This is a genomic window from Pseudomonas sp., assembly GCF_002796985.1.
Lineage (GTDB): Bacteria > Pseudomonadota > Gammaproteobacteria > Pseudomonadales > Pseudomonadaceae > Pseudomonas.
The window spans coordinates 400,414-515,756 of the sequence record NZ_PEKX01000020.1; the positions used below are offsets into that span (position 1 = coordinate 400,414).

The 115,343-nt window shown below is 63.8% G+C and carries 101 protein-coding genes and 2 tRNA genes (2 of these 103 only partly in view); 75 read left to right on the plus strand and 28 right to left on the minus strand.

Annotated elements, in window-relative coordinates; translation table 11 throughout:
- Window positions 1-598 carry the 5' portion of an imidazole glycerol phosphate synthase subunit HisH gene (hisH, locus tag CTR55_RS24160; protein WP_081515338.1) on the minus strand. The gene continues 41 nt to the left of window position 1, outside the view, so the window shows 598 of its 639 coding nt (coding positions 1-598); the start codon lies at window positions 596-598; the stop codon falls past the left edge of the window.
- Window positions 598-1,191 carry an imidazoleglycerol-phosphate dehydratase HisB gene (gene hisB, locus CTR55_RS24165; RefSeq protein WP_015479330.1) on the minus strand — a complete coding sequence of 198 codons (594 nt, stop codon included), beginning with the start codon at window positions 1,189-1,191 and terminating at the stop codon, window positions 598-600. Before hisB ends, hisH begins: the two co-directional genes overlap by 1 nt.
- Before the next feature lie 139 nt (window positions 1,192-1,330).
- Between hisB and panM the strand changes: the two genes are divergently transcribed.
- From panM to CTR55_RS24365, 40 genes are all read left to right on the plus strand, one after another.
- Window positions 1,331-1,729, plus strand: coding sequence for an aspartate 1-decarboxylase autocleavage activator PanM (gene panM, locus CTR55_RS24170; protein ID WP_296290060.1), 399 nt, complete (start codon window positions 1,331-1,333; stop codon window positions 1,727-1,729).
- Window positions 1,730-1,870: 141 nt separating this feature from the next.
- Window positions 1,871-4,099, plus strand: coding sequence for an AsmA family protein (locus CTR55_RS24175; protein ID WP_296290062.1), 2,229 nt, complete (start codon window positions 1,871-1,873; stop codon window positions 4,097-4,099).
- Complete coding sequence (gene mutY, locus CTR55_RS24180; protein ID WP_296290064.1) at window positions 4,096-5,163, plus strand: A/G-specific adenine glycosylase; 1,068 nt, start codon at window positions 4,096-4,098, stop codon at window positions 5,161-5,163. Before CTR55_RS24175 ends, mutY begins: the two co-directional genes overlap by 4 nt.
- Window positions 5,160-5,432 carry an oxidative damage protection protein gene (locus tag CTR55_RS24185; RefSeq protein ID WP_015479334.1) on the plus strand — a complete coding sequence of 91 codons (273 nt, stop codon included), beginning with the start codon at window positions 5,160-5,162 and terminating at the stop codon, window positions 5,430-5,432. Before mutY ends, CTR55_RS24185 begins: the two co-directional genes overlap by 4 nt.
- A 78-nt stretch (window positions 5,433-5,510) precedes the next feature.
- Window positions 5,511-5,586, plus strand: a tRNA-Phe gene (locus CTR55_RS24190).
- Window positions 5,587-5,817: 231 nt separating this feature from the next.
- Window positions 5,818-8,148, plus strand: a complete 2,331-nt coding sequence (locus CTR55_RS24195; protein ID WP_296290067.1) for an LTA synthase family protein — start codon at window positions 5,818-5,820, stop codon at window positions 8,146-8,148.
- 302 nt (window positions 8,149-8,450) lie between these two features.
- The gene (locus tag CTR55_RS24200; protein ID WP_045215765.1) at window positions 8,451-9,224 is read left to right on the plus strand and encodes an ABC transporter ATP-binding protein; all 774 of its coding nucleotides are present in this window, start codon (window positions 8,451-8,453) and stop codon (window positions 9,222-9,224) included.
- Window positions 9,225-9,238: 14 nt separating this feature from the next.
- The gene (locus CTR55_RS24205; RefSeq protein ID WP_296290070.1) at window positions 9,239-9,991 is read left to right on the plus strand and encodes an ABC transporter substrate-binding protein; all 753 of its coding nucleotides are present in this window, start codon (window positions 9,239-9,241) and stop codon (window positions 9,989-9,991) included.
- Window positions 9,992-10,047: 56 nt separating this feature from the next.
- Window positions 10,048-10,743 (plus strand): ABC transporter permease, encoded by a 696-nt coding sequence (locus CTR55_RS24210; RefSeq protein ID WP_296290072.1) that lies wholly within the window; start codon window positions 10,048-10,050, stop codon window positions 10,741-10,743.
- Window positions 10,740-11,432 carry an ABC transporter permease gene (locus tag CTR55_RS24215; RefSeq protein ID WP_296290074.1) on the plus strand — a complete coding sequence of 231 codons (693 nt, stop codon included), beginning with the start codon at window positions 10,740-10,742 and terminating at the stop codon, window positions 11,430-11,432. The genes CTR55_RS24210 and CTR55_RS24215 overlap by 4 nt, the downstream gene beginning before the upstream one ends.
- Before the next feature lie 48 nt (window positions 11,433-11,480).
- Window positions 11,481-12,719, plus strand: a complete 1,239-nt coding sequence (locus tag CTR55_RS24220; RefSeq protein WP_296290076.1) for a methyltransferase — start codon at window positions 11,481-11,483, stop codon at window positions 12,717-12,719.
- A 389-nt stretch (window positions 12,720-13,108) separates the two neighbouring features.
- Window positions 13,109-13,582, plus strand: coding sequence for a MarR family transcriptional regulator (locus tag CTR55_RS24225; protein WP_296290078.1), 474 nt, complete (start codon window positions 13,109-13,111; stop codon window positions 13,580-13,582).
- Window positions 13,579-15,066, plus strand: a complete 1,488-nt coding sequence (locus tag CTR55_RS24230) for an efflux transporter outer membrane subunit (protein WP_296290080.1) — start codon at window positions 13,579-13,581, stop codon at window positions 15,064-15,066. The genes CTR55_RS24225 and CTR55_RS24230 overlap by 4 nt, the downstream gene beginning before the upstream one ends.
- A gap of 14 nt (window positions 15,067-15,080) precedes the next feature.
- Window positions 15,081-16,265 (plus strand): efflux RND transporter periplasmic adaptor subunit, encoded by a 1,185-nt coding sequence (locus tag CTR55_RS24235; protein WP_296290081.1) that lies wholly within the window; start codon window positions 15,081-15,083, stop codon window positions 16,263-16,265.
- 13 nt (window positions 16,266-16,278) lie between these two features.
- On the plus strand, window positions 16,279-17,817 hold the full coding sequence (locus CTR55_RS24240; protein WP_296290083.1) for a DHA2 family efflux MFS transporter permease subunit: 1,539 nt from the start codon (window positions 16,279-16,281) through the stop codon (window positions 17,815-17,817).
- 74 nt (window positions 17,818-17,891) lie between these two features.
- Window positions 17,892-17,967 (plus strand) — tRNA-Thr (locus tag CTR55_RS24245).
- A 324-nt stretch (window positions 17,968-18,291) separates the two neighbouring features.
- Window positions 18,292-19,269, plus strand: a complete 978-nt coding sequence (locus tag CTR55_RS24250) for a glycosyltransferase family 2 protein (protein WP_296290084.1) — start codon at window positions 18,292-18,294, stop codon at window positions 19,267-19,269.
- A 4-nt stretch (window positions 19,270-19,273) separates the two neighbouring features.
- Window positions 19,274-20,332: a dTDP-glucose 4,6-dehydratase gene (gene rfbB / locus CTR55_RS24255; protein ID WP_296290086.1), complete on the plus strand. Its 1,059-nt coding sequence runs from the start codon at window positions 19,274-19,276 to the stop codon at window positions 20,330-20,332.
- The gene (rfbD, locus tag CTR55_RS24260) at window positions 20,329-21,237 is read left to right on the plus strand and encodes a dTDP-4-dehydrorhamnose reductase (protein WP_296290087.1); all 909 of its coding nucleotides are present in this window, start codon (window positions 20,329-20,331) and stop codon (window positions 21,235-21,237) included. Before rfbB ends, rfbD begins: the two co-directional genes overlap by 4 nt.
- Entirely contained in the window at window positions 21,234-22,115 is an 882-nt protein-coding gene (gene rfbA / locus CTR55_RS24265; RefSeq protein ID WP_296290088.1) for a glucose-1-phosphate thymidylyltransferase RfbA, read from the plus strand. The genes rfbD and rfbA overlap by 4 nt, the downstream gene beginning before the upstream one ends.
- Complete coding sequence (rfbC, locus tag CTR55_RS24270; RefSeq protein WP_296290090.1) at window positions 22,115-22,660, plus strand: dTDP-4-dehydrorhamnose 3,5-epimerase; 546 nt, start codon at window positions 22,115-22,117, stop codon at window positions 22,658-22,660. The genes rfbA and rfbC overlap by 1 nt, the downstream gene beginning before the upstream one ends.
- A complete protein-coding gene (locus tag CTR55_RS24275; RefSeq protein WP_296290091.1) occupies window positions 22,660-23,478 on the plus strand; it encodes an ABC transporter permease in 819 nt (272 codons plus the stop codon). The genes rfbC and CTR55_RS24275 overlap by 1 nt, the downstream gene beginning before the upstream one ends.
- Entirely contained in the window at window positions 23,468-24,838 is a 1,371-nt protein-coding gene (locus CTR55_RS24280) for an ABC transporter ATP-binding protein (RefSeq protein WP_296290092.1), read from the plus strand. Before CTR55_RS24275 ends, CTR55_RS24280 begins: the two co-directional genes overlap by 11 nt.
- 89 nt (window positions 24,839-24,927) lie before the next feature.
- Window positions 24,928-27,219 carry a methyltransferase domain-containing protein gene (locus tag CTR55_RS24285; RefSeq protein ID WP_296290093.1) on the plus strand — a complete coding sequence of 764 codons (2,292 nt, stop codon included), beginning with the start codon at window positions 24,928-24,930 and terminating at the stop codon, window positions 27,217-27,219.
- Between the two features lie 69 nt (window positions 27,220-27,288).
- A complete protein-coding gene (locus CTR55_RS24290) occupies window positions 27,289-28,215 on the plus strand; it encodes a GDP-L-fucose synthase (protein WP_296290095.1) in 927 nt (308 codons plus the stop codon).
- A 5-nt stretch (window positions 28,216-28,220) separates the two neighbouring features.
- Complete coding sequence (locus CTR55_RS24295) at window positions 28,221-30,242, plus strand: hypothetical protein (RefSeq protein ID WP_296290096.1); 2,022 nt, start codon at window positions 28,221-28,223, stop codon at window positions 30,240-30,242.
- Window positions 30,239-31,330, plus strand: a complete 1,092-nt coding sequence (locus tag CTR55_RS24300; RefSeq protein WP_296290097.1) for an acyltransferase family protein — start codon at window positions 30,239-30,241, stop codon at window positions 31,328-31,330. Before CTR55_RS24295 ends, CTR55_RS24300 begins: the two co-directional genes overlap by 4 nt.
- Window positions 31,327-32,478, plus strand: a complete 1,152-nt coding sequence (locus tag CTR55_RS24305) for a glycosyltransferase family 4 protein (protein WP_296290099.1) — start codon at window positions 31,327-31,329, stop codon at window positions 32,476-32,478. The genes CTR55_RS24300 and CTR55_RS24305 overlap by 4 nt, the downstream gene beginning before the upstream one ends.
- Window positions 32,479-33,510 carry a GDP-mannose 4,6-dehydratase gene (locus CTR55_RS24310; protein WP_296290100.1) on the plus strand — a complete coding sequence of 344 codons (1,032 nt, stop codon included), beginning with the start codon at window positions 32,479-32,481 and terminating at the stop codon, window positions 33,508-33,510. It begins immediately after the preceding gene.
- Window positions 33,511-33,522: 12 nt separating this feature from the next.
- Complete coding sequence (locus tag CTR55_RS24315) at window positions 33,523-34,554, plus strand: dehydrogenase (RefSeq protein ID WP_296290102.1); 1,032 nt, start codon at window positions 33,523-33,525, stop codon at window positions 34,552-34,554.
- Window positions 34,554-35,138, plus strand: coding sequence for a D-sedoheptulose 7-phosphate isomerase (locus CTR55_RS24320; RefSeq protein WP_296290104.1), 585 nt, complete (start codon window positions 34,554-34,556; stop codon window positions 35,136-35,138). Before CTR55_RS24315 ends, CTR55_RS24320 begins: the two co-directional genes overlap by 1 nt.
- Entirely contained in the window at window positions 35,138-35,827 is a 690-nt protein-coding gene (locus tag CTR55_RS24325) for a nucleotidyltransferase family protein (RefSeq protein ID WP_296290106.1), read from the plus strand. Before CTR55_RS24320 ends, CTR55_RS24325 begins: the two co-directional genes overlap by 1 nt.
- Window positions 35,824-36,372, plus strand: a complete 549-nt coding sequence (gene gmhB, locus CTR55_RS24330) for a D-glycero-beta-D-manno-heptose 1,7-bisphosphate 7-phosphatase (protein WP_296290108.1) — start codon at window positions 35,824-35,826, stop codon at window positions 36,370-36,372. The genes CTR55_RS24325 and gmhB overlap by 4 nt, the downstream gene beginning before the upstream one ends.
- 338 nt (window positions 36,373-36,710) lie before the next feature.
- Window positions 36,711-38,501 (plus strand): sensor histidine kinase, encoded by a 1,791-nt coding sequence (locus CTR55_RS24335; RefSeq protein WP_296290110.1) that lies wholly within the window; start codon window positions 36,711-36,713, stop codon window positions 38,499-38,501.
- Window positions 38,498-39,892: a sigma-54 dependent transcriptional regulator gene (locus CTR55_RS24340; RefSeq protein WP_296290111.1), complete on the plus strand. Its 1,395-nt coding sequence runs from the start codon at window positions 38,498-38,500 to the stop codon at window positions 39,890-39,892. Before CTR55_RS24335 ends, CTR55_RS24340 begins: the two co-directional genes overlap by 4 nt.
- A gap of 587 nt (window positions 39,893-40,479) precedes the next feature.
- The gene (gene arcD, locus CTR55_RS24345) at window positions 40,480-41,931 is read left to right on the plus strand and encodes an arginine-ornithine antiporter (RefSeq protein ID WP_296290113.1); all 1,452 of its coding nucleotides are present in this window, start codon (window positions 40,480-40,482) and stop codon (window positions 41,929-41,931) included.
- 16 nt (window positions 41,932-41,947) lie between these two features.
- Window positions 41,948-43,204: an arginine deiminase gene (arcA, locus tag CTR55_RS24350; RefSeq protein ID WP_296290115.1), complete on the plus strand. Its 1,257-nt coding sequence runs from the start codon at window positions 41,948-41,950 to the stop codon at window positions 43,202-43,204.
- A gap of 140 nt (window positions 43,205-43,344) precedes the next feature.
- Window positions 43,345-44,355: an ornithine carbamoyltransferase gene (locus CTR55_RS24355; RefSeq protein ID WP_296290118.1), complete on the plus strand. Its 1,011-nt coding sequence runs from the start codon at window positions 43,345-43,347 to the stop codon at window positions 44,353-44,355.
- 69 nt (window positions 44,356-44,424) lie between these two features.
- Window positions 44,425-45,357: a carbamate kinase gene (gene arcC / locus CTR55_RS24360; protein WP_296290120.1), complete on the plus strand. Its 933-nt coding sequence runs from the start codon at window positions 44,425-44,427 to the stop codon at window positions 45,355-45,357.
- Window positions 45,358-45,613: 256 nt separating this feature from the next.
- Window positions 45,614-47,512 (plus strand): beta-ketoacyl synthase, encoded by a 1,899-nt coding sequence (locus CTR55_RS24365; protein ID WP_296290122.1) that lies wholly within the window; start codon window positions 45,614-45,616, stop codon window positions 47,510-47,512.
- Window positions 47,513-47,677: 165 nt separating this feature from the next.
- Here CTR55_RS24365 and CTR55_RS24370 read toward each other — a convergent pair whose 3' ends face one another.
- Window positions 47,678-48,502, minus strand: a complete 825-nt coding sequence (locus tag CTR55_RS24370) for an HDOD domain-containing protein (protein ID WP_296290366.1) — start codon at window positions 48,500-48,502, stop codon at window positions 47,678-47,680.
- 191 nt (window positions 48,503-48,693) lie between these two features.
- Between CTR55_RS24370 and CTR55_RS24375 the strand changes: the two genes are divergently transcribed.
- Complete coding sequence (locus CTR55_RS24375) at window positions 48,694-49,233, plus strand: type 1 glutamine amidotransferase domain-containing protein (protein ID WP_296290123.1); 540 nt, start codon at window positions 48,694-48,696, stop codon at window positions 49,231-49,233.
- Window positions 49,234-49,330: 97 nt separating this feature from the next.
- The gene (locus CTR55_RS24380) at window positions 49,331-50,527 is read left to right on the plus strand and encodes a class I SAM-dependent rRNA methyltransferase (RefSeq protein WP_296290124.1); all 1,197 of its coding nucleotides are present in this window, start codon (window positions 49,331-49,333) and stop codon (window positions 50,525-50,527) included.
- A 114-nt stretch (window positions 50,528-50,641) separates the two neighbouring features.
- On the opposite strand, the gene CTR55_RS24385 is transcribed toward CTR55_RS24380, so the two are convergent.
- Complete coding sequence (locus tag CTR55_RS24385; RefSeq protein ID WP_296290126.1) at window positions 50,642-50,956, minus strand: hypothetical protein; 315 nt, start codon at window positions 50,954-50,956, stop codon at window positions 50,642-50,644.
- 375 nt (window positions 50,957-51,331) lie between these two features.
- Here CTR55_RS24385 and ilvD point away from each other — a divergent pair, with 375 nt between their 5' ends.
- Window positions 51,332-53,170, plus strand: coding sequence for a dihydroxy-acid dehydratase (ilvD, locus tag CTR55_RS24390; RefSeq protein ID WP_296290127.1), 1,839 nt, complete (start codon window positions 51,332-51,334; stop codon window positions 53,168-53,170).
- Window positions 53,171-53,233: 63 nt separating this feature from the next.
- Here ilvD and CTR55_RS24395 read toward each other — a convergent pair whose 3' ends face one another.
- Window positions 53,234-53,686, minus strand: coding sequence for a prepilin-type N-terminal cleavage/methylation domain-containing protein (locus tag CTR55_RS24395; RefSeq protein WP_296290129.1), 453 nt, complete (start codon window positions 53,684-53,686; stop codon window positions 53,234-53,236).
- Window positions 53,687-53,956: 270 nt separating this feature from the next.
- Here CTR55_RS24395 and CTR55_RS24400 point away from each other — a divergent pair, with 270 nt between their 5' ends.
- Both CTR55_RS24400 and CTR55_RS24405 read left to right on the plus strand, forming a co-directional pair.
- Window positions 53,957-55,348 (plus strand): uracil-xanthine permease family protein, encoded by a 1,392-nt coding sequence (locus CTR55_RS24400; RefSeq protein ID WP_296290131.1) that lies wholly within the window; start codon window positions 53,957-53,959, stop codon window positions 55,346-55,348.
- 49 nt (window positions 55,349-55,397) lie between these two features.
- On the plus strand, window positions 55,398-55,865 hold the full coding sequence (locus tag CTR55_RS24405; protein ID WP_296290133.1) for a metallophosphoesterase family protein: 468 nt from the start codon (window positions 55,398-55,400) through the stop codon (window positions 55,863-55,865).
- Window positions 55,866-56,020: 155 nt separating this feature from the next.
- Here the strand turns inward: CTR55_RS24405 and CTR55_RS24410 are convergent, their stop codons facing one another.
- Together CTR55_RS24410 and CTR55_RS24415 are read right to left on the minus strand one after the other, a co-directional pair.
- Entirely contained in the window at window positions 56,021-57,394 is a 1,374-nt protein-coding gene (locus tag CTR55_RS24410; RefSeq protein ID WP_296290134.1) for a GTPase/DUF3482 domain-containing protein, read from the minus strand.
- Entirely contained in the window at window positions 57,387-58,772 is a 1,386-nt protein-coding gene (locus CTR55_RS24415) for a DUF2868 domain-containing protein (protein ID WP_296290136.1), read from the minus strand. Before CTR55_RS24415 ends, CTR55_RS24410 begins: the two co-directional genes overlap by 8 nt.
- A 164-nt stretch (window positions 58,773-58,936) precedes the next feature.
- On the opposite strand from CTR55_RS24415, the gene CTR55_RS24420 reads away from it, so the two are divergent.
- The 4 genes from CTR55_RS24420 (at window position 58,937) to CTR55_RS24435 (ending at window position 62,206) form a co-directional block, all read left to right on the plus strand.
- Window positions 58,937-59,959, plus strand: a complete 1,023-nt coding sequence (locus tag CTR55_RS24420) for a hypothetical protein (protein ID WP_296290137.1) — start codon at window positions 58,937-58,939, stop codon at window positions 59,957-59,959.
- A complete protein-coding gene (locus tag CTR55_RS24425; RefSeq protein ID WP_296290139.1) occupies window positions 59,956-61,023 on the plus strand; it encodes a hypothetical protein in 1,068 nt (355 codons plus the stop codon). Before CTR55_RS24420 ends, CTR55_RS24425 begins: the two co-directional genes overlap by 4 nt.
- A 20-nt stretch (window positions 61,024-61,043) precedes the next feature.
- A complete protein-coding gene (locus tag CTR55_RS24430; RefSeq protein ID WP_296290367.1) occupies window positions 61,044-61,553 on the plus strand; it encodes a dihydrofolate reductase in 510 nt (169 codons plus the stop codon).
- A 347-nt stretch (window positions 61,554-61,900) separates the two neighbouring features.
- On the plus strand, window positions 61,901-62,206 hold the full coding sequence (locus CTR55_RS24435) for a zinc ribbon domain-containing protein (protein WP_296290140.1): 306 nt from the start codon (window positions 61,901-61,903) through the stop codon (window positions 62,204-62,206).
- 12 nt (window positions 62,207-62,218) lie between these two features.
- On the opposite strand, the gene CTR55_RS24440 is transcribed toward CTR55_RS24435, so the two are convergent.
- Together CTR55_RS24440 and CTR55_RS24445 are read right to left on the minus strand one after the other, a co-directional pair.
- The gene (locus tag CTR55_RS24440) at window positions 62,219-64,009 is read right to left on the minus strand and encodes an acyl-CoA dehydrogenase C-terminal domain-containing protein (RefSeq protein WP_296290142.1); all 1,791 of its coding nucleotides are present in this window, start codon (window positions 64,007-64,009) and stop codon (window positions 62,219-62,221) included.
- Between the two features lie 2 nt (window positions 64,010-64,011).
- Window positions 64,012-65,247 (minus strand): 3-hydroxyacyl-CoA dehydrogenase, encoded by a 1,236-nt coding sequence (locus tag CTR55_RS24445; RefSeq protein ID WP_296290144.1) that lies wholly within the window; start codon window positions 65,245-65,247, stop codon window positions 64,012-64,014.
- 104 nt (window positions 65,248-65,351) lie between these two features.
- Between CTR55_RS24445 and CTR55_RS24450 the strand changes: the two genes are divergently transcribed.
- Window positions 65,352-66,251, plus strand: a complete 900-nt coding sequence (locus tag CTR55_RS24450) for a LysR family transcriptional regulator (protein WP_296290146.1) — start codon at window positions 65,352-65,354, stop codon at window positions 66,249-66,251.
- Between the two features lie 192 nt (window positions 66,252-66,443).
- On the opposite strand, the gene CTR55_RS24455 is transcribed toward CTR55_RS24450, so the two are convergent.
- From CTR55_RS24455 to hslO, 5 genes are all read right to left on the minus strand, one after another.
- Window positions 66,444-67,046 carry a nitroreductase family protein gene (locus CTR55_RS24455; RefSeq protein WP_296290148.1) on the minus strand — a complete coding sequence of 201 codons (603 nt, stop codon included), beginning with the start codon at window positions 67,044-67,046 and terminating at the stop codon, window positions 66,444-66,446.
- 150 nt (window positions 67,047-67,196) lie between these two features.
- Window positions 67,197-68,696 (minus strand): NAD(P)/FAD-dependent oxidoreductase, encoded by a 1,500-nt coding sequence (locus CTR55_RS24460; protein ID WP_296290150.1) that lies wholly within the window; start codon window positions 68,694-68,696, stop codon window positions 67,197-67,199.
- Window positions 68,697-68,820: 124 nt separating this feature from the next.
- On the minus strand, window positions 68,821-70,758 hold the full coding sequence (locus CTR55_RS24465; protein ID WP_296290152.1) for an ATP-dependent DNA helicase RecQ: 1,938 nt from the start codon (window positions 70,756-70,758) through the stop codon (window positions 68,821-68,823).
- Between the two features lie 193 nt (window positions 70,759-70,951).
- Entirely contained in the window at window positions 70,952-72,493 is a 1,542-nt protein-coding gene (locus CTR55_RS24470) for a phosphoenolpyruvate carboxykinase (RefSeq protein ID WP_296290154.1), read from the minus strand.
- Window positions 72,494-72,661: 168 nt separating this feature from the next.
- Complete coding sequence (gene hslO, locus CTR55_RS24475; protein WP_296290156.1) at window positions 72,662-73,555, minus strand: Hsp33 family molecular chaperone HslO; 894 nt, start codon at window positions 73,553-73,555, stop codon at window positions 72,662-72,664.
- Between the two features lie 118 nt (window positions 73,556-73,673).
- On the opposite strand from hslO, the gene CTR55_RS24480 reads away from it, so the two are divergent.
- Both CTR55_RS24480 and CTR55_RS24485 read left to right on the plus strand, forming a co-directional pair.
- Complete coding sequence (locus CTR55_RS24480) at window positions 73,674-74,474, plus strand: phosphatase PAP2 family protein (RefSeq protein WP_296290158.1); 801 nt, start codon at window positions 73,674-73,676, stop codon at window positions 74,472-74,474.
- Between the two features lie 150 nt (window positions 74,475-74,624).
- Window positions 74,625-75,275, plus strand: a complete 651-nt coding sequence (locus tag CTR55_RS24485; protein WP_296290160.1) for an HAD-IA family hydrolase — start codon at window positions 74,625-74,627, stop codon at window positions 75,273-75,275.
- On the opposite strand, the gene CTR55_RS24490 is transcribed toward CTR55_RS24485, so the two are convergent.
- Window positions 75,266-75,658 carry a S4 domain-containing protein gene (locus tag CTR55_RS24490; RefSeq protein ID WP_296290161.1) on the minus strand — a complete coding sequence of 131 codons (393 nt, stop codon included), beginning with the start codon at window positions 75,656-75,658 and terminating at the stop codon, window positions 75,266-75,268. The two genes, CTR55_RS24485 and CTR55_RS24490, sit on opposite strands and share 10 nt — an antisense overlap.
- A gap of 101 nt (window positions 75,659-75,759) precedes the next feature.
- On the opposite strand from CTR55_RS24490, the gene CTR55_RS24495 reads away from it, so the two are divergent.
- The 3 genes from CTR55_RS24495 to CTR55_RS24505 all read left to right on the plus strand — a co-directional run bounded on the left by CTR55_RS24495 (window position 75,760) and on the right by CTR55_RS24505 (window position 78,396).
- Window positions 75,760-76,236: an ATP-dependent zinc protease gene (locus CTR55_RS24495; protein WP_296290162.1), complete on the plus strand. Its 477-nt coding sequence runs from the start codon at window positions 75,760-75,762 to the stop codon at window positions 76,234-76,236.
- Window positions 76,233-77,138 carry a 30S ribosomal protein S6--L-glutamate ligase gene (gene rimK, locus CTR55_RS24500; protein ID WP_296290164.1) on the plus strand — a complete coding sequence of 302 codons (906 nt, stop codon included), beginning with the start codon at window positions 76,233-76,235 and terminating at the stop codon, window positions 77,136-77,138. The genes CTR55_RS24495 and rimK overlap by 4 nt, the downstream gene beginning before the upstream one ends.
- A 328-nt stretch (window positions 77,139-77,466) precedes the next feature.
- On the plus strand, window positions 77,467-78,396 hold the full coding sequence (locus CTR55_RS24505) for an LD-carboxypeptidase (RefSeq protein ID WP_296290165.1): 930 nt from the start codon (window positions 77,467-77,469) through the stop codon (window positions 78,394-78,396).
- Here the strand turns inward: CTR55_RS24505 and CTR55_RS24510 are convergent.
- Window positions 78,393-79,712, minus strand: coding sequence for an ATP-binding protein (locus tag CTR55_RS24510; protein ID WP_296290167.1), 1,320 nt, complete (start codon window positions 79,710-79,712; stop codon window positions 78,393-78,395). The two genes, CTR55_RS24505 and CTR55_RS24510, sit on opposite strands and share 4 nt — an antisense overlap.
- A gap of 104 nt (window positions 79,713-79,816) precedes the next feature.
- Window positions 79,817-80,557, minus strand: a complete 741-nt coding sequence (gene ompR, locus CTR55_RS24515; protein WP_015479409.1) for a two-component system response regulator OmpR — start codon at window positions 80,555-80,557, stop codon at window positions 79,817-79,819.
- Window positions 80,558-80,921: 364 nt separating this feature from the next.
- Here ompR and CTR55_RS24520 point away from each other — a divergent pair, with 364 nt between their 5' ends.
- The 4 genes from CTR55_RS24520 to CTR55_RS24535 all read left to right on the plus strand — a co-directional run bounded on the left by CTR55_RS24520 (window position 80,922) and on the right by CTR55_RS24535 (window position 85,802).
- Window positions 80,922-83,261, plus strand: a complete 2,340-nt coding sequence (locus CTR55_RS24520; RefSeq protein WP_296290169.1) for a Tex family protein — start codon at window positions 80,922-80,924, stop codon at window positions 83,259-83,261.
- Window positions 83,262-83,270: 9 nt separating this feature from the next.
- On the plus strand, window positions 83,271-83,660 hold the full coding sequence (locus tag CTR55_RS24525) for a PaaI family thioesterase (RefSeq protein WP_088420109.1): 390 nt from the start codon (window positions 83,271-83,273) through the stop codon (window positions 83,658-83,660).
- 167 nt (window positions 83,661-83,827) lie between these two features.
- Entirely contained in the window at window positions 83,828-85,414 is a 1,587-nt protein-coding gene (gene gshA / locus CTR55_RS24530) for a glutamate--cysteine ligase (RefSeq protein ID WP_296290171.1), read from the plus strand.
- A gap of 139 nt (window positions 85,415-85,553) precedes the next feature.
- On the plus strand, window positions 85,554-85,802 hold the full coding sequence (locus tag CTR55_RS24535) for a hypothetical protein (protein WP_296290174.1): 249 nt from the start codon (window positions 85,554-85,556) through the stop codon (window positions 85,800-85,802).
- Here the strand turns inward: CTR55_RS24535 and argA are convergent, their stop codons facing one another.
- Together argA and argE are read right to left on the minus strand one after the other, a co-directional pair.
- Window positions 85,803-87,101, minus strand: a complete 1,299-nt coding sequence (gene argA, locus CTR55_RS24540; RefSeq protein ID WP_296290175.1) for an amino-acid N-acetyltransferase — start codon at window positions 87,099-87,101, stop codon at window positions 85,803-85,805.
- 195 nt (window positions 87,102-87,296) lie between these two features.
- Entirely contained in the window at window positions 87,297-88,448 is a 1,152-nt protein-coding gene (gene argE, locus CTR55_RS24545) for an acetylornithine deacetylase (protein WP_296290177.1), read from the minus strand.
- A gap of 188 nt (window positions 88,449-88,636) precedes the next feature.
- On the opposite strand from argE, the gene CTR55_RS24550 reads away from it, so the two are divergent.
- The 4 genes from CTR55_RS24550 to CTR55_RS24565 all read left to right on the plus strand — a co-directional run bounded on the left by CTR55_RS24550 (window position 88,637) and on the right by CTR55_RS24565 (window position 93,521).
- Window positions 88,637-90,001 carry an inorganic triphosphatase gene (locus tag CTR55_RS24550; protein ID WP_296290179.1) on the plus strand — a complete coding sequence of 455 codons (1,365 nt, stop codon included), beginning with the start codon at window positions 88,637-88,639 and terminating at the stop codon, window positions 89,999-90,001.
- A gap of 199 nt (window positions 90,002-90,200) precedes the next feature.
- Window positions 90,201-91,985 (plus strand): GspE/PulE family protein, encoded by a 1,785-nt coding sequence (locus CTR55_RS24555; RefSeq protein WP_296290181.1) that lies wholly within the window; start codon window positions 90,201-90,203, stop codon window positions 91,983-91,985.
- A gap of 163 nt (window positions 91,986-92,148) precedes the next feature.
- On the plus strand, window positions 92,149-93,075 hold the full coding sequence (locus tag CTR55_RS24560; RefSeq protein ID WP_296290183.1) for an SPFH domain-containing protein: 927 nt from the start codon (window positions 92,149-92,151) through the stop codon (window positions 93,073-93,075).
- Window positions 93,075-93,521: an NfeD family protein gene (locus tag CTR55_RS24565; RefSeq protein ID WP_296290185.1), complete on the plus strand. Its 447-nt coding sequence runs from the start codon at window positions 93,075-93,077 to the stop codon at window positions 93,519-93,521. Before CTR55_RS24560 ends, CTR55_RS24565 begins: the two co-directional genes overlap by 1 nt.
- Window positions 93,522-93,658: 137 nt before the next feature.
- Here the strand turns inward: CTR55_RS24565 and lgt are convergent, their stop codons facing one another.
- On the minus strand, window positions 93,659-94,459 hold the full coding sequence (gene lgt / locus CTR55_RS24570; protein ID WP_296290186.1) for a prolipoprotein diacylglyceryl transferase: 801 nt from the start codon (window positions 94,457-94,459) through the stop codon (window positions 93,659-93,661).
- A 20-nt stretch (window positions 94,460-94,479) separates the two neighbouring features.
- Window positions 94,480-95,262: a sulfite exporter TauE/SafE family protein gene (locus CTR55_RS24575; RefSeq protein WP_296290187.1), complete on the minus strand. Its 783-nt coding sequence runs from the start codon at window positions 95,260-95,262 to the stop codon at window positions 94,480-94,482.
- 114 nt (window positions 95,263-95,376) lie between these two features.
- On the opposite strand from CTR55_RS24575, the gene CTR55_RS24580 reads away from it, so the two are divergent.
- Window positions 95,377-96,123, plus strand: a complete 747-nt coding sequence (locus CTR55_RS24580; RefSeq protein WP_296290189.1) for an NRDE family protein — start codon at window positions 95,377-95,379, stop codon at window positions 96,121-96,123.
- Window positions 96,124-96,169: 46 nt separating this feature from the next.
- On the opposite strand, the gene ptsP is transcribed toward CTR55_RS24580, so the two are convergent.
- A complete protein-coding gene (gene ptsP / locus CTR55_RS24585; RefSeq protein ID WP_296290191.1) occupies window positions 96,170-98,449 on the minus strand; it encodes a phosphoenolpyruvate--protein phosphotransferase in 2,280 nt (759 codons plus the stop codon).
- Between the two features lie 29 nt (window positions 98,450-98,478).
- The gene (locus CTR55_RS24590; RefSeq protein WP_296290192.1) at window positions 98,479-98,958 is read right to left on the minus strand and encodes an RNA pyrophosphohydrolase; all 480 of its coding nucleotides are present in this window, start codon (window positions 98,956-98,958) and stop codon (window positions 98,479-98,481) included.
- A 147-nt stretch (window positions 98,959-99,105) separates the two neighbouring features.
- On the opposite strand from CTR55_RS24590, the gene CTR55_RS24595 reads away from it, so the two are divergent.
- Window positions 99,106-99,762, plus strand: a complete 657-nt coding sequence (locus CTR55_RS24595; RefSeq protein ID WP_296290193.1) for an HAD family hydrolase — start codon at window positions 99,106-99,108, stop codon at window positions 99,760-99,762.
- Between the two features lie 4 nt (window positions 99,763-99,766).
- Here CTR55_RS24595 and CTR55_RS24600 read toward each other — a convergent pair whose 3' ends face one another.
- The 3 genes from CTR55_RS24600 to ilvA all read right to left on the minus strand — a co-directional run bounded on the left by CTR55_RS24600 (window position 99,767) and on the right by ilvA (window position 102,308).
- Window positions 99,767-100,234, minus strand: coding sequence for a DUF2269 domain-containing protein (locus CTR55_RS24600; RefSeq protein WP_296290194.1), 468 nt, complete (start codon window positions 100,232-100,234; stop codon window positions 99,767-99,769).
- A 10-nt stretch (window positions 100,235-100,244) separates the two neighbouring features.
- Window positions 100,245-100,712 carry a DUF2269 domain-containing protein gene (locus tag CTR55_RS24605; RefSeq protein WP_296290196.1) on the minus strand — a complete coding sequence of 156 codons (468 nt, stop codon included), beginning with the start codon at window positions 100,710-100,712 and terminating at the stop codon, window positions 100,245-100,247.
- A 69-nt stretch (window positions 100,713-100,781) separates the two neighbouring features.
- Window positions 100,782-102,308, minus strand: a complete 1,527-nt coding sequence (gene ilvA / locus CTR55_RS24610; RefSeq protein WP_296290368.1) for a threonine ammonia-lyase, biosynthetic — start codon at window positions 102,306-102,308, stop codon at window positions 100,782-100,784.
- A 189-nt stretch (window positions 102,309-102,497) separates the two neighbouring features.
- On the opposite strand from ilvA, the gene rpiA reads away from it, so the two are divergent.
- The 3 genes from rpiA to CTR55_RS24625 all read left to right on the plus strand — a co-directional run bounded on the left by rpiA (window position 102,498) and on the right by CTR55_RS24625 (window position 105,753).
- Complete coding sequence (gene rpiA / locus CTR55_RS24615) at window positions 102,498-103,169, plus strand: ribose-5-phosphate isomerase RpiA (RefSeq protein WP_296290198.1); 672 nt, start codon at window positions 102,498-102,500, stop codon at window positions 103,167-103,169.
- A 94-nt stretch (window positions 103,170-103,263) separates the two neighbouring features.
- Complete coding sequence (locus CTR55_RS24620) at window positions 103,264-103,596, plus strand: YegP family protein (RefSeq protein WP_296290200.1); 333 nt, start codon at window positions 103,264-103,266, stop codon at window positions 103,594-103,596.
- Between the two features lie 213 nt (window positions 103,597-103,809).
- Window positions 103,810-105,753 carry an autotransporter domain-containing protein gene (locus CTR55_RS24625; RefSeq protein WP_296290201.1) on the plus strand — a complete coding sequence of 648 codons (1,944 nt, stop codon included), beginning with the start codon at window positions 103,810-103,812 and terminating at the stop codon, window positions 105,751-105,753.
- 21 nt (window positions 105,754-105,774) lie between these two features.
- Here the strand turns inward: CTR55_RS24625 and CTR55_RS24630 are convergent, their stop codons facing one another.
- Window positions 105,775-106,698, minus strand: a complete 924-nt coding sequence (locus CTR55_RS24630) for an SdiA-regulated domain-containing protein (protein WP_296290203.1) — start codon at window positions 106,696-106,698, stop codon at window positions 105,775-105,777.
- A gap of 151 nt (window positions 106,699-106,849) precedes the next feature.
- On the opposite strand from CTR55_RS24630, the gene CTR55_RS24635 reads away from it, so the two are divergent.
- The 7 genes from CTR55_RS24635 (at window position 106,850) to CTR55_RS24665 (ending at window position 114,890) form a co-directional block, all read left to right on the plus strand.
- Window positions 106,850-107,866 carry an AraC family transcriptional regulator gene (locus CTR55_RS24635; RefSeq protein ID WP_296290205.1) on the plus strand — a complete coding sequence of 339 codons (1,017 nt, stop codon included), beginning with the start codon at window positions 106,850-106,852 and terminating at the stop codon, window positions 107,864-107,866.
- 297 nt (window positions 107,867-108,163) lie between these two features.
- Window positions 108,164-109,213, plus strand: coding sequence for an ABC transporter ATP-binding protein (locus CTR55_RS24640; RefSeq protein WP_296290207.1), 1,050 nt, complete (start codon window positions 108,164-108,166; stop codon window positions 109,211-109,213).
- Window positions 109,210-110,124 carry an ABC transporter permease gene (locus CTR55_RS24645; RefSeq protein WP_296290209.1) on the plus strand — a complete coding sequence of 305 codons (915 nt, stop codon included), beginning with the start codon at window positions 109,210-109,212 and terminating at the stop codon, window positions 110,122-110,124. The genes CTR55_RS24640 and CTR55_RS24645 overlap by 4 nt, the downstream gene beginning before the upstream one ends.
- The gene (locus CTR55_RS24650; protein WP_296290211.1) at window positions 110,121-110,909 is read left to right on the plus strand and encodes an ABC transporter permease; all 789 of its coding nucleotides are present in this window, start codon (window positions 110,121-110,123) and stop codon (window positions 110,907-110,909) included. The genes CTR55_RS24645 and CTR55_RS24650 overlap by 4 nt, the downstream gene beginning before the upstream one ends.
- Before the next feature lie 43 nt (window positions 110,910-110,952).
- Window positions 110,953-112,002, plus strand: a complete 1,050-nt coding sequence (locus CTR55_RS24655) for an extracellular solute-binding protein (protein WP_296290213.1) — start codon at window positions 110,953-110,955, stop codon at window positions 112,000-112,002.
- A 391-nt stretch (window positions 112,003-112,393) separates the two neighbouring features.
- Window positions 112,394-113,803: an APC family permease gene (locus CTR55_RS24660; protein ID WP_296290215.1), complete on the plus strand. Its 1,410-nt coding sequence runs from the start codon at window positions 112,394-112,396 to the stop codon at window positions 113,801-113,803.
- Window positions 113,804-113,858: 55 nt separating this feature from the next.
- Window positions 113,859-114,890 carry a histone deacetylase family protein gene (locus tag CTR55_RS24665; protein WP_296290216.1) on the plus strand — a complete coding sequence of 344 codons (1,032 nt, stop codon included), beginning with the start codon at window positions 113,859-113,861 and terminating at the stop codon, window positions 114,888-114,890.
- 158 nt (window positions 114,891-115,048) lie between these two features.
- Here the strand turns inward: CTR55_RS24665 and CTR55_RS24670 are convergent, their stop codons facing one another.
- Window positions 115,049-115,343, minus strand: the 3' portion of a protein-coding gene (locus CTR55_RS24670; RefSeq protein WP_296290219.1) for a NirD/YgiW/YdeI family stress tolerance protein. The gene runs 83 nt beyond the window's last position; only the last 295 of its 378 coding nucleotides appear in the window; its start codon lies off the right edge, out of view; its stop codon occupies window positions 115,049-115,051.

The following is a 115,343-nucleotide window of genomic DNA, read 5'->3' on the forward strand; positions in this document are numbered from 1 at the left end:
GCAGGCCATGGGTATGGCTCTTCTCCGGGTGGAACTGCACGGCGAAGCGCGAGCCATCGGCCAGCGCGGCGGCGAAATCGACGCCGTAATGGCCGCGACCGACCACCTGGCGCGGGTTACCGGCCTGGATGTAGTAGCTGTGCACGAAGTAGAAGCGCGCGCGGTCCGGGATGTCGTGCCACAGCGGGTGATCCACGCTCTGCGCCACTTCGTTCCAGCCCATGTGCGGCACTTTCAGGTGCTCGCCGTCTTCGTGCAGGTCCTTGCCGAAGAAGCGTACCTGGCCGGGGAACAGGCCGATGCAGTCGACACCGTCGTTCTCCTCGCTGCGTTCCAGCAGCGCCTGCATGCCGACGCAAATGCCGAGGAACGGACGGTCCTGGCTGACTTCACGCACCAGGCTGTCGAAGCCCAGGCGCTTGATCTCGGCCATGCAGTCGCGGATCGCGCCGACGCCGGGGAACACCACGCGATCCGCCTCGCGGATCACGTTGGCGTCGCTGGTCACCAGCACACGCCCGGCACCCACGCGCTCCAGTGCCTTGGACACCGAGTGCAGGTTGCCCATGCCGTAGTCGATGACGGCAACGGTCTGCATTACAGACACCCTTTGGTGGACGGCATCTGGCCGGCCATGCGCTCGTCCAGCTCAATGGCCATGCGCAGCGCGCGGCCGAAGGCCTTGAACACCGTTTCGATCTGGTGGTGGGTGTTGTGCCCGCGCAGGTTGTCGATGTGCAGGGTCACGTTGGCGTGGTTGACGAAGCCCTGGAAGAACTCCATGAACAGGTCGACATCGAAGCCACCGACGCTGGCGCGGGTGAACGGCACATGCATCTGCAGGCCGGGACGGCCGGAGAAATCGATGACCACGCGCGACAGCGCCTCGTCCAGCGGCACGTAGGCATGACCGTAGCGACGGATGCCTTTCTTGTCGCCGATGGCCTTGGCGAAAGCCTGGCCGAGGGTGATACCGATGTCTTCGACGGTATGGTGGTCGTCGATATGCAGGTCGCCCTTGCACTCGATGTCCAGGTCGATCAGGCCGTGGCGGGCGATCTGGTCCATCATGTGCTCGAGGAAGGGAACCCCGGTATCGAAGCGGGCCTTGCCCGTTCCATCCAGGTCGATGGAAACCTTGATCTGGGTCTCCAGGGTGTCGCGCGCGACGGATGCCTTGCGTTCGGCCATCACCAGCTCCACAGCTAACACTGCACGTAATTATAAGAAGGGGCGGCATTATAGGCGTGCCGGGCGCTGCGCGGCTATGGGCGGTGGTCGGCGCTGGCCGATGGCCCTACACTGCGCGGCTCGAATCCGAGGATTGCCCATGCCCGTCGTCGTCCAGCACCTGACCCAGCCCAGCGACCAGGACCGCCAGGACCTGCTGAAGATCTATGCTGACGCCCCCGACTGGCTGCTGGCGCCTTTCCCCACGCCCGGGAAGTTGGTTGAGCACGGGCTTTCCGAGGGGCGGCTGTATACCGGACGCTTCAACGACCGCCTGCTGGCCGCCGCCTGGATCGAACGCGATGGCGACACCTGGCGGCTTTCCCGCCTGTGCGTGCGCCGTGTCACCCGCCACCGCGGCGTGGCCCGGCGACTGCTGGAGGAAGCGCAACGCCTCGCCGTCCTGCAGGGCGCCGCACTTCAACTGATCGCCCCGAGCGATCAGGCCGAGGCTGCGAATTTTGCCGGGCATCTCGGCCTGACACTGCAGCCGGCCTGATCGCGCCATCGCCGGGAACCGCGCGCCAAGTCCCCACTCAAACCCCGCAATACCTGCGCCTGCCTTTCCGGGCTGGGGCGTCGCTGTGTCATTGGTATACTTTCCCGCTACTCCACTCGCCGCTTGAACAAGGACCCGTCCATGAAAGCGTTCGGCAAAATCATCGGCATCATTGCCCTGGTCCTGCTGCTGCTCATCGTCGCCGCCGGCTTCGTGCTGACCCACTTCTTCGACCCGAACGACTATAAGGACGAGATCCGCCAGCTCGCCCGGGACAAGGCCAACCTCGAGCTGAACCTCAAGGGCGACATCGGCTGGAGCCTGTTCCCGTGGCTCGGCCTTGAGCTGCACGACACCAGCGTGGCGAGCCTGCAGACGCCAGACAAGCCGTTTGCCGATACGCAGTTGCTGGCCATGTCCGTGCGCGTGTTGCCACTGCTGCGCAAGGAAGTGCAGATGAGCGACATCCGCGTCGAAGGCTTGACTCTCACCCTGGGCAAGGACAAGAACGGCGTCGGCAACTGGGAAAACATCGGCAAGCCCGCCCAGCCAGCCAACGGCACGCCGCCCGCCGCGCAACCAGCCCCTGCGCCGAGCGAGGCGGGCAAACCGGCAGCCGAAGAAACCCGCCAGGCAATGAAGCTGGACATCGACAGCCTCAGCGTGAAAAACGCCCGCATCGACTACGCCGACGCGCAAAGCGGCAAGAACTACAGCGTCGAGGGCATCGAGCTGACCACCGGCGCCATCCGCGAAGGCAGCAATATCCCGCTGAAGCTCAGCGCCTACCTGGGCAGCAACCAGCCGGTGATCCGCGTCCGCAGTGAGCTGACCGGCAACCTGCGCTTCGACCGCGCACTCAAGCGCTATCAGCTCGAAGACGCCAAGCTCTCTGGCGAAATCTCCGGCGACCCGTTCCAGGGCAAGACCGCCAACTACAGCGCCCAGGGCCAACTGGTACTCGACCAGGCCGCCCAGGTCGCCGAGTGGAACGGCCTGAAAGTCACCGTCAACCAACTGCGCGCACTCGGCGAGCTCAAGGTCCGCGAACTGGATAAAGAGCCCAAGGTCGACGGCGGACTGTCACTGGCACCGTTCAACCTGCGTGAATTCCTCGCGGGCATTGGCCAGACCCTGCCGGAAATGGCCGACACCACCACCCTGACCAAGCTGGAGCTGGCGACCCGCGTCAGCGGCACCCGCAACAGCCTGACCCTGGGTGACATCAAGCTGAAGCTGGACGACAGCGCCTTCAGTGGCAACCTCGGCATCGCCGACTTCAGCAAACAGGCTATCCGTGCCCAGCTCAGCGGCGACAAGCTGAACCTCGACCGCTACCTGCCGGCCAAGGTGAAGAAAGCCCAGGACGCCACCAACAGTGCGCGCAAGGCCGAAGTCGAAAGCACCGCTCAGAACGCCATCAAGGGCGACACCCCACTACCGAACCAGCCAACCCAGCAGGCCTGGAGCGACACCCCGCTGCTGCCCATCGCCCGCCTGCGCGCGCTGGACCTGGACGTCGGCCTGAACCTCGGCCAGTTGACCCTGGACAAGCTGCCCATCGACAACGCCGTGCTCAAGCTGCGCGGCCAGGGCGGCCTGCTCAGCCTCGACGACCTGCGCGGCGAACTCTACGACGGCAAGTTCAACGCCACCGCCACCCTCGACGTACGCCAGGACGTGCCGACGCTGAAGGCGAAGAAACACATCGCCGACGTGCCGCTGGAGCGCCTGCTCGAATCCCAGGGCCAGAAGCCGCCAGCCAAGGGCCTGCTGGACCTGGACGCCGACATCGCCACCCAAGGCAATAGTCAGAAAGCCTGGATCGACAACCTCAACGGCACCGCGCGCTTCGTGCTGACTCAGGGTGTGCTGCTCAACGCCAACCTCGAGCAGCAGCTGTGCCAGGGGATTGCCACGCTCAACCGCAAGTCGCTGACGGCCGAGCACGGCGGCAAGGACACGCCGTTCCGCGAACTGCAGGGCAACCTGGTGTTCAGGAATGGCGTGGCCAGCAACCCGGACCTCAAGGCGAGCATCCCCGGCCTGACCGTCAAGGGCGACGGCGACATAGACCTGCGCGTACTGGGCATGGACTACCGCGTCGGCGTCACCATCGAAGGCGACAAGAGCGACATGCCCGACCCTGCCTGCGAAGTGAACAAGCGCTACGTCGGCATCGAATGGCCGCTGCGCTGCCGCGGCCCGCTGGAACTGGGCGCCAAGGCCTGCCGCCTGGACAAGGACGGCATCGGCAAGATCGCCGCACGCTTGGCCGGGGACCGGCTGAACCAGAAACTCGAAGAGAAGCTCGGCGACAAGGTCAGTCCCGAACTCAAAGACGCACTCAAAGGGCTGTTCAAGAAGTGACCCCGCAAAGCTTCAATTCGGCCGTGCTCGACTGGTTCGACACGCACGGCCGCCATGACCTGCCCTGGCAGCAGAACATCACGCCCTACCGGGTGTGGGTCTCGGAAATCATGCTGCAGCAGACGCAGGTCAGCACCGTGATGGGCTACTACGACCGCTTCATGAGCGCCCTGCCGACCGTGGCGGACCTCGCCAACGCGCCTGAAGACGAAGTGCTGCACCTGTGGACGGGCCTGGGCTACTACACCCGCGCCCGCAACCTGCACAAGACCGCGAAGACGGTGATGGAGCAGCACGGAGGCGAGTTCCCCCACGATGTCGAGCAGCTCACCGAGCTACCCGGCATCGGCCGCTCCACCGCCGGTGCCATTGCCAGCATCTCCATGGGCCTGCGCGCGCCGATCCTCGACGGCAACGTCAAGCGTGTGCTGGCGCGCTATCTCGCCTGCGACGGCTATCCGGGCGAACCCAAGGTGGCCAAGCAGTTGTGGGGCGCCGCCGAGCGTTTCACGCCGCAGGAGCGGGTCAACCATTACACCCAGGCGATGATGGACCTGGGCGCCACCCTCTGTACCCGCAGCAAGCCGAGTTGCCTGCTCTGCCCGCTGCGCGAGGGCTGCCGCGCGCACTTCCTTGGCCGCGAAACCGACTTCCCGGTGTCCAAGCCGCGCAAGGCGCTGCCGCAGAAACGCACGCTGATGCCGATCCTGGCCAACCGTGACGGCGACATCCTGCTCTACCGCCGTCCGTCGACCGGTCTCTGGGGCGGGCTGTGGAGCTTCCCCGAGCTGGAAGACCTCGCTGCTCTCGACCCGCTGGCCCAGCGCCACGCTCTGCGCCTGGGCGAGCGCCGCGAACTGCCCGGCCTGACCCACACGTTCAGCCACTTCCAGCTGGCCATCGAGCCCTGGCTGGTGCGCGTCGAGGACGCAGCCCCCGCCGTGGCCGAGGCCGACTGGCTCTGGTATAACCTCGCCACCCCGCCGCGGCTTGGCCTTGCCGCCCCGGTGAAGAAGCTGCTCAAACGAGCTGCCGACGTGTTGAACGCAGGAGAAATGTCATGACCCGACTGGTGATGTGCCGCAAGTACAAAGAAGAGCTGCCCGGCCTCGATCGCGCGCCCTATCCCGGAGCCAAGGGCCAGGACATCTACGAGCACGTCTCGAAGAAGGCCTGGGACGAATGGCAGAAGCACCAGACCATGCTGATCAACGAGCGTCGCCTGAACATGATGAACGCCGAGGATCGCAAGTTCCTCACTGCCGAGATGGACAAGTTCCTGTCCGGCGAGGAATACGCGCAGGCCGAGGGCTACGTCCCGCCCAGCGCGTAAGCTCCGGTATTATTTGAAAAATTTTTTCGCGGCACGCTTGACACCCCTTCCGAAAACCCTTTTAATGCGCGCCACGTTGCCCAGGTAGCTCAGTTGGTAGAGCAGGGGATTGAAAATCCCCGTGTCGGCGGTTCGATTCCGTCCCTGGGCACCAAGCCTTCCGAAAAGCCCCTGAAATCGCGAGATTTCAGGGGCTTTTTCATTCCGCTCCGCACAAGTCACTCCCCCGCCCCCGCACGCTCCCGCGATTCGTATCGAATGTTTGCCTAAGTACAGTGTCTACTGGCACATAGCACATCGATCTTTCAGAATCATGACCATCCGGACGATTTCCACACTTCAGTGGGATACCCTCCGGGATTCGATGTTTCGTAGCGGAGTCACTGTGCGCAAACTCATAAGCTGGTGGAATTCCCGGGGCAACCTGGTTTCGCTGTCTGCCCTCTTCCTGCTGGTGCCGCTGATCGGCCGCTACAGCCTTGGCTGGGGCTCCCCGCTGGGCTACCTGTCGGACCTGGCGCTGGGTTCGCTGCTGGTCGTCGCGCTGCATAACCGCCGACTATTCGTCGCCATCCCGGTCATGCTGGTCTGGGCCCTGTCGGTGATCGGCACCGCCGAACTGGTCAGCGCCGTGGGGCGCATGCCCGCGCCGGAAGACCTGCACTTCCTCGCCGACCCGACCTTCGTCGCCAACTCCACCGAGGGCGGCGGCCTGAACCACCTGCACCTGGCGATCCTGATCGGCGCCGGGATCCTGCTTTGCACGCTGCTCTGGCGCCGTCGCGAACAACCGCTGCCGCGCTACACCTATGCCGTACCGGCCGTATTGCTGGCCGCGCATGCCGGCGTGCAGTACTTCCAGCCCAGCGATGCGGAGATGTGGAAGCAGTTCAACCTGCCGCACCAACTGGTGTCCCGCGCCGTCACCAGCGGCGAGATGGCCTACCAGGACTGGCGCGACCGCGACCTGCCGGAAGTACGTCCGAACGTCACCGGCCTGACCCAGCACGATCTCAACGGCACTCCGCTGCTGACCAGCCGCGGCCAGGCGAAGAACGTGCTGATCATTGCCATGGAAGGTATTCCTGGCGCCTACGTCGCCACCAACCGCGCGGCGCTGAGCAGCAGTTACGAAGAGTCGATGATGCCGCGCCTGAGCACCTGGGCCGAGCGCGCCATGACCACCCCGGACTACGTGGTGCACAGCCACCAGACCATCCGCGGCCTCTACGCCATGCTCTGCGGCGACTACAGCAAGCTGGACAACGGCACGCCGAAGGGCGTCGAACTACTGGGCAACCCGACCCGCGCCGCCGAATGCCTGCCGGCGCAGATGCACCAGGCCGGCTTCAGCACGCACTTCCTGCAGGGCGCCGGGCTGCGCTTCATGGCCAAGGACAAGGTGATGCCGGCCATGGGCTTCGACAAGACCCTGGGCCGCGACTGGTTCAAGAAGAAGCCCTACCTGGAGTTCGCCTGGGGCATGGACGACAAGGCCTTCTTTGAAGGTGCGCTGGACTACGTCGGCCAGCTGCGCCAGAAGAAGCAGCCGTGGATGCTCACCCTGCTCACCGTCGGCACCCACCAGCCGTATTCGGCCACGCCCGAGTACCTGGCCAAGTACCCGACACCGCGTCAAGCGGCGGTCGCCTACCTGGACGACGCCGTCGATGCCTTCCTCAAGGGCCTTGAAGAAAAAGGCGTACTCAAGGACACCCTGGTGATCGTCACCTCCGACGAATCCCACGGCATCGACAATGTGCGCCTTGCCTCGGCCTGGGGCCTGAACCTGATCCTCGCACCGGAACAGGCCGCGCTACCGCCGGTAAAGGCCGGCGTCTACGGCCATGTCGACCTGGAGTCCTCGGTGCTCGACTACTTCGCCATCAAGGCGCCGCAGGATATCGCCGGCCGCTCGCTGTTCCGCGAATACACCAGCGGGCGCGAGATGGTCTCCTTCACCAACGGCATGCAGCGCTACCACGACGGCAGGGGCAACTTCACCGAGTGCGACTTCCAACTGGTCTGCCGACGCTACAAGAGTGATGGTTTCATCGCGGACACCGCCAGGTTCGAGGGCCGCTTCAGTGGCCGCGATGCACGCCTGATGACGGCGCGCGCGGATATCCTCGATCAGTCGGTGACCAAGGCGCAGTCGGCCCGCGAGTACCAGTTCGCGACCAAGGAACGCATCCGCCTGAAGCCGCAGATCGACAACGAGTACACCGACAACCTGATCGGCGCGCAGTACCTGGAGTTCCCTGCCAACACCCACACCACGGTGCGCCTGAAGATCCGCGCGATCCAGATGGACGCCAATGGCGCAAAAGTGACGCTCAAGACGCGCTCGTTTGAAAAGCCGGTGCCCATCGAGATGCCGGAATTCCCGCTGGTGAAACGCAACCAGCCGCTGGAAGTGACCTTCGGCTTCGACAACGAGGAAGCGCGCAAGGCGTTCTCCTTCCACCTGCTGGCCGAAGGCAAGGGCATCATCGAGATCACCGATTTCCGCGTCCTGACCCAGCCGCGCAAGTCGACGATCAACGCCACCGAGGCCGGCGGCACGGGCCTGGCGGACGCCAAGCCGCTGCCAATCCCGCGTCTTTCGGGGCACCCGAACCTGATGGCCAGCCAGCCGCCGGAATCCCAGGGCGACATCACTCCCACCGACGTCATCGAAGATCCCAACCCGCAACTGCGGCAGATGATGCAGTGAGCCGAGCCGGCGACCGCAAGGTCGCCGGGTTCGCTCCAGCCTTTCCCCACGCCGCCCAAGCTGGCACTATCGCGCGCCGACCGGCAGCAGCACCTGGCCAACGCCCTCATTCGGCGCGCCTAGTTCAGCCCAGGCGACAACGCCGAGCGGCAATGCGACAACTTGCCACTACAGCCGACGACCGCGGCAGATGGGCGCTTGGCGCACTCAAGAAGTGGTGTTAGGTTGCCCCTCGCCAGGATGGCCCCGATTCTGCAGTGCCCCGCTGCGAAAGCGTCCGAATAACAATAGAGGAGCCCCCTATGGCCACGGCCATACCCGCACTGGAAATCCGTAACCTGCACAAGCGTTACGGTGACCTGGAAGTGCTCAAAGGCATTTCCCTGACCGCCCGCGATGGCGATGTGATTTCCATTCTCGGCTCCTCCGGTTCCGGTAAATCCACGTTCCTGCGCTGCATCAACCTGCTGGAGAACCCGCACCAGGGCCAGATTCTGGTCGCCGGTGAAGAGCTCAAGTTGAAGAAAACCAAGGACGGCTCGCTGGTCGCCTCGGACAACAAGCAGATCAACCGCCTGCGCAGCGAACTGGGCTTCGTCTTCCAGAACTTCAACCTCTGGCCGCACATGAGCATCCTCGACAACATCATCGAGGCGCCGCGCCGTGTGCTGGGCAAGACCAAGGCCGAAGCCACCGAGATCGCCGAGGCCCTGCTGGCCAAGGTCGGCATCTCCGACAAGCGCCACAGCTTCCCCGCGCAGCTTTCCGGTGGCCAGCAGCAGCGCGCCGCCATCGCCCGCACCCTGGCGATGCAGCCAAAGGTCATCCTCTTCGACGAGCCAACGTCCGCGCTTGACCCCGAAATGGTCCAGGAAGTGCTTAACGTAATCCGCGCGCTCGCCGATGAGGGTCGCACCATGCTGCTGGTGACCCATGAAATGAACTTTGCCCGCCAGGTCTCCAGCGAGGTGGTGTTCCTCCACCAGGGCCTGGTAGAAGAGCAGGGACCGCCGCAGCAGGTATTTGACAACCCGCAATCGGCACGCTGTAAACAATTCATGTCCAGCCACCGCTAACGGAGCATTACTGCATGAACAACTATAAGAAGATCGTTCTGGCTATCGCGACCACCCTGGCACTGGGGAGCCACGCCATTGCCGCGGACAAACTGCGCATCGGCACCGAAGGCGCCTACCCGCCCTTCAACGGCATCGACGCCAGCGGCCAGGTCATCGGCTTCGACGTCGAGATTGGCAAGGCGCTGTGCGCCAAGATGAAAACCGAGTGCGACGTCGTCACCTCCGACTGGGACGGCATCATTCCGGCGCTGAACGCCAAGAAGTTCGACTTCATCGTCGCCTCGATGTCGATCACCGACGAACGCAAGCAGGCCGTTGATTTCACCAACGCCTACTACACCAACAAGCTGCAGTTCGTGGCGCCGAAGGCGACCGACTTCAAGACCGACAAGGGCTACCTCAAAGGCAAGGTGATCGGTGCGCAGCGCGCGACCATCGCCGGTACCTGGCTTGAGGACAATATGTCCGACACCGTCACCATCAAGCTGTACGACACCCAGGAAAACGCCTACCTCGACCTGTCCTCGGGCCGCCTCGACGGCGTGCTGGCCGACAAGTTCGTGCAGTACGACTGGCTGAAGAGCGACGCCGGCAAGGACTTCGAGTTCAAGGGCGAGCCGGTGTTCGACAACGACAAGATCGGCATCGCCGTGCGCAAGGGCGACCCGCTGCGTGACAAGCTGAACGCCGCTCTGAAGGAAATCGTCGACGACGGTACCTACAAGAAGATCAACGACAAGTACTTCCCCTTCAGCATCTACTGATGCACGTGCCGCGCCGCCCTTCGCCGGGCGGCGCGCGCCTTCAGGCGTGACTCCCCATGATTTTCGACCTGCACGGCTTTGGCGATCAGTTGATCGCCGGCACCTGGATGACGCTCAAGCTCTCGCTCGCCGCAGTCTGCGTGGGACTGATCCTCGGCCTGCTCGGCGCCATCGCCAAGACCTCGAAGAACGGCTTCCTGCGCATGCTCGGCGGTTTCTACACCACCGTGGTGCGCGGCGTACCCGAGACGCTCTGGGTACTGATGATCTACTTCGGCACCGTGGCCGGCCTGAACGCCATCGGTGACCTGTTCGGCTACCCCGAATTCGCCCTGTCGCCCTTCGCGGCGGGCACCTGCGCCCTGGGCCTGTGCTTCGGCGCCTACGCCACCGAGGTCTTCCGTGGTGCGCTGCTGGCGATTCCCAAGGGCCACCGCGAAGCCGGCCAGGCGCTGGGCCTCTCCGCCCCGCGTATCTTCTGGCGCATCGTGCTGCCACAGGTGTGGCGCGTGGCGCTGCCGGGACTGGGCAACCTCTACTTGATTCTGCTGAAGGACACCGCCCTGGTCTCGCTGATCACCCTCGACGAGATCATGCGCAAGGCCCAGGTCGCCTCCAACGCGACCAAGGAACCCTTCACCTTCTACATGACCGCGGCCTTCATCTACCTGGGCCTGACCGTCTTCATCATGGCCGCCCTGCACTTCCTTGAGCGTCGCGCCGGCCGTGGCTTCGTGAGGAACGAGCTATGACCGATCTCGAGCTGATCCTCAAATGGCTGCCGAAGATGCTCCAGGGCGCCACCCTGACCCTGGAGCTGCTGGCCATCGCTGTGGTCGCCGGCCTGTGCCTCGCCGTACCACTGGGCATCGCCCGTGCCTCGCGGCACTGGTACGTGCGTGCAGTACCGTACACCTACATCTTCTTCTTCCGCGGCACGCCACTGCTGCTGCAGTTGTTCATCGTCTACTACGGCTTCGCCCAGTTCGAGAGCGTGCGCAAGGGGCCTCTCTGGCCGTATCTGCGCGACCCTTACTGGTGCGCCCTGCTGACCATGACCCTGCATACCGCGGCCTACATCGCCGAGATCCTGCGCGGCGCCATCCATGCCATCCCGGTGGGTGAAGTGGAAGCCGCCCGCGCGCTGGGCATGTCCCGCCGCCAGGCGCTGTTCCATATCATCCTGCCGCGCGCCGCGCGCATCGCCATGCCGGCCTACAGCAACGAGGTGATCCTCATGCTCAAGGCCAGCGCCGTGGTGTACACCGTGACCCTGTTCGACATCATGGGCATGACCCGCACCATCATCGCGCGCACCTACGAGGCCATGCTGTTCTTCTGTCTCGCCGGGCTCTTCTACCTGGTCATCACCCTGCTGCTGACCCGCATCTTCCGCCTGCTGGAACACTGGCTGAAGGTGGATTCCATGCAGGGCCGCTGAGCGGCACGCCGGTCGCCCACGGGGCCGCTATAATGCGCGCCCCGTGGCTTGCCCCCGCTTCACACCGTGCACCCGAACGACACTCCTCTGACCGGCTCCGACCTGCTCCAGCGCTTCCAGGCACTGGACGGCTTCCTGCTGGACACTCAGGCGCTGTGGCGGCCGAAGCCCTTCACGATGCGCGAGCTGCCCTGGGAGAGCGACCACCCCGAATTGGCCGCATGGCTGCGCAGCCGCAGCCTCGATGACGCGGAAGCGGCGCATAACACTCCCGAGTTGCTGCCTGCACCGGCGCCCTTCCCCGCATTGGCCGACACCGCTGCACGCCTGGCGTGCATTGGCCAACTACCCGCGCATGCGTTCGCAGCACTGCCACATCCCCTGACGGTCGATGTGCCAGGACGAAAACTGCAGCAGATCGAAGCCTTCGCCAGCCGCCTGACCTTCACCCAGCCACCGCGCCACTGGCTCGACTGGTGCGCCGGCAAGGGCCACCTGGGACGCGCACTCGCCCAAGACGGCACGCCGTTACTGAGCCTGGAGCTCGATCCGCAGCTGGTGCAGGACGGCCAGCACATGAGCGACCGACTCGGCCTGCGCGCCCAGCATCGCCAGCAGGATGTTCTCGCGACAGACGCCAGCGAACACCTGCATCCCGAACACACGGCGATAGCCCTGCACGCCTGCGGGGATCTGCATGTGCGCCTGCTGCAACTGGCCAGCGCCCGTCGCTGCCGGCAGCTCGCGGTCGCACCCTGCTGCTACAACCGTATCGACAGCGAGCACTACCGGCCGCTATCCCGCGCGGCCAAGGCGTCACGGTTGTCACTGTCCCGAGACGACCTGCGTCTGCCGCAGGCCGAGACAGTCACGGCCGGCGCACGCGTACGTCGGCAGCGCGATACCTCGATGGCGTGGCGACTGGGTTTCGATCTGTTGCAGCGCGAGGCTCGTCACTGTGACGATTACCTGCCGATACCGGCCGTTTCACCGACCTGGCTGAACAAACCCTTCGCCGACTACTGCCGCAACCTCGCAACCCTGAAGGGCCTCGACCTAGCGGCCACTATCGACTGGCCACAGTGGGAAGCCCTGGGCTGGCAGCGACTGGCCCAGGTGCGCAACCTAGAACTGGTGCGCGGGCTGTTCCGCCGCCCCATGGAACTGTGGCTGTTGCTTGACCGTGCGTTATTCCTCGAGGAGCAGGGTTATCGCGCCACCCTGGGCGCCTTCTGCGCCACCCGGATGACCCCGCGCAACCTGCTGTTGCTGGCCGAACGCATCTGAGACGGGCGTTCCAGAGCTTCACCCACAGACCCTGTGGATAACTCTGTTCGTAACCCAGGAAAAAACTCCCCTTTCTTACCGCCCAGACCGCCTCGCTGCGACCTGTTCATTTTTTGAACAATTAAATTTTTCCTTTTAAAAACAAATAGTTCCAATATCTTGTGATTGCTATCACATCCCATATGCGATTTGCGCCATAAAGCGCGCCTCCTTGTGCATAAAGGCCCGGCAAGGGTGTAGGAAATCTGCCATGCCTGTTGCCAATCCCGCTCCAATTGCACTTCATCGAACGGATTGTTGCGTAATCGCGACAATCGAACCTTGTCAATTGCTGCCTAGGCAGTATTATTTCGAAACATTTCACTGCCTAAGCAGCTATCTGTTTTGACATGAATCACTACGACGTTGCGGACTTTCCGTTCAAGGGCTCCATCGGCCAGTTGCTGGGCGCCACCGCCATCCTCAAGGATCGCCTGCTGGACAAACACCTGGCGCACCTGGAGATCACCGCAGCACAGTTCAAGGTGCTGTTCTTCATTGGCCACGACCGCGCCAACACCCCGGCCGAGCTGTGCCGTGAGCTGTCCATCGACAGCGGCTCGATGACCCGCATGCTCGACCGCCTCGCACGCAAAGACCTGCTGGTCCGCAAGCCCTGTCAGAACGACCGCCGCAGCGTGCGCCTGAGCTTGAGCTCCGCAGGCCAAGCGGTGAACGACGAGGCCCCGAGCATCGCCGCTGCCGCCATGAACGAACTGGCCGGCAGTCTTTCCCGCGACGAACTGCAGACCCTCACCGGCCTGCTCGACAAGATCCTGCGCGCCCACGGCGCCGCGGCCCATTGCGCGGCGCAGGAGAAATGACCATGCCCCCCCTTCGCATTGCCCTGCTGCCGGCCGCCATGTTCGCCGCCGTGCTGGGACTCTCCGGCTGTGTCAGCTACTCGGGGCTGACCACCAGCGGCAAGGCAGCCGACCCCGCCAGCCTGAAGGCTGGCGTTAGCCTCGACGGCACCCCGCTGTCCGCTGCCGCGTGGCCCAGCGAACACTGGTGGACCCGCCTGGGTGACCCGCAACTGGACAGCCTGATCGGCGAAGCCCTGCGCGGCACGCCGGATCTGGACATCGCCAGCGCGCGCGCCCGTCAGGCCATCGCCGCGGCGCAGGCGCAGGATGCCGCACGCCTGCCCAGCGTGAAGGGCACCGCCAGCTACGCCGGCATCCGAGCGCCGGAAAGCGTCATTCCTGCACCCATGGGCGGCCGCTACTCGGCGGTGAAATACCTGTCGATGAGCTTCAGCTACGACCTCGACCTCTGGGGCGGCCAGCGTGATGCCTGGGAAGCCGCCCTCGGCCAGGCCAACGCCGCCGAAGTCGACCGCCAGGCCGCCTCGATCACGCTCTCCACCAATGTTGCCCGCGCCTACAGCGATCTGGCCCACGCCTTCGTTGCCCACGATCTGGCCAAAGACGAGCTCGACCGCTCGCAGCATCTCTTCCAGCTCAGCCAGAAGCGCATGGACGCCGGCCTGGACAGCAAGGTCCAACTGCAACAGACGCAGTCCCAGGTCGCCAGCGCCAGGCAGCAATTGGCCGCCGCGGAACAGGAGATCGCCAGCGACCGCATCGCTCTCGCCGTCCTGCTCGGCCAGGGCCCGGACCGTGGCCAGGACCTGCAGCGCCCGCAGGTACTCAAGCCCGGCGCGCTGAGCCTGCCGTCGAACCTGCCGGCCGAGCTGCTGGGTCGCCGCCCGGACATCGTCGCCGCACGCTGGCGGGTCGAGGCAGCGTCGAAAAGCATCGACTCGGCAAAGACCGAGTTCTATCCCAACGTGAACCTGGGTGCGATGGTCGGCCTGGCCGCCCTGCACACCAGTGACGTGCTGAAGGCACCAAGCCGCTTCTTCCAGATCGCCCCGGCGATCTCCCTGCCGATCTTCGACGGCGGCCGCCTGCGCGCCAACCTCGCCGGCAAGGACGCCGACTACGACCTGGCTGTCGCCCAGTACAACAAGACCCTGGTCAACGCCCTCGGCGAGGTCACCGACGACCTCGGCAAACTGCGCTCATTGGAGCAGCAGATCGACGACCAGCGCGAAGCCCGCGATATCGCCAAATCCAACTTCGACCTGGCCATGCGCCGTTACGGCGAAGGCGTCGGCAACTACCTCGACGCCCTCAGCGTGCAGCAGCAACTGCTCCTCGCCGAACGCCAGCTGGCCAGCCTGGACGCCCAGCGCATCGACCTTTCGGTGCAATTGGTCCAGGCCCTGGGCGGTGGCTACCAGCCCGACACCACTTCCACTCCCGCCCCGCTCGCCCAGGCGAACGCGGCCGCCGCGCACTGAACGAGGCACCCGACATGAGCACCGCTACGCAAGACACCCCCAACAGCAATCCCAAGCGCAAGCGCTGGCTGCTGATCCTGCTCGCCGTCGTCATCCTTGCCGGCCTCGCCAGCGTCGCCTGGGAATTCCTTTACGGCCGCTGGCACGAGGACACTGACGACGCCTACGTGAACGGCAACGTCGTGCAGATCACTCCGCAGATCACCGGTACGGTGGTCAGCATCGGCGCCGATGACGGCGACCTGGTGCGCAAAGGCCAGGTGCTGGTGAAGTTCGACCCCAGCGACGCCGACATCGCCCTGCAGCAGGCCGAAGCCAACCTCGCGCGTACCGTGCGCCAGGTGCGCGGGCTGTTCAGCAACGTTGACGGCTACAAGGCTGACGTGGCCGCGAAAAAAGTTGCCCTGACCAAGGCCGAGGCGGACTTCAAGCGCCGTCAGAACCTCGCCAACGACGGCGCCATCTCCCAGGAGGAACTGGCCCACGCCCGCGATGCCCTGGACACCGCGCGCAGCTCGCTGACCAGCTCCGAGCAGCAACTGGACACCAACCGTGCGCTGGTGGACGACACCGTGATCGCCTCGCACCCGGACGTCAAAGCCGCTTCGGCCAAGCTGCGCCAGGCTTATCTGGACGATGCCCGTGCGGTGATCATTGCGCCGGTCACCGGCTACGTCGCCAAGCGCACCGTGCAGGTCGGCCAGCGCGTGCAGCCGGGTGCCACGCTGATGGCGGTGATTCCGCTGGACCAGGTGTGGATCGACGCCAACTTCAAGGAAACCCAGCTCAAGCACATGCGCATCGGCCAGCCGGTGGAAATCCGCTCGGACCTCTATGGCAGCGAAGTGAAGTACTCCGGCACCGTCGACAGTCTCGGCGTCGGCACCGGCAGCGCCTTCTCCCTGCTGCCAGCGCAGAACGCCACCGGCAACTGGATCAAGATCGTCCAGCGTGTGCCGGTGCGCATCCGCATCAACGCCGAGGAGCTGGCGAAGAACCCGCTACGCATCGGCCTGTCCATGGACGTCAACGTCAGCCTGCACGACCAGAGCGGCCCAGCCCTTGCCCAGCAGCCTCCGCACGAGGCGGTGTTCTCCACCGATGTGTACCAGGAGCAACTGGCCTCAGCTGACCAACTGATCGAGAAGCTGATCCAGGCCAACCTGGCCGACGCCAACCACCGCACCGCGCAACGCTGATCCGACCACCGCCATGAGCCAGCCCAACAACAGCAGCTTCAGCCCACCCAGCCTGGTCATGGCCACCATCGGCCTGTCGCTGGCGACCTTCATGCAGGTGCTCGACACCACCATCGCCAACGTCGCCCTGCCAACCATCTCCGGCAACCTCGGGGTCAGCTCCGAGCAAGGTACCTGGGTCATCACCTCGTTCGCGGTGAGCAACGCCATCGCCCTGCCGCTGACCGGCTGGCTCAGCCGCAAGGTCGGCGAAGTCCGCCTGTTCATCGCCGCCACCCTGCTCTTCGTGATCGCCTCGTTTCTCTGCGGCGTCGCGCAACAGATGGGCATGCTGGTGGGCTTTCGCGCCATCCAGGGTTTCGTTGCCGGGCCGCTCTACCCGATCACCCAGACCCTGCTGATCTCCATCTATCCGCCGGCGAAACGGGGGATGGCACTGGCACTGCTGGCGATGGTGACGGTGGTCGCGCCCATCGCCGGGCCGATCCTCGGCGGCTGGATCACCGACAGCTACAGCTGGCCGTGGATCTTCTTCATCAACGTACCCATCGGCCTGTTCGCGGCCATGGTCGTCTATCAGCAGCTGCGCGCACGCCCGGTGGTGATCAAGCACGCACCCATGGACTACATGGGCCTGGCAATGCTGGTGATCGGTGTTGGCACTCTGCAGGTCGTCCTCGACAAGGGCAACGACCTGGACTGGTTCGAATCCAACTTCATCATCGGCGGCACGGCAATCGCGGTGATAGCCCTGGCGGTGTTCGTAATCTGGGAGCTGACCGATCGCCATCCGATCGTCAACTTGCGACTGTTCGTACACCGCAACTTCACCGTGGGAACCCTGGCGCTGGTCGGCGGCTACGCCGGTTTCTTCGGCATGAACCTGCTGCTACCGCAATGGCTGCAAACGCAGATGGGTTACACCGCCACCTGGGCGGGTCTTGCGGCGGCTCCGATCGGCATCCTGCCGGTATTTCTCTCACCGCTCGTCGGACGTTACGCGAATAATTTCGACCTGCGCGTACTCGCCGGCCTGGCCTTCCTGGCGATGGCAGCGACCTGCTTCATGCGCGCCGACTTCACCACCGAAGTCGACTACCTGCACATCGCCCTGGTGCAGTTGTTCATGGGCCTGGGCGTGGCGTTCTTCTTCATGCCGATCCTGAGCATCCTGCTCTCCGACCTGCCGCCGGACCAGATCGCCGACGGCTCCGGCCTGGCGACCTTCCTGCGAACCCTGGCCGGCAGCTTCGCCGCGTCCCTGACCACCTGGATCTGGAACCGCCGTGCGACGATGCACCACGCCTACCTGACCGAGAACCTCAGCCAGTACGACCCGGCCACCCGCGCCACCGTCGAACAGCTCGGCGGCACCGGCCAGCACAGCGCCGCATTACTGGAGCGCATGGTGGAAAGCCAGGCCTACATGATCAGCACCATCGACTACTTCACCCTGCTCGGCTGGCTGTTCCTCGCCATGCTGGTGATCATCTGCCTGGCCAAACCGCCCTTCGGCGCCAAGCCCGGCGCAGCGGCCGCTGGCGGGCACTGACCCAAGCTGCAGATCATTCTGACAAATCAGTGGTTTACACCAAGGACGGCGTGGCTATAATGGCCGCCCTCCTTGCCGGTATAGCTCAGCTGGTAGAGCAACTGACTTGTAATCAGTAGGTCCCGGGTTCGACTCCTGGTGCCGGCACCACGAATAGAGACACGAGAAAGGCTCACTCCTGCGGTGGGCCTTTTTCTTTGGGAGAAACCATATTCGGACAGGCGGAATCCGGCGGACTGAACCTTCCCCGCCGCGGAGAGTCCATCTTACTTTTGTATAGAGCGCCCCTTCAAATCTCCTCGGTCAAAAATACCGAGAGATGGCATAGGTTTACGGACCTGTCTGCATGAATATAATGATCCGATTCACGCCAAGCCCGATCTCATGTGGCCGGCAGAAAAATCCGCCTGGAGCATCCCAAAGCACCAATAGGGCGAACGTCAAGATGCGGATGGAACCGCCGGGGGCAGCACAGTGATCGCCAGCAGCGCGGTACAGCCACAACATGGACAAGTCGAACCGCAGGCCTCGGCGACGAAGGTGGCCATCCTGCTGTCGACCTACAATGGCGCCCCTTTCTTGGCAGAACAGCTCGACTCGCTGATAGCCCAAACCCATCGGAGCTGGACCATCTACGCCTCCGATGATGGTTCAAGCGATGAAACGCTAGACATCCTGGCTGCATACCAAAAGCGGCTAGGTGAACAGTCGCTGGTGATCATCGCGGGCCCCCGCAAAGGTTTCTCCGCCAACTTCCTGTCCCTGCTCAAGCGCCCAGAAGTCGAGGCCGACTACTTCGCCTACTGTGATCAGGACGACCTGTGGGAGGCCGACAAGCTGGAGCGGGCGCTGAACTGGTGCCTGACTATTGCCCCGGATACGCCGTCCTTGTATTGCACGCGGACCCGGTTGATCGACAGTTCCGGAGCCCCCATCGGGCTGTCCCCCTTGTTCAGCGCCCCACCCAGCTTCCGGAATGCCCTGGTGCAAAGTCTCGCCGGCGGCAACACCATGCTATTCAATCAGGCGACTCGTCGCCTCCTGACGAAGACCGACGAGAATGATCGGATCATCTCCCACGACTGGTGGACCTACCTAGTCGTAGCGGGCTGCAATGGCGCCATCCATTACGACGCGACGCCATCCATAGGCTACCGCCAGCACGGCAGCAATCTGATCGGCTCCAATACCGGAGTCTCCGAGCGCCTGACGCGGATCAGGAAAATGCTGACGGGTACGTTCAAGGACTGGAATGACGCCAACATTCATGCGCTCATCCCTCTTCAGCAAGACCTCAGTCCGCAGAGCCGGAAGACGCTCGAACTCTTCGTTCAAGCCAGAAACTCTCCGATGCTCAAACGCCTCAGCCTGATCCTCAGGGCCGGGCTATATCGTCAAACCTTGCTCGGCAACCTCGGGCTGACTGCTGCCGCCATTCTCCAGAGGCTCTGACTACATGACCATTCTCGTAACCGGCAGCGCCGGCTTCATCGGCGCTAATTTCGTATTGGACTGGCTCAACGAAGTTGACGAGGTGGTAGTCAGCCTCGACAAGCTGACCTACGCGGGCAATCGCCAGAACCTCGCGAGCCTGGATGGCGATACTCGCCACAGCCTCGTGCAAGGCGACATCGGCGACACCGAACTGGTCGCTTGCCTGCTGGCAGAGCACCGCCCTCGGGCAATTCTCAACTTTGCCGCCGAGTCCCATGTGGATCGTTCGATCCACGGCCCTGAAGAATTCATCCAGACCAACATCGTCGGCACCTTCCACCTGCTGGAATGTGCACGTCATTACTGGGACGGGCTGTCGCCCTCAGAGAAACTTGGTTTCCGCTTCCTCCATGTATCCACCGACGAGGTCTACGGCTCCCTGTCCTCGGAAGATCCGGCATTCACTGAGAGCAACAAGTACGAGCCAAATAGCCCCTACTCGGCCTCGAAGGCAGCCTCCGACCATCTGGTCCGCGCCTACCATCACACATACGGCCTGCCGGTACTCACAACCAACTGCTCCAACAATTACGGCCCCTACCACTTCCCGGAAAAGCTCATTCCCCTGGTCATTCACAACGCACTCGGCGGCAAACCGCTGCCGATCTACGGTGATGGCCAGCAGATTCGCGACTGGCTTTACGTCAAGGACCACTGCAGCGCCATTCGCCGCGTTCTCGAAGCCGGCGAACCAGGCGATATCTACAACGTCGGTGGCTGGAACGAAAAAACCAATATCGACGTCGTCCACACGCTGTGCGACATACTCGACCAGGAACAGGCGCGAACTGACGGGCGGAGCTATCGGGAACAGATCACCTTCGTTAAAGATCGACCAGGGCACGATCGCCGCTACGCAATCGACGCAAGCCGCCTGGAGCGCGAACTGGGCTGGAAACCAGCGGAGACCTTCGAAACAGGCATTCGAAAGACTGTGCGCTGGTACCTTGAAAATCAGTCCTGGGTCGCCAATGTCACCAGCGGTGCATACCGTGAGTGGGTAGGCAAGCAATACACATGAACAAAATCCTTCTTCTCGGCGCCAACGGCCAGGTCGGCTGGGAGCTGCAGCGGGCCCTTTCGCCGATAGCGAAGCTCGTGGTCTGCGACCGCCGGCGTGCCGACCTGAGCAACCTTGAATCCCTGGCCCGCCTGGTCACAACGGAGCGGCCCGCCATCATCGTCAATGCCGGCGCTTACACCGCCGTGGACAAGGCCGAAAGCGATATCGCCAATGCCCGCCGGATCAATGCCGAGGCCGTTGCTGTCCTGGCGCGCGCAGCACGCCAGATCGACACCTGGCTAGTGCACTACTCCACTGACTATGTATTCAATGGCGAAGGCGACCAACCCTTTACCGAAGACGCCGCTACCGGCCCGTTGAGCATCTACGGCCAAACCAAGCTCGAGGGTGAGGTGGCCATCCGCGAGAGTGGCTGCCGACACCTGGTTTTTCGAACCAGCTGGGTCTATGCGACACGAGGCAATAATTTCGCCAGAACCATACTAAATCTGGCCAAGGAGCGGGAGGAGCTGCGAGTCATCGCCGACCAGATCGGCGTGCCGACCAGCGCCGAGCTGATCGCCGACGTCACATCCCTGATCCTGCGCGACCTGATGGGCGATCCAGCACAGCGAGAAGTCACCTCGGGCACCTACCATCTGGTACCAAACGGCGAAACCAGCTGGCACCAATATGCCCAATTCGTGATTGGTGAAGCCGTTCGACAGGGCGCAAGCCTACGCACCACACCTGAACGCATCGCTCCTATTCCCGCCAGCGATTACCCCACCATCGCCAGACGACCAGCCAATTCACGCCTCTCGAATGGCAAACTGCAACACACCTTCGGCTTGACGCTCCCCAACTGGGAACACCACGTGCAGCGCATGGTCGAAGAACTGGTTGATCTAGGAGTCGTATGAAACGCAAAGGAGTCATTCTAGCTGGCGGCTCCGGCACCCGGCTGCATCCAGCCACGCTCGCCATCTCCAAACAACTGCTGCCGGTGTACGACAAACCGATGATCTACTATCCGCTGAGCACCCTGATGCTCGCCGGAATTCGCGAAATCCTGATCATTTCCACGCCCCAGGATACCCCGCGCTTCGAGCAGTTGCTCGGCAATGGCAATCAATGGGGGCTGAACCTGCAATATGCCGTGCAGCCCTCGCCCGATGGACTAGCCCAGGCGTTCCTGATCGGTGAGGACTTCCTCGGGGAAAGCCCCTGCGCATTGGTATTGGGCGACAACATCTTTTACGGCCACGATTTCCAGCAGCTATTGAACCATGCAGCATCGCGGGAGGAGGGAGCCAGCGTCTTCGCCTACCACGTCCAGGATCCAGAGCGATACGGCGTCCCCGAGTTCGACAGCAAAGGCAAGATACTCTCCCTTGAGGAGAAGCCCCTTCAGCCCAAATCGAGTTATGCAGTCACCGGCCTGTATTTCTACGACAACCAGGTAGTGGAGCTGGCCAAAAGTCTCAAGCCCTCCAACCGCGGCGAACTCGAAATCACCGACCTCAACCGCCTCTATCTGGAGCAAGGCCAACTCAATGTGGAGATCATGGGACGCGGCTACGCCTGGCTGGATACCGGCACCCACGACTCACTGCTGGACGCCGGCCAGCTAATCGCCACCCTGGAAAATCGTCAAGGCCTGAAAGTCGCCTGCCCGGAAGAAGTCGCCTTTCGCCAACATTGGATCACGGCAGCGCAGCTGGCCGCACTGGCAGAACCGTTGTTCAAGACCGGTTATGGCCAATACCTCAAGCGATTACTCGACGAGACAGTTTACTGATGAGAGCCACCCACCTCGCCATTCCGGACGTAGTGCTGCTTGAGCCCCAGGTTTTTGGCGATGACCGCGGATTCTTCCTGGAGAGTTTCAACCAGCGGGAATTCGAAAAAGCCGTCGACCGCAAGATCAACTTTGTGCAGGACAACCACTCACTATCGGCCAAAGGTGTATTGCGCGGTCTGCATTACCAGATCCAGCAGTCACAGGGAAAGCTGGTCAGGGTCGTTGCAGGCGAAGTATTCGACGTCGCCGTCGATCTACGAAAAAGCTCGCCCACCTTTGGCCGCTGGGTCAGCGCCATATTGACCGCTGAAAACAAACACCAACTCTGGGTGCCAGAGGGCTTTGCCCACGGCTTCCTCGTACTCTCCGAAAGCGCCGAGTTCCTGTACAAGACCACGGACTACTACGCCCCCACGCACGAGCGCTGCATCGCCTGGAACGACAATAGCATTGGCATCACCTGGCCTGCTGGCCTGCACCCCCAACTCTCCATCAAGGACCAAGCCGGCATGTCTCTGGAACAAGCCGAGGTGTTTGCCTGATGCAACACTTCTCAGCCACTCCCCAAGCGATTGTCGCCAACCTATGGCGGCATCGGGAGCTCATCAAAGCCTCCACCAAACGCGAGGTACTAGGGCGATATCGCGGCTCAGCCATGGGACTTCTATGGTCCTTCTTCAATCCTGTATTGATGTTGACCGTATACACCTTTGTGTTCAGCGAAATATTCAAGGCACGCTGGAGCGGAGGCAGCGGATCCAAGTCTGAGTTTGCCCTGGTACTGTTTGCCGGGCTGATTGTTTTCAACCTATTCGCAGAGTGCATCAATCGTGCGCCCGGACTGATCCTCGCGAATACCAATTACGTCAAGAAGGTCATCTTCCCCCTCGAAATCCTGCCATTCGTGAACCTGCTTTCGGCTTTGTTCCACGGCAGCATCAGCCTGATCGTCTGGCTGCTGGCATACGTCCTCCTGTTTGGCGTGCCGCACGCCACCGTGCTCTACTTGCCACTCATCATCCTGCCGTTCGCCCTGTTCATCATGGGTTTGAGCTGGGCTCTCGCATCCTTTGGCGTCTATCTGCGCGACGTAGGCCAACTCATCGGTATCATTACCACCGTGCTGATGTTCCTCAGCCCGCTCTTTTATCCGGCGACTGCGCTGCCTGAAAGCTATCGTCATCTGCTCTACCTGAACCCCCTCACCCCCGCGATCGAGCAAATGCGGGCCGTCCTGTACTTTGGCGAATCACCGGATTTTGTCTTGCTGGGCTCCTATTGGGCCGCGACGTCGGTCATCGCCTGGCTAGGCTTCGCCTGGTTCCAGAAGACACGCAAGGGGTTTGCCGATGTCCTCTGAACAAAGCAACGACATGGCCATCAAGGTCGCAAACCTGAGCAAGTGCTACCACATTTACGACCAGCCGCGAGACCGTCTCAAGCAGATGATCCTGCCACGCCTGCAGCGTTTGGTTGGCATGCAGCCAAGGCGGTACTACCGCGAATTCTGGGCACTTCAGGATATAAGCTTCGAGGTAAAGAAGGGTGAAACCGTTGGCATCGTAGGTCGCAATGGCAGCGGGAAATCGACCCTGCTGCAAATGATCTGCGGCACCCTCAACCCCACCAGCGGTGAAGTTCAGACCAATGGGCGAATCGCCGCATTGCTCGAACTGGGCTCGGGCTTCAATCCCGAATTCACTGGGCGGGAGAACGTGTACCTCAATGGTGTCGTGCTCGGCCTGAGCCGGGACGAGATCGACAAACGTTTCGATGAGATTGTCGACTTTGCCGACATCGGCGACTTCATCGAACAACCCGTCAAAACCTATTCCAGCGGCATGATGGTGCGCCTAGCGTTTGCCGTAGCAGTCAATGTCGCACCGGACATCCTGATCGTTGACGAGGCACTGGCCGTTGGCGACTGGCTGTTCCAGAAGCGCTGCTTCCAGAAAATCGAACAGCTGGTTTCGAATGGCACCACTCTGCTTTTCGTCTCGCATGACCAGGAAAGTGTTCGCACACTGACTCATCGTGCACTTCTGCTCGCCCATGGTCAGAGCCTAGCCTGGGGAACCTCCTCCGAAGTTGTGCTGGAGTATCGAAAGCTCCTGCACGAAGAGGAAAGTGCCTATTTCACTGCCCTACTGAACGAGACTACGACCAATACCCCCAGCAGCGCTGCAGAGCCAGTCGAGGCTCCCGCGAGAACGAACACCCGCTCGGAACTGATGGAGTTTGGCGATGGCCACGCGCGTATTACTGGAGTTCGAGTGTTCAACAGCAACGGCGAAGAATGCTCAAGTTTCTACCCAGGCGAGCAATTACGCATCAATGTGCGATGCCAGGCATTGGCGACTGCTCGCAACCTCAACGTAGCAATTCGACTCAGAAACAAAGAGGGAGTCAAAGTCTACTCATGGGGTACTTTGAATCAAGATATCTCTCGCTACTCTGATGGCCACGTGAAAGATATCTTCTGGGAAAGGAAATTCCAGTCAAACGAAGAATTCTCAGTAGATTTTCTATGCGACTGTCCGCTGGGGATGAACCTGTACGAAGTTCAAGCCTGTTTAAGTTTCGAAGCCACCCCGGACTATCTACAGCAACGAATATTGCACTGGGTAGATGAAGCAGCCTTCTTCAAGGTTCTCGTGCGTAAAGAAGCGTATTTCTTTGGCGGCATCTGTGACTTGCGAATGAACGCCATTTGGGACTGACGATGAAAAATCCAGAGAAAACTGATTATTCCAGCATATATAACAACTACTGGGGCCTACCTGACCGAATTGGCGAGTCGAGTGCTGACATGGACACAGTTGCCGAGCTGCTGATCGCAAATTGCGGGCTTGGCAAGACCCTCGATATTGGCGCTGGCGAAGGTGGACTGGTCGAAGCACTGGTACGGCGCCGCTGCAATGCCCATGGCGTGGATGTCTCCAAAGTAGTCGTTGAGCGTTGCAATGCCAGACTCCCGGGCCGATTCACCCACGGCAATGTGCTCAGCCTGCCGTTTGCCGACAACGAATTTGACACCATTGTCTCAACCGATTGCCTCGAACATCTTTCACCAGAGGATGTTCCCGCCGCACTAGCAGAAATGCATCGGATCTGCAAGAAGAATGTGCTACTCCAAATAGCGACAACCCAGGACCGAGACGGACACTGGCACCTCACAGTCGAAGGTCGCAAATGGTGGGAGCAACGTTGCTTGGAGGCTGGTTTCATCAAGCACTCGCGCTACTACCGCGTCAATGGCTATGAGGAACTCAACCAGGATGGTTGGCAAATCACGATTTTTCTACAGAAAGTTCCCTCGCCGGTAATCTCGACTTATCCGCTCTCGTTCCTGGAAGCCGAGCGCGGTTTACATATGGACATGCTGCGCGATGTGGGCGAGCGCTCTGACGCCCATGTCATTCGCTACGATTGGGCGTGCAACTATATCAAGCCAGGTGATCGCGTCCTGGATGCCGCCTGCGGCCTCGGCTACGGTGCACACGTCATTCGAAACCTCACTGGTGCGTCGCAGGTCATCGGTGTAGATGGCAGCGAGCATTCAATTGAGTACGCAAACAAACTGTACGGGACGAGCGAAAACAAAGCCGCCTATCTCTGTGGAATGCTCCCGGAGTTCTTGGCCCGCTTCCCCGATGCCTCCTTTGATGTGGTGGTGTCATTCGAAACCCTGGAGCACGTCGAGGCCCCGCAAGCGCTGCTTGAAGAGTTCAACCGGATATTGGCCCCTGGAGGACGAGTCATCGTCAGCGTTCCTAATGACTGGAGCGATGAAACTGGCGAGGACCCTAACCCATACCACCTGCACGTATACGACTGGAGCAAGCTCAAACAACAACTGAACAAGCACTTCATCCTTGAAAATGCATTTGCGCAGACTGCAAGCCAGTGCAAATCCAGAGAGAAGGGCAATCAGTGGGAGGCGAGAGCGCGCAACCTTCACGAAGTCGAGTTTACCGAGGAGTCCCCTGCCGATTGCGAGTGGTGGCTGATGACCGCCATGAAGTCACCGCTGGCAGAAACCTCGGAAAACTATGAAGAGCGGGTCTTCGCCAATATTTCCACAACGGACCATCCGTCAATTCAGTACGCCAAGTACTTCCAGAACCCCTGGCTAATGCATGCGATGGTCAACTCCGAGTACCGCCTGAGAAGCCGTCAGGCTCTGGAGACACTGGCGACCGAGGTGATCGAGAAATACCCTCAGGGCTCCAATGATCACGCGGCCGGGCTGTGTGTCCTTTCGTATTCTATTCTGGTGAACCACAGCAGCCACAGGAAGCAGCTTCAGATTGGTCTTCTGAATGAAGCCAAAAGAGCACTGGGCGGGGATCCGATCGCACTGAGGTGGCATGTTTCACTCGACTTCGTCAAAGCCAAGCTGATGGAGTCCGTCGGAGATCAGACCGGCGCATTGCGGACCTATCTCGAATGTGCAAGGACGGATGTCCGGCCATTTGGTATCCACCTGTCCACCAAAACGACAGAAGCTGCTTACCGCGCCGGCTTGATTGCCTTCGCACTCGGCGACCGCCAGGCGGCACAAAGTGCGTGGACACTCGGAGTAAATCTCGGCACCTCGCTGCTTGATGCCAAGTTGGCGGATGTGCTCATCAACCCCGAACGGCCAAATCGCTTCAATCATGGTGATGGAGTCCGTGAATATGCAGTGGCCTGGGATAACGTGGCTAGGTGTGCGAATGGACTCAATCTTCTTGGCAGCGGCAAGGAGATGAACTTCTCGGCTCTGGATAATTGCTTCCAGACTGAGTACCAAGGAATCAGCAAGGACTTGCTACATACCCGCAGCTTCCTCGCCGAATCCAACAAGGAACTTCTCTTCACGCGCAACACGCTGCGAGAAAGAACGGAAACGCTTGAAGCTGTAGCCGAGGAGCTGAAGTCCCGAACCGATGAGCTGGTTGCTACGCGAGAGACACTGCGCGAGCGGACAGAACGGCTTGAACTGGCCTGTGTAGAACTCAAGTCTCGAACCGACGACCTGGTCGTTGCGCGCGAAGAACTGCGCGAGCGGACACTGCGGCTAGAGGCCTGTATAGCAGCGCAGAACAAACAGCCCTGACCAGCCAGAAAACGCCGACTTCACAACCGGCACCTACTGTCAGCATTCCATATACCTTGGGGAAATAAAATGAAATTGAACGAAAAAATTCTTGTAACGGGTGCACGAGGCCTGGTCGGATCGGCGCTGGTTGAGCACCTGAAAGCAGAGGGATTCACCAACGTCCTCGCACTTGGCCGACAGGATTGTGATCTTACCGATTCGGCCTCGACCAGAGCCTATTTCGAGAAGCATCAGCCGACTTATGTATTCCATGCAGCCGCTCGCGTCTATGGAATCATGGGCAACATGAAGAACAAGGCGCTGTCTTTCTACGACAACGTCATGATCAATACCAACGTTGTAGACGCAGCCCAGAAAGTAGGAGTCAAGAAGATCACCGTAATGGGCACCGGCGCCGTTTATCCCTACCCCTCCCCTGGCCTTCCGCTGAAGGAAGACATGATCTTCATGGGCGAGCCGCATGCAGCGGAAAACTCCTACGCTCACGCTAAGCGGGCCATGCTGGCCATGCTTCGCGCCTATGAAGAAAGCTACGGCATGGAATGGGCCTATGTTGTCTCCTGCAACCTGTTCGGACCGCGTGACAAGTTCGACACCGAGTTCGGCCATGTCGTACCGTCGTTGATCAAGAAATTCTTCGATGCCAAGCGCCGCGGAGAGAAAGTTGTCGTCTGGGGCAACGGCAGCGCAAAGCGTGACTTCATGTATGTCAAAGACACGGCGCGCGTAGGTCTTGCGATCATGCAGAACATCAGCGGGCCGGCCAATATCGGTAGCGGTACCGTCTATAGCATCCGCGATATCGTTGACATGATTGCCGACATCACCGATATGCAGGATCACGTCGTTTGGGACGAAACGAAACCGAACGGTCAGGACTACCGCGCTTACGATCTGAGCAAAATCGACTCTATTGGTTTCAACTGCCAGCACACCATCCGGCAGGGTCTGGAAGAGACCTGGGCGTGGTACGCAGAGAATGCCCAGGACTGAGTAACATGGACAAGAACCCAGCTTCGCCTCGCATTTTACTTATCTCACAATGGCCAAACGTAAAGAATGGCGAATATGAGTTAATCGAGAAGATCAAACAGACCGGTTACACCATCAAGGTAGTCGACTACTTCGGCTTCGATGTTGAGAGCGGGCTCTGCCTTAATACAGCCTCGCTCCACCACGACTACGACTTTGCGATTTCGTTCCACTACGATACGCCGAAGTTCCTGAATCTTCCGACGTTCCTCTGGGTCGCCAACCCGCTGGAATTCATGCATCTGCGTGGAGATTACCGAAGTGTACTGCTGCCCCATCTCAGGGCTTATGACGAGTACCTTTACAATGGCTCTGACCTTCTAAAGAGACATATCAAGAATGTTGTAGGTTCCGAATGGGCTGACAGCCAACTCGAGATGTTCCCGGCCTGCTCGTTGCGCGAACTGGTTCCCCCAAAGTCCCTGGATCAGCTTGGAACAGAAGCCGCGCACAAAGTCTTCTACTGCGGCGTGAACTGGGAGCGCGGTATCGACCGAGCCGGCCGTGCCCAAGGTCTGCTGGACATCCTTCAGGAAAAGGATGCAGCCGATTTTTACGGCCCGAACAAGCTCGAGGGCATTAGCCCCTGGGAAGGGTTCAGCTCCTACAAGGGGGAGATTCCCTTCGACGGTGTCAGCATGACGCAAGTCATGCGGCAGTATGGAGCAGTGCTGGCGGTCTCCTCGCCTGCGCACATCAAGTCGGAGACATCCTCCAGCCGTGTCTTTGAGGGCATTGCCGCCGGCGTGCCGGTCATTTCTGATGAAAACCCGCACGTAAAACACCTGTTCGGGGACCTCGTCTATTACTTCTCGGGTAGTAACGAGCAGGAGCGTGCGCAGTCAGTCCTGACTGCGCTGCAGGCAATCAACAGCAATCCAGCCGAGGCTCGGAACCGCGTCATTCTCGCCCAAGAGCTGATGGCTGAGCGCTTCTGCTTCGAGCCCTGCTTTGAACGTGCGCTGCACTATCGGCAAGAACGGATGACCGCCAGTTGCACAACATTGGCGCAGAAGAGTCTAGACGTCGTCCTGCTTCACCATGACGCAGATCCGGAAGCCGGCGGCAGCACCTCCGATCTCCTGAACCTCCAGCACGTAATCGAAGCTGCCGGCCAGGCAGCTCAGCTGCATGGGGTGCATGTACGCATCATTGCCTGTGGTGGTGCACTTCCCAGCCAGCCGAACCTTCCCGTCGATGTGTCTTTGATAGAGTTCAAAGCTGCAGATCTGACGAGCAGGGATTGGGCAAAACTACGGCTAGGCGAGAAAGTTGCCTTGCTTACGCCCAAGGCTCAAGCCGACTTCGTTACCTTCCTGACGCAATTCGACTACCCCAAGTACGATGCGTTCTCGAAGGCACTCGATTGGTTCGCCGCTGCCCCCGCTGAACGCGCCAACGGCATGCACATCGGCGGCTTCTATGTGAACGATCAGTCTCAAGTGGCACCGCTGGGCACCGTAGGTATCTTGCGCAACAATACCTCTACGGCGCTTTATCGCTGGACCCAGAACAGCCTTGCCGAGCATCAGCTATCGACACTGATGTTTGGTGCGAAGGCGTTGCACCTGCTCAATCAGGACCAGATTGAGCGGTTCGATGTGCTCCTCCCCATCAGTCTCATCGCTGCGGCGGCGGGCTGTAGTCTGCCGTCCCATCGCTCCCGCCATATCCTGCAGCGGGTAAAGTTTGGTCATTTCCATCGGCACTACGAGGCCTATCGCAAAGCGACCGAGAAAGGCTTCTGGGCACAGCACTATGAGTTGCAGACCAACTACAACCATGAACTGAATGCTCTGTACGATGTGCATCACGAGTCTCCCATTGCCAAGGAAATCATCGATCAGGTGTCCGGGCATGCCCTGCCAGCGATGCCTCCGGTCGATCCTGCGGTACACGCAGTCAACGGTTTCATCGGCCGTCTACGTCCGATTTATCGTTACTACAAGAGGCTTCGTGACACCGTAGGCCTGGGAGCCGGAAAGTGAAACACAGACTGGCTTACCTCGACTTGTTGCGCATTGTCAGCGTCGCCTTAGTCATGTGGGGACACTTTGTGATGGTCGCCGGGGGAGCGCAAGCGATTCCTGGGATCATAAACCCCGACTTCACGCCGTTACCGCTCATCGATCAAAATCAATGGCGTGCGTACCTGCCCGAGGTATTCCTGATTGAGACATTTTCAACTCAATCAGCGATATTAGGAGTCAGTCTATTTTTCCTGATCACCGGCTACCTGATGCCAATGATGTGCGGACGCTACAGTCGAAAGGAGTTCCTGTTAAATCGTTTCTTCAGGATATTCCCAACACTGACTGCTGCCGCTGCCATACTTGGCATCTTCCTTTATTTGACACAAGGCATTACCTTTAATGCTGCGACTTATATAGCCAGCATTACACTGACCTACCCTTGGCTTGGAGTAGCCCCCATAGCGGGAGTTCTCTGGACCCTTGTGATAGAAGTCCTCTTCTACCTCATTGCGTTTCTTGTCGGAACCTTCACGCTGCGCCGGCTTATCTTCACACAGGCAATCCTGTTGTTGACGATCTTCCTGGGTGTGATTTATCGGGAGCACTACTATTTTTGGCTCGCTGGCTACCAAGCGCGTTTTCTGCTGTTCATAACCATTGGCTCTGCCATCTACCTAGCGGAGAAAGAAGAAGCTGTTCTTACAAAAATCGCCACCCTGCTGCCTTCTATTATTCTTTCATATATCGGCTTCCAGCTTTTCAAGCTAGGCAAGGTGGACGCTTCCACTTATGAAAATCTCGGCACGCACCTGCTGTCGGCAGTCATATTCCTTGGCTTTTATAGTCTTGGCCCGGTACTTCTCACGCGCCTTCCAAAAATGGTCGGTACGCTGGCGGAGCTGGTATACCCGTTCTATCTCATCCATGCCGCCATTGGCTTGGTTGCGATGGCGCTTGTTCGGGAACATATACACCAGCCGTATCTGATATTGCTTTCCGCCGTACTCGCATCACTACTTGCCTCCTGGGTGCTCCATCAGTCCGTAGAAAAGCCTGCCATCAATTTCGGGCGGAGATTCACGAGGCCGAAGTCGACTGCATGAAAAGAGTTCTTCTTGTCAGCTACCTCCCTCCCTCGAGGACGCACGCGGGCGGCCAGAGACTCCTGGATCTGTACGCTGAATTGAAGTACATCCAGCCAGACCTGCATCTCGCCCTTGTCACTTGCAGCGACCATGGCTTCGACATGGACTTGCTGAAGACAATCTTCGATAAAGTTCACTGCGTTGCAGGAGACCAGTTCTCGAAGCAGGGTATGTCAATGCTGACGTTCGACAACCCTGGGTTCGATCTGGTGGATCTTCAATACCACCAGTCCGGCGCCTTGATCGGTGCTTTCCGAAAACGCTGGCCTTCGGCAACATTGATTTTCGCCCCCATGGAATCCCAACTTCGTGCACTCAAGATAGCTTTTGCGAAAAACAAGCGTGCTCTCTGGCGAGCATGGAAGAACACGCTCGGCCTCGCGCGCAATGCCATGATGGAAGCCTGTTATGTAATGAAAGCCGACAAGGTGGTCACGGTTTCAGACAGTGACCGGGACATGTTGGCGTTCTTGAAGCCGGCGGGTAAGGTAATTTGCTTGCCAACCTGCATTTCTCCACAGGAAACCTCAATTGACGGTGCGTTTGAAGTCTCCAACGAAAGCGCAACGATCGTGTTCTTTGCGTACTTTGGTTCGAGAACCAATCAAGAAGCTCTTTATTGGTTCATCCAGGAAGTCCACCCTGCAATCTGCAGAGCGCTGCCCAATTACCGATTCCGCCTGGTGGGTCACGGTATCGATGAGCTTCTCTTGAAAACTTGCTCGATCGGGCAAGTCGAGGTGGTCGGCGCCGTCAGCACGATCAGGGATGCTCTTGAGGGTGCGGCACTCGGCATCACCCCCGCACTCAGCGGAGCAGGAATTCGAGGAAAGATTCATCAGTATGCGGCACTGGGCCTGCCCTGCGTGGCATCGCCTATTGCGTGCGAGGGGCTTGAGTACAAAGATGGAGAAAGCATCTTTATCGCAAATACCTCACACGAGTTCTCTGAGGCTTGCATTGCACTGCTTCGGGACAAGAAGCTCAGAGAACGAATCAGAGAGAACGCCATGAGCGTATGCCGGAACCATTATCAATGGCCTGCCTGGCGACCTGAAATAACATCTACCTACGAACTGAATATTTTACTTTGCGGAGGAAACTAAATGACCAAGAAAATACTGATTACCGGAATTACAGGACAGGTTGGCTCGCAGCTTGCCGACTATGTCCTCGAAAACACTTCTTTTGAGGTTATCGGAATGATGCGCTGGCAGGAGCCGATGGATAATCTTTACCATCTGACCCAGCGCATCAACCGCAAAGATCGAATCAGTGTTTATTACGCTGATCTCAATGACTATGCAGCGCTCTCGCGAATGATCAAAGCGGTCAAGCCCGACTTCATTTCGCACCTAGCCGCACAGTCTTATCCCAAGACCTCATTCGATATCCCGATCGAGACTCTGCAGACCAATATTATCGGCACCGCCAACTTGCTGGAGAGCATCCGCCAGCAGAAAGAGGCCGACGGATATGATCCTGTGATTCATGTGTGCTCATCCAGTGAGGTCTATGGGCGAGCCGAGCCGGGTGTTGCGCTGGCTGAAGACACTCCGTTCCACGGCGCAAGCCCTTATAGCATCAGCAAGATCGGCACGGATTATCTCGGACGCTTCTACGGCGAAGCCTATGGCATGCGTACATTCATCACCCGCATGGGCACGCACTCCGGTCCTCGCCGTAGCGATGTCTTCTTTGAAAGTACGGTAGCCAAGCAGATCGCGCTGATCGAAGCCGGTCTGCAGGACCCCGTCATCAAAGTCGGCAACCTCTCCAGTACCCGTACCTTCCAGGATGCGCGCGATGCAGTGCGAGCCTATTTCCTCCTGCTGGAAGCGAGTGCACAGGGGAAAATCGCCCGCGGCGAGTACTTCAATATCGCTGGGGAAGAGGCCTACCAGCTTCCGGAAGTCATCGATCTGCTGCTGGAAATGAGCACGCGCAACGACATCACCGTGGCGACGGATACCGACAGGCTGCGCCCCATCGACGCCGACTATCAGATGTTTGACAACACCAAGATTCGCACGGCAATTGACTGGAAGCCCGAGATCCCTGTTCGCAAGATGTTTGAGGATCTGCTCAATCATTGGCGCGACGAGATCGCCAAAGGCAAAATTCCCCTTAACCGTTAATCAGGTTCTTGTATGTCTTTGACTGTTAGAGCACGTGCGCCCCTGCGCCTTGGATTGGCGGGCGGCGGCACCGATGTATCTCCTTACTGCGACATTCACGGTGGTTACGTGCTGAATGCCGCCATCGACCGCTATGCCTACGCCGTCATCAAGACGCTGGATGAGCCGGAAGTACGTTTCCTGGCCACCGACCAGCAGACGGCATCGGTGCATGCACTAGGTGAGCCCTTGCAGCTCAACGGCATGCTCGATTTGCACAAGGCGGTCTACAGCCACATGGTGCAGCACTTCAATGGCGGCGAACCGATTGCGCTTGAGCTGAGCACCTTCTGTGATGCGCCTGCGGGCTCCGGCCTGGGGTCGTCTTCAACGCTGGTGGTCGCGATCATCCGGGCCTTCGTCGAGCTACTGAATCTTCCGCTGGACGATTACGCCATGGCTCACCTGGCCTTCAAGATCGAGCGCATCGATTGCGACCTGCAAGGTGGGCGTCAGGACCAGTACTCGGCCACGTTCGGCGGCTTCAACTTCATGGAGTTCTACGCCGACGATCGCGCCATCATCAACCCGCTGCGCATCAAGAACTGGATTCTTTGCGAGCTGGAAGCTTCTCTGGTGTTGTTCTTCACAGGTGTGTCGCGGGAGTCGGCGCGCATCATCGCCGACCAGAGCAGCAACGTGAAAGCGGGTGCGGTGGATGCACTCGAGGCGATGCACGGCATCAAGCGCGAAGCCCAAGTTATGAAAGAATGCCTGCTGCGTGGTGACTTTGCAGGCCTTGTGGACTCGATGAAACTGGGCTGGGAGAACAAGAAGCGTTCGGCCAAGACGGTTTCGAACCCACATATCGAAGAAATCTACAACGCAGCCATTGAGGCTGGTGCGTTGGCGGGCAAGGTCTCCGGTGCTGGCGGCGGCGGCTTCATGCTGTTCTTCGTACCCACCGAGCGGCGCATGGACGTCATTCGCACTTTGAACCAATTCAACGGGCAGGTCAGTAACTGCCACTTCACGAAGCAAGGCACACAGGCATGGAGAATGTGATGCAGCAGTATGTAATCGATCAGATCAAGGAAGCTCAGCGTGTCATGGGGGCAATGCTGGAAAACGCAGCCTTGCAAGCGCAGCTGAGTGCAGCGGCTACCGCCACCATTCAGTGCCTAAAGAAGGGCGGAAAGATCCTGCTGGCGGGAAATGGTGGCAGTGCTGCCGATGCCCAACACATCGCCGGAGAGTTTGTCAGCCGCTTCGCCTTTGATCGTCCCGGTCTGCCTGCCGTCGCGCTCACCGTGGATACGTCCATCCTGACCGCCATCGGCAACGATTATGGCTACGAAAAGCTCTTCGCTCGCCAGGTTCAGGCACTTGGGCAAAAAGGCGACATTTTCATTGGCTACTCCACTTCGGGCAAGTCGCCAAACATTCTGAAGGCCTTCGAAGAAGCTCGCGCGCGGGGGCTGGTGTGTATCGGCTTGACCGGAAACCGCGGCGGTCCGATGCAGGAATTGTGCGATCACCTGCTGGAAGTACCGTCGTCCGACACTCCCAAGATCCAGGAAGGTCACCTGGTGCTGGGGCACATTCTGTGCGGCCTGGTGGAAGATGCGATATTCAAGGCACAGCCCTGATGCGTGAGGCGATTGTGTTGGCGGGTGGCTTCGGCACCCGCTTACGTGAGGTAGTACCCGACTGGCCCAAGCCGATGGCACCAGTCGCCGGGCGTCCGTTCCTGGAAATTCTTCTGTGCTCTCTCGCCAGCAAGGGCTTTTCCAGGGTGGTACTGTCACTGGGCTACATGGCCGAGAAGATTTCCAGCCATTTTGGCAACCGCTTTGCTGGGATGGACCTGGATTATGTCGTGGAAGACAGCCCGCTCGGAACGGGCGGGGCGGTGCGCCTGGCAATGACCCGCTGCACCCAAGATCATGTTTTCGTGCTGAACGGCGATACCTTTCTCGACTTAGAAGCATCGGCAATCGACGAATACTGGCTATCCAGGCGAAACCCGCTCATCGTAGCGCGGCAAGTGCCGGACACCGCCCGCTTTGGACGGTTGCTGGTGCAGGATGATCTGGTTCTGGGATTCACCGAGAAAGGTGTTTTCGGGCAGGGGCTGATCAACGGTGGATGCTATGTATTTGACAGCACCCAACTGGACCACTTCGCGCTGAACCAGCCGTTTTCTCTTGAAGCTGACTTCCTCGCGCCGGCCGTACAAAGGATGCCTGTGAATGTCTTCGTGACGTCCGGGCACTTTATCGACATTGGCGTACCGGAAGACTATCAACGGGCACAGACAGAACTGGCAGGACGATGAGCAACTCGATGCGACCTGCGCTTTTCCTGGATCGTGACGGTGTGATCAATATCGATCACGCCTATGTTAATCGCCCGGATGACTTCCAGTTTATCGACGGCATCTTTGAGCTAGTCACCACTGCGAACCAGGCGGGCTACCTCGTCATCGTTGTGACCAACCAGGCCGGCATTGGACGGGGTTTCTACACCGAAACAGATTTCCATGCTCTGACTGATTGGATGAAAGCCCAGTTTGCCCAGCATGGGGCGCACATCGATGACGTGTATTTCTGTCCTTTCCACCCGGAACACGGCATTGGCGATTACCGCCGCGAAAGCGAATACCGCAAACCTGGCCCAGGAATGTTGATACAGGCGGCGCAAGAACACAGCATCGACCTGAGCGCATCCCTCATGGTGGGGGACAAGATCACCGATATGGAGGCGGGACAGCGCGCAGGCGTTGGCAACCTATTCTATTTCGGAGATGAAGTCGGAGTAACGCAGGGCACGCCGATTCAACAGCTCAGTGATGTGGTAGGTTTTCTGAAGCAGAAAATGTGAGCATTTGACCGGCCCGCCCAGGCGGTAACTTGCCGCCGAAGCAACATTCGCACGGTTCGGACTGCAGGTCTTGCCAGGGAGTGCCTCCAGCACTCCCTGGCAACTGAGCTGCGTTGTTTCGGACAACCCGCAGCCTCTTCCAAGGCCCGTACCGGTGGCGCCAACTGCGGCGCCAGCTTCCGGAAAATACTCTTGAAACTGCAGCGCTGCCCGATCGCTGGCATTCCTTCGGTACCTGGGAAGTGTCCCTCTTCCGCCTGCAGATGCATGACTCAAAGCGGTATATATCCAATAGAATCCCCAAGATTCCTTAAACCGCACTACAGGCATGTCTAGCTATGACTAATCGGTTTGGCTGGTACGCCCTGATATTGTTGTTGGCTGGCCCCCTACTCTGGCCCCTCCACCACTTCGCCGAGCGCTACTACAGCGAGCAACTGGCCGAACAGAACCAGCAGACCCTCGACCTCTACGTCGCGAACCTGCTCGGCACCCTGCGCCGTTACGAAGACCTGCCACCCATCCTCGGTGAGCTGCCGACGCTGCGCTCCGCGCTGCAAGCCCCGGAAAGCCTGACGGCACAGAACGCCGCCAACCTGGAGCTGCAGCGCATACGCGGGCGTACCGGAGCGGACGTCATTTACCTGATCCAGGCGGACGGCATGACCCATGCCGCCTCCAACTGGGATCAGCCGGACAGCTTCGTCGGCCGCAACTTCTCGTTCCGCCCCTACTACAAGGAAGCGACACAAGGCCGGCAGGGGCGCTTCTTTGGCCTGGGCACAACGTCCAAACGGCGCGGTTACTACTTCGCCAGCGACGTACGAGAGGGGGGGAAGCTGCTCGGCGTGCTGGTGGTGAAGGTCGACCTCGAACACATGGAGCAGCTCTGGGGCAATACGCCGGAGCAGTTGCTGGTAATGGACTCCAATGGCGTCGTTATTCTCTCCTCCAGCAACGCGTGGCGTTTCCGCACGGCCAAGGAGCTGTCGCCTGCCAAGCAGCGTGAAATCGCCGAGAACATCCCCTATCCCGTGCTGCATCCTGCCCCGCTGAAGATCGACCCGCGCCGATGGATCAGCCAAAGCCGCCACCTGCCGGAGACTGGCTGGACAGTCAGCATCTATACCCCTCGCACTCAGGTCGACGCGCCCGTCCGCAGCGTCGTATTGATCGGGGCGGCGACCCTGGTTGCACTCCTTCTGCTGCTGTCGCTGCTGACCATCAGCCGTCGCCACTACCTGGAGCGCATCGCACTGGAGGCCCAGGCCAAGCACGAGCTGGAGCTGCGCGTGCAGGAGCGCACCCAGGAGCTGGAAGGCGCCAACACGAAATTGCAGCAGGAAGTCAGCAACCGCGAGCAGGCACAGCGCGAATTGCTGCACGCCCAGGACGAAGTGGTTCAGGCCGGCAAGCTCACCGCCCTGGGCACCATGTCCGCCAGCATCAGCCATGAGCTCAACCAGCCTTTGGCGGCAATCCGCAGCTACGCCGACAACGCCCGCGTACTGCTCGACCATGAACGCTACGACGATGCACGCGGCAACCTGCAACAGATCGGCGAACTGACCGGGCGCATGGCCTCGATCATCGGCCACCTCAAGGCCTACGCCCGCGGCGCACGCCGGGCGCCAGAGAACGTCGCACTGCAACCGGCGATCAATGACGCCCTGGCGCTGGTTGCCCAGCGCCGCCAGGCCATGAATGTGGAGCTGCTGCGCGATCTGCCGGATGCGGCTATCTGGGTGCAGGCCGGCGAGACAAGGCTACGACAGATCCTCTCCAACCTGCTCTCCAATGCTCTCGACGCCCTGACCGAGAAGGGCCTGCCAAGGCGCATCTGGCTGACCACCGAGCAAACGCCCGAACGCATCATCCTGTCCCTGCGCGACAACGGTCCAGGCTTCTCAGAAGAAGCCCTGGCCCATGCCCGCGAGCCGTTCTTTACCACCAAGACCAGCGCCAAAGGCCTCGGCCTGGGCCTGGCCATCTGCGACACCTTGTTACGCACTCTGGGTGGGCACCTGGAATTGGGCAATCACCCCGAGGGCGGCGCTCTCGTACAATTGCACCTGTTGCCGGGCATCCCCGGTGTGACCCTGACGCCACAGGAGGAAACCCGCGCATGAGTTCGGCTGAGCCGTTCGACACCACCACCCAGGTGCTGCTGATCGATGACGATCCGCACCTGCGCCAAGCGCTCTGCCAGACCCTCGACCTCGCCGGCTTCAAGGTGGTCGCCCTGGGCGATGCGCGACAGATCGATCCGCAGCAGGCGCGGGACTGGCCGGGAGTGATCGTCAGCGACATCCGCATGCCGGGCATCGATGGCTTGCAACTGCTGGAACAGTTGCACGCGCAGGACTCCGAGCTACCGGTGATTCTGGTCACCGGCCATGGCGACGTGCCCCTGGCCGTGAAGGCCATGCGCTCAGGCGCCTACGACTTCCTCGAAAAGCCGTTTCCCAGCGACGCACTGCTGGACAGCGTGCGCCGCGCGCTCGATGTGCGCCGACTGGTGCTGGACAACCGAAGCCTGCGCCTGGCGCTGACCGAGCAGAAGGAAGTTCGTGGCCGGCTGGTCGGCCAGTCCGCTCCGATGCAACGCCTGCAGCAACAGGTCGCCTCTCTCGCGGCGATCCACGCGGACGTGCTGGTCCTGGGCGAAACCGGCTCAGGCAAGGAGGTCGTCGCCCGCGCCCTGCATGACCTGTCGAGCCGCCGCAACGGCCCCTTCGTCGCTATCAACGCCGGCGCGCTGGCGGAGTCGGTGGTCGAGAGCGAACTGTTCGGCCACGAACAAGGCGCCTTCACTGGCGCGCAGAAGCGCCGCATCGGCAAGTTCGAGTTCGCCAACGGCGGCACGCTGTTCCTCGACGAAATCGAGAGCATGAGCCTGGACGTGCAGGTGAAGCTGCTGCGCCTGTTGCAGGAGCGCACCGTCGAACGACTGGGCTCGAACCAGCTCATCCCGCTGGATATCCGCATCATTGCAGCGACGAAGGAAGACCTGCGTCTGGCTTCGGACGAAGGCCGCTTTCGCGCCGACCTTTATTACCGCCTGAATGTCGCCAGCCTGCGCATCCCACCGCTGCGCGAACGGGGCGATGACATCCTTCTTTTGTTTCAGCACTTTGCCGAACGCGGCGCAGAACGCCATGGCCTGACCGCCCGCCCACTGGACTCGGCGCAGCGCGCGCAACTGCTGGCCCACGGCTGGCCGGGCAATGTCCGCGAGCTGCAAAACGCGGCGGAGCGTTATGCCCTCGGGCTGGACCTCGGCCTGGACGATAGCCATGGCCGTGCCATGGCCGTCGCCCCAGGTGCCGGGCTGAACGAGCAGGTGGACTCTTTCGAGCGCTCACTGATCGCCGCCGAGATGGGCCGTTCGCACAACTCCCTACGCAGCCTTGCCGAAGCTCTGGGCCTGCCACGCAAGACCCTGCACGACAAACTGCGCAAGCACGGGCTGCTGTTCTCCGGCAGTGGCGGAAATTCCGCCGACGATGCCGACGGCTGAGCGAAAATCCGCCGATCGCCGCGCCTGCTACCCACGGCGAACGGCGCCGTAGCGCGGTGTGGCGCTATCTTCTGCCCTGGCACACACCTTGCTCTAAGACACGGATGCGATTGCCTTGTGCATCACATGTCGCGGCGTGCTCGTCACATCGCGCCCGCTGGGCCACGAACCCGGCGGTGTCCTTCGGGCTTCTTGCCATCTCGCGCCTTCATCTTGCAGGGCGCATCGCCGGGTGCAGTGATCCTGCCCCGGCCAATCCCCTTCCCTTCCAGCGTCGTTCAGGACTTTCCTACATAACGCGCCTTCGACCGTCCGTGTCGGCGAAATTTTCGCCACCACTCGGCCTGTCTGGGCCGGCGTATCCGGCTGCCATTTAGCGGTCACGAGATCGCGATCAAAACTTCACGAAAAACCCCTCTAAATCGGGCACTAATGCAAAACCTCTCCTATGGTTTATGCGGGGTGGGCAGAGCGGGAAGTACTGCCCAATACATTGGATAGCAAGCTATTGACCTGAATCAGGAGTGCCCCGCCAAGACGGGCGCTAAATAGCCTCACTCTCCAACTTCCTATAGGGAGATTCTTAAATGTCGCAAGAAAGCAGCCAAAAGCTAAAGCTCGGCGCGTTAACGGCTCTTGTTGTGGGCTCGATGATCGGCGGGGGGATCTTCTCTCTCCCGCAAAACATGGCAGCCAGCGCGGACGTTGGCGCCATCCTGATCGGCTGGGCCATCACTGCGGTGGGCATGCTGACCCTGGCCTTCGTCTTCCAGACCCTGGCCAACCGTAAACCCCAACTCGACGGCGGTGTGTACGCATACGCCAAGGCCGGTTTCGGTGACTACATGGGCTTCTCCTCGGCCTGGGGTTACTGGATCAGCGCCTGGTTGGGCAACGTCGGCTACTTCCTCCTGCTGTTCAGCACCCTGGGCTACTTCTTCCCGATCTTCGGCAAGGGTGACACCGTCGCGGCGATCGTCGGCGCGTCGGTCCTCTTGTGGGCCCTGCACTTCCTGGTGCTGCGCGGGATCAAGGAAGCTGCGTTCATCAACACCGTCACCACGGTGGCGAAGATCGTCCCGCTGTTCCTGTTCATCCTGATCTGCCTGTTCGCCTTCAAGCTGGACATCTTCACTGCAGACATCTGGGGCAAGAGCAATCCTGACCTGGGCAGTGTGATGAACCAGGTGCGCAACATGATGCTGGTCACCGTGTGGGTGTTCATCGGCATCGAGGGCGCGAGCATCTTCTCCTCCCGTGCGGAAAAACGCTCGGACGTCGGTAAGGCCACCGTGATCGGCTTCATCACCGTCCTGCTGCTGCTGGTCCTGGTGAACGTGCTGTCCATGGGCGTGATGACCCAGCCGGAACTGGCCAAGCTGCAGAACCCGTCGATGGCGCTGGTGCTGGAGCATGTGGTCGGTCACTGGGGCGCTGTCCTGATCAGTGTCGGTCTGCTGATCTCCCTGCTGGGTGCCCTGCTCTCCTGGGTACTGCTCTGCGCCGAGATCATGTTCGCCGCCGCCAAGGACCACACCATGCCGGAGTTTCTCCGCAAGGAGAACGCCAACCAGGTGCCGGCCAATGCCCTCTGGCTGACCAACATCTGCGTACAGGTCTTCCTGGTCATCGTGTTCTTCACCTCCGGCAGCACCGACGGTGGCATGGACCCGTACACCAAGATGCTGCTGCTGGCGACCTCGATGATCCTGATCCCGTACTTCTGGTCCGCCGCCTACGGCCTGCTGCTGGCAGTCAAGGGCGAGACCTACGAGACCGACTCGGCTGATCGCACCAAAGACCTGATCATCGCCGGCATCTCGGTTATCTACGCGGTGTGGCTGATCTACGCAGGCGGCCTGAAATACCTGCTGCTGTCGGCGCTGCTGTATGCGCCCGGCGTCATCCTCTTCGCCAAAGCGAAACATGAAGTGGGCCAACCCATCTTCACCAATGTCGAGAAGCTGATCTTCGCGGTTGTCGTGATCGGTGCACTGATCGCGGCCTATGGCCTCTACGACGGCTTCCTTACTCTGTAACTCCTGGAGACATCTCATGAGCACGGAAAAAACCAAACTTGGCGTCCATTCTGAAGCTGGCAAACTACGCAAAGTGATGGTCTGCTCGCCTGGACTCGCCCATCAACGCCTGACCCCGAGCAACTGCGACGAGTTGCTGTTCGACGACGTTATCTGGGTGAACCAGGCGAAGCGCGACCACTTCGACTTCGTCACCAAGATGCGCGAACGCGGCATCGATGTTCTGGAAATGCACAACCTGCTGACCGACATCGTGGCGAACCCCGAGGCCCTCAAGTGGATCCTCGATCGCAAGATCACCGCTGACAGCGTCGGCCTTGGCCTGACCAACGAGCTGCGCTCCTGGCTCGAAGGCCTGGAGCCGCGCAAACTGGCCGAGTTCCTCATCGGCGGCGTAGCCTCCGACGACATCCCGGAAAGCGAAGGCGCCAAGGCGCTGAAGATGTACCGCGACTACCTGGGCCACTCCAGCTTCCTGCTGCCGCCGCTGCCCAACACCCAGTTCACCCGTGACACCACCTGCTGGATCTACGGCGGTGTGACCCTGAACCCGATGTACTGGCCGGCGCGACGTCAGGAAACCCTGCTGACCACCGCCATCTACAAGTTCCACCCGGAATTCACCAACGCCGAATTCGAAGTCTGGTACGGCGATCCGGACAAGGACCACGGCATGTCCACCCTCGAAGGTGGTGACGTAATGCCCATCGGCAATGGCGTCGTCCTGATCGGCATGGGCGAACGCTCTTCCCGCCAGGCCATCGGCCAGGTAGCCCAGGCGCTGTTCGCCAAGGGTGCCGCGGAAAAAGTCATCGTCGCCGGCCTGCCCAAGTCCCGCGCCGCGATGCACCTGGACACCGTATTCACCTTCTGCGACCGCGACCTGGTCACCGTCTTCCCTGAAGTGGTGAAAGAGATCGTTCCCTTCATCCTGCGCCCGGACGAGAAGAGCCCCTACGGCATCAGCGTCCAGCGCGAAGACAAGGACTTCATGACTGTCGTCGCCGAGTCCCTGGGCCTGAAGAAACTGCGTGTCGTCGAAACCGGCGGCAACAGCTTCGCTGCCGAGCGCGAACAGTGGGACGACGGTAACAACGTGGTCTGCCTGGAACCGGGCGTCGTGGTTGGTTATGACCGCAACACCTACACCAACACCCTGCTGCGCAAGGCTGGCGTGGAAGTCATCACCATCAGCGCCGGCGAGCTGGGCCGGGGCCGTGGCGGCGGTCACTGCATGACCTGCCCGATCATCCGCGACCCGATCGACTATTGATCGATCGGCACCCGATAAACGCGACTACCTCAACCAGAGCGCATTGACCTCACGAGGCGGCCCTTGCCAGGGCCGCCCGCCCCGCCAGCCACGAGCTGTACTGACGCGGGCCGAGATCGGATCCCACAAGGAGAAACACCATGGCTTTCAACATGCACAACCGCAACCTGCTCAGCCTGATGCACCACAGCACCCGCGAGTTGCGCTATCTGCTCGACCTGTCCCGCGACCTGAAGCGCGCCAAGTACACCGGTACCGAGCAGCAACACCTGAAAGGCAACAACATTGCGCTGATCTTCGAAAAGACCTCGACCCGCACCCGCTGCGCCTTCGAAGTCGCCGCCTATGACCAGGGCGCCAACGTCACCTACATCGACCCGAACTCCTCGCAGATCGGCCACAAGGAGTCGATGAAGGACACCGCCCGCGTACTCGGCCGCATGTACGACGCCATCGAATACCGTGGCTTCAAGCAGGAGATCGTCGAAGAACTCGCCAAGTTCGCCGGTGTTCCGGTATTCAACGGCCTGACCGACGAGTACCACCCGACCCAGATGCTGGCCGACGTGCTGACCATGCGCGAGCACAGCGACAAGCCGCTGCACGACATCAGCTACGCCTACCTGGGCGACGCCCGCAACAACATGGGTAACTCCCTGCTGCTGATCGGCGCCAAGCTCGGCATGGACGTACGCATCGCTGCACCGAAGGAACTCTGGCCGACCGACGAGCACGTCGCCGCCTGCAAGAAGTTCGCTGAAGAAAGCGGCGCCCGTATCACCATCACCGAAGACCCGAAAGTCGCCGTCAAAGGCGTGGACTTCATCCACACCGACGTCTGGGTCTCGATGGGTGAACCGGTGGACGCCTGGGGCGAACGCATCACCGAACTGCTGCCCTACCAGGTCAACATGGAAATCATGAAGGCCGCTGGCAACCCGCGCGTGAAGTTCATGCACTGCCTGCCTGCGTTCCACAACAGCGAAACCAAGGTCGGCAAGGAGATCGCCGCCAAGTACCCGAACCTGAAGAACGGCATTGAAGTCACCGAAGACGTCTTCGAGTCCCCGTACAACATCGCCTTCGAGCAAGCGGAAAACCGCATGCACACCATCAAGGCAATCCTCGTTTCGACCCTCGCCGACATGTAATGCCGGATAGCCCCGGACCGCGACGCCGTCGTCGGTCCGGGCGCTCCCACTCTTTTGGAGGTACTTGATATGCGTATCGTCGTCGCATTGGGCGGTAATGCCCTGCTGCGTCGTGGCGAACCCATGACTGCCGATAACCAGCGCATCAATGTGCGCATCGCCGCCGAGCAGATCGCCAAGGTTGCCCCGGGCAACGAACTGGTGATCGCCCACGGCAACGGCCCGCAGGTCGGCCTGCTGGCTCTGCAGGGCGCGGCCTACGAGAAGGTCAGCCCCTACCCGCTGGACGTGCTCGGCGCCGAGACCGAAGGCATGATCGGCTACATGATCGAACAGGAAATGGGCAACCTGCTGCCGTTCGAAGTGCCGTTCGCCACCCTGCTCACCCAGGTCGAGGTCGACTCCAAGGACCCGGCCTTCCAGAACCCGACCAAGCCCATCGGCCCGGTCTACTCCAAGGAAGAGGCGGAAGCCCTCGCCAAGGAAAAAGGCTGGAGCATCGCGCCGGACGGCGACAAGTTCCGCCGCGTAGTCGCCAGCCCGCGTCCGAAGCGCATCTTCGAGATTCGCCCGGTCAAGTGGCTGCTGGAGAAAGGCACCATCGTCATCTGCGCAGGTGGCGGCGGCATCCCGACCATGTACGACGAATCCGGCAAGAAACTCTCCGGCGTCGAAGCGGTGATCGACAAGGACCTCTGCTCCTCGCTGCTGGCCCAGGAATTGTCGGCTGACATCCTGATCATCGCCACCGACGTGGACGCCGCCTACATCGACTGGGGCAAGCCCACTCAGAAAGCCATTGCCCAGGCCCACCCGGATGAGCTGGAGCGCTTGGGCTTCGCCGCCGGCTCCATGGGGCCGAAGGTCATGGCCGCCATCGAGTTCGCCCGCGCGACGGGCAAGGACGCGGTGATCGGTTCGCTGGAAAACATCGTTGCCATCACCCAAGGCAAGTCCGGTACTCGCGTCAGCACCAAGAAAGCTGGCATCGAATACCGCTGAGTTTCGCCGCTGAATAAAACGGGAGCCCTTCGCGGCTCCCGTTTTCATTCATAAGTCTCTGCACGATCTTCCGGGAAATTCATCGCCTTCTTCCGTCAATTCCTGGCGCGAGCGTGACTCGGCAGTCATGATCCTCGTCAGCTAAAGCATTCCGAATCACTAGAAGCCACGCCTGGCTTTGTGCCACCGGGCTGCCCCTCCATGGGTCACCGTCGTCCGGCGCGCAAGATGCACTTGCTGAAGGAGTTTCCGAGAGATGTCTCGACTACCGGTCATCGTTGGTTTTGGTGGATATAACGCGGCAGGCCGCAGTTCCTTCCACCATGGGTTCCGCCGCACCGCCCTCGAATCCATGGAGCCCGCCGCCCGCCAGGAAACCCTCGCCGGCCTCGCGGTGATGATGAAGCTGGTCAAGGTCGTCGACGGCAAGTTTCAGGATGCCGACGGCAACAGCCTCGACCTTGCCGCCATCGAGCAGCGCTTCGAGTCGCAGATTCGCCAGTCCACCCTGATCCGTCGCATCGAGCTGCAATACCTCGACGTCGACGCCGCGCACTGCCACAAGAGCCTGACCGTCAGCGCCGCCGGCAGCCCGGTGACCTTCACCTCCCTGCGCAAGCAACTGCCCGAGCCGCTGCCGGCCAACTGGTCGGTGGAAGAGCTCGAAGGCGGCGAAGTCCGCGTCACCCTGCACGACAGCTGCGAATTCAAGGTCGACAGCTACCGCGCGCTGCCGGTGAAGTCCGCCGGCCAACTGCCCACCGGCTTCGAGCCGGGCGAGCTGTACAACTCGCGCTTCCACCCGCGTGGCCTGCAAATGTCCGTGGTCGCCGCCACCGACGCAGTGCGCTCCACCGGCATCGACTGGCAGACCATCTGCAACACCGTACAGCCCGACGAGATCGCCGTGTTCTCCAGCAGCATCATGAGCCAGCTGGACGAGAACGGCTTCGGCGGCCTGTTGCAGTCGCGCCTGCGCGGCCACCGCGTGTCGGCCAAGCAACTGCCACTGGGCTTCAACAGCATGCCCACCGACTTCATCAATGCCTACGTGCTGGGCAGCGTCGGCATGACCGGCAGCGTCACCGGCGCCTGCGCGACCTTCCTCTATAACCTGCAGAAAGGCATCGACGTCATCACCACCGGCCAGGCCCGCGTGGCCATCGTCGGCAACGCCGAAGCGCCGATCACCTCCGAAATCATCGAGGGCTACGCCGCCATGGGCGCGCTGGCCACCGAGGAAGGCCTGCGCCACATCGAAGGCCGCGACGACGTCGACTTCCGCCGCGCCAGCCGCCCGTTCGGCGACAACTGCGGCTTCTCCCTGGCCGAATCCGCCCAGTACGTGGTGCTGATGGATGACGACCTGGCCCTCGAACTGGGTGCCGACATCCACGGTTCGGTACCGGACGTGTTCATCAACGCCGACGGTTTCAAGAAATCCATCTCCGCTCCCGGTCCGGGCAACTACCTGACCATGGCCAAGGCCGTGGCCGCTGCCGCGCAGATCGTCGGCGAAAAGAGCGTGCGCCAGCACAGCTTCGTCCACGCCCACGGCTCCAGCACACCGGCCAACCGCGTCACCGAGTCGGAAATCCTCGACCGCGTCGCCACCGCCTTCGGCATCGACGGCTGGCCGGTCACCGCGGTGAAGGCCTTCGTCGGCCACTCCCTGGCGACCGCCAGCGCCGACCAGTTGATCTCCGCCCTGGGCACCTTCCGCTACGGCGTGATTCCCGGCATCAAGACCGTGGACAAATTCGCCGACGACGTCTTCAAGGACCACATCGCCCTGTCCAACAGCGACGTGCGCCGCGACGACCTGGAAGTCTGCTTCATCAACTCCAAGGGCTTCGGCGGCAACAACGCCACCGGCGTACTGCTGTCCCCGGCCGTCACCGAGAAGATGCTGCGCAAACGCCACGGCGATGCCGCCTACGCCGACTACCAGGGCCGCCGCGAAGCCACCCGCGCAGCCGCGCGGCAGTATGACGAAGCAGCGACCCAGGGCCGCTTCGACATCATCTACAACTTCGGCAACGACATGATCGACGAGAAGGCCATCGAGATCAGCGAGCAGGGTATCCAGGTCCCCGGCTTCAGCCAGACCATCGCCTACAAGAAGGACGAACGCTTCAGCGACATGCTCGACTGATCGCCGACGTTGAACGAAAAAGCCGGGCAGATGCCCGGCTTTTTCATTCTTGAAGACAGCTCGCCCTTCGTAGGAGCGAGCTTGCTCGCGAACCGCCCAGCATCAAAAGACGCCGGGAACTTTGTTCGCGAGCAAGCTCGCTCCTACGAAGAGCCCAGGCGACGGTCAGTACGTCCCCTGCCCCACGCCCAGTTCGAGAATGCTCGCCTTGAGGTTCTCGAAGTCGTATTCGCTGAGCCCGACGTAATCCAGCACCCGCGCGCGTACGCTTTCCCACTCGTGATCCTCGGCCTGGTTACCCAGCACGCGGTAGGAGCCACAGATGTGCTCGGCCATCTTGAGAATCGCCAGCAGGTTCTTCAGTTGGGTATCGCGGCAGTTGTCCTCGCTGAAGATCGACAGCGCGTTGTGGTGGTTGGCGATGGCCTCGCAGACGTGCTCCGGCAGGCGCCAGGAGCGCGCGGTGAAGTAGCCGACCACCGCATGGTTGGTGTTCAGCACGCGGTTCTCGGTGTCCACCACGCGGCGCTCGTCGCTGGCGCTGGCGTAGGCCTCCTCCAGCACCGTCATATAGTGCGGGAAACGCTTGAGCATCAGCGGGATGCCGCAATTGTGGAACAGGCCCAGCGCGTACGCCTCATCCACCGACTCGTAACCGATGCGCTTGGCCAGGGTCAGGCAGCTCATGGCCACATCCTGGGCGGTGTCCCAGAAACGGTTGAGGGTAACGATGGTGGCGTCGCTCATCTCACCCTTGATCGACTGGGCGTTGATCAGGTTGATCACCGAGCGGCTGCCCAGCAGGTTCACCGCGCGCTGGATCGAGGTGATGCGGTTGGCCAGGCCGAAGAACGGCGAGTTCACCAGTTTCAGCAGCGCACCGGACAGCCCCGGATCCTGGCTGATCAGCTTGGCGATCGCCTTCAGGTCCGGGTTGGGCATGAACTGCTCCATCTGCAGGTCAACCATGATCTGCGGCTGCGGCGGCACGCTGATGCCCTGCAGGGCCTGTCGAATCTGTTCGGCGGAGAGTTCTTGGGACATGGGCGCGCTGGGAAAAGTTGACGGGGAGCGCAGTTTACCCAGAGCCAGGGCGTCTGGGACTGCTGCTTTTGATTGAACTTTCATCGGCGGCTGTGTCGGAACCTTTACACCCAAGCGGAAGAAATGGGAGACAAACCATGAGCCAGACACTCAAAGGCAAGACCATCGCCATCCTGGTCACCGACGGATTCGAGCAGGTAGAGCTGACCGGCCCCCGCGACGCCCTGAAAGAAGCCGGCGCCAAGGTAAGAATTCTCTCCGACAACAAGGACAAGGTGCGCGGCTGGCACCACGACCAACCCGCGGACAGCTTCAAGGTCGATGGCACCTTCGAGACCGCTCACATCGACGAATACGACGCCGTGCTGCTGCCGGGCGGAGTGATCAACGCCGACCAGATACGCAGCCTGCCCAAGGCCCAGGAAATCGTGCGCAAGGCCGACAAAGCCGGCAAACCCATCGCGGTAATCTGCCACGGCGCCTGGCTGCTGGTGTCCGCCGGACTGGTCAGGGGCAAGACCCTGACCAGCTGGAACTCGCTCAAGGACGACATCAACAATGCCGGCGGCCACTGGGTCGACCGCCAGGTGGTCAAGGACGGGCAACTGATCAGCAGCCGCAAGCCTGAGGACATCCCGGCCTTCAACAAACAGCTGATCGAAACCCTCGCGGCCTGACCTGGCTCGACCCAAAGCGACCAAAAGCCCGTGCGCCCCACTCCGGCGGCGCACGCCGCTGCGCTATAATCCCGCTCTTTTGCCGGAGCCCTTCCCCATGACCCTGCCCAGCCTGCGTCTGAAAGCCAATGCCGAGCGCCGCCTGCGCGCCGGCCACCTGTGGGTCTACAGCAACGAGGTGGATGTCGCAGCCACCCCGCTGAACGGATTCGGCGCCGGCGAGCAGGCCATCCTCGAAATGGCCAACGGCAAGCCGCTGGGCATCGTCGCACTGAGCCCGAACAACCTCATCTGCGCCCGCCTGATTTCCCGCGATACCAAGCATGTTCTCGACAAGTCCCTGCTGGTTCACCGCCTGAACGTTGCACTCAGCCTGCGCGACCGCCTGTTCGACAAGCCCTTCTACCGCCTGGTCTTCGGTGACTCCGACCTGCTGCCAGGCCTGGTGGTCGACCGTTTCGGCGACGTACTCGTCGTCCAGCTCGCCTCGGCAACCATGGAGAAGCACCGCGACGACGTGCTCGCCGCCCTGCTGCAGGTGCTCAAGCCCACTGCCGTGCTGTGGAAGAACGATTCCAGCGCCCGTGACGCCGAAGGCCTGGAGCGTTACGTCGAGAACGCCTACGGCGAAGTCCCGGAATGGGTCGCCCTGGAAGAAAACGGTGTGAAGTTCGAAGCCCCGGTGCTGGCCGGCCAGAAGACCGGCTGGTTCTACGACCACCGCATGAACCGCGCCCGCCTGCAGCCCTACGTGCAGGGCAAGCGCGTGCTCGACCTGTTCAGCTACATCGGCGGCTGGGGCATCCAGGCTGCGGCCTTCGGCGCCAGCGAAGTGATGTGCGTGGACGCCTCCGGCTTCGCCCTGGACGGCGTGGAGCGCAACGCCACGCTGAACGGCCTCGCCGAGAAAGTCGCCTGCGTCGAAGGTGACGTGTTCGATGCCCTGCGCGAGCTGAAGGCCGCTGACGAGCGCTTCGACGTGATCGTTGCCGACCCGCCCGCCTTTATCAAGCGCAAGAAGGACCTGAAGAACGGCGAGGCCGCCTACCGCCGCCTCAACGAACAGGCCATGCGCCTGCTGTCCAAGGACGGCGTGCTGGTCAGCGCTTCGTGCTCGATGCACCTGCCCGAGGACGACCTGCAGAACATCCTGCTGGGCAGCGCCCGTCACCTGGACCGCAACATCCAGCTGCTTGAGCGCGGCGGCCAGGGCCCGGATCACCCGGTGCACCTGGCGATTCCGGAAACCCGCTACATCAAGAGCCTGACCGTGCGCCTGCTGCCCAACGGCTGACGCATCACGGCTTTAAAAAGCGGGGCGTTTCCTGACGGGAGCGCCCCGTTTTCATTTCAGCGGCGGACGGCGGATAACGCTTGGAGCGTTATGCGCCCTACGGGTGCCCTGCACTCATTTCACCGGCATCAACGAATCCGCCTCGCTGATCACCGCCTTGCCGGTCTTGCGCTCGAACAGGCACAGCTCGCGGCCCGGTTTGCCTTTCATGTGCTTCTGCGCGTAGGTCCCACCGATCATCAGCGCCGTATAGCCCACGCTGTCGTCGAACAGCACCGGCGAGCCCAGCACCTTCTTGCTCTGCAGATGACTCAGCGCCAGGCAGGCCTCGCGCTGCAGCTTGTCCTGCGCCTGCCAGGCCTGATCGGACGACGCCTGCACGCTACCGACGAAGAGTGCGGCGAGCAGGGCGATGCGGGTGACTTTCATGGGGTTGCTCCTGCAACGAATGGAACCAGAAAACGCCAGCGACCATTCAGACCACGCCAGGGCGGCGAAAGTCTAGGCTTTGTGCCGACCGCCAGCCTTTCCCTGGCGGCAAGGGCCGGCGTAGAATCCGGGCATTCCTGCCATTTATCCCCCGGCGGGCCTGTGAGCCCCGGCCGAGCAGGCGGTGACCCCGCCACGCCGCGCGCCGACCTCGCCCATGCAAGGCCATCTGCTGTTTGCATCCGGTGCGTACCGCGCTCACGATACGACTTAGAGTTTGCTCAAGGTCTCGCCGGCCAGCCCTACCCGCTGTACGCCGCCGCACGAAAAGACCCGGATCGACTCCCACCGCGACCTGATGCGCAGGAACCTGTCATGCCCGATTACCGCTCGAAAACCTCCACCCACGGCCGCAACATGGCCGGCGCCCGCGCCCTGTGGCGCGCCACCGGGATGAAGGACGAAGACTTCAAGAAGCCGATCATCGCCATCGCCAACTCCTTCACCCAGTTCGTGCCCGGCCACGTGCACCTGAAGGACCTGGGCCAACTGGTCGCCCGCGAGATCGAAAAGCACGGCGGCGTGGCCAAGGAATTCAACACCATCGCCGTGGACGACGGCATCGCCATGGGCCATGACGGCATGCTCTATTCCCTGCCGTCGCGCGAGATCATCGCCGACTCCGTGGAATACATGGTCAATGCCCACTGCGCCGACGCCATCGTCTGCATCTCCAACTGCGACAAGATCACCCCCGGCATGCTGATGGCCGCCCTGCGCCTGAACATCCCGGTGGTGTTCGTCTCCGGCGGCCCGATGGAAGCCGGCAAGACCAAGCTGGCCAACCACGGTCTCGACCTGGTGGACGCCATGGTGGTCGCCGCCGACGACTCCTGCTCCGACGAGAAAGTCGCCGAGTACGAGCGCAGCGCCTGCCCGACCTGCGGCTCCTGCTCCGGCATGTTCACCGCCAACTCGATGAACTGCCTGATGGAAGCGCTTGGCCTGGCCCTGCCGGGCAACGGTTCGACCCTGGCCACCCACGCTGACCGCGAGCAGCTGTTCCTGCGCGCCGGCCGTTTGGCCGTCGAGCTGTGCCAGCGCTACTACGGCGAAAACGACGAATCGGTGCTGCCGCGCAACGTCGCCAGCTTCAAATCGTTCGAAAACGCCATGACCCTGGACATCGCCATGGGCGGCTCGACCAACACCATCCTTCACCTGCTGGCCGCCGCCCAGGAGGCGGAGATCGCCTTCGACCTGCGCGACATCGATCGTCTGTCGCGCAAGGTGCCGCAGCTGTGCAAGGTGGCGCCGAACATCCAGAAGTACCACATGGAAGACGTGCACCGCGCCGGTGGCATCTTCTCCATCCTCGGCGAACTGGCCCGTGGCGGCCTGCTGCACACCGACGTGCCGACCATACACAGCCCGAGCATGGCCGACGCCATCGCCGAGTGGGACATCACCCAGACCCGGGACGAGAAGGTCCACACCTTCTTCAAGGCTGGCCCCGCCGGCATCCCGACCCAGGTCGCGTTCAGCCAGAACACCCGCTGGGACACGCTGGACGATGACCGCGCCGAAGGCTGCATCCGCAGCGTCGAGCACGCCTACTCCCAGGAAGGCGGCCTGGCCGTGCTGTACGGCAACATCGCCCTCGATGGTTGCGTGGTGAAGACCGCTGGCGTGGACGAATCCATCCATGTGTTCGAAGGCCGCGCGAAGATCTTCGAAAGCCAGGATGGCGCCGTGAAGGGCATCCTCGCCGACGAAGTGAAGCCGGGCGACATTGTGATCATCCGCTACGAAGGCCCGAAAGGCGGCCCGGGCATGCAGGAAATGCTCTACCCGACCAGCTACCTGAAGTCCAAGGGCCTGGGCAAGGACTGCGCCCTGCTCACCGACGGCCGCTTCTCCGGCGGCACCTCGGGCCTGTCCATCGGCCACGCCTCGCCGGAAGCCGCCGCAGGCGGCGCCATCGGCCTGGTGCAGGACGGCGACAAGGTGCTGATCGACATCCCCAACCGCAGCATCAACCTGCTGGTGAGCGATGACGAACTGGCCGCCCGCCGCGCCGAGCAGGACAAGAAGGGCTGGAAGCCGGCTCAACCCCGCGCACGCAAGGTGAGCACCGCGCTGAAGGCCTACGCCCTGCTGGCCACCAGCGCCGACAAGGGCGCGGTGCGTGACAAGGCGCTGCTGGACGGTTGAGTCTGGTGGAACCATGAAAAAGCCCGGCGAATGCCGGGCTTTTTTGTGCGCGAAAGCTGGAGATCAGCCTTCCTTCGCGGATTTGGCGCAACCGCCTGTTCCCGGTTTGATACCGCGATCGGCATTGCAGATCGTCCCCTCCACTTTCCAACTGATGTTGGCGGCACCCGTCTTAATTTCCGGAGTCATCTTCATTTCAAGATTGCTGCCCGTCGCACTGGTTGCACTGACCGTGACGTCAATTACGCCTTTGGCGACCGCATAGGAGAGAACGTTATCGGTCGCGACACTTGCCGGAATACCGTAGGTCCCCTTATCACATTCATCCAGCTTGCCGGTTTCCGTTACGCATAACCCCACCGATGTTTTCACGGCGGACAACTCCGCTATCGCCGCTGCCGCTTTCGAGCGCGAGGAGTAATCCGAATACAGCGGCAAGGACACCGAAGCCAGAATCCCGATGATCGCCACCACGATCATCAACTCGATCAGAGTGAAGCCCTGTTGTTTGCGCATCTGCATATCCCTCAGGATTGAGCCGGACCCCCGAATGGCTCCGGATGCATTCCAGTGAAGCCACGCCAGCAGGCCCGCACACTCAGAAGCGTCCGCGCACCCTGTTGAAAATTCGGCAGTTTTTTCCAGGCCGAAAGCCTTCGGAGTGCCGCCGCACAGAGGTGTCGTAGGAACTCGGGCTTCCCCATTCATCCCGACTTGCCGCATGGCACTGTGCGATCCCGCCGTGGGCCAGTAAAATCGCGCTCTTTTTTTCCCGGACCGCCGCCCATGAGCTCCCTCGAGAACCCGTCCGCCGCCAAGGACCAGCCCGACCTGGTCTACGGCCTGGAAGCCCGCCCCGCCTTGCCCATCGCCGTCCTTGCAGCATTGCAGCACCTGCTGGCGATCATCGTGCCCATCGTCACCCCCGGCCTGCTGATCTGCCAGGCGCTGGGCGTGTCGCCGCGTGACACCAACCTGATCGTGTCGATGTCGCTGGTGATCTCCGGCATCGCCACCTTCGTCCAGTGCAAGCGCTTCGGGCCGTTCGGCGCGGGCCTGCTGATCGTTCAGGGCACCAGCTTCAACTTCGTCGGCCCGCTGATTGCCGGCGGTGCGCTGATGGTGAAGAACGGCACGCCAGTGGAAGCGGTAATGGCGGCGATCTTCGGCGTGGTCATGGCCGGATCCTTCGTGGAGATGGGCGTGTCGCGCATCCTGCCCTTCGTGAAGCGCCTGATCACCCCGCTGGTCACCGGCATCGTGGTGCTGATGATCGGCCTCACGCTGATCAAGGTCGGCCTGATCAGCATGGGCGGCGGCTTCTCCGCCATGTCCAACGGCACCTTCGCCAACGGCGAGAACCTGATGCTGTCCGGCCTGGTGCTGGCAATCATCGTCATCCTCAACCGCATTCCGGTGGTCTGGATGCGCAGCGGCGCCATCGTCATCGCCCTGGCCGTGGGCTACGCGCTGGCCGGCTACCTGGGCCGCCTGGACTTCACCGGCATGCAAGAGGCGCCGGCCTTCCAGGTGCCAGTGCCGCTGCACTTCGGCCTGGGCTTCTCCTGGAGCCTGTTCATCCCGATGCTGGTGATCTACCTGGTGACCTCGCTGGAAGCCATCGGTGACATCACCGCCACCAGCAAGATCTCCCACCAGCCGGTGGAAGGCCCGCTGTGGATGCAGCGCATCAAGGGCGGCGTGCTGGTGAACGGCGCCAACTCGCTGCTGGCCGGCCTGTTCAACACCTTCCCCAGCTCGGTGTTCGCGCAGAACAACGGCGTGATCCAGCTGACCGGCGTCGCCAGCCGCCACGTCGGCCTGTGGATCGCCGCGATGCTCATCGTGCTGGGCCTGTTCCCCAGCGTCGCCGGGGTGATCCAGGCCGTTCCCGAGCCGGTGCTCGGTGGCGCGGTGATGGTGATGTTCGGTGCGGTCGCCGCCTCCGGCATCAACATCCTCGCCGGCATCCACCTGGACCGCCGCGCGCTGCTGATCATCGCCGTCAGCCTGGCGCTGGGCCTGGGTATCTCCCAGGTGCCGGAGTTCCTCGCGCATATGCCCCACGCAATCCGCACCGTGCTGGAATCCGGCGTTGCCACCGGCGGCATCTGCGCCCTGCTGCTGAACTGGTTCCTGCCCGAGTCCGACGCCGTCAGGGCCTCGCACAACGGCTGATCCAGAGACGACGCCACCTTCGGGTGGCGTCGTCGTTTATGCTCCCCTGATGACCACTTCCCTGCGCATCGGCGTCATCGCCGACACCCATGGACTGCTGCGCCCCGAAGCACTGGCGGCGCTGCAAGGCTGCGCGCGCATCCTGCACCTGGGCGATATCGGCCCCGCCTCACTGCTCGACCCACTGCGCGAACTGGCGCCGCTGGACGTGGTGCGCGGCAACAACGACACCGACGACTGGGCCGCCGCGCTGCCGGAAACCCTGCGGCTGGAGCTGGGTGGGCTGCGGCTCTACCTGATCCACGACCTCAAGCAGTTGGCCATCGACCCGGCGGCCGAAGGCATCGACATCGTGCTGGCGGGGCATTCGCACAAGCCGCTGAACGAGGTGCGCGATGGGGTGCTGTACCTGAATCCGGGGAGTGCCGGGCCGCGGCGGTTCAAGTTGCCGATTGCCTTGGCGATTCTGACCGTGGCCGAGGGGAAGGCCGAGGTGGAGTTGGTCACGCTCGTCTAAGGGCGTTCGCGAGCAAGCTCGCTCCTACAGGGTGTGCGCGGCGCAGCATCCGCCGCGCATTGACCGGAGGCATCGCGGACAGAGTCCGCGATTGGATTCGCTCCATGCTGACCTTGTAGGAGCGAGCTTGCTCGCGAACCGCCGCCATACCCTGTTCAAGGTTCGAGCAGATGAATGGCCAACTGCGCCACCGCCTCCTGCCGCTCGGTCTTCTCGCTGCGCCGGCCGCCATTGAGGCCGGACCACTCCGGATGCGCCCGCGCCTTGCGCAGGGCCTCGGGCAGCTTGCCCTCGCGCCACTGCTGGTCTTCGGGTGACTGCACCTGGATCGCCTCCACCGCCGCATGCCCGCGGGTCTGCAGGGCCGCCAGCAGTTGCCGCTGCCGCAGCGCCAGCAGGCGCAAGACGTTGTCGTCCACGGACAGCTCGCGGCTGCCCTTGAGCTTGCCCAGCAGTCGCTGGCCATAGTGGCCGACGGTCTGCCAGGCGCCGCCGGCGATGGCGCCCAACGCGGTGGCTGCGCCGAGGGTCAGGCCACCGACCAGCAGATCGATCCCCGCTCCCGCTGCCGCACCGGCCGCGACACCGCCACCCAGGCGAACGCCCAGCTGGCGCAAAGTTTCGGGGTTGAACAGATCATCGCCCCAGCGCCCGTCCAGCAGCGGCAGGTCAGCCGCGCGGGCGTCGTCCTTGCGGAAGGCATAGAGACTGAGCAGCGCCTTCACGCAGGTGTCTTCGCGTTTGCGCACCTGATTGCGCAGCGTCTCGGTGGCAGCGCGCACGGCACTGTCGCCAGCAGGCACCAACTGTCGGCAAGCGGCAACGTCCACCAGCAATTCGGCGATCAGCCGCGCCCCCGCCTCGCGGCGAGCGACGGCCTGGGCTTCGTGATCGGCCACCAGCCGGTCCAGCTGCGGACGCGCGCGCTCCAGCAACAGCGCCAGGCTTTCGTACAAGCGGCGCTCGCCATCCAGCGGCGGCGCCACGCTGTCAAAACGCACCAGCGCATGCAGACCGAGACGGGACAGCGCCTCGCGCCACTGCTCCTCGCGGTGCTGCGGGCTGGCGACGAAGTTAAGCACCGGCAGCAGCGGCCGCGCACAGGAAGCAAGCACCGCCAGTTCGTCGCGGTACTTGGCCAGCACCGGCTCGCGGGCGTCGATCACATAGAGGCCGGCGTCGGAGCCGAGCAACTGGCGCAACACCTTGGCTTCCTGCTCGAAGCGGCCACGGGCCTCGCTGCCGTCGAGGAAGCGGCGCAGTTTCTCCGGGCCATCCAGGCGCTCGCCGGGGCGTTCCAGGCCATCAAGGAAATCGCGCAGGGCGATGGCGTCTTCCAGGCCGGGCGTGTCGTACAGCTCCAGCAGCGGCTCGCCGTCCACCGACAGCCGCGCGCCTTCCACATGCCGCGTGGTGCTGGGGCGATGGGACACCTCGCCGAAGCCCACGTCGCGGGTCAGGGTACGCAGCAGGGAGGTCTTGCCGACATTGGTGTGGCCGACCACGGCCAGTTTCAGCGCATCAGTCATGCCCGGTCTCCAGCCAGCCCAGCGGCGACGCCGAGGTGTGCGGCAGTTGCAAGCGCTCGATGCCGGCGTGCCAGTCACCCAGGCGCTCAGCGTCCAGCGCTTCGCCCGCTGGAGCTTGCAGCAACCAGACGCGAGTGGCGGCGGCGCAGCGCGAGAGCTCCGCGATCAGCGCCAGGGTGCCGCGATCCGGCGAGCGTCGCGGGTCGCAGGCGATCACCAGGCGAGCCGGCGGGTAGCGCGTGAGTTGTTCCAGCAGGCGGCGACGCTGGGCGCCGTCGTCCAGATCGCCGGCATTGGCGATGCTGTCCGGCAGTTTCGGCGGCCAGTGGGGCCGGTCGAGCAGTTCGATCGACACCAGTAGCGCACCGTCGGCGGTGGAAGCCGGGGCCTGCGCCTGCGGTTCGATCAGTTCGCCCGGCGCGGCATCGCTGACACCCAGGCGCTCGCTGGCTGGCATCAGGCGCTCGCGCAATAGCGCGTAACCGGGCAGCGAAACGTCCAACGCCAACTGCGCACGCCCGCGCTTCCAGCGCCACAGGCAGAGCAACCAGAGCGCACCGCGCAGCAGCACGCCGTAGACCAGCAGAATCCCCACCAGCCAGCCAGCCCAGGCGTGTCGCGCGTTCTCGCTGGCCACCAGGGCATCGCCACTGGCGCGCACCAGCTCCGAATCCGGCTGCGGGAAGCCGAGCAGCGACGGCAGCGCGCCGAGGCCGTGGGTCAGGGCGATGAAGGTATCGCCGCCAAGGATGGTGGTCTCCCAGACGAAGCCGTAGCGCCGCGTCGCCAGCAGCGCCAGCATCACACCCAGCGCACTGCTCAGTGCCACCAGCCAGAGGCCGTGGACCAGCAAGCCAAGCGCCCAGCGCGTGAGCTTCTGGCGGTCCAGCAGCACCAGCAAGGCGGGTGCTAGCTGTGCGGCATGGGCGTCGCGGGCGAACTTGCCGCTCAGCCATAGCCACAGGCGGCCCAGTGCGCCGGCGGCCTCGCCACCGGCGAAGAAGGCCAGGGTCCAGCCGATCAGGGTAATCAGGTGCAGGCCGAGCAGGCTGGCCAGGGCCCAGAACACGTTGACCGGGCGCAGGCCGTCGCCGAGGGCGGCAAAGGCCAGGCCGCCGCCGGTGAACAGCGCCAGCGCCAGCAGCAGGTAGAGCGCCAGGCGCGAGCCCTGCACCCAGGTGCGCAGGGCGGCGCGCTGGCCATCGCGTTCGGCGAGCAGGCGTGCGCGGGTTTGCAGGCGCTGCGCGAGGCTGCCAGCGCTGACGATGGCGCGGCGGTTGGCTTCGCTGTCTTCCAGCGGGCCGACCTGTTCTTCGCGCAGGCGCACGGCCTCGCACAGCCACAGGGATTCGAGGGCGGAAGCGGGGGTTTCGCTCACGGGGTCTCCGACAGTCGGTACTCGGCATCAAGGATAACCGCTGCTCGCCGCCGCGTCCCGGCACCGCCGGTAACACCGCATGGCGTCAACCAAACCAAGGAGGGGCTCTCGCCGCACCCAGCCAGCCTCACACTCGGAAGAAACAACAAGAATGAGGCCTCGCCATGCTGCGCTCGATGCTCAGTGCCTTGCCCCTGCTGCTGGCCGCCGCCACCGCGGCGGCCGTGGAAACACCCCCGGTGCGCCCCTCCGACTGGGGCCCGGACACGCCGCTGATGCAGGCGGTGCCGCCGCGCGTGCTGGACGCCAACGTCAGCGCCCGGCAGTCCGACAGCAACACCTCGCAACTGTGGATCAGCCACACCGACTTCCGCCTGCACGACGACATCGGCTTCTTCATCCGCAAGATGCTGATCCAGATGAGCCCAGTGGCGGGTGCCGGCACGCCGCTGATGCTGGACGATCCGAAATCCATGGTCGCGCGCATCCAGGCCGGGGACATCTTCGTCGCCGACGCCACCCTCGCCAGCCTGCTCAACGAGGAGTTGCGCAACGCCAACGCGCCGGTGCGCAACCTCAAGCTCAGCACCCGCGCCGACGGCCAGGAAGTCCACGGCGAATTGCTGCGCAAGGGCCGCTGGAGGCCGCTGCGGATGGTCACCGGGATCGAGCAGGCCGGGCCGCTGAAGGTGGCGCTGGTGCCGCAGCGAATCTTCGTCGACGGAGTGGACGTCACGCCCTCGCTGACCGCCGCTTCCATCGAGATGTCCGAGGTGCTGCAACTGCACACCGCACACATGCAGCTGATCGGCAACCGTATCCTGGTCGACCTCGACGGCCTGTTCCCGCCGCCGCGCCTGGACTTCACCGTGAGCCGCCTGAAGCTCGCCGACGGCGGCATGGACCTGCTGCTGGGCAGCGACCTGGCCGAGCTGAAATGGCCCCAGCTCAAGGCGCCGCAGAGCTACATGTTCATCGAGGGCGGCGACATCAAGATGGCGCGGACCATCCTGGTGAAGGCCTACGCGCTGTTCACCAGCCTGAGCCCCGACGCGCCGCTGCTGTTCAACCTCTACGACTACCGCCGCCAATTGCAGTACGGCGAAATCCGCCTGCGCGAGGACGGCATGGTGCACATCGCCGTCTCGCCGGTTAAGGCGCCCGCCCCGGAGGAGAAAACCCTATGAGAACCCTCCTCGCTTCCCTGCTCTGCCTCGCGCTGGCCGGCCAAGCCGTCGCTGAGAGCGCCATCGACAAGCAGCAGCGTGAACTGGGCGTGCTGCGTCAGGGCTGGTTCCAGCAGACGCCGCCGGCGCCGGACTTCAAGGCCAGCCGGCCAGGCGGCCTGCGCGACTCCGGCCAGGACGGCGTGGGCATCCTGCTGCATAACGTGGACATGTACTTCCAGGGCAACATCGGCTTCCACAGCCCGCAGCTCAAGGGCTGGCTGGTGCCGCTCAAGGCCGGCGAGCCGATCGACTTCGACCGCCCGCAGGACATGCGCATCAACGTCTCCGAGGGCGAGGTGATCCTCAGCCCCGAGCAGCTCGGCAACCTGTTCAACCAGCACCTTCTCGCCTACCCGGAAACCATGCTGCGCGACTTCAAGCTCAGCATCGAAGGCGACCGCCTGCTGGTGGCCGGCGAGGTGCAGCCGCTGGGCGTCGGCCCCTGGCTGCCGCTGCGGCTCTCCGGCACGGTGAAGCTCGACGGTGACAACCTCGACTACCAGCCCGACAGCGTGAAGGTGCTCGGCGTACCCAGCTACGGCGCCATGAGCCTGGTGGGCCTGCGCCTGGACTCGCTGGTGACCCTGGAGCGGCCCGGCGCCGTGCTCAAGGACAACGTGATGCACCTGAACTACCACCAGGTCTTCCCGCTGGTGGGCATCGACGGCCGCGTCGAATCCAGCTGGCTGGACGCCAAGGGCCTGCACCTGAAGTTCACGCCGAAAGCTGGCGCCGCGTCACTGGCCTTCGAGCCGCCGCGCCAGGCCGGGCAGTCCTACATCTGGCTGCAATCGGGCGACCTGAAGATCTTCGAAATCCTCATCACCTACTCCCAGGTACTGCTCAAGGCCGAGCGCCCGGACCAGACCCTGGCGTTCAACCTCAAGGACTATCGCAAGGTGCTGGCCACCGGCATCACCCAGGTCAACGAAGACGGCACCTTCTTCATGCGCGTTCCGCCACCCGCCGGCCCCGCCGACGGCGAGCGGCTGGTATCCTCTGGCAACGGGAGTTCCCGCTGATGTTCACCACTGGAGTCGAGATGGCCCAACTGCCCCTGGCGATGATCGCCGCCCTTGCCGAGAACCGCGTGATCGGCGTCGACAACCGCCTGCCCTGGCACCTGCCGCAGGACCTCAAGCACTTCAAGGCGATGACCCTGGGCAAGCCGGTGATCATGGGCCGCAAGACCTGGGATTCGCTGGGCCGCCCGCTGCCGGGCCGGCTGAACATCGTGGTCACTCGCCAGGCGGGCTTGAAGCTGGAAGGCGCGGAAGTCTTCACCAGCCTCGACGCCGCCCTGGAGCGCGCCGAGCAGTGGGCCAAGGAAGAGGAAGCCGACGAGCTGATGCTGATCGGCGGCGCCCAGCTCTACGGCGAAGCACTCGGCCGCGCCGAGCGCCTGTACCTGACCCGCGTGGGCTTGAACCCGGCCGGGGATGCGCACTTCCCCGAAGTGAGCGAAAGCCAGTGGCACCTGGCGTCGAGCATCGAGCACGACGCGGAAGGCGAAACGCCGGCTTATGCATTCGAGGTTTGGGAGCGGGCCTGATCGCCCTGCGTGTTCAGAGCCCCTCACCCCAGCCCTCTCCCATAGGGAGAGGGCGCCGTATGTGCCGAGATGAATCCTGCTCTCCCTGATCGACCGGCTGACGCCTGACTCGCAGAGCGCTCCGAACAGTCGCCACTCCCTCAGGAGCGGGGTGCGCAGCCAGGGTCAGGGTGAGGGAGCGCCCAACTGCGAGACTGCAAAGAAAAACGCCGCCCCGGTCGCCCGGCGCGGCGTTTTTCGTGGCCACTCCTGCACGAAATCTCCGCTCACAAACCCGCCCCTTGACCCTGTAGCAACTACAGGCTGCCCAATGACTCCACCCCACGACGGGAAACTGGAGGTACATCATGGGTTGGCTCGAACGTTTGATGATGGGCGGTCACCACGGCCGCGGTGGCTATGGCGGCGGTCATGGCGGGCACGGCGGTGAATACAGCGCACCGGGCTATCCACCGGCGCCGGCGCCACCCCCGACGGCCAATGCGGTTCCCACCCAGCCCTGCCCGCAGTGCAGCGCACAGAACCCTCAGGACAGCCGTTTCTGCCACAACTGCGGCGGGTCGCTGCAGGCCACGCCCTGCAAGGGCTGCGGTGCCGCTGTCGCGCCCCAGGCGCGCTTCTGCGCGCAGTGCGGCCAGGAACGCGGCAGCTGACGGGCCCTCGGCTCAGAACGCGAAGTGCTCCGCGTCCAGCGCCATCAGGCAATCCGCGCCGCCCAGCAGGGCCTCGCGGTGCATGCTGGCGCGCGGCAGGATGCGTTTGACGTAGAACTCGGCGCTGGCGAGCTTGGCGCGGTAGAAATCCGCGTCACCCTCGCCGGCCGCCAGCTTCGCCTGGGCGACACCAGCGGCCTGTAGCCAGAGACCGCCGAGCAGGACGTAGGAGCAGTACTGCAGGAAATCCACCGAGGTGGCACCGATTTCCTGCGGATCACGTTGGCAGGCGGCGATCACCTCGCCGGTCAGGTTGCGCCATTCCAGCAGGCGTTGGCGCACGGTTTCAGCCAGGCCTGCCAGTTCGGTGCGTGCGCCGAGGGTTTCGCAGACGGCCGCCAGTTCACCGATCAGCGCGTTCAGCTCCGCACCGCCGTCGCCCAGCAGCTTGCGGCGGATCAGGTCGAGCGCCTGGATGCCGTTGGTGCCTTCGTAGATCTGGGTGATGCGGCTGTCGCGCATCAGCTGTTCCATGCCCCATTCGCGGATGTAGCCGTGGCCGCCGTAGACCTGCACACCGAGGCTGGACACTTCCTGGCCGACGTCGGTGAAGAACGACTTCACGATGGGGATCAGTAGCGCCGCGCGCTTGCCCGCTGCCTTGCGGCCGTCCGCTTCGGGGTGGCCGTGCTCCAGGTCCAGTTCGCGGGCGCAGAGCGCGGAAATCATCCGGCAGCCCTCGGTGAGGGTCTTCTGGGTCAGCAGCATGCGCCGCACGTCCGGGTGGACGATGATCGGATCGGCAGCCTTGGAAGGCTCGGCCGCACCGGTCAGCGCGCGCGATTGCAGGCGCTCGCGGGCATAGGCCAGCGCGCCCTGGCAGGAGCGCTCCGCGATGCCAAGGCCTTGCAGCCCGACCTGGAATCGCGCGTCGTTCATCATGGTGAACATGCACGCCAGACCCTGGTTGGCCTGGCCGATCAGCCAGCCGGTGGCGCCGTCGAAGTTCATCACGCAGGTGGAGGCGCCCTTGATGCCCATCTTGTGCTCGATGGCGCCGCAGCTCAGGGAGTTGCGCGCGCCCGGCGTACCGTCGGCGTTGGCGATGAACTTGGGCACCAGCAACAGGCTGATGCCCTTCACCCCGGCCGGCGCATCCGGCAGGCGCGCCAGCACCAGGTGGACGATGTTCGCGGAGAGGTCCTGCTCGCCGCCGCTGATGAATATCTTGCTGCCGCTGACGCTGTAGCTGCCGTCCGCCTGCGGTTCGGCGCGGGTGCGCAGCAGGGCCAGGTCGGTGCCGGCCTGGGGCTCGGTAAGGCACATGGTGCCGGTCCAGACGCCGCTGACCATCTTCGCCAGATAGTCACGCTGCAGCTCCGCCGCGCCATGCTTGTACAGCGCCAGCACCGCGCCTTCGGTGAGGCCGGAATAGACGCGGAACGATAGCGAGGCGGCCATCAGCATTTCGTGGAAACTCGCCGCGACCATCTGCGGGAAGCCCTGGCCGCCGAATTCGGTCGGCCCGGTCATACTCGCCCAGCCGTTATCGCAGTACTGCCGGTAGGCCTCGCGGAAGCCGTCGGGCGTGGTGACTTCGCCATTGAGCAGGGTTGCGCCCTGTTCGTCGCTGTTGCGGTTCAGTGGGGCGACCACTTCGCCGGTGTAGCGCGCGCCTTCTTCCAGCACGCCGTCGATCAGCTCGCGGTCGAGGCCGTTGCCCAGCAGTTCGCAGTGGGTACCGACGTCGAACAGCTCATGGAGGACGAAGCGCATATCGCGCAGGGGTGCCTGGTAACTCATGTTCAGTGCTCCTGTTTCACGTCGGCGAAGTGGCCATTGGCGGCGGCCAGGCGCTCGATCAGAGCGGCCGGCTGCCAGTGCGCGCCGTGCTCGCCGGTCAGGTCACGCAGGCGCGCCAGCACGCTCTGCAGGCCCTGGGCATCGGCCCAGGCCATTGGGCCGGACTGGTCCTTCGGGAAGCCATAACCATTGAGGTAAACGGTATCGATGTCGGCGCTGGTGGAGGCGATGCCTTCGTCGAGGATCTTTGCGCCTTCGTTGACCAACGCCAGCAGGCAGCGCTCGAGGATTTCCTCGGCGCCGATGTCGCGGCGGGCGTAGCCCAGGCGCTCGGATTCGCGCAGCACCAGCGCGTCCACCTCCGGGTCGTGCTCGGCCTGGCGGCTGCCCGGCTCGTAATGATAGAAGCCGTTGCCGCTCTTCTGGCCGAAACGGCCCATCTCGCACAGGCGGTTGTCCACCTGCACGGTCGGCGCGTCCTGGCCCTTGCCTGCCAGCTCGCGGGCGCGCCATTCGAGGTCGATGCCGACCACGTCGAACATGCGGAACGGCCCCATGGCGAAGCCGAAGCCCTGGATCGCCGCGTCCACCTGATGCGGCAGCGAACCTTCGAGAATCAGCCGGCGCGATTCCTGGACGTACTTCTCCAGCATGCGGTTGCCGATGAAACCGTGGCAGTTGCCGGCGACCACGCTGACCTTGCCCATGCGCTCGCCCAGTTCCAGCGCGGCTTCGAGCACGGCAGGCGCGGTCTTCGCGCCGCGCACGATCTCCAGCAGCTTCATGATGTGCGCCGGGCTGAAGAAGTGCAGGCCGAGCACCTGGGACGGTCGCGAGGTCACCGCGGCGATGGCGTCGACGTCCAGGTAAGAGGTGTTGGACGCCAGAATGGCCGTGGGTTTCAGCGCCGCATCCAGCTCGCGGAAGATCGACTGTTTGAGTTCCAGGTTCTCGTACACCGCCTCGATCACCAGGTCCACCTCGCGGATCGCCGCGTAGTTCGCCGCCTGGGAGATGCGCGCACGGCGCCGGGCCGCTTCGGCCTCGTCGATGCGCCCCTGGCGCACGTTGTGGGCGTAGGTGTCAGCCACGGCACCGAGGGCCTGGGTGAGCATCTGCGGGTTGTTGTCCAGCCACAGGACCTGCACGCCGGCGTTCGCCAGGCACATGGCAATGCCCCGGCCCATGGTGCCGGCGCCGATGACGGCGGCGCTGGCGATGCGGATGTTCTGGCTCATGTTGTTCCTCTTGTCAGCCTGAAACGCTCGTCTGAAGACCACTCACCTTAGGGAAGGCGGTACTATTTTTGAAATTTTGAGTTGTGATAAGTGGCATTCAGCCGATGAATATGAATACGTTCGACCTCAACCTGCTGCGGGTGCTGGATGCGCTGCTGCGCGAGCGCAACGTCTCGCGCGCGGCGGAGCGCCTGTCGTTGAGCCAGCCGGCGGTGAGCAACGCGCTGAACCGACTGCGCGAGCTGCTCGATGACCCGCTGCTGGTGCGTGTCGGCCGAGCCATGCAGCCGACGCCGCGGGCGCTGGAGCTGGAAGCGCCGATCCGCGATGCCCTGCAGCGCATCGGCCAGAGCCTCGCCGGTGGCGACACCTTCGACCCGGCGCGCAGCCGCCTGCGCTTCACCCTGGCGCTGACCGACTATGTGGAAGCGCTGTGCATGCCGCACCTGCTCGAAAGTCTGGGCAGCGCGGCGCCCGGCATGGCCCTGACCATCCAGCACCTGACGCCGACGCTGCCGGCCGAGGCGCTGGACAAGGGCAATCTCGACCTGGTGCTGGGCCGCTTCGAGGAGCTGCCGGCGCGCTTCCAGCGTCGGCCGTGGGCGAGCGAGACGCTGCGCCTGCTGGCCCGGCGCGGGCATCCGCAAGTGGACGGCGGGATTGATCTGCAGACCTTCCTCGGCCAGCGGCACCTGTGGGTTTCCGGCGGACAGACCAAGGGCATGGTCGACCAGTGGCTGGCCAGCCAGGGGCTGAAACGGCAGATCGCCTACACCACGCCGAACTACCTGCAGGCGGCGCATCTGGTGGCGACCACGGATTTGCTGACGGTGCTGCCGACGCGGCTGACCGCACACTTCGCCCAGCTACTGCCGTTGCAGGTGCTGGAGCTGCCGTTCGACGTCGGGCAGTTCCACCTGGAGCTGGTGTACCTCGCCCAGCGCGAGCGGGACACGGCGTTGCAATGGTTGGTGGAGCGGATTGTGCAGGCCGCACCGAACTGAATGCAGGAGCGCGCCATGCGCGCGATCGCGGGCATGGCCCGCTCCTACAGGGAAATACCAACGGTGGGCCGTGCCTGTAGGAGCGAGCTTGCTCGCGAACAGAGTTCACCCGATACACTGATGCTGGGCTGGTTCGCGAGCAAGCTCGCTCCTACGAAAAGAAAACGCGCCCGGAGGCGCGTTTCATCGGACTCAGAAGCGATCGCGAATGATCGTCTCTTCCAGCGGCAGCCGGCCGATGCGCGGACGGGCTTCTACCGCCTGCTTGCCCACGGCGATCATCAGGCCGATGGCATGGCTGGCCGGCAGGTTGATCAGCTTGCCCACCGCGTCGAAGTCGAAACCGACCATCGGCACGCTGTCCAGGCCACGGCCACGGGCGGCGAGCATCAGGGTCTGGGCCACCAGGCCGCTGCTGCGCATGGCTTCGTCACGCTGGGTCTGCGGCTTGTCACGGTAGTAGCCGTCGATGGCGCCGACCATGTAGTTCTTCACTTCAACCGGGGCGCCGTCCCACACGCGCTCGGCATTCTTCTCCCAGCTGTCGACCTGCGCGCAGACGATCACCAGCATCGAGGCGTCGGTCATCTGCACCTGATCCCAGCCGGCTTCGCGGATCTGCGCGCGCAGCTGCGGGTCACTGACTTCCACCAGGCGCACGTGCTGCAGGTTGAACGAGGTGGGGGCGAGCAGCGCCTGTTGCAGCAGGTCGTCCTTCTCCTCGCGGCTCATCACATAGGAAGTGTCGAAACCACGAATGGAACGGCGGCTGCGGATGGCGTCTTCGATCAGCATGGAAAATCCTCTGGCTGGCATGGGCGGGAACGGCGCGCATGGTAAGCCGAGTGGATGCTCCATTGCAGAGCGGCGTATCGATAATGTGCATTCGACATTTCGATAGAACGGCGCGGGCGCCCGCCGGTGAAGACGGAGACCCGCGAGGGCTCAGCTCTCCAGCGCCTCGACCGGTGCCGCGGAGGCCTGGCGCAGCTTGGGCGAGGTGAAGGTCAGGTAGCCATCCTCGACCTTGCCGAAGCGCAGCAGGGCGAGGTCCAGCGCGTAGTTCTGGTAGAGCTTCCACGGCGTGCGGTCGCCCTGCTTGGGCATGCGGTCGGCGGCGCGCTGGATGTAACCCGAGTTGAGGTTGAGGAAGGGTTCTTCCTTCACCGCTCCATCGGTCTGGCGCGGCGTGCACTGGCGCATGCCGACGGCATCGAGATGGTTGATCAGGCGGCAGAAGTACTCGCTGGAGAGGTCGGCCTTGAGCGTCCAGCTGGCGTTGGTGTAACCCACGATGGCGGCAAGGTTGGGCAGGTCGCGCAGCATGATGCCGCGATAGCCCATGCTCTGGGTGATCTCGAAGGGCTTGCCGTCGATGGCCAGTTCGGCGCCGCCGAACATCACAAGGTCCAGCCCGGTGGCGGTGACGATGACGTCCGCTTCCAGCACCTGCCCGGACTTCAACAGGATGCCCTTCTCGCAGAAGCGCTCGATGTGGTCGGTGACCACCGAGGCACGGCCCTGGCGCAGTGCCTTGAACAGGTCGCCGTCGGGCACGCAGCACACGCGCTCGTCCCACGGTTTGTAGCGCGGGCTGAAGTGGCGCATGTCGAAGTCCTTGCCCAGCTGCAGGTTGGCCAGCTTGAGCATGAGCTTGCGCACGGCGCCGGGGAACGCCTTGGAAGCCATGAAGAAGACCATCTGCATGGTCACGTTGCGCGCCCGCGCCTGGCGGTACACCCACTTCTCCGGCAGGAAGTTGCGCAGGAAGTTGGAGATCGGGTCCTTCGCCGGCAGGGTCATCACGTACGACGGCGAGCGCTGCAGCATGGTGACGTGGGCGGCCTTGTCGGTCAGCGACGGGATCAACGTGACGGCGGTGGCGCCGCTGCCGATCACCACGATGCGCTTGCCGCTGTAATCGAAGTTCTCCGGCCATAGCTGCGGGTGGATGACCTGCCCGGCGAAGCTCTCACGCCCGGCGAAGTCCGGTGTGTAGCCGGCGTCGTAGCGGTAGTAGCCGGTGCACATGAAGAGGAACTGCGCGCTCATGCGCAGCGGCTCTGCCTCGTCTCCGCGCTGCACGACCAGGTTCCAGCGCGCGCTGGCGCTGTCCCAGTCGGCCTTGAGCACACGGTGGCGGTAGCGCACCTTGTCCTCGACGCGGTACTCGCGGGCAGTCTCGCGGATGTAGTTGAGGATCGACGGGCCGTCGGCGATGGCCTTGGGGTCGGTCCAGGGCTTGAAGTTGTAGCCCAGGGTGTACATGTCCGAGTCGGAGCGGATGCCCGGGTAGCGGAACAGGTCCCAGGTACCGCCCATGGCCTCGCGACCCTCGAGGATCGCGTAGGACTTGCCGGGGCACTGCTTCTGCAGGTGGCAGGCGGCGCCGATACCGGACAGGCCGGCGCCGATGATCAGTACATCCAGGTGCTCGGTGGACATGTGGGGGGCTCCTTGTTTCGACGCCCAGTGAGTCTAGGTGGGAATGCCATTTCACACCCTACAAGGAGCTTCACCGGCGTCACGCCGACCTTTAGTCGTGCGTGGCGCCGGCGTCTTCAGGCGCTCACAGTTGCGCCTGCACCCAGTTGCGAACCTGGGCGTAGGAGTAATCCTCCAGCGTCGCGTAGCCCGGCAGCGTGCGCGCGCGCATGCGGGTGAAGGCCGGCACGCTGATGCCGCAGAGGAAACGCGTCACGCAGTCGGCGCTGGGCTCCAGGCCACGGGCGCTGCGGTACTTTTCCAGGAAGGCGGCGCAGCGGTTGTGCAGTGACTGGCCATCCAGCGGCGGCAGCGCGGGCGGCTCGGGCAGCTGCGCAACGCGGCCGGCGCAGACCGAGCAGTGCCCGCACTGGCGCGGCGCCTGCTGGTCGCCGAAATACTGGGCCAGGCGCCAGCTCAGGCACTCCGCGCTGCCGAGCAATTCGAGCATGGCGCCGATGCGGGCGATCTCGCTGTCCTCGTGGCGCTTGAAGTAGCGGTGCAGCTCCTCGCTCAAATTATCCACAGCGAAGGATGCATCGCGCACCGAGTAGACCTCGGTCATCTGCTTGCTCTCCAGCTCCACCCAGCCGCGCTCCTGGAAGTAATCCAGCGCTTTCACCACCCTGGCGCGCTCCGCGCCATAGCGACTGTAGAGGGTGTCGAAATCCAGCGTCGCCCAGGTCCGCGCCCGCGCCGAACTGGTGAGGATGGCGTCGACGAACTGCCGCCGCTCACCCTCGAAGTGACCTAGCAGCGCGGCGGAGTCGATGAGCAGCTTGTAGCGATATTCGGCGAAATAGGCGAAGCGCGGGGCGATGATGCCGCGCAGCTCCAACTGCACCAGCAGCGTCTTCAGCGGCAACTGGCGGATGTTGGACTGGTCCGACAGCGGCACCAGCATGGTTTCCCATTGGCCGCCCTCCTGATCTCCGGCCGCCTGGCGGATTTCCTCCAGCACATGGCGGATGCCTTCGCGCTCGGGCGTGTCGCCGTAGACGAAGTTCTGCAACACGTTGAGGCTGTCGCGGTTGGCCAGCACCAGGCATTCCGAGCGCTGGCCGTCACGCCCAGCGCGACCGATCTCCTGGCTGTAGTTCTCCAGCGACTTGGGCAGGTCGTAGTGCACCACCTGGCGGATGTCGCTCTTGTCGATGCCCATGCCGAAGGCAATGGTGGCGACGATGCAATTCAGCCGGCCTTCCATGAAGCGGCGCTGGATATCTTCGCGCACCGGGTGCTCCATCCCGGCGTGGTAAGCACTGGCAGGAATGCCGCGTGCGGCCAGGTGCTCGGCGATCTCCTCGGCGGTCTTCTGCTGGGTGACGTAGACGATGGCCGGCTGCCCGGCGCGCTCACCCAGCCACTCCACCAGCCGCGCGCGGCGGGCAACACTAGCGACCGGCTCGACCTGCAGGTCGAGGTTGGCGCGGTAGAAGCCGGTGGTGACCACGTCGGTCTCGGCGATGGCGAACTTGGCGCGCATGTCGTCTATCACCGCCGGTGTCGCCGTGGCGGTGAGCAGCAGCACCTGGGGAATGCGGAACTGCTTCTGGTAGTCCGGCAACTTCAGGTAGTCGGGACGGAAGTTGTGGCCCCATTCGGAGATGCAGTGCGCCTCGTCCACCACCAGCAGGGAAATCGGCACCTCGCTGATGAAGTTGCGGAAGCGCTCGTTCTTCAGGCGCTCCACCGAGATCATCAGCACCTTCAGCTCGCCGCTGCGCGCGCGGGCCATGGTCTGCGCCGTTTGCTCGCGGCTTTGCGCCGAGTCGATGCTGGCAGCAGCGATGCCGAGGCGAGCGAGGAAGGCGAGCTGGTCCTGCATCAGCGCCAGCAAAGGCGAGATCACCAGGGTCAGGTGCGGCAGTAGCAGCGCCGGCAACTGGTAGCACAGCGACTTGCCCGAACCGGTGGGGAAGATCGCTGCCGCCGAGCGCCCGGCCAGCACCGCACTGACGGCGGCCTCCTGGCCGGGGCGGAACTGGCGGAAGCCGAAGACGCGTTCGAGGGTGTCGTGCATGGGGATAACTCCTTTCATGGGCGTCCACCCAGCCTAGGAACCGATTTTGTAGGAGCGAGCTTGCTCGCGAACAGCCCAACTCCGGTTCGCGAGGCCGAATCCGTTCCCTACGAAGAGCAGCTCGGAGCAGGACCGTTCTCAGGCGCCAATGAAAAAGCCGCCCGAAGGCGGCTGTTTCGCAGAACAGGCTCGCTTACAGCTGCGGGCCAGCGTTCTTGATGGCGTCACTCACGTCGAACTTCTTGAAGTTCTCGATGAACTTGCCGGCCAGGCCCTTGGCGGCTTCGTCGTAGGCAGCCTTGTCTTCCCAGGTGTTGCGCGGGTTGAGCAGGTTGGTCTCGACGCCCGGAACGACCTTGGGTACGTCCAGGTTGATGATGTCCAGGTGCTCGGTCTGCGCACCGACCAGAGCGCCGCTCTGGATGGCAGCGATCACGCCACGGGTAGTCGGGATGTTGAAGCGCTTGCCAACGCCGTAGCCACCACCGGTCCAGCCGGTGTTGACCAGGTAGACCTTGGAACCGAAGGCCTTGATGCGCTTGATCAGCAGCTCGGCGTAGACGCCGGCCGGACGCGGGAAGAACGGCGCGCCGAAGCAGGTGGAGAAGGTCGACTTGATGCCGCCGCCCGAACCCATTTCGGTGGAACCGACCAGCGCGGTGTAGCCGGACAGGAAGTGGTAGGCCGCCTGTTCGTTGTTCAGGATCGACACCGGCGGCAGAACGCCAGTCAGGTCGCAGGTCAGGAAGATCACGGCGTTCGGTTCGCCGCCGAGGTTCTGCTCGGAACGCTTCTCGACGTTCTCCAGCGGGTAGGCCGCGCGGGAGTTCTGGGTCAGGCTGTCATCGGCGTAGTCCGGGGTGCGGTTGTCGTCGAGGACGACGTTTTCCAGCACGGCGCCGAACTTGATGGCTTTCCAGATGACCGGCTCGTTCTTCTCGGACAGGTCGATGCACTTGGCATAGCAACCGCCTTCGATGTTGAACACAACGCCTTCGCCCCAGCCGTGCTCGTCGTCGCCGATCAGGTAGCGGCTTTCGTCGGCGGACAGGGTGGTCTTGCCGGTGCCGGACAGGCCGAAGAACAGGGTGACATCGCCTTCTTCGCCGATGTTGGCGGCGCAGTGCATCGGCAGCACGTCTTTTTCCGGCAGCAGGTAGTTCTGCACACCGAACATGGCCTTCTTCATTTCACCGGCGTAGCGCATGCCGGCGATCAGCACTTTCTTCTGGGCGAAGTTGAGGATCACGCAGCCATCGGAGTTGGTGCCGTCACGCTCGGGCACGCACTCGAAGTTGGCGACGTTGAGGACCTGCCACTCGTCGCGGCCAGCCGGGTTGTACTGCTCGGGCTCGATGAACAGCGCACGGCCGAACAGGTTCTGCCAGGCGGTGCCGGTGGTCATCTTCACGGCCAGGTAGTGGTCGTGGGCCGAACCTACATGGACGTGGGAAACGAAATGGTCCTGGGCGTTATTGAAGGCCTGGACACGGTCCCACAGGGCATCGAACTTGTCGGCCGGGAACGGACGGTTGATGGCGCCCCATGCGATGAAGTCCTGGCTGCCCGGCTCTTCGACGATGAAACGGTCGGCAGGCGAGCGGCCGGTGCGGTGGCCGGTTCTCACGACCAGCGAGCCGTTGTCGGCGAGTTCGCCTTCGCCGCGGCGAATGGCTTCCTCGACCAGTTGGGCAACGCTGATGTCGGTGTAAACGGCTTTATTGGCTTGCGTCATGTGGGTCCCCGTCGGCCGAAGCCGAGTCCTCCAAACATTGCGTAGTGACTTTCTATTCCCACTACCGCGGAAAAAAGTCGCGGGATTATGCCAGAAAAGAACTGTTCTCGTGCAGCCTCTGATCTGGCGAGAGCGCCATTGGTGCGGCTATCGGACAGATAGAAGCGGTCAATGGCGGGTTTCTGACGGTGTCTGACTCCCGCCGCCCGAGAACAGTTGGGCAACGTCCGATCCGTCGAAGTGATAACGCTGATTACAGAACTGGCAGTCGATGACGATCTCGCCATCCTCCTCGGCCAGCAGACGTTCGGCGTCTTCCTGCCCAAGACTGACCAGCGCGTTGGCCGAGCGTTCCCGCGAGCAGCTGCAGCGGAACACCAGCGGCTGCGCTTCGAACAGGCGCACATCATCCTCGTGGTACAGGCGGTGCAGCACGGTGGCGTTGTCCAACCCCAGCAGCTCCTCGGCGGAGAGGGTGTCGGCCAGGGTGGTGACGTGCTGCCAACTGGCTTCCCGCGACTCGGCGTCGCGCAGGCGATCGGCCGGCAGTTGCTGCAGCAGCAAACCACGGGCGCGACGGCTGTCGGCGTTGAGCCAGAAGCGGGTCGGCAGTTGCTCGGAGGTGGCGAAATAGGTCGACAGGCAGTCGGCCAGGGTCGCGCCTTCCAGCGGCACGATGCCCTGGTAGCGCTTGCCGTTCTTCGGGTCGACGGTGAGGGTCAGCACGCCGTGAGGCATCAGCTCGGCGAGGCCGGCGGTATCGCCGATGGAGTCCGCGTCATAGCGGGCCAGGCCGCGCACTTCGCGGTCGCTGGAGCACTCCACCATCAGCAGCGGCACGGCGCCGTTGGAACGCGCCTGCAGGACCAGCAGGCCGTCGAACTTCAGGGTGCCGCACAGCAGAGCGGCAGCGGCGAGCATTTCACCCAGCAACTGGGCGACCGGCTGCGGATAGGGGTGTTTGGCTAACACTTCGGCGTAGCTGCGGTCGAGCTCCACCAACTCACCACGGACATCGGTGTTGTCGAACAGAAAACGCTGACTTTGATCGATCTGAGACATGCTTTGCACAACGCTGGGAGAGGCACAAATAAATGACAAGTTAATGGCAAAGGCCTATAAAGCGCGCTTTGCAGCACCCACCCAGACTCGGTGAGTTCCGTAAGGGGGTATCGATTTTATGGACAAAACCACGCCGTTCCAAGCCACCTGGTCTTGGAAGCCCTTCATCGCCTGCCACCTGATGGCGCTCGCCCTGCTTCTGCTGTGGCTCTGGGAGCCCACTCGCAGCGCGATGGACCTGTTCGATTTCAGCCTGTTCAGCCTGCTCAACCAGCCGCTGGCGACCAACGAAGCCTGGCGCCTGTCCTGGGCCGTAGCCAGCACCCGGCCGTTCGACCTGCTGGTCGGGGTGATCCTGCTGCTGCTGATGATTCGTGGCGACTGGATCTTCAAGGCAACCCAGGTCCGCGCAGCGACCTTCGGCTTTTTATGTGCGGCCGTGGTGCTGGTGGTCGTACGCATTCTCTACGCGAAGATCGCCCACAAGCTCGGCTGGCAGCACGCGAGCATTTCCAGCATCGCGCCGGATGCCGTGCGCCTGGAACACTTTTTCCCGCAGTGGGAAGACACACCCTTCGAGGTGAAGGACGAATCGGCCCGCAGCTTTCCCGGCGACCACGCCTCGGTGCTGCTGATCTGGGCGTTGTTCCTCACCCTGTTCGCCCGCACCGCCCTGCAGTGGGTGGTGGTCTGGGGTCTGGCGCTGCTGTTCATGCTGCCGCGCCTGGTGGCCGGCGCCCATTGGGGCCAGGACGACTACATCGGCGGCGTGCAGATGGCCCTGGTGGCCCTGGCCTGGGGCTGCTTCACGCCCTTCGCCGCCGTGGCCAGCGCTGCACTGGTGCGCTGGACCAACCCGCTGTTCCGCCTGGCGGCGAAAATCCCGCTGCTCAATCGCCTGAGCGTCGTCGCCGCCTGAGCCGTTGGCCGGTGCCCGCCAGGTGCGCCGGCCATTACTCTCGACGAGAGCATCGGGATATATCCCACAGCGATCTTCCGCGTTTCTTCGTGGTCAATGGAGCATCATCGCTCTCCCCCGACCGGAGACCCTCAAGGAGTTCGCCTCGCCATGCTGATCGAAACCCGCGCCATCCTGCTCGACATGGACGGCACCCTGGTGCAGTCCACCGGTGCCGTCGAACTGGTCTGGGGGCTCTGGTGCCAGCGCCACGGTGTACTGCTCGAAAACGTGCTCTCGATGTGCCACGGGGTGCGCTCGGAGGACGTGATCCACCACGTCGCACCGCACCTGGATATCGAAGCCGAACTGGTCGCACTGAATCAGCTGGAGTTCCAGCACGCGATGCAGGGCTCGGTGATAGTCGCCGGCGCCGACCGCTTCCTCGGCACCCTGGTCGGCCAGCCCTGGGCGGTGGTGACCTCCGCCAGCCGCAAGGTCGCCCTGGAGCGCCTGGCGATCTGCGGCCTGCCCCTGCCGGACGTGCTGGTCGGCTCCGATGACGTCAGTGCCGGCAAGCCGGACCCACAACCTTATCGGCTCGGCGCCCAGCGCCTGGGCCTGGTGGCGCAGGACTGCCTGGCCTTCGAGGATGCGCCGGCCGGCGTGCAGAGCGCGCTGGACGCTGGCTGCCAGGTGATTCAGATCGGCACCGGCAGCGCCTTCGATCCGCGCGTGCGCGCCGTGGTGCCGGACTGGTCAGAGCTGAGCCTGAAGGCGGCGGACGGCAAACTGCTGATCGAGCTGCCCGCTCACTCCTGATCGCGGAAGTTGAACAGCTGGCGGCGCTGCTTCTTGGTCGGCCGCCCGTCGGTCTGCACACCCAGCGCGCCAGCCTTGCGCAGCGCCGAAGCGTCCTCGCGGCGCTTCACGCTGTCAGCGGTTTCCTCGTACAGCAGCTGTGCTTCGGGTGCGCCACGACGGACCATGGACAGCGCCTTGACCACCACCGTGCGCTCGTCGAAGCCGGTGCGGATCACGTATTCCTCACCGACCTTCGGCTCCTTGCCCGGCTTGCAGCGATCGCCCCGACAATGCACCTTGCCACCGTCGATGGCTTCCTTGGCCAGGGAGCGGGTCTTGTAGAAGCGCGCCGCCCACAGCCACTTGTCCAGGCGATTCCTGTCGTCATCTTTTTCGCTCACGTCACCACCTCGTCATGCGGGTCTGAGAGTGTACCCCGCGCCCCGCTGGCGGGGCACAATCGGCCTGACTAGAATGCCGGCAAACGCCGGGGATGCCTGCCTTGAAGACTTTCGACCAGCTGTCGGTAATTGGTCTGCGCGAATGGATCGCCCTGCCCGAACTGGGCATGGTCGGCCTGCGCGCGAAGATCGATACCGGCGCCAGCACCTCCACCCTGCACGCCAGCGACATCGTGCCGTTCGAGCGCGACGGGCAGAGCTGGGTACGCTTCGTCGCCCACCTGGGCACCCAGGTGCAGCGCCGCCATCGCTGCGAAGCACCGGTGGTGACGATGAAGACCATCAGGAGCTCCAACGGCCAGGCCCAGACCCGCTACGTGATCCGCACCCTGCTGGCTTTGGGCGATGGCGCCTGGCCGGTGGAGTTCACCCTGGCCTGCCGCAAGACCATGCGTTACCGCGTACTGCTAGGCTCCAAGGCTCTGGTTCAGGGGCAGCTGGTGGTCAACCCCGGCCTGACCTACGTGCAAGACAAACCCCTCATCATGGTTCCCGCCACCCTCCCAGGTGATCAATGAAAATTGCTGTGCTGTCGCGCAATCCGCGTCTGTATTCCACCCGTCGTCTGGTGGAGGCCGGGCAGCAACGCGGCCACGAGATGGTGGTGATCGACACCCTCCGTGCCTACATGAACATCGCCAGCCACAAGCCGCAGATCCATTACCGCGGCCAGGTGCTGGAAGGCTTCGACGCGGTGATCCCGCGCATCGGTGCCTCGGTGACCTTCTACGGCTGCGCGGTGCTGCGCCAGTTCGAGATGATGGGCGTGTTCCCGCTCAATGAGTCGGTGGCTATCGCTCGCTCCCGCGACAAGCTGCGCTCGCTGCAGCTGCTCTCGCGCAAGGGCATCGGCCTGCCGGTGACCGGCTTCGCCCACTCGCCCGACGACGTGCCGGACCTGATCCAGATGGTCGGCGGCGCGCCACTGGTGATCAAGCTGCTGGAAGGCACCCAGGGCATCGGCGTGGTGCTGTGCGAGACCGAGAAGGCCGCCGAATCCGTGCTGGAGGCCTTCATGGGGCTCAAGCACAACATCATGGTGCAGGAGTACATCAAGGAAGCCGGCGGCGCCGATATCCGCTGCTTCGTGGTCGGCGACAAAGTGATCGCGTCGATGAAGCGCCAGGCGGCAGCCGGCGAGTTCCGCTCCAACCTGCACCGCGGCGGCAGCGCCAGCCTGATCAAGATCACCCCGGAAGAACGCATGACTGCCATCCGCGCCGCCAAGGTGATGGGCCTGCACGTCGCCGGCGTCGACATCCTGCGCTCCAACCACGGCCCGCTGGTGATGGAGGTGAACTCCTCGCCGGGCCTGGAAGGCATCGAGACCACCACCGGCAAGGACATCGCCGGGGTGATCATCGAGTACCTGGAGAAGAATGGCGGGCCGCATCTGGCGCGCACGAAGGGCAAGGGGTGAGCCGGGGCTTTCGCGACGCATGCGGCGCGACAGGGATGTCAGGAACAAACGCTCATGTAGCGCTCTTCAGCACGGAGCGGGGCTCTGCCCTCACCCTAACCCTCTCCCAGAGGGAGAGGGAACTGATCGGCGCAGGTTGAAACGGCGTCATCAGCCGGCTCGAACGGCTCCCTCTCCCTCTGGGAGAGGGCTGGGGTGAGGGCAGGCATGGCAACCAATCCAACCGAAAGCACGTGGACCATCGTTGCCCTACGGCCCCCTTCGCGAGCAATAACGATGACGTCCCCCTCGCTCCTACAGTTTCTTCTGCCGTAATCGGAGTCCAGCCATGCCCGCTTCCCGCCCCCACGCCGAACTCACCTGGTCGCCCATCGAGGGCCGCGTCGCGCTGGTTGCGCCGGCCTCGGCGATTGCCGAGGAGGTGCTGGAAGCCACCCTGCGCCAGCTGGAGGTGCAGGGCATCGACTACCACCTGGGCGAGCACGCCGACGCGCGTTATCGCTACCTGGCCGGCACACCGGAGCAGCGCCTGGAGGACTTCCACGCCGCCTTCGAGTTGGAAGACGTCAGCGCCGTCTGGTGCCTGCGCGGTGGCTACGGCTGTGGGCAACTCGTTCCGCAACTGGACTGGCAGCGCCTCAAGGCCGCGTCACCGCGGCCGCTGATCGGCTTCTCGGACATCTCCATCCTGCTCAGCGCCTTCCACCGCCAGGGCCTGCCGGCGGTCCACGGCATGGTCGCCACCGGCCTCGGTCTGCAACCGCTTAGCGCACCCAGCGAGCAGCGCGAACGCCTGGCTTCGCTGGCCTCGATCAGCCACGTGCTGGCTGGTGGTTCCGGCAAGCTGGCAGTGCAGCACCTGGCGGGGCCGAAGGCAGCGGTGGAAGGCGAGCTGATCGGCGGCAACCTCACCGCGCTGGCCTGCATGGCCGGCACCGAAGGCGCGCTGTACGTGCCGGACGGTGCGATCCTGATCCTCGAAGACGTCGGCGAACCCTACTACCGAATCGAACGCAGCCTCTGGCAACTGCTGAACAGCCTGGATGGCGCGCAGCTGGGCGCGATCTGCCTGGGCACCTACACCGATTGCCCGCGCAAGGGCGTTGCCCACAGCCTGGAAGAAATCTTCGCCGAGTACGCCGCGCAACTGGGCGTGCCGCTCTACCACGGCCTGCCCAGCGGCCACGGCGCGCACAACCGCGCCTGGCCCTATGGGCGCCGGGCGGTTCTGCAAGGCAAATCCCTACGCTGGGATTAATGTGCGTCGCGCGGCAGCAGCAGGCCCAATGGCAGGCAGACGCGCGCTTCCACGCCGCCGCCTTCGCGGTTACGCAACTCGATGCTGCCGCCGTGCTGTTCGGCGATGCGTTTGACGATGGCCAGCCCGAGGCCGGTGCCCTTGCCGCCGCGCGCTTTGTCGCCACGGAAGAAGGGGTTGAAGATGTTGTCCAGCTCCTGCGGATCGACGCCAGCACCACGGTCCAGCACGCTGAGTACCACGTAGGGCGCACCGCCGCCGCCGGCCACGTGGGCCGCCACTTCGACCTTGCCGCCGCCGTGGTTCAGGCCGTTCTCGATCAGGTTGCCCAGCAGGCGCTTGATCGACACCCGACGGAAGCGGAACAGTGGCAGTGTTTCCAGGCACAGGCGCACGCGGTTACCGTTCTGGTTGAAGGCATCGGCCACTTCGCGGATGAGGTCGGCGAGATCGCCCTCTTCCACCGACTCGTCGCGACCATCGCGGATGAAGGCGAGGAACTGATCGAGGATGGCATCCATGTCCTCGATGTCGCGGACCATGTCCTCGACCATCTCACGATCGCTGTCGGGCATCAGCTCCAGCGACAGGCGCAGGCGCGTCAGCGGCGTGCGCAGGTCGTGAGAAACCCCGGCCAGCATCAACTCGCGCTCACGCCCGCCCTGCTCGACGTCGTCGGCCATCTGGTTGAATGCGCGGTACACCTCGGCCATCTCGCTGGGCGTTTCCGGCCCCAGTGGCAGGCGCACGCTGCGGCCCTTGCCAAACTCGCGGGAGGCAAACACCAGACGCTTGAGCGGCTGGCTGAGCAGGCGCACGAAGATCCAGGCGGCCGCCGTGGACAGCAGGCCGATGCCGAGGAACCAACCGAGCACGCTCCAGATCTGCTGGCCGCGCAGCGGGTGCGGGTAGAGCGGCACGCCGATCCAGCCATCCCCCAGCGAGGGCGCGTGAACCCAGAGCATCGACGGATAATGGATGCGCAGGCGCGTCTCGGTGTCCATGCCCAGTTCCATGCGCATCTGCCGCTGGAAGATCTCCGTGTACGGCCAGTGCACTTCCTCCGGCTGCCCCTGCTCGTGAGGCGCCCACTTCAGCCCGGCGGACTGGGCGATGGCTTCCCGCGATTTTTCGTCCGCCGCCCAGTAGGCACGCACGGTCAGCGCCGCGCCGTGGCTGTACTGGCGGTCGACCAGCATGTCTTCGTTCATCAGCAGGTAGACCAGGGTCAGCGCCTTGGAGAACAGCACGACGATGAGCACCAGCCAGAGGGTGCGGGCGAAGAAGCTTTGCGGGAACCAGAGGGGTGTTTTCAAGAAGGCGTTACCAGGAAGCACAACCTGTAGGAGCGAGCTTGCTCGCGAACCCGCATCGGCATGAGGGTTTGTTCGCGAGCAAGCTCGCTCCTACAAAAGAACCATCACTTGCGCGCCGCGCCGTCCGGCACGAACACGTAGCCCACGCCCCAGACGGTCTGGATATAGCGCGGCTTCGACGGATCGGGCTCGATCAGCCGGCGCAGGCGGGAAATCTGCACGTCGATGGAGCGCTCCAGGGCGTCCCACTCGCGGCCACGGGCCAGGTTCATCAGCTTGTCGCGGGTCAGCGGCTCGCGGGCGTGCTGCACCAGGGCCTTGAGCACGGCGAACTCACCCGTGGTGAGCATGTGCACTTCCTCGCCCTTCTTCAGCTCGCGGGTGGCCAGGTGCAGTTCGTAGTCGCCGAAGGTGACGATCTCGTCCTCGCCCGCCGGTGCGCCCGGCACCAGCGGCGCCTGGCGACGCAGTACGGCCTTGATCCGCGCCAGCAGCTCGCGCGGGTTGAATGGCTTGGCGAGGTAGTCGTCGGCGCCTTGTTCCAGGCCGGAGATGCGGCTGGCCTCGTCGCCCTTGGCGGTGAGCATGATGATCGGGATCTGGTTGTTCGACTCGCGCAGGCGCTTGCATGCGGAGAGGCCATCCTCGCCGGGCATCATCAGGTCGAGCACCACCAGCTGGAACAGTTCACGGGCCAGCAGGCGGTCCATCTGCTCGGTGTTTTCGACAGCGCGAACACGGTAACCCTGCTCATCGAGGAAGCGTTCCAGCAGACGGCGCAGGCGCGCGTCGTCATCGACCACGAGGATCTTTTCGCCTTCCGGCAGGGTGGCAGCGTTGCTCATGGAAACTCCCAGAATCTGATTCGGCGGGCATTATCGCCCAGCCGCCGCGCATCACGGCTTGTCCATTGTTAGCAGATTTTTCCCCGACCAGTCGCCCACCCGGTGAAATTGTCGCGGGTATAATGCGGCGCTTTTGCGGCGGGGCGTTGTCACAGGCGCTGTCGAATGACCGGAAAACCCGGTCCAGATGCTCTGTTATGAGCCTGTTCATGATCTTGCGAGCTAGAGCAGAACAAGGCGAGGACAGCTGAGATAGCGGAGTTGACTGCAGTCAATGAGCATTTCTCAGTTGGCCTCAACGCAGTTATGCCGACGCGCAGCAGATCATGCGCCCCGTATTTCGTTGGTTTCACCAGGTGGATTTATGGACAGCATCAACACCCGTATCGCCGAAGAGCTTTCCGCACTGCCCTCCGGCCGCGTTCAACCGCAGCAAGTCGCCGCTGCCGTCGCCCTGCTCGATGAAGGCTCCACCGTCCCCTTCATCGCCCGTTACCGCAAGGAAGTCACCGGCAGCCTCGACGACACCCAGCTGCGCATGCTCGAAGAGCGCCTGCGCTACCTGCGCGAACTGGACGAGCGCCGTGGCGCGATCCTCGCCAGCATCGAGGAACAGGGCAAGCTGACCCCGGAACTGGCCCGCGAGATCAACCTCGCCGACACCAAGACCCGCCTCGAAGACCTCTACCTGCCCTATAAGCAGAAGCGCCGCACCAAGGGCCAGATCGCCCTGGAAGCCGGCCTCGGCGAGCTGGCCGACGCACTGTTCAACGACCCGAGCCTGACCCCGGAAACCGAAGCCGCGCGCTTCGTCGATGCCGAGAAGGGTTTTGCCGACACCAAGGCCGTGCTCGAAGGCGCCAAGTACATCCTCATGGAGCGCTTCGCCGAGGACGCCACCCTGCTCGACCGCCTGCGCGTATTCCTCAAGGACAACGCCACCCTGACCGCGCGCATGGTGCCGGGCAAGGAAGCCGAAGGCGCCAAGTTCAGCGACTACTTCGAGCATGACGAACCGCTGAAGAGCGCCCCGTCGCACCGCGCTCTGGCGATCTTCCGTGGCCGCAACGAAGGCATCCTGAGCGTTGCCCTGAAGGTCGGCGAAGAGCTGCCGGGCACCTCGCACCCCTGCGAAATCATGATCGGCGAGCGTTTCGGCGTGTCCAACCAGGGCCGTGCGGCCGACAAGTGGCTGTCCGAAGTGGTGCGCTGGACCTGGAAGGTCAAGCTCTACACCCACCTGGAAACCGACCTGCTCGGCGAGCTGCGCGAAGGCGCCGACGCCGAGGCGATCAACGTCTTCGCGCGCAACCTGCACGACCTGCTGCTGGCTGCCCCGGCCGGCCCGCGCGCCACCCTGGGCCTCGACCCGGGCCTGCGCACCGGCGTGAAGGTCGCCGTGGTCGATGCCACCGGCAAACTGCTGGATACCGCCACCGTTTACCCGCACGTACCGAAGAACCAGTGGGACCAGACCATCGCCGTGCTCGCCGCGCTGTGCGCCAAGCATCAGGTGGAACTGATCGCCATCGGCAACGGCACCGCCAGCCGCGAGACCGACAAGCTGGCCGCCGAGCTGATCAAGAAATACCCGGCGCTCAAGTGCACCAAGATCATGGTCAGCGAGGCCGGTGCTTCGGTGTATTCGGCCTCGGAACTGGCCGCCAAGGAGTTCCCGGGGCTGGACGTGTCGCTGCGCGGCGCCGTCTCCATCGCCCGCCGCCTGCAGGACCCGCTGGCCGAACTGGTGAAGATCGAACCGAAATCCATCGGCGTCGGCCAGTACCAGCACGACGTGTCCCAGCTGCAGCTGGCGCGCAGCCTGGACGCGGTAGTGGAAGACTGCGTGAACGCCGTCGGCGTGGACGTGAACACCGCCTCCGCTGCCCTGCTGGCGCGAATCTCCGGCCTCAACAGCACCCTGGCGCAGAACATCGTCGCGCACCGCGATGCCAACGGCGCCTTCCGCACCCGCGACGACCTGCGCAAGGTCAGCCGCCTGGGCGACAAGACCTTCGAACAGGCCGCCGGCTTCCTCCGCGTGATGAACGGCGACAACCCGCTGGACGCCTCCGCGGTACACCCGGAAACCTACCCGCTGGTGCAACGCATCGCCGCCGACACCGGCCATGACGTGCGCTCGCTGATCGGCGACTCGGGCTTCCTCAAGCGCCTGGACCCGAAGAAGTTCACCGACGAGCAGTTCGGTCTGCCCACCGTCACCGACATCCTCAAGGAACTCGACAAACCTGGCCGCGACCCGCGCCCGGAGTTCAAGACCGCCGAGTTCCAGGAAGGCGTCGAGAGCCTCAAGGACCTGACACCAGGCATGGTGCTCGAAGGCGTGGTGACCAACGTCACCAACTTCGGCGCCTTCGTCGACATCGGCGTCCACCAGGACGGCCTGGTGCACATATCCGCGCTGTCGGAGAAGTTCGTCAAGGACCCGTACGAAGTGGTCAAGGCCGGCGACATCGTCAAGGTCAAGGTCATGGAAGTGGACATCCCGCGCAACCGCGTCGGCCTGTCCATGCGCATGAGCGACACCCCCGGCGAGAAAGTCGATGGTCCGCGTGGCGGTGGCCGTCCCGGCAACGGCGCGCCGCGTGGAGAACGCAGCGCCCCGCGCCAGCAGGAGCAGGCCCCGGCGAACAACGCCATGGCCTCGCTGTTCGCCAACGCCAAGCAACTGAAGAAGAAGTAAGGAAGGTCCATGAGCGAGATGCCCGCCCGCGAACTGATGATCAGCCGCTTCAGCGAAACCATCGGTGTGCAGCCGATCCGTGTCGCTGATGGCGAAGCCGAGGTGCTGCTGCCGATGGCCGAGCACCTGCGCAATCGGGGCAACGTCATGCACGGCGGCGCGCTCTTCACGCTGATGGACATGACCATGGGCCTGGCCTGCTCCAGCGCCCATGGTTTCGACCGGCAGAGCGTCACCCTGGAATGCAAGATCAACTACATCCGCGCGGTCGCCGAAGGCGAAGTGCGTTGTGTGGCCAAAGTCCTGCACGCCGGGCGCCGCTCGCTGGTGGTCGAGGCCGACATCCACCAGGGCGACAAGCTGGTCGCCAAGGGACAAGGCACCTTCGCCCAGCTGTAAATAGCAGCGCGACATCTGACCTATGCTGTAGGCCTGCGCCCTAGGATTTACGGGCGCCGGCGCAGCGCCTGAAGCAACCCAGGCGACCACGCCGGTGGTGTTCTCCCCTTGTAGACCGCCCAGTCCACCCCCATAGTGGGGCGATTGCCGTGTGAAGGACTTCCAACTTGAGCGACCAACTCTCCCGCCGCCTGGCCCTGCTTGGCGATGCCGCCAACCTGTCCCTGCTCACCCAGTGCCTGCACGGTATCGAACGCGAGTGCCTGCGCGTCGATGAACGCGGCAAGCTGGCGCTGACCCCGCACCCGCGCGCCTTGGGCTCAGCGCTGACCAACTCGCAGATCACCACGGACTACTCCGAGTCGCTGCTGGAGTTCATCACCGCGACCTCCACCAGCGTCGAGAAGACCCTGGAAGAGCTGGGTGAAATCCACCGTTTTGCCAGTGGCAAGCTCGACGGCGAATACCTGTGGAGCCCGTCCATGCCCTGCGAGCTGCCGGATGAAGAGACCATCCCGATCGCCCGTTACGGCAGCTCCCATATCGGCCGCCTGAAGTACGTCTACCGCAAGGGCCTGGCCCTGCGTTACGGCAAGACCATGCAGTGCATCGCCGGCATTCACTACAACTTCTCCCTGCCCGAAGGCATCTGGGAGCTGCTGCGCCAGGAAGAAGGCAGCGAGAAGAGCGCGCGGGACTTCCAGTCGCACCGCTACATCGCGATGATCCGCAATTTCCGCCGTTACAGCTGGCTGCTGATGTACCTGTTCGGTGCCTCGCCAGCGCTGGACGCCGGCTTCCTGCGCGGCCGCCCGCACGGCCTGGAAGCCTTCGACGAACACACCCTCTACCTGCCCTACGCCACCAGCCTGCGCATGAGTGACCTGGGTTACCAGAACAACGCCCAGGCCGGCCTGACACCCTGCTACAACGACCTCGACAGCTACATCGACAGCCTGCGCCGCGCGGTCAGCACGCCTTATGCGCCGTACGAAAAGGTTGGCACCAAGGTCGACGGCGAGTGGGTGCAGCTCAACACCAACATCCTGCAGATCGAGAACGAGTACTACTCGAGCATCCGCCCGAAACGCGTCACCTACACCGGCGAGCGCCCGATTCAGGCGCTGATGGCCCGTGGCGTGCAGTACGTCGAGGCGCGCTGCCTGGACATCAACCCCTTCATGCCGCTGGGCATCGACGTTACCGAAGCGCGCTTCCTCGACGCCTTCCTGCTCTACTGCGCGCTCTCCGACAGCCCGCCGCTGGGCGGCTGCGAGTGCGGCTCGGCCACCAGCAACTTCCTCAAGGTGGTCAAGGAAGGTCGTCGCCCCGGCCTGAAGCTGGAGCGCGGCGGCCAACAGATCGAGATGAAAGACTGGGCCAATGGCCTGCTCGACGCCATCGCGCCGATCATCGCATTGCTCGACCGCGCCAACGACAGCCGCCGACACAGCGAAAGCCTCGCCGAGCAGCGCGCCAAGGTCGCCGATGCCGACCTGACACCTTCGGCGAAGGTATTGGCGGAGATGCGCGAGCGCGGTGAAAGTTTTGAGGCCTTTGCCCTTCGCTACAGCCGCGAGCATGCGGCCACGCTGCAAGGCGAACCACTGTCGGCGGAAGAGCAGGCACGCTTCGAAGGCATGGCCAGCCAATCCCTGGCCGAACAGGCGGAGCTGGAAAAGCAGCCTGAAGGTGATTTCGACACCTTCGTCGCCGCCTACCAGGCGAGCATCCTCGGCCTCATCAGCGTCTGACCACGCAAGAAAATGCTGACGAGCAGCTCATAGAGTTCTGATCGGCAACCTGCGAACTCCGGGGGGAGAATTATCCCCTCCTGCGGATCCCGACCGGCCCAGCCGGCGCGATCCGCGCCAGTTGCGCAGGAAAACCGCTATGTCTCCCCTATCTCCCCCATGGACACTCCATCAGTTGGAGATCGCCTATCGACTGGGCTATCTCGAAGCCGTGCTCGGCCGCCCGGCACGCAGTCCGACCCATGAAGTCCTCGCCGCCAGCTGGGAGGCCGGCTGGCAGGATGGCGCCGAACGGCGGCGCAACTGGCAAATACAGCATGCCGCGCTCAGCACCACGCCATACCTGACCGCGCAGCTCAGGCGGGCGGTGCCGGAAGGCCAGGCCTGATCAGAGCGTCTTTTCGAACACCTGCGAGTTGCGCTGGTAGTTGTACAGCGACGCCCGCGCCGCCGGCAGGCGGTCGACGCTGCTGGGCTGGAAGCCGCGCTCGCGGAACCAGTGGGCGGTGCGGGTGGTAAGCACATAGAGGGTCTTCAAACCCAGGTTGCGCGCGCGCTGCTCGATGCGTTCGAGCAGATCGTCGCCGCGTCCGCCGTGGCGGTACTCCGGGTTCACCGCCAGGCATGCCAGCTCGGCCGAATCCGAGTCGGCGATGGGGTAGAGCGCCGCACAGGCGATGATCAGCCCTTCGCGCTCGACGATGCTGAACTGCTCGATCTCGCGCTCCAGCACTTCGCGGGAACGGCGCACCAGGATGCCCTGCTCTTCCAGCGGGCGAATCAGCTCCAGCAACCCGCCGACATCCTCGATGCCCGCCTCGCGCAATTGCTCGAACTGCTCCTGGGCGACCAGGGTGCCGTTGCCAGTGCGGGTGAACAACTCACTGAGCAGCGAGCCATCCTCGGTGTAGCTGACGATGTGGCTGCGGCGTACGCCTGCGCGGCAAGCCTGCGCGGCGGCATCCAGCAGCTCGCCCTGGTAGCTGGTGCCGAGGCGTTCCAGATGCGCCGGCACCTGCTGCGGGCGCAGTTCGCGCACCAGCTTGCCGGCGTCGTCCATCAGGCCGCGTTCGGCTCCGTAGAGGATCAGCTTGTCGGCACCCAGGTCGATGGCCGCACGCATGGCCACGTCCTCGCAGGCGAGGTTGAAGATTTCCCCGGTGGGCGAATAGCCCAGCGGCGAAAGCAGCACGATGCTGCGCTCGTCGAGCTGGCGGTTGATGCCCTTGCGGTCGATCCGCCGCACTTCACCGGTGTGATGGTAATCGATGCCGTCGACCACGCCGATCGGCCGCGCAGTGACGAAGTTGCCGGCCGTCACGCGTAGGCGAGAGCCCTGCATGGGCGAAGCGGCCATGTCCATGGACAGCCGCGCTTCGATGGAAATACGCAGGCTGCCGACGGCGTCGATCACGCAGTCCAGGGTCGGCGCATCGGTGACCCGCAGGCCCCGGTGGAAGCGCGGCGCCAGCCCGTGGGAGGCCAGGCGCGCCTCGATCTGCGGGCGCGAACCGTGCACCAGCACCAGGCGCACGCCCAGGCTGTGCAGCAGCACCAGGTCGTGGACGATATTGCCGAAATTGGGGTCTTCGACACCCTCGCCGGGGAGCATCACCACGAAGGTGCAGTCCCGGTGCGAATTGATATAGGGCGAGGCGTGGCGCAGCCAGTTGACGTAGTCGTGCATTGCTTGAAAAGCCTGTCGTTCGAGTGGGCGGAAAGCTGTCGGATGCGGCCGGAGCACGGCCAGGGGCGGCGCGGTTATCGTCGTCGCAGGAACATCGACAGGTTTCTCCTCTTGGATAGGTCGGGCCCGCTACCGGGGCGCTCTACAGGCAACTCTTCATCAACAGTTTTTGCGGACCGCCGCGCAGACTGCTCTTCATAAACAGTAATGACGGATCAGTCCGCGCAGCAGTTCCACGCATGGCTCGATGCGGTCGAGCTCGAGGTGTTCGTCCGGCTGGTGGGCGCAGGCGATGTCGCCGGGGCCCAGCACCAGGGTCTGGCAGCCGAGCTGCTGAAGATACGGTGCTTCGGTGCCAAAGGCTACCGCTTCCGCCGCGTGGCCGGTGAGACCTTCGGCCAGCCGCACCAGCTCACTCTGCGCCGATTCCTCGAAGGGCGGCACGGCGGGGAAAAGCGGCGCGTAATCGATCTTCACGTTGTGCCGCTCCGCGACCGGTTTCAGCCGCTCGCGGATCGCCTGGCGCAAAGCTTCGGGCTGCATGCCGGGCAGCGGGCGCAAGTCGAACTCCAGCGCGCACTGGCCGCAGATGCGGTTGGGGTTGTCGCCGCCGTGGATGCAACCCAGGTTGAGGGTCGGCTGCGGCACGCTGAACTGCGGATTGTTGAACTCACGCTGCCACTGGCTGCGCAGGCCCTGCAACTCACCCATGACACTCTGCATCGCCTCCAGCGCGCTGCGTCCCAAACTCGGGTCGGAGGAATGGCCGCTCTGCCCGAGGATGTCGATGCGCTCCATCATCACGCCCTTGTGCAGGCGGATCGGCTTGAGGTTGGTCGGCTCGCCGATCACCGCCGCGCGCCCCAGCGGCCGCCCCGCCTCGGCCAGCGCACGGGCACCGGCCATGGAGCTTTCCTCGTCGCAGGTGGCGAGCAGGATCAGCGGTTGCCTGAACGGCCGCTTCTGGTTGGCGTGCAGCAACGGCAGCAGCGCCTCGATGACCAGGGCAAAAAAGCCCTTCATGTCACAGGAGCCCAGGCCGAACCAGCGGCCGTCGCGCTCGTCCAGGCCCAGCGGGTCGCTTTTCCACAGCGCTTCGTCATAGGGCACGGTGTCGGTGTGCCCGGCCAGCACCAGGCCGCCGGGGCCGCTGCCCAGGGTGGCGAGCAGGTTGAACTTGCCCGGTGCCACCGGCTGCATCTCGCAGGCGAAGCCCAGGTCCACCAGCCAGTTGCCCAGCAGTTCGACCACCGGGCGGTTGGACTGGTCCAGCGCGGGCTGGGTACAACTCACCGAGGGAATCGCGATCAGCTCGGCGAAGCGTTGTTTCAGGGGCGGCAACGGCATGGCGTCCTCCGGTAGGTTGGCTCCCACTATGGACCATGCGGCGGTGCGGTAAAACCTCGCGGCGCCCGGCAGGAACGCCGAAGTCCTGTAAACTGCAGGACTTTGAAGTCTTTTTCGCGCCCGTCGTTCCGCCCTTCGCACAATAGGTTGGGAAATCGGGCGCGGCCGCTCTGAACCGGACCCCCACCATGCAGAAAGAAACCGAAATCAAATTGCGCGCCAGCCGCGAGACCCTCGAAGCCCTGCGCGAGCATCCCGCGCTGAAGAAGCGCAACAAATCCGGCTGGGAGCCCCGCGAGCTGTTCAACCAGTACTACGACACCCCGGCCCGCGACCTGGCCCGCGCCCGCGTGGCGCTGCGCCTGCGCAAGGACGGCGAGCAGTTCATCCAGACCCTGAAGACCCGTGGCCAGAGCGTGGCAGGCCTGTCCGAGCGCAACGAATGGGACTGGTACCTGGAGAAGAACAAGCTCGACCTGAAGAAACTCGACGACCAGTGCTGGCCGGCCGAGCTGGCCGATCTGGACAAGAAGAGCCTGAAGCCGATCTTCAGCACCGACTTCACCCGCCAGCGCGCCGAGATCGCCTGGGGCCGCGGCAAGGCCAAGGTGGTGATCGAGGCCGCGCTGGACCTGGGCAAGGTCATCGCCGGCAAGCAGCAAGAGGAAATCTGCGAGCTGGAACTGGAACTGCGCCAGGGCGAGCCCGAGGCGCTGCTGGAGCTGGCCATCGAGCTGGCCGCTGACCTCGCGCTGATGCCCTGCGACATCAGCAAGGCCGAGCGCGGCTATCGCCTGTTCGACCCGGCCAGCTACAGCGTGCAGCCCGACACCCAGAAGCTACTGCATGAAACCCCGCTGGATGGCGCCTTCGCCGCACTGTCCTGGTCGCTGCTGGGCAGCAGCCAGCGCCTCGCCGAGCAATACCGATTCAATGGCCACTGGAGCCTGCTGGAAAGCTGGCTCCAGCAACTGGTCGATTTGCGCGCCCTGCTCGGCAGCCTCGGCCAGGCCGTGCCGCGCGCCAGCACCCGCGAGCTGCGCGCCGCCCTCGACGCGCTGATCGCCGACTGGCAGCCGCGCATCGAACAGGGTCGCCATGACGAAGCCGTGCGCCAGCAGATGCCGGCCGCCTTCCTCGAGGAACTGGCCCATGTGCGCTGGGGTCAGTTCTCCCTGAGTACCTCGCGCTGGCTGCTGGGCATGGCCTGGACTGCCGAGCGCAACGAACGCGCCAACCGCCTGGGCGGCTCCGCCGTCGGCAAGTGGCTGCAGCGCACCCTGGCCGAAGAGGCCCAGGCCATGCCGCTGCAACGCGCCCAGCAACTGCCCGAAGTGCTCGCCGACCAGTTGCCGCGCCTGCAGCGCATGCTGGTCTGGCTGCGCCTGGCGCGCAGCGTACTGGAGCTGCCGGAAACCGATCGCCTGTACGGCGAACTGGCCAAGCTGCAGGAACTGCTCGTCACGCCCGACGCCGAGGGGCGCCTGGATGCCCTCGCGGCCCAGGCCCATACTGTGCTGACCCTCAAGCCGTGGAAGGCGCTTTTGAAATAAGCTTCAGCAGAGCGGCGCGCCCGGAGCTCTTCGTAGGAGCGAGCTTGTGACCCACAGGGATGTGGGGAATGCCGTTATCCGTAGGGAATGGATTCGGCCTCGCGAACCTGGTTGGCACGGTGCCGGGTATGGTTCGCGAGCAAGCTCGCTCCTACAGAAAGCCGGCCTGTCGCTCCCGCCACGACCAACAGGAGTCCGCATGTCCGTCTTTGCCCCATCCGCCCAGGACCGTCTGCTCGATCTGGGCGACATCCTGCGTGAGCTGGTCACCCAGGGCCGTGTCGCCCAGGATGACGCCGAGCAGTGCCTGGCGATCCGCCGCAGCGCCGTGAAGAACCAGCAGCACCCGCTGGAGTTCCTCGCCGCGCAGCAGGTCGAGGACCGTCAGCACCCGGGGCGCAAGCTGGACCTGGAAACCCTGGTGCACTGGCTGGCGGACTATTCCGGCCAGCCCTACCTGCGCATCGACCCGCTGAAGATCGACGTCGCCGCGCTGACTCCGCTGATGTCCTACGCCTTCGCCCAGCGCCACCAGATCCTCGCGGTGGCGGTAGGCCCGGACGAAGTCACCATCGCCAGTGCGCAGCCCTTCGTGCATGCCTGGGAGAGCAACCTCACCCACGTGCTCAAGCGCCCGATCAAGCGCGTGGTGGCCAACCCAGTCGACATCCAGCGCTTCACCGTAGAGTTCTACCGCCTGGCCAAGTCGGTCAGCGGCGCCACCAACAAGGACCAGAAGATCAGTGGCATCGGCAACTTCGAGCAGTTGCTCAACCTGGGCGCCAGCGACCAGGAGCCCGATGCCAACGACGCGCACATCGTCACCATCGTCGACTGGCTGTTCCAGTACGCCTTCCAGCAGCGCGCCAGTGATATCCACATCGAGCCGCGCCGCGAGCAGGGCACGGTGCGCTTCCGTATCGACGGCGTGCTGCACAACGTCTACCAGTTCCCGCCGCAGGTCACCATGGCGGTGGTCAGCCGCCTGAAATCCCTGGGCCGGATGAACGTCGCCGAGAAGCGCAAGCCGCAGGATGGCCGGGTGAAGACCAAGACCCCGGACGGGGCCGAGGTGGAACTGCGCCTGTCGACCCTGCCCACCGCCTTCGGCGAGAAGATGGTGATGCGGATCTTCGACCCCGAGGTGCTGCTCAAGTCCTTCGACCAGTTGGGCTTCTCCCCGGACGACCTGCGTCGCTGGGAGACCATGACCAGCCAGCCCAACGGCATCATCCTGGTCACCGGCCCCACCGGCTCGGGCAAGACCACCACGCTCTACACCACGCTCAAGCAGCTGGCGACCGACGAGGTGAACCTCTGCACCATCGAGGACCCGATCGAGATGATCGAGCCCTCGTTCAACCAGATGCAGGTCCAGCACAACATCGACCTGACCTTCGCCAGCGGCGTGCGCGCCCTGCTGCGCCAGGACCCGGACATCATCATGATCGGCGAGATCCGCGACCTGGAGACCGCCGAGATGGCGATCCAGGCGGCACTCACCGGCCACCTGGTGCTCTCCACCCTGCACACCAACGACTCGCCCACCGCCATCACCCGTCTGCTGGAACTGGGCGTGCCCTACTACCTGATCCGCGCCACGGTGCTCGGCGTCATGGCCCAGCGCCTGGTGCGCACCCTCTGCCCACACTGCAAGGCGCCGATGGAGCTGCACGAGGAGGACTGGCAGGAAGTCACTCGTCCGTGGAACGCTCCGCTGCCCACCGGCGCGCAGCAGGCTGTCGGCTGTCTGGAATGCCGCGACACCGGCTACCGCGGGCGCGCGGGCGTCTACGAGATCATGTTGCTCAGCGAGTCACTGAAAGAGCTGATCACCGCCGACACCGACCTCATCCCGCTGCGCCGCCAGGCCTTCAAGGAAGGCATGCGCAGCCTGCGACTGTCCGGTGCGCAGAAGGTCGCGGCGGGCCTGACGACCATCGAGGAAGTGATGCGGGTGACGCCACAGAGCGAGCAGAAGTAAGCCTCCCTTCAGTCGTCGGAGGCAAAGCCCGCAGGCGACTGTTGCACTTTCCTGCATACCACCTGGCGCGACAGTTACACTCGACCTTCACTCAATCCGGTTTTTTATTCAGTAAACCTTTCATCCAGCAGTCCTTTCATCCAGCAGACAAGGAGTCCTTTGCATGGAAATCGGCAGCGTCGCCCTGCTCTTCGTCATCCTCGCCATCGTCATCGTCCTCATGGGCTTCAAGGTGGTGCCCCAGGGCTTCGAATGGACCATCGAGCGCTTCGGTCGCTACACCGTCACGCTCAAGCCGGGCCTGAGCATCATCATTCCGGTGGTGGACCGCGTCGGCCAGAAGATCAACATGATGGAGCGCGTGCTCGACGTGCCGCCGCAGGAAGCGATCAGCGCTGACAACGCCATCGTGCAGATCGATGCCGTGTGCTTCTTCCAGGTGGTCGACGCGGCGCAAGCGGCCTATGAGGTGAGCGGGCTGGAAAACGCCGTGCGCAACCTGGTGATGACCAACATCCGCACCGTGCTCGGCTCCATGGAGCTGGACCACATGCTCAGCCAGCGCGACGCGATCAACGAGCGCCTACTGCGCACCGTCGACGAGGCCACCGCGCCCTGGGGCCTGAAAGTCACCCGCATCGAGATCAAGGACATCAGCCCGCCGGCCGACCTGGTCGAGGCGATGAGCGGTCAGATGCGTGCCGAGCGCCTCAAGCGTGCACAGGTCCTGGAAGCCGAAGGCCGGCGTGCGGCGGAAATCCTCACCGCCGAAGGCGAAAAGCAGGCAAAGATCCTCAAGGCCGAAGGTGAGCGACAAGCCGCCTTCCTCGAAGCCGAAGCGCGCGAGCGCCAGGCCGAGGCGGAAGCCAAGGCGACCCGTGTGGTCTCCGAAGCCATCGCCAGCGGCAATATGCAGGCAGTGAACTACTTCGTTGCGCAAAAGTACGTGGACGCCCTCGGCCAGTTGGCCAGCTCCAACAACAGCAAGATCGTGCTGATGCCGCTGGAAGCCAGCCAGGTGATCGGTGCGGTCGGCGGTATCGGTGAGATCGTCAAAGCCACCTTCGGTGACAACCAGGGTCGCAGCTGATGATGGGCTTCCTGGAGCACCTGGGCTTCTGGGACTGGCTGGGGCTGGGCATCGTCCTGCTGATCCTGGAAATCTTCGGCGCCGGCGGCTACCTGCTGTGGATCGGCATCGCTGCGGCGCTGACCGGCGTGCTGTCCTTCCTGCTGCCAGGGCTGGACTGGGTGTGGCAGTGCCTGGCCTTCGGCGTGCTGGCGATCCTCACCGCGCTGTACTGGTGGAACCACCAGCGCCTCAACAAGCGCGACGCCGTACCCTCCAGCCTGAACCGTCGCGGTAGCGAGCTGATCGGCCGACAGTTCGCCCTGCACGACGCGATTGTCGGCGGCCGCGGCAAGATTCGCGTCGGCGACAGTGTGTGGCTGGTCAGCGGGCCCGACCTGCCGGCAGGTGCGCAGGTGCGCGTGACCGGGCAGGATGGCGTATTACTCCTCGTCGAGCCGATCTGAGCACCGATCAAACCGGTATCTGTAGGAGCGAGCTTGCTCGCGAACCCGCCCCCGCTGCGGAGTTCGGTTCGCGAGCAAGCTCGCTCCTACGAAAAGCAAAAAGCCGCCCGAGGGCGGCTTTTTCATTCAGGCGCGGCTCAGCTCGCGGCCGGCTGCGCCGGGGCGCGGCGGTACGCCCATACCATCAACGCGATGCCGCCCAGCACCATCGGCACGCACAGCACCTGGCCCATGGTCAGCCAGCCCCAGGCCAGGTAGCCCAGTTGGGCGTCCGGCACGCGAACGAACTCGACGATGAAGCGGAAGATGCCGTAGCAGAGCACGAACAGCCCGGACACCGAGGCCGTCGGGCGCGGCTTGCGGGTGAACAGCCAGAGCACGACGAACAGCGCCACGCCTTCCAGCGCGAACTGGTACAGCTGCGACGGGTGGCGCGGCTCCGGACCGCCGGTGGGGAAGACCATCGCCCAGGGCACATCGGTCACCTTGCCCCACAGCTCACCGTTGATGAAGTTGCCGATGCGCCCGGCACCCAGGCCGATCGGCACCAGCGGCGCGATCAGGTCCATCAGCTGGAAGAAGCTCTTGTTGTTGCGCTTGCCGAACCACCAGGTGGCCAGCATCACGCCGATCAGCCCGCCGTGGAACGACATGCCGCCCTTCCACACCTCGAAGATCAGCGTCGGGTTGGCGATGTACTCGTCCAGGTTGTAGAACAGCACGTAGCCCAGGCGACCGCCCAGGACCACGCCGCACGCCACCCAGAAGACCAGGTCGGAGAGTTTCTCCTTGCTCCAGGTCGGGTCGAAATCCTTCAGCTTGCGCGAGGCCAGCAGCCAGGCGCCGCCGATGCCGATCAGGTACATCAGGCCGTACCAGTGGATTTTCAGCGGCCCGAGCGCGACGGCAACCGGGTCGATCTGTGGATAAGGCAGCATCCGTTTCTCCTAGCAGGAACTCAGATCAGAAAACTCAAGCCCACGCTGAACAGCAGCAGGGCAAACAAACGCTTGAGCACCCGGGGTGGCAGGCGATGCGCCAGCCGCGCCCCGATGCGGGCGAAGAACATGCTGGTGACGGCAACGCCCAGCAGCGCCGGAAGGTAGACGAAGCCCAGGCTCATCTCCGGCAGTTTTTCGTTGTGCCAGCCAACAGCAATGAAGGATATCGCGCCAGCGATGGCAATCGGCAGGCCGCAGGCCGACGAAGTCGCAACGGCCTGTTGCATGGAGACGCCGCGCCAGGTCAGGAAAGGCACGGTCAGTGAGCCGCCACCGATGCCGAAAATGGCTGAGGCCCAGCCCACTATGCCACCGGCTACACCGAGGCCGAATCGTCCCGGCAGGTCGCGGCCGCCCTTGGGTTGAAGGCCCAGCGCCATCTGGATCGACACCAGCACGGCGAAGGTGCCGATGATCTTCTGCAATACCGGCCCCTGGATCTTCGACGCCGTGAGCGCGCCCAAAGCGCTGCCGACCAGAATGCCTACAGTCATCCAGGCGAACACCGGCCAGCGCACCGCGCCACGACGATGGTGTTCCAGGATCGAATTGATCGAGGTGAAAACGATGGTCGCCAACGAAGTGCCGACCGCCATCTGGGTCAGCACATCCGGCGAGAAACCGTGAGCGCCGAAGCTGAACACCAGGACCGGAACGATGATCAACCCGCCGCCGACGCCGAACAGGCCGGCGAGCACGCCAGCGCCGGCGCCAAGCACCAGGTAGAGCACGAACTCCATGGGCAACCTCGGGCAACAAAGCGGGCATGGTAGCCGAAGGCTCCCGGGCGCTCCAGCCACTCCGGGAGATCAGCGGATGTTGATAGACTGCCGGAACACCACGGAGTTCGCCCCATGTGCCTGATCGTCTTCGCCTGGCGTCCCGGCCACGCCACGCCCCTGATCGTCGCGGCCAACCGCGACGAGTTCTACGCACGCCCGACCCTGCCGCTGGCGGCCTGGGAGGAATCCCCCGGCCTCTACGCCGGCCGCGACCTGGAGGCCGGCGGTACCTGGCTGGGCGTGGCGCCGGACGGCCGCTTCGCCGCCCTGACCAACGTGCGCGACCCCGGCCAGCCGCTGGGCCCGCGCTCCCGTGGCGAGCTGGTGGCGGCCTTCCTGCAGGGCCGGCAGTCGCCGCTGGAGTACCTGCAGCAGGTCGCCCGCCGCGCGACGGATTACAGCGGCTTCAACCTGCTGGTGGGGGACGCTGCGCAACTCTGCTACTTCAATCCTCGCATCGGCCCGCCGGTGGCGGTGGCGCCGGGCGTACACGGGCTGTCCAACGCGGAGCTGAACACGCCTTGGCCCAAGCTGCTGCATGCCCGTAGCGGGCTGGAAGCGGTGCTGGAAAAGCCCGACACCGGCTCACTGGCGGCGCTGCTGGCCGACAACCGTCAGCCGACCGATGCGGAGCTGCCGGAAACCGGTGTCGGCCTGGCCACGGAGCGCCTGCTCTCCAGCGTGTTCATCGCCAGCCCGACCTACGGCACTCGCGCCAGCACCGCACTGATCGTCCATGCGGACGGCCGCCGGGAAATGCTCGAGCACAGCTTCGGTCCCAGCGGGGCCAGGCTGGGCGAGGTTCGCTTGAGTCTCTGAAGGGCGCCAGCACGCTCTGCCGGAGTGAACCGGCCGGGCGCGTGGCTCAGGCCTGGATGGTCGCCGCCGGGTTGATCACGCGGCCCAGGCCCAGGTTGCGCAAGGCCAGGTGCAGCGAGCTGTGGATGACCTGCGGGTTGTCGAAGGTCATCAGCTGGGTGAGCAGCTCACGGGAGCGCGACAGGGTCATCTGGCGCAGCAGCCATTTCACCTTGGGCAGGTTGGTGGCGTTCATCGACAGGGAGTCGAAGCCCATGGCCATCAGCAGCACGGCAGCGGCAGGATCGCCGGCCATCTCGCCACAGATGCTCACCGGCTTGCCTTCAGCATGGGAGTCATCGACCACCTTCTTCAGCGCCTGCAGCACGGCCGGGTGCAAGTAGTCGTAGAGGTCGGCAACGCGCGGGTTGTTGCGGTCCACCGCCAGCAGGTACTGGGTCAGGTCGTTGGAGCCGACCGAGAGGAAGTCCACCTGCCGCGCCAGTTCGCGGGTCTGGTACACCGCCGCGGGGATCTCCACCATCATGCCGATCGGCGGCATGGGGATGTCCACGCCCTCGTCGCGCACTTCGCCCCAGGCGCGGTGGATCAGGTGCAGCGCTTCCTCCAGCTCGTGGGTGCCGGAGATCATCGGCAGCAGGATGCGCAGGTTGTCCAGACCTTCGCTGGCCTTGAGCATGGCGCGCGTCTGCACCAGGAAGATTTCCGGGTGGTCAAGGGTGACACGGATGCCGCGCCAGCCGAGGAAGGGGTTGTCTTCCTTGATCGGGAAGTAGGACAGCGCCTTGTCGCCGCCGATGTCCAGGGTGCGCATGGTCACCGGCAGCGGATGGAAGGCGGAGAGCTGCTCGCGGTAGATGGCGAGCTGTTCCTTCTCGCTGGGGAAGCGATCGTTGATCATGAACGGTACTTCGGTGCGGTACAGGCCGACACCTTCGGCGCCGCGTTCCTGGGCGCGCGCCACGTCCGCCAGCAGGCCGGTGTTGACCCACAGCGGCATGCGATGGCCGTCCAGTGTTTCGCAGGGCAGCTCGCGCAGTGCGGCCAGGCCCTTGCTCAGTTCCTTCTCTTCGGCGACCACTTCGCCGTACTGCTTGACCAGCTGCGGCGACGGGTTGGTGTAGATCTCGCCGTGGTAGCCGTCGACGATCAGGTCGATGCCGTCGACCTTGGAATACGGCAGGTCGACCGCGCCCATGACCGTGGGAATCCCCATGGCGCGGGCAAGGATGGCGACGTGGGAGTTGCCCGAGCCGAGCACGGAGATCAGGCCCACCAGTTTGCCTTCGGGCACTTCGCCGAGCATCGCCGGCGACAGTTCCTCGCTGACGATGATGGTCTGGTCGGGGTAGGTCAGGGACTGCTTACGTTCTTCCTGGAGGTACGCCAGGATGCGCCGGCCGATGTCCTTCACGTCGGAGGCGCGTTCGCGCAGGTAGGCGTCGTCCATCAGCTCAAAGCGCTGCACATGCTCCATGACCACCTGGCGCAGGGCGCCCTGGGCCCACTGGCCGGTGCGGATGATGCGTTTGACTTCGAGGCCGATGGAGGCGTCGTCGAGCATCATCAGGTAGACGTCGAACAGCGCGCGCTCTTCCTTGCGCAGCTGGGTGGCCAGCTTGCTGGAAAGGTTGCGCATGTCTTCACGGACCGATTCCAGCGCCTGCTTGAAGCGCTCGACCTCGGCCTCGACGTCGTCGATGGGTTTGTCCGGGACTACTTCCAGGTCAGCCGGCGGCAGCACCACCACGGCCTTGCCCACGGCCACGCCGGGGGCGCCGGGGACGCCGACGAACTTGGCTTCGCTGATGCCCTTGCCCATCTTGCCCAGGCCGCGGATCGAGCCGGTGGCCTCGGCGTGGGCGATAACGCCGGCGAGCTGCGCGCTCATGGTGACGAGGAAGGCTTCTTCGCCTTCGTCGAACTGGCGCTTTTCCTTCTGCTGCACGACCAGAACGCCCATCACCCGACGGTGGTGGATGATCGGTGCGCCGAGGAAGGAGGCGTAGCGCTCCTCGCCGGTCTCGGCGAAGTAGCGGTAACGGGGGTGTTCGGAGGCATTCTCGAGGTTCAGCGGCTCCTCGCGCGTACCGACCAGGCCGACCAGGCCTTCGTTCGGCGCCATGCTGACCTTGCCGATGGAGCGCTTGTTCAGGCCTTCGGTGGCCATCAGCACGAAGCGGTTGCTCTCCGGGTCCAGCAGGTAGACCGAGCACACCTGGGTGCCCATCGCCTCCTTCACGCGCTGCACGATGATGCCCAGCGCCGCCTTGAGGTCCTTGGCGGAGTTCACTTCCTGGACGATCTTACGCAGCGTGTTGAGCATGCTCAGGGTCTAACTCCTTGAACTTCGTGCTAGTCGCGCGCCAGCAGGCGCGGTGCCAATTCCTTCAGGGCCCGGCGGTAGACCTCGCGCTTGAAGGTCACGACCTGGCCCAGCGGGTACCAGTAACTCACCCATTTCCAGCCGTCGAATTCGGGCTTGCCGGTCACATCCATGCGCACCCGGCTTTCCTCGCCGGTCAGGCGCAGAAGGAACCACTTCTGCTTCTGCCCGATGCACAGCGGCTGGCTGTTGGTGCGCACCAGGCGTTGCGGCAGGCGGTAACGCAACCAGCCACGGGTACAGGCGAGAATGCTGACGTCCTGCTCTTCCAGGCCGACTTCTTCGTTCAATTCGCGGTACAGCGCTTCCTCAGGGGTTTCGCGGGCGTTGATGCCACCCTGGGGAAATTGCCAGGCTTCCTGGTTGATGCGCCGTGCCCACAGAACCTGCCCGACATCGTTGCAAAGGATGATGCCGACATTGGGGCGAAAACCATCGGGATCGATCACGGCGGTACATCCTCGAAATCGCGTGTGCCCGCATTGTTCCACAAAGCTTGTGACAGCGGCAACGCGGGCTGCGGCGTCCTGTGCCGGGTGGGCAAAAGCCGTTACTCTAGGCGACTTTCCCGTATTGGCAACTGGCGGTAATCCATCGTGCGACTGGCTCTGTTCGATCTCGACAACACCCTCCTGGCCGGCGACAGCGACCATAGCTGGGGCGAATGGCTGTGCCAGCGCGGGCTGGTGGATGCCAGCGAGTACCAGGCGCGCAACGATGCTTTCTATGCTGACTACACCGCCGGCACCCTCGACGTGTTCGCCTACCAGGCGTTCACCCAGGCGATTCTCGGCCGCAACAGCCTGGACCAGTTGGCCGCCTGGCATCGCCAGTTCATGCAGGATGTCATCGAGCCCATCGTCCTGGCCAAGGGCGAAGCCCTGCTGGCCGAGCACCGCGCCGCAGGCGACAAGCTGGTGATCATCACCGCCACCAATCGCTTCGTCACCGGCCCGATTGCCGAACGCCTGGGCGTGGAAACCCTGATTGCGACCGAATGCGAGATGTTCGACGGCCTCTACACCGGCCGGACCTGCGATGTGCCCTGCTTCCAGGGCGGCAAGGTGACCCGCCTCAACCGCTGGCTCGAAGAGACCGGCCTGAAGCTGGACGATGCCTACTTCTACAGCGATTCGCGCAACGACCTGCCGCTGCTGGAATTGGTGGCCAATCCGGTAGCCGTCGACCCCGACGACACCCTGCACGCCACCGCTATCGAGCGTGGCTGGCCGGTGATCAGCCTGCGCGGCTGATCCTTCAGAAGGTCTTGTTGACCATCAGGTAGAAGATCGCCAGGAAGGCCAGGAACGCCGGCCAGCCGAGGGCGAACCACCAGCGCATATAGACGAAGGCTTGCGGCGGTAGCGCCGCGCCGTCCCGGTGTGCCACCTCGGCCATGTCGCGCACGCGGATCTGCAGCCAGACCACCGGCAGCCAACACAGGCCCGCGAACACGTAGAGCGCCAGGCTCCACAGCAACCAGCCCGAATCCAGCGGCCAGCCGGCCAGGTGCGCCATGGCGATGCCGCTCAGCGGCTGGAACACCGCCGTGGTGGCGATGAACAGCCAGTCGGCGGTGACCAGGTGGCGAAAGGTGATGCGGATGGCCTCCAGGTTGCCGCTGCGCCAGGCGCGCCAGCTGTAGTAGGCCGAGCCCAGCCCGGTGCCGAACAGCAACGTGGACGAGAGGATGTGCAGGGTCTTGAGCAGCAGGTAGAGATTCACGCGGCCGGCATCACACCGGCTTGCCGATCATCAGCACCAGGATGGCGATCACACACAGCAGCGCCAGCACGAAGAAGCTCAGGCCGAACTTCCATTGCCGCGCCGCACCGGCGGAGATCGGTTCACCACTGCTCTGCGCCACCCGTACAAGATCGCGGATACGCCACAGGCGGGTGGTGAACAACAGCCAGAAGGTCGTCGCGACGATCAGCAGGCAAGCGCTGCCCAGCAGCCAGGTTTGCCCCAGCGGCCAGCCGACGGTCTGCACCATGCGGTAGCCGGTGACCGGCAGGCTGACAACACTGCCGGCTACCAGTACCCAGCCGATCAGGCCGATGCGCTGCAGCGCCTTGGCGATCACCCCGGCGTCGCCGCCACGCCAGCTGCGCCAGCCGTACCAGGCCAGGCCGATGATCGCCAGGAACGGCAGCACCGCGGCGATGCCGTGGAGAATGCGCAAGGTCTGCAGGCTTTCCATTTCAATTCCCTGTGAAGAAGGCGGCGTTCCGACAAGCCTAGCAGCAGTCGCACCGCCCCTGCCTGATCCTCAGCCGAGGAACAGGCGGTAGGCTGGGTTGTCGGTCTCGTCCCAGTACGGGTAGCCGATCTCTTCCAGCGCGGCCGACACCAGGTGACGCTCATCTTCCGGCACCTGCAGGCCTGCTACCACGCGACCGTCGGCGGCACCGTGGTTGCGGTAGTGGAACAGGGTGATGTTCCAGCGTCCGCCCAGGCGGTTGAGGAAGTTGAACAGCGCGCCGGGGCGCTCGGGGAACTCGAAGCGGAACACCTGCTCGCCGGAAACGCGCGGCGAATGGCCACCGACCATGTGGCGGATGTGCAGCTTGGCCAGTTCGTTGTCGGTCAGGTCGAGCACCGGGAAGCCCTGCTCCTGCAACTGCTGCACCAGTGCCGCGCGCGGGTCGTTCTCCGGGTGCGTCTGCACGCCGACGAAGATGTGCGCTTCGCTGTCGGTGTTGTAGCGGTAGTTGAACTCGGTGATCTGGCGCTTGCCGATGGCCTCGCAGAAGGCCTTGAAGCTGCCCGGACGCTCGGGGATGGTCACGGCGATGATCGCCTCGCGCTTCTCGCCCAGCTCGGCGCGCTCGGCCACATGGCGCAGGCGGTCGAAGTTGATGTTGGCGCCCGAATCGATAGCCACCAGGGTCTCGCCCTTCACGCCTTCGCGTTCGACGTAGCGCTTGATCCCGGCCACCGCCAGCGCGCCGGCCGGCTCGGTGATGGAGCGGGTGTCGTCGTAGATGTCCTTGATCGCCGCACAGATTTCGTCGGTGCTGACGGTGATCACCTCGTCGACGTAGTCCTTGCACAGCTCGAAGTTGTGCTGGCCGATCTGCGCCACGGCCACGCCGTCGGCGAACAGCCCGACCTGGCCCAGCACCACGCGCTCACCAGCGGCCATGGCGGCCTGCAGGCAGTTGGAGTCGTCCGGCTCGACGCCGATGACCTTGATCTCCGGGCGCAGGTATTTGACGTAGGCGGCGATGCCGGCGATCAGGCCGCCGCCGCCGACGGGCACGAAGATCGCGTCGATGCGGCCCGGGTTCTGGCGGAGGATTTCCATCGCCACGGTGCCCTGGCCGGCGATCACATCCGGGTCGTCATAGGGGTGGACGTAGACGTAGCCCTTCTCTTCCACCAGCTTCAGCGAGTGCGCCAGCGCATCGGGGAAAGCATCACCATGCAGCACGGCCTTGCCGCCACGGGCGCGCACGCCCTGGACCTTCAGTTCCGGCGTGGTGCGCGGCATCACGATGGTGGCCTTGATGCCCAGTTCACGGGCGGCCAGCGCCACGCCCTGGGCATGGTTGCCGGCCGAGGCGGTGACGACGCCGCGGGCGAGTTCTTCCGGGCTCAGCTGCGCCAGCTTGTTGTAGGCGCCGCGAATCTTGAAGGAGAACACCGGCTGCAGGTCTTCGCGTTTCAGCAGAATCTGGTTGCCCAGGCGCTCGGAGAGCTGGCGGGCGGGCTGCAGGGGCGTTTCCACGGCAACGTCGTAGACACGCGAGGTGAGGATCTTCTTGACGTATTGTTCGAGCATCGGAAGGGCTATTTCGGCGGCTTTTCGAGGAACCGCGAGTCTACTCCAGCCGGCGCGGCGCGGGCCACCGAACAATCCGCGCGCAGATGACCGTAACAGTTGCCCGGCGGCGCAACACCGGCGCGCCTTCGGCCGCTATAATCCGCCCTCTCGACTATTCCCCGGCGCCGTTGCGCCCATCCAGGTAAGAAGACCCCCGCCATGAACCAGGATCAGCTCAAGCAGGCTGTGGCCCAGGCCGCCGTCGACCACATCCTTCCGCACCTCGACAGCAAGAGCATCGTCGGCGTGGGCACCGGCTCCACCGCCAACTTCTTCATCGACCTGCTGGCCAGGCACAAGGCCGAATTCGATGGCGCCGTGGCCAGCTCCGAAGCCACCGCCCAGCGCCTGAAGGGCCATGGCATCCCGGTCTACGACCTGAACACCGTCAGCGAACTGGAGTTCTACGTGGACGGCGCCGACGAGGCCAACGAGCGCCTGGAACTGATCAAGGGCGGCGGCGCCGCGCTGACCCGCGAGAAGATCGTCGCCGCGGTCGCCAAGGAATTCATCTGCATCGCCGACGCCAGCAAGCTGGTGCCGATCCTCGGCGGCTTCCCGCTGCCGGTGGAAGTCATCCCCATGGCCCGCAGCTTTGTTGCGCGCCAGCTGGTGAAGCTGGGCGGCGACCCGGTGTACCGCGAGGGCGTGCTGACCGACAACGGCAACATCATCCTCGACGTGCACAACCTGCGCATCGACAGCCCGGTACAGCTGGAAGAAGCGATCAACAACATCGTCGGCGTGGTCACCAACGGCCTGTTCGCCGCACGCCCGGCCGACCTGCTGCTGCTGGGCACCGCCGAAGGTGTGAAGACCCTCAAGGTCTGACCCTGCCAGGCGCCATCCGCCCGGTGGCGCCTTCCTGAGCGCCCGCTGCCGTCTACGCTGGGATGACCCAAACCCTCCCAGAAGGAGACGCAGCATGGCCGCCAAGTACCATCTGAAAAAAGCCAGCGATGGCCAGTTCCACTTCAACCTGCACGCCAGCAACGGCGAGATCGTCCTCACCAGCGAGCTGTACAAGGCCAAGACCTCGGCCGTGGACGGCATCGAATCGGTGCGCAAGAACTCCCAGCGCGAAGGGGCCTTCGAGATCAAGGTCGCCAGCAACGGCAAGCACCACTTCGTGCTCAAGGCCACCAACGGCCAGATCGTCGGGCAAAGCCAGATGTATGCCAGCAAGGCCACTGCCGAGGCCGGCGTGACGGCGGTCAAACGTTACGCGCCTGAAGCACCGATCAGCGACGACACCTGATAGCGCACCGTTTCGGTGAGCATTCCCGCACGCTCGCTTCACACGGCCGGCGCTGGTGCCGGCCGTGTATCACTCTTGTTACAGTGGCGCGACACCCTCGGTCACTGAAGCGTCAAATTCCGCCCATCTCCGGCGAACCGGTCTACATCCTGCTTTCCTCCGGCGCACGCATCGAACACCGATGCGATTCCAATCGACACAGAGGAAAGTGCCGTGTTCAAACCCTTAGCCGTGGCGGTAAGCCTGGGATGCGCCGCGCTGGCGACCGACGCCAGCGCTTATGAATATGGGGATTATGCCGGGGATACCCTCGACACCCTGATCAACGATTATCCCGGCCGTTACCGCGGCACCGCCAGCTTCGCCGGCGCCACCACACTGATGCAGTCGCGCCTGGGCTTCGGCTACCAGACGCAGCTCCAGGACTTCACCTGGGCCGGCAACCGCAGCTCGCAGAACGTCATTGCCAGCGCCGCGGGCAGCAGTGGCCAGTACGTGGTGCTGGGCGCCCACTACGACACCTACTACGGCCGCCCCACCCTGCAGGGCCTGGACGACAATGGCTCGGGCGCCGCCGTGCTGACGGAGATCGCCCGCAACCTGGGCGGCGTCGCCCTGGAAAATGGCCTGGAAGTGGTCGGCTTCGGCGCCGAGGAAGAGGGCCTGCGCGGCTCGCGCGCCTACGTCGCCGCCCTCAGCGACGAACAGCGCAGCAACCTGCTGGGCATGATCAACCTCGACAGCCTGATCACCGGCGACAAGATGTACGCCCACGCCGGCCTCAACAGCGTCGACAACCCCGCGCTGGGAGCCTACCGCGACCAACTCCTGCGCATTGCCCAGGAACTGAAGATCCCGCTGTTCACCAACCCGGGCCTGAACGAGGAGTACCCCGCCGGCACCGGTTGCTGCAGTGACGGCGAAAGCTTCGAGGGCCTGAACGTCCCGGTCCTGTTCATCGAAGCCACCAACTGGGAACTGGGCGAACTGGACGGCTACGATCAGACCGACAACCCCGCCATCCCCGGTGGCGCCACCTGGCATAACCCCGCACTGGACAACGAACAGGTGCTCACCGGCGCCTTCGGCCAGGAACGCATCGACCAGCGCCTGCGTGACTTCTCGCGCCTGCTCACGCGCCTGGTGCTGGAACTGACCAACGCCGACCTGCTCGCCTCCACTGCTTCCGGCGGCGCCATGGCGCGGCAGATGGAAGACCAGTTGCAACGCCAGCACCTGGCCCTGACCCGCCTGCACGACCGCCGCTGGCTGACGCTGCTGGGCAGCTCGCGCCCGGTCGGCAGCTTCGACGGCGCCGTCGGCGTGGAAGGCGAAACCACCCCCGAGAGCGGCTTCGACATGCCGGGCGACCCGCGCTCGCACCGCGCGGGGGTCAACCTGCTGGGCGACTACCGCGCCAGCGAGGCCGTGACTGTCGGCGGTAGCCTGAGCTTCCAGCGCAGCCGCGACAACCTGGACCACAGCGCCCGCCTGGAAGCGGAAACCTGGCAGCTGGGCCTCTACGGCCTGCTCAACGACGACGGCCCGGCCTGGCTGGGCGGCGAGCTGAGCGCCGGCTATGCCGACTTCGACAGCAAGCGTTCGGTGTACCTGAAGGCGAACAACGGCCCGGTGCTACTCGACCAACGCATCGACGGCGACACCAACGCCTGGTTCTGGGGCGCGCGGGTCGACGGCGGCTATGACTTCGACATCGCCGGCATCAAGACCGGGCCGCAGGGCGGGCTGGACTTCGTGCACTACCGCATCGACGACTTCAACGAAGACGACGATCTGCGTACCGCGCTGGGCTATGAGGAGCAGGACTACGACTCGGTCGAAGCCAGCCTCGGCTGGGGGCTGCGCGGCGAGCTGCCGCTGGGCAACCGCATGGCCGTGCAGCCCTACGCCAGCGTGCGTTGGGTGAAGGAGCTGGCCGACGGCCGCCTGGACGACATCGCGCTGACCGCCCTGGGCGATGGCCGCACCCGCGTCGCCGACCTGGGCGATGTGGACAAGGACTTCGGTCGCGCCCAGGCCGGTGCTCTGCTCGCAGTCACCGAGCAACTGGGCGTGTTTGCCGAGGCCAACTCGCGCTTCGCCCACAGCGAAGGCAGCCAGGCGTCCTATTCCCTCGGCGTGCAGTGGCAGTTCTGATCGAGGAAAGGCGAGGTGCCCTCAGGGCGCCTCGCGCTTCTTGAACACGTAGAAGAGATTGGGCTCGCTGACCAGGTACAGCGAGCCCTGGTCGTCCATGGCAATGCCTTCGGCCTGCGGCACGCTGCGCCTCAGCCCCTGCATGCCGCGCAGCAGCGACAGCGAGCTGATCGGCTCGCCATCAGCGCTCAGTTCCAGCACCAGCCGGGATTCGTCGGACAGCGCCAGCAGGTGCCCGCTGCGCTCGTCGTACTGCAGGCTGGAGAGATCGCGGACGAACAGATTGCGGTTGTGCTGCAGGTCTTCCACCACATGCACCGCGATGGGTTGCTGCGACTGCTCGTAGGGGAAGCCGCGCACCTCGTAGATGTGCACCGGATTGCGCTCCTTGGCGACGAACAGGCGCTTGCCCAGCGAGTCGTAGGCCAGCCCCTCGAAACCACTGTTGCCGCCTCGCCCCAAAGCCAGGGCGAGCTGCTGGGCGTCGTCGATGTGGAGCTCCTTGGTGTCGTCATGCAACTCCACGCGAATCAGGCGCTGGTGGGTTTCGTCGGTGATCACGTACACGTTGCGGCTGATGTACTCGATAGCCTCGGTATCGCCGAAGCCGTGCAGCTTGATCCTGCGCAGCACCTTGCCTTCCAGCGACAACTCCACCAGCTCGTTGTGCTTGTTGGTGACGGTGAACAGGGTCTGCCGGTCCGGATCGTAGGTCAGTGCCGAGACGTTTTCGTCCAGGCCCTCGATCGGTTGCCCCTCCAGCACCACGCGATAGTCCGGCAGCCAGATCGACTTGTCCTGCCACTCGGCTGCATGACGCCATTCATTGAGCTTGAACCAGGCGCGCTCGTAGACCCGGAAGCTCTGACCCAATGCCAACAGCATGGCCAGGGCGATCAGCGCCAGCAGCAAAAGCAGGCGGCGGGGTTTGAGCAGACGACGCATGGAGGACTCGGGGCAGGGTTGGCGTGGCAGCTTCGCAGCAGCGCCTGAAGCCAAACTTAAAGGCCATCATGGGCTGTGGGCCGGCTAGAGTCAGATTAGCGCAAGACCGCCCGATCCATAGACCGCCCGACCTTTCGCAAGAGGCACAGCGATGGCCCAGCATCTACTCCCCGAACAACGCCAGCAGGCGACCCTGCACACGGTGGTGCTGGCGACCGAGGTGCTGCACCACGCGGGCGTGCCGCGCCCGAAACTACTGGAGGGCAGCGGCATCGGCGAGGCGGACTTGCTGACCCCGGAGAAACTGATTACCCACGCGCAGGAATTGCGTGTCTTCGCCAACGCCCTGAACTGCCACCACGACCCGGCGCTGGGTCTCTACCTCGGCCTGCGCATGCATGTCTCGGCTTACGGCATCCTCGGCTACAGCATGCTCGCCAGTCGCACGCTGCGTGACGCGCTGAAACTGGCCCTGACCTTTCCCGAGTTGCTCGGCACCTACTTCCGCCTGGCGCTGACGCCGCAGGGCGACGAAGTCCACCTCAGCGCCGATGGCTACCGCTACGCGCCGGAACTGACGGTGTTCAACACCGAGCTATGCCTGACCTCGATGCTGACGGTGATCCGCGATCTGCTCGGCGAGTCGGTGCGGCCGCGAAGGCTGCTGCTCGCCTATCGTCCACCGCTGCACGCCGAGACTTACACCGAACGCCTGGGCTGCCCGGTGGATTTCGGCGCACCCACCAGCGCGCTGTGCTTCAGCCCGGCGCTGCTGGACCGGCCGCTGCCGCTGGCCGACCCGGTCAGTTGCCACAACGGCGTACAGCAATGTCTGCGAATGAGCGCGCTGCTCAGCAGCCGTGGCGACATGATCGACCAACTGCGCCAACATCTCGCCAGCCACCTGCAGGACACTGCCAGCCTGGACACCGTGGCCCGCCACCTGCACCGCTCCACCCGCACCCTGCGCCGCCACCTGCAGCAGCAGAACACCAGTTATCAACAGGTGCTCGACGAGGTGCGCTTCGACCGCGCGCGGCAGTTGCTCAAGGACACCGACCTGCCGATCTACCTGATCGCCGAGCAGTTGGGCTACAGCGAGACGGCGAGCTTCCGGCATGCCTTCCAGCGCTGGAGTGGGGCGAGTCCGAGCTTGTATCGGGGCTGAAGCAACGAGCGGAAACGTCACTGTAGGAGCGAGCTTGCTCGCGAACCCAGTCCCCAGCAGCGATTGTTCGCGAGCAAGCTCGCTCCTACAAAAAGCCTGAAGGACGACCCCCCGCTGCCGCCCGAAACCCAGCACGGCAAAGCGCATTTTCAACTTGGCCTGATTTATCCCTTATTGGCCTGATCTATCGTTCTGCGCATCCCGGCGCTTGGTCATTATCAATCCGCAGCTAGGTGAAACGGTCCTAGAAACCGTAAAACCTCAACAATAACAACTGCTTAACTGCATGGTACAAGCATGACCAGCGCGATCACCATCGAGCGGATATGCATGGAGTTCGGTACACCCGGACAAGGCCTCAAGGCCCTGGACGACGTGTCACTGGAAATCCGCGCCAACGAATTCTTCACCCTCCTCGGCCCGTCCGGCTGCGGCAAGACCACGTTGCTGCGACTGATCGCCGGCTTCGAACAACCCTCCTCCGGCAGCATTCGCCTTTATGGCGACGCAATGGAAGGCCTTCCGCCCTTCCGCCGCCCGGTCAATACCGTCTTCCAGAGCTACGCCCTGTTCCCCCACATGACCGTGGCGGAAAACATCGCCTTCGGCCTGGAAATGCAGGGCAAACAGCGCAGCGACATCGACGCCACCGTGCAGAAGATGCTCGACCTGGTGCGCCTGCCGGATGTCGGCAAGCGCCGCGCCGACCAACTCTCCGGCGGCCAGCAACAGCGCATCGCCCTGGCCCGCGCACTGGCCAGCCGGCCCAAGGTGCTGCTGCTCGACGAATCGCTGTCCGCGCTGGACCTGAAGCTGCGCAAGGAAATGCAGATCGAGCTCAAGCGCCTGCAGCACGAGACCGGCATCACCTTCATCTTCGTCACCCATGACCAGGAAGAAGCGCTGACCATGTCTGATCGCATCGCGGTGATGAGTCGCGGCAAGGTCATGCAGATCGGCACGCCCACCGAAATCTACGAGTCACCGGTCAATCGCCTGGTGGCCGATTTCATCGGCGAGACCAACTTCCTCGAAGGCGAATCCAGCGGCGACAGCGTGCGCCTGGCTGACGGCCAGTTGCTGCCGGCCGCCACCACCCTGCCCGGCAAGGTGACCCTGGCGATCCGCCCGGAACGCACCGAGCTTGCGCAGGACGGCCAGCTCGAAGGCGTGGTCGAGAACATCGTCTACGTCGGCACCGACACCGTTTACCACCTCAATGTCGCCGGTCAGGGCGGCTTCCGGGTCCGTCAGCAGAATCGCGACGGTGCCCTTTCCACCCACGCGCCCGGCGCGCGGGTGCGGGTCCGCATTCCCGCCACCGCCATCCGGGTGCTGGCCGAATGAGTACACTGCGCGCACAAGCGGAACGCAAATCGCTGTTCAATCGCCTGGCCCTGACCAGCCCGGCGATGATCATGCTGGTGGTCTTCCTGGTCCTGCCGCTGGGCATCATGTTCGCCGTGTCGATCCAGGCACCGGGCGACTACGGCGGCGTAAAGTGGGGCCAGCACACCGTCGAGGCCTACCTCAACTTCCTCTGGGAGCGCGACCTGGACGACAGCCTGGCGTTCAACGCCGACTACCTGGGCATCTTCCAGCGCTCGTTCTGGCTGTCGATCCTGACCACCCTGGGCTGCGTGCTGATCGGCTTCCCCACCGCGCTGTACCTGGCGCTGCAGGACGAACGCCGACGCAACCTGCTGCTGTTCCTGGTCACGGTGCCGTTCTGGACCAACCTGCTGGTGCGGGTGTACGCCTGGATGCTGCTGCTGCGCAACGGCGGGCTGATCGACGAGGGCCTGCACGGGCTGGGCTTCCCCGACGCATCGCTCGGCATCCTCTATACCGACAACGCGGTGATCATCGGCCTGCTCTACACCTACCTGCCGTTCATGGTCCTGCCCATCTACACCAGCCTGGAGAAGATGGACTGGCGCCTGGTGGAAGCGGCCTTCGACCTGGGCGCCAACCGCTGGAAGGCGCTGAAGCGAATCATCATCCCGCTGGCCATGCCCGGCATCGTCGCCGGCTGCATCCTCGTATTCATTCCCTCGCTGGGCAGCTACATCATTCCCGAGCTGCTCGGGGGCGGTAAGTCGCTGATGATCGGCAACCTGATCCAGCTGCAGTTCGGCACGGCGCACAACTGGCCGTTCGGCGCGGCGCTGTCCTTCGCCCTGCTGGCCTTCGTGTTGCTGGCGATGCTGATCTACAACATGCGCTTCAAACCGGGCGCAGCGGGAGGTCACCCATGAAGTCGGCCAACCCGCTCTGGCGCTTCACCGGAATCAGGCCCGCCGCCTGGCTGTTCTTCGCCTTCCTCTACATCCCGATCTTCGTGCTGGTGGTGCTGAGCTTCAACAGCGGCCAGTCGGCGACGCTGTGGGAAAGCTTCAGCCTGAAGTGGTACTCGGTGGTCGCGGACGACCCGGAGATCCTCCGCGCGGCGAAGAACTCGCTGATCGTCGCCAGCCTCGCCACGATCATTGCGACGACACTCGCCACGCTCGCCGCCCTGGGCATGCGCGGCCGCTCGTTCCGCGGGCAGACGCTGATGAGCGGCGTGCTCGGCCTGCCGCTGCTGGTGCCGGAGATCGTCACCGCCGTAGCGACACTGATGTTCTTCGCCTTCGTCGGCCTGAAGCTGTCGCTGTTCACCATCCTGCTGGCGCACATCGTGTTCTGCATTCCCTTCGCCTACCTGCCGATCCGCGCCCGTCTCGAAGGCATGGACCCCAGGTTGGCGGAAGCGGCGGCGGACCTCTACGCCTCACCGTGGAAGACCTTCTGGAAGGTGACCTTCCCGCTGCTGACGCCGGGGATCGTCTCCGGGGCGATGCTGGCGTTCATCATCTCGATGGATGACTTCGTCATCACCTACTTCGTCGCCGGCGCCGGGGCCACCACCCTGCCGGTGTACATCTTCAGCTCCATCAGAATGGGAATTTCCCCGAAGATCAACGCCATATCTTCAATAATACTGTTGATTTCCATCGCGTTCGTTGCGTTGTCGTACTACGTCGGCCAGCGTCGCCGCTGACCTCCTGCCGCCAATCAAAACAACATTGCAAGGAGCTTCACCGATGAAATTCCGCCGTACCCCCATCGCCCGCACGCTCGTTGCCGCCAGCCTGTTGCTGGCGGGCAGCGCGCATGCCGAGGGCACCCTGCACTTCGCCAACTGGTCCGACTACTTCCCGCCGGAGCTGCTGAAAAAGTTCGAGAAGGACACCGGCATCAACGCCACCCTGGACTCCTACGACAGCAACGAAACCCTGCTGGCCAAGCTCAAGGCCGGCGGCGGCGCGTACGACGTGGTCGTGCCGTCGGACAGCTTCATCGAGATTTTCGTCAAGGAGGGTCTGCTGCAGAAGCTCGACAAGTCGCAGCTGCCGAACCTGGCGAACCTGAAAGACAAGTTCAAGACCCTCACCTACGACCCGGGCCACGACTATTCCGTGCCCTACCTGTGGGGTACCACCGGCTACAGCTACGACAGCGCCAAGGTCCCCGGTGGCAAGCTGGATGAGAGCTGGAAGCCGTTCTTCGAACCCCCGGCGGAGCTCAAAGGCAAGGTCGTGGCACTCAACTCCATCGAGGAGCTGTACGCCCCGGCGTCCTATTACCTGGGCATCGACGAGTGCACCGAGGACCCGAAAGAGGCGGCGAAGATCCAGGACCTGCTGCTCAAGCAGAAACCGATGCTGGCCATGTACAACAGCGACGGCACCATCGAGCGCATGGCCGCCGGTGAAGTCTCCATGCACCAGCAATGGAACGGCGCCTTCCACCGCGCCCACGCCCAGCGCGCCAGCCTGGTCTACGTCTATCCGAAGGAAGGCGTGCGCCTGTTCATCGACAACCTGACCATTCCCAAGGACGCCACCAACATCAAGGAAGCGCACATCTTCCTGAACTGGATGATGCAACCGGAGAACATTGCCCTGGCCTCCAACTTCGCCAAGTACAACAACGCGGTCGAAGGCTCGGACAAGTTCATGGACAAGGAGCTGTTCGACGACCCGGCGATCAACACCCCGGCGGACAAGCTCGATCGCCTGAAGCCCTTCCAGCTGTGCTCGCCCAAAGCCCTGCAACTGCGCTCCAAAGTCTGGACCAAGCTGAAGAAATGACCGGGAAGTCACCCGGCGCGGCGGTGCGCGCCGGGTGACCCTGACAGCCAATTTGGCCATTTCGATCCCTTTTTGACCCTTTGCAGGGTTCTGCCCGGCACCCCTGGTTGCTAGAGTCGGGCAGCTCGCGCAGGGAGCGGCTGGAAAGGCGGCCAGCCCTTGCACCATCACCGGTGGCGCAGGGATTTCCCGAGGGAACGCGAGCGCGTTATCCACAAGAACAAATGCCCCGAGAACGCCCATGACCAGCTTTCGCGTCACCCTGCAGCACACACCCTCATTCCTCGCGCGTCGTCATCGCTGCGGCTAAGCCCCGTAAGCCGACGACATCAGGACGGCCACCGAACGCCGCCCGCCCGCACGCAATCATAAAAATCGCGAGGATTCCCCCATGGCCAGCCAACACAGCGCCAGTACTGCACCTACTCCAAAGAGCGCTCCACAGAGCACCCAACAGGGCGCCCCGGCCAACGCCGACGCCCGCCTGAAACGCGTCCTCGGCCTGCCCGCCCTGGTCTTCTTCGGTCTGGTCTACATGGTCCCGCTGACCATGTTCACCACCTACGGCGTGGTCACCGAGATGACCGGCGGGCGTACCGCCAGCGCCTACCTGATCACCCTGCTGGCGATGCTGTTCACCGCCGCCTCCTACAGCTTCATGGTGCGCAAGTACCCCATTTCCGGCTCGGCGTACTCCTACACCAGCCTGAGCTTCGGCCCGGTGGTCGGCTTCCTGTCCGGCTGGTCGCTGCTGCTCGATTACCTGTTCCTGCCGATGATCAACTACCTGCTCATCGGCCTGTTCATGAACATCGCCTTCCCGGAAATCCCGGCCTGGATGTTCGTGGTCGCCTCCATTGCCCTGGTCACCGTGCTCAACGTGGTCGGCATCAGCCAGGTCGCCGGCATGAGCAACGTCATCGTCGGCGCGCAGCTGGTGTTCATCGTGGTGTTCGTGGTCATGTCGATCAAGAGCCTGGCTGGCGGCGCCGCGATCGACTTCAGCCTGCCCTTCGTCGGTGACGGCACCCAGCCCGGCTTCGCACCGCTGATGGCCGGCGCTGCGGTGCTATGCCTGTCGTTCCTGGGCTTCGACGCGGTCTCGACCATGGCCGAGGAAACCCGCGATGCCCGCCGCGACATCCCCCGCGCCATCATCATCACCACCGTCATCGCCGGCCTGATGTTCACCCTGCTGGCGATCATCAGCCAGCTGGTGTTCCCCGGCAGCGTGTTCCAGAACGCCGACTCGGCAGCCAACGAGGTGATGCTCAAGGCCGGCGGCCAGTTCCTCGGCAACTTCTTCACCTCCGCCTACATCGCCGGCTGTATCGGCTCGGCGCTGGCGTCCCAGGCCTCGGTGTCGCGCATCATCTTCACCATGGGCCGTGACGGCATCCTGCCGCGCAGCCTGTTCGGCGTCCTGCACGCACGCTTCCAGACCCCGGTCGTGGCGATTCTGGTGGTGTCCGCCGTCTCCCTGCTGGCGGTCGTGCTGGACCTGACCACCCTCGCCTCGATGATCAGCTTCGGCGCGTTGGTGGCCTTCTCCGTGGTCAACCTGGCGGTGATCCGCACCTACCTGGGCGTCGAGCGTCGCCGCGGGGCGAAGAACGTCCTGTTGTACGGGGCGATTCCGTTCATCGGCCTGTGCCTGACCCTGTGGCTGTGGACCAGCCTCTCGCAGCTGACGCTGGTCGTCGGCCTGAGCTGGTTCGCGGTCGGTTTCGCTTACCTGGCGGTGCATACCGGCGGTTTCCGTCGCAAGGCACCGAGTGTGAATTTCGAGGAAAACGCCTGACGGCAGAGCTATCCAGAACCCAACGGGCGCCCGGAGGCGCCCTCAGGAGCGCGTGATGTTGACGATCTATACCGACGACCATCGCTTGCACCACGGTCAGCATGAGCTGATCGGCGGCCAGTTCACCCCCTGCTTCGAAAAGCCCAGCCGCGCCGACATGGTGCTGGACCGGGCCAAGGCGGTGAAACTGGGCGACATCCAGGCCCCGCGTGACTTCGGCCTGGAGCCCATCCTGAGGGTGCACAGCGAAGGCTTCGTGCGGTTCCTGCAGCATGCCTGGCGTGACTGGGTCGCCACCGGCCGCACCCACGACATGCTGCCGATCTGCTGGCCAACTCGCCGCCTGCGGCAGAAAGAGCCGGACAGCATCGACGGCCGCCTGGGCTTCTACAGCCTGGACGCTGGCGCACCGATCACCGCCGGCACCTGGCAGGCGGTACTCAGTTCGGTGAACGTGGCGATGACCGGCCAGGCCGAACTGGCCAAGGGCGCGCGCTCGGTGTTCTCGCTGTGCCGTCCGCCGGGCCACCACGCCTCGGCCGACTTCATGGGCGGCTACTGCTTCTTCAACAACGCGGCCATTGCCGCCCAGTCGATCCTCGACCAGGGCGCCAACCGCGTGGCCATCCTCGATGTCGATTACCACCACGGCAACGGCACCCAGGACATCTTCTACGACCGCGCCGACGTGCTGTTCACCTCGATCCACGGCGACCCGCGCTTCGAGTACCCGTACTTCCTCGGCTATGCCGACGAGAAGGGCCAGGGCGTGGGCGAAGGCTTCAACTTCAACTACCCGCTAGCCTCGGGTAGCGACTGGTCGGTATGGAGCCTGGCGCTGCAGGCGGCGGTCCGGCAGATCTCCGCGTACCGGCCGGATGTGCTGATCGTCTCGCTGGGCGTGGACACCTACAAGGAAGACCCGATCTCCCAGTTCAAGCTGGACAGCCCGGACTACCTGCGCATGGGCGAGGCCATCGGCAAGCTCGGCCTGCCGACCCTGTTCGTGATGGAAGGCGGTTATGCGGTGGAGGAGATCGGCGTCAACGCGATCAATGTGCTGCAGGGCTTCGAGAGCATCGGCTGATGCGTTGGCTTTTGTAGGAGCGAGCTTGCTCGCGAACCAGCCATTACGCCGATTTGCTCGGCATGCTGGGATACGCTTTTCGCGAGCAAGCTCGCTCCTACGAAGAGCACAAGAAAGCCGCACGGGGTTCCCGGTGCGGCTTTTTCGTTGGAGCGGGATTACTGCAGGATTTCGACCCGGTCCACATCGATGTCGGTGGCCTTCATCTTGTGGTGGTCGACCTCACCGGTCAGGCGCACCTTGGTGTTCTCGGAGACCGAGGCGCCGGCCGGCCAATCGTCGTGGTCGATCTCGACCTGGATGCTGCCGGTGGCGTCCTTGAACTCGTAGTGCTCACCGCCGATACGCTTGGTGATCACGCCTTCCAGTACCACCGGCGTGTCATCGTGGGCGGACTGCGCTTGCTTGACCGTGGTGATCTGCGCGGCGGCGGCAACGGGCTTGGCATCGCTG

Excerpts from the sequence above, each read along its gene's own strand:
- CTR55_RS24650 (WP_296290211.1), top strand. The coding sequence starts at position 110,121 with ATGAAGTCGGCCAACCCGCTCTGGCGCTTCACCGGAATCAGGCCCGCC.
- ompR (WP_015479409.1), bottom strand. The coding sequence starts at position 80,557 with ATGAGCAACGCTGCCACCCTGCCGGAAGGCGAAAAGATCCTCGTGGTC.
- CTR55_RS24485 (WP_296290160.1), top strand. The coding sequence starts at position 74,625 with ATGCTGATCGAAACCCGCGCCATCCTGCTCGACATGGACGGCACCCTG.
- CTR55_RS24355 (WP_296290118.1), top strand. The coding sequence starts at position 43,345 with ATGGCTTTCAACATGCACAACCGCAACCTGCTCAGCCTGATGCACCAC.
- CTR55_RS24655 (WP_296290213.1), top strand. The coding sequence starts at position 110,953 with ATGAAATTCCGCCGTACCCCCATCGCCCGCACGCTCGTTGCCGCCAGC.
- CTR55_RS24375 (WP_296290123.1), top strand. The coding sequence starts at position 48,694 with ATGAGCCAGACACTCAAAGGCAAGACCATCGCCATCCTGGTCACCGAC.
- CTR55_RS24200 (WP_045215765.1), top strand. The coding sequence starts at position 8,451 with ATGGCCACGGCCATACCCGCACTGGAAATCCGTAACCTGCACAAGCGT.
- CTR55_RS24235 (WP_296290081.1), top strand. The coding sequence starts at position 15,081 with ATGAGCACCGCTACGCAAGACACCCCCAACAGCAATCCCAAGCGCAAG.
- CTR55_RS24440 (WP_296290142.1), bottom strand. The coding sequence starts at position 64,009 with ATGAGTTACCAGGCACCCCTGCGCGATATGCGCTTCGTCCTCCATGAG.
- rfbA (WP_296290088.1), top strand. The coding sequence starts at position 21,234 with ATGAAACGCAAAGGAGTCATTCTAGCTGGCGGCTCCGGCACCCGGCTG.
- arcC (WP_296290120.1), top strand. The coding sequence starts at position 44,425 with ATGCGTATCGTCGTCGCATTGGGCGGTAATGCCCTGCTGCGTCGTGGC.
- ilvD (WP_296290127.1), top strand. The coding sequence starts at position 51,332 with ATGCCCGATTACCGCTCGAAAACCTCCACCCACGGCCGCAACATGGCC.
- CTR55_RS24455 (WP_296290148.1), bottom strand. The coding sequence starts at position 67,046 with ATGCTGATCGAAGACGCCATCCGCAGCCGCCGTTCCATTCGTGGTTTC.
- arcD (WP_296290113.1), top strand. The coding sequence starts at position 40,480 with ATGTCGCAAGAAAGCAGCCAAAAGCTAAAGCTCGGCGCGTTAACGGCT.
- CTR55_RS24550 (WP_296290179.1), top strand. The coding sequence starts at position 88,637 with ATGCAGAAAGAAACCGAAATCAAATTGCGCGCCAGCCGCGAGACCCTC.
- CTR55_RS24435 (WP_296290140.1), top strand. The coding sequence starts at position 61,901 with ATGGGTTGGCTCGAACGTTTGATGATGGGCGGTCACCACGGCCGCGGT.
- CTR55_RS24630 (WP_296290203.1), bottom strand. The coding sequence starts at position 106,698 with ATGCGTCGTCTGCTCAAACCCCGCCGCCTGCTTTTGCTGCTGGCGCTG.
- rfbC (WP_296290090.1), top strand. The coding sequence starts at position 22,115 with ATGAGAGCCACCCACCTCGCCATTCCGGACGTAGTGCTGCTTGAGCCC.
- CTR55_RS24640 (WP_296290207.1), top strand. The coding sequence starts at position 108,164 with ATGACCAGCGCGATCACCATCGAGCGGATATGCATGGAGTTCGGTACA.
- CTR55_RS24535 (WP_296290174.1), top strand. The coding sequence starts at position 85,554 with ATGTCTCCCCTATCTCCCCCATGGACACTCCATCAGTTGGAGATCGCC.
- CTR55_RS24525 (WP_088420109.1), top strand. The coding sequence starts at position 83,271 with ATGAGCGAGATGCCCGCCCGCGAACTGATGATCAGCCGCTTCAGCGAA.
- CTR55_RS24275 (WP_296290091.1), top strand. The coding sequence starts at position 22,660 with ATGCAACACTTCTCAGCCACTCCCCAAGCGATTGTCGCCAACCTATGG.
- panM (WP_296290060.1), top strand. The coding sequence starts at position 1,331 with ATGCCCGTCGTCGTCCAGCACCTGACCCAGCCCAGCGACCAGGACCGC.
- CTR55_RS24400 (WP_296290131.1), top strand. The coding sequence starts at position 53,957 with ATGAGCTCCCTCGAGAACCCGTCCGCCGCCAAGGACCAGCCCGACCTG.
- CTR55_RS24320 (WP_296290104.1), top strand. The coding sequence starts at position 34,554 with ATGCAGCAGTATGTAATCGATCAGATCAAGGAAGCTCAGCGTGTCATG.
- CTR55_RS24305 (WP_296290099.1), top strand. The coding sequence starts at position 31,327 with ATGAAAAGAGTTCTTCTTGTCAGCTACCTCCCTCCCTCGAGGACGCAC.
- CTR55_RS24325 (WP_296290106.1), top strand. The coding sequence starts at position 35,138 with ATGCGTGAGGCGATTGTGTTGGCGGGTGGCTTCGGCACCCGCTTACGT.
- CTR55_RS24565 (WP_296290185.1), top strand. The coding sequence starts at position 93,075 with ATGATGGGCTTCCTGGAGCACCTGGGCTTCTGGGACTGGCTGGGGCTG.
- CTR55_RS24335 (WP_296290110.1), top strand. The coding sequence starts at position 36,711 with ATGACTAATCGGTTTGGCTGGTACGCCCTGATATTGTTGTTGGCTGGC.
- CTR55_RS24635 (WP_296290205.1), top strand. The coding sequence starts at position 106,850 with ATGGCCCAGCATCTACTCCCCGAACAACGCCAGCAGGCGACCCTGCAC.
- CTR55_RS24365 (WP_296290122.1), top strand. The coding sequence starts at position 45,614 with ATGTCTCGACTACCGGTCATCGTTGGTTTTGGTGGATATAACGCGGCA.
- CTR55_RS24310 (WP_296290100.1), top strand. The coding sequence starts at position 32,479 with ATGACCAAGAAAATACTGATTACCGGAATTACAGGACAGGTTGGCTCG.
- CTR55_RS24290 (WP_296290095.1), top strand. The coding sequence starts at position 27,289 with ATGAAATTGAACGAAAAAATTCTTGTAACGGGTGCACGAGGCCTGGTC.
- CTR55_RS24430 (WP_296290367.1), top strand. The coding sequence starts at position 61,044 with ATGGCCCAACTGCCCCTGGCGATGATCGCCGCCCTTGCCGAGAACCGC.
- CTR55_RS24580 (WP_296290189.1), top strand. The coding sequence starts at position 95,377 with ATGTGCCTGATCGTCTTCGCCTGGCGTCCCGGCCACGCCACGCCCCTG.
- CTR55_RS24460 (WP_296290150.1), bottom strand. The coding sequence starts at position 68,696 with ATGTCCACCGAGCACCTGGATGTACTGATCATCGGCGCCGGCCTGTCC.
- CTR55_RS24420 (WP_296290137.1), top strand. The coding sequence starts at position 58,937 with ATGCTGCGCTCGATGCTCAGTGCCTTGCCCCTGCTGCTGGCCGCCGCC.
- CTR55_RS24285 (WP_296290093.1), top strand. The coding sequence starts at position 24,928 with ATGGACACAGTTGCCGAGCTGCTGATCGCAAATTGCGGGCTTGGCAAG.
- CTR55_RS24385 (WP_296290126.1), bottom strand. The coding sequence starts at position 50,956 with ATGAAAGTCACCCGCATCGCCCTGCTCGCCGCACTCTTCGTCGGTAGC.
- CTR55_RS24555 (WP_296290181.1), top strand. The coding sequence starts at position 90,201 with ATGTCCGTCTTTGCCCCATCCGCCCAGGACCGTCTGCTCGATCTGGGC.
- argA (WP_296290175.1), bottom strand. The coding sequence starts at position 87,101 with ATGCACGACTACGTCAACTGGCTGCGCCACGCCTCGCCCTATATCAAT.
- CTR55_RS24480 (WP_296290158.1), top strand. The coding sequence starts at position 73,674 with ATGGACAAAACCACGCCGTTCCAAGCCACCTGGTCTTGGAAGCCCTTC.
- CTR55_RS24645 (WP_296290209.1), top strand. The coding sequence starts at position 109,210 with ATGAGTACACTGCGCGCACAAGCGGAACGCAAATCGCTGTTCAATCGC.
- CTR55_RS24505 (WP_296290165.1), top strand. The coding sequence starts at position 77,467 with ATGCCCGCTTCCCGCCCCCACGCCGAACTCACCTGGTCGCCCATCGAG.
- CTR55_RS24210 (WP_296290072.1), top strand. The coding sequence starts at position 10,048 with ATGATTTTCGACCTGCACGGCTTTGGCGATCAGTTGATCGCCGGCACC.
- CTR55_RS24575 (WP_296290187.1), bottom strand. The coding sequence starts at position 95,262 with ATGGAGTTCGTGCTCTACCTGGTGCTTGGCGCCGGCGCTGGCGTGCTC.
- CTR55_RS24560 (WP_296290183.1), top strand. The coding sequence starts at position 92,149 with ATGGAAATCGGCAGCGTCGCCCTGCTCTTCGTCATCCTCGCCATCGTC.
- CTR55_RS24445 (WP_296290144.1), bottom strand. The coding sequence starts at position 65,247 with ATGAGCCAGAACATCCGCATCGCCAGCGCCGCCGTCATCGGCGCCGGC.
- CTR55_RS24450 (WP_296290146.1), top strand. The coding sequence starts at position 65,352 with ATGAATATGAATACGTTCGACCTCAACCTGCTGCGGGTGCTGGATGCG.
- CTR55_RS24605 (WP_296290196.1), bottom strand. The coding sequence starts at position 100,712 with ATGGAAAGCCTGCAGACCTTGCGCATTCTCCACGGCATCGCCGCGGTG.
- CTR55_RS24295 (WP_296290096.1), top strand. The coding sequence starts at position 28,221 with ATGGACAAGAACCCAGCTTCGCCTCGCATTTTACTTATCTCACAATGG.
- CTR55_RS24380 (WP_296290124.1), top strand. The coding sequence starts at position 49,331 with ATGACCCTGCCCAGCCTGCGTCTGAAAGCCAATGCCGAGCGCCGCCTG.
- CTR55_RS24205 (WP_296290070.1), top strand. The coding sequence starts at position 9,239 with ATGAACAACTATAAGAAGATCGTTCTGGCTATCGCGACCACCCTGGCA.
- rfbB (WP_296290086.1), top strand. The coding sequence starts at position 19,274 with ATGACCATTCTCGTAACCGGCAGCGCCGGCTTCATCGGCGCTAATTTC.
- gmhB (WP_296290108.1), top strand. The coding sequence starts at position 35,824 with ATGAGCAACTCGATGCGACCTGCGCTTTTCCTGGATCGTGACGGTGTG.
- CTR55_RS24465 (WP_296290152.1), bottom strand. The coding sequence starts at position 70,758 with ATGCACGACACCCTCGAACGCGTCTTCGGCTTCCGCCAGTTCCGCCCC.
- CTR55_RS24185 (WP_015479334.1), top strand. The coding sequence starts at position 5,160 with ATGACCCGACTGGTGATGTGCCGCAAGTACAAAGAAGAGCTGCCCGGC.
- CTR55_RS24215 (WP_296290074.1), top strand. The coding sequence starts at position 10,740 with ATGACCGATCTCGAGCTGATCCTCAAATGGCTGCCGAAGATGCTCCAG.
- CTR55_RS24520 (WP_296290169.1), top strand. The coding sequence starts at position 80,922 with ATGGACAGCATCAACACCCGTATCGCCGAAGAGCTTTCCGCACTGCCC.
- CTR55_RS24470 (WP_296290154.1), bottom strand. The coding sequence starts at position 72,493 with ATGACGCAAGCCAATAAAGCCGTTTACACCGACATCAGCGTTGCCCAA.
- rpiA (WP_296290198.1), top strand. The coding sequence starts at position 102,498 with ATGAACCAGGATCAGCTCAAGCAGGCTGTGGCCCAGGCCGCCGTCGAC.
- hslO (WP_296290156.1), bottom strand. The coding sequence starts at position 73,555 with ATGTCTCAGATCGATCAAAGTCAGCGTTTTCTGTTCGACAACACCGAT.
- arcA (WP_296290115.1), top strand. The coding sequence starts at position 41,948 with ATGAGCACGGAAAAAACCAAACTTGGCGTCCATTCTGAAGCTGGCAAA.
- CTR55_RS24175 (WP_296290062.1), top strand. The coding sequence starts at position 1,871 with ATGAAAGCGTTCGGCAAAATCATCGGCATCATTGCCCTGGTCCTGCTG.
- CTR55_RS24405 (WP_296290133.1), top strand. The coding sequence starts at position 55,398 with ATGACCACTTCCCTGCGCATCGGCGTCATCGCCGACACCCATGGACTG.
- rfbD (WP_296290087.1), top strand. The coding sequence starts at position 20,329 with ATGAACAAAATCCTTCTTCTCGGCGCCAACGGCCAGGTCGGCTGGGAG.
- CTR55_RS24665 (WP_296290216.1), top strand. The coding sequence starts at position 113,859 with ATGTTGACGATCTATACCGACGACCATCGCTTGCACCACGGTCAGCAT.
- lgt (WP_296290186.1), bottom strand. The coding sequence starts at position 94,459 with ATGCTGCCTTATCCACAGATCGACCCGGTTGCCGTCGCGCTCGGGCCG.
- CTR55_RS24225 (WP_296290078.1), top strand. The coding sequence starts at position 13,109 with ATGAATCACTACGACGTTGCGGACTTTCCGTTCAAGGGCTCCATCGGC.
- CTR55_RS24280 (WP_296290092.1), top strand. The coding sequence starts at position 23,468 with ATGTCCTCTGAACAAAGCAACGACATGGCCATCAAGGTCGCAAACCTG.
- hisB (WP_015479330.1), bottom strand. The coding sequence starts at position 1,191 with ATGGCCGAACGCAAGGCATCCGTCGCGCGCGACACCCTGGAGACCCAG.
- CTR55_RS24395 (WP_296290129.1), bottom strand. The coding sequence starts at position 53,686 with ATGCGCAAACAACAGGGCTTCACTCTGATCGAGTTGATGATCGTGGTG.
- CTR55_RS24340 (WP_296290111.1), top strand. The coding sequence starts at position 38,498 with ATGAGTTCGGCTGAGCCGTTCGACACCACCACCCAGGTGCTGCTGATC.
- CTR55_RS24620 (WP_296290200.1), top strand. The coding sequence starts at position 103,264 with ATGGCCGCCAAGTACCATCTGAAAAAAGCCAGCGATGGCCAGTTCCAC.
- CTR55_RS24230 (WP_296290080.1), top strand. The coding sequence starts at position 13,579 with ATGACCATGCCCCCCCTTCGCATTGCCCTGCTGCCGGCCGCCATGTTC.
- CTR55_RS24660 (WP_296290215.1), top strand. The coding sequence starts at position 112,394 with ATGGCCAGCCAACACAGCGCCAGTACTGCACCTACTCCAAAGAGCGCT.
- CTR55_RS24240 (WP_296290083.1), top strand. The coding sequence starts at position 16,279 with ATGAGCCAGCCCAACAACAGCAGCTTCAGCCCACCCAGCCTGGTCATG.
- CTR55_RS24410 (WP_296290134.1), bottom strand. The coding sequence starts at position 57,394 with ATGACTGATGCGCTGAAACTGGCCGTGGTCGGCCACACCAATGTCGGC.
- CTR55_RS24425 (WP_296290139.1), top strand. The coding sequence starts at position 59,956 with ATGAGAACCCTCCTCGCTTCCCTGCTCTGCCTCGCGCTGGCCGGCCAA.
- argE (WP_296290177.1), bottom strand. The coding sequence starts at position 88,448 with ATGCCGTTGCCGCCCCTGAAACAACGCTTCGCCGAGCTGATCGCGATT.
- rimK (WP_296290164.1), top strand. The coding sequence starts at position 76,233 with ATGAAAATTGCTGTGCTGTCGCGCAATCCGCGTCTGTATTCCACCCGT.
- ptsP (WP_296290191.1), bottom strand. The coding sequence starts at position 98,449 with ATGCTCAACACGCTGCGTAAGATCGTCCAGGAAGTGAACTCCGCCAAG.
- CTR55_RS24315 (WP_296290102.1), top strand. The coding sequence starts at position 33,523 with ATGTCTTTGACTGTTAGAGCACGTGCGCCCCTGCGCCTTGGATTGGCG.